Source organism: Parazoarcus communis (assembly GCF_003111645.1).
In the GTDB taxonomy this organism is placed as follows: domain Bacteria; phylum Pseudomonadota; class Gammaproteobacteria; order Burkholderiales; family Rhodocyclaceae; genus Parazoarcus; species Parazoarcus communis_A.
Map to the genome: position 1 here is coordinate 3,383,211 of NZ_CP022187.1, position 111,513 is coordinate 3,494,723.

Sequence of the window (111,513 nt, forward strand, 5' to 3'; positions counted from 1 at the left end):
ATGCTCACTTCCGGCACGATGATCTCGTAGGCAATGCCGATATCCGGATGCGATTCCGGCGACCAGAAACGGACGTACTTCGACATGCCTACGATGACGTCCGCACCAGGTGCATCTTTGCGTTTGCTGCGCGAATCCCACAGTCGGTTGCTGTCCTGGAAGGTCGCGTACTGGACGAATACGTTGAAGGGTTTGAATCCGACGGGTAGTTCGTATTCATGAGGGCCGATCACGTCGAACGTGACCTGGGCCTGGGTCGGTGCGCCGCAGCCCAGGCCGGCTGCCATGGCCAGTGCGGCTGCCATGCGTTTCGGGGCTGGTGGGTAAGAGCTCAGTCCGAACATCCTTTGTCTCCTGATTTTTTGATTTTGCCGGCAATGGTCGCCACGAAGGCCTGCGACTGTCACCGCGGTCGTGCCAGGCGTTGATGCAAGACACGATGGGCACTACGCAACTTTCCTGCCACAAAAAGAAGTACATAAAAACAATGGCTTGGCGGAATTCTTCCTGTCTCTGCGCGGTGACAGCTGTCGCTGTTTGTGTGCGACATCCGTTACAGCCGTGACGTCCACAGGCTTGCGTTCTGGCGTTGCCATGCGGCTGCCGGCGGACCCCTCGGGAGGACCGGGCAAGTCTGTTCGATCTCCCATCCTCGTCCGTGCCGAGGACACGTAGCGCCAGGCGGACATCCGTTTAATGCGCAGCGACATCTGTCGCTGTCGCTGCGACACATCGGAGTCCGTGGCGCTTCGATGTGTGCCGGAAAAATAATCTTTAAAACATTGAAAACAAGGGGTTGAGGCGCTTCTTTGGCTGTCGGTCGGCGCCTGGCATTGCTCTTGCGATGACGAAGGGCAAGCCGGCCGCTGACGGGGCCGGATGCGACACACGGCGATTCGCCGGCCAACAAGACGTTTAGAGGAGACACCTGCTATGGACCCGACATCCGAACAGTTGCTGTGGATGTACGAAAAGATGGTGGAGATTCGCGAGTACGAGGAGACCATGGCCAAGGTCTATCTCGAGGGCAAGCTCCCCCCCAAGATTCAGAAAGGCCTCGCCTTCGATATCGGTGGTGGCCCGGTGCCGGGCGAGATGCACCTCGCAGCCGGACAGGAGCCGGTTGCAGTGGGCGTGTGTGCCCACCTGAGGACGGAAGACTCGGTGGTTGGCGCGCACCGGCCGCATCACTTCGCGATTGCCAAGAACGTCGACCTGAACGCGATGACCGCCGAGATGTTCGGCAAGGCCACGGGCCTGGGCCGCGGCAAGGGCGGGCACATGCACCTGTTCGACCCGGCGGTGAAGTTCTCCTGCAGCGGCATCGTCGGTGCCTCCGCACCACAAGCCTGCGGTGCGGCGCTGGCGGCTAAGAAGCTGGGCAAGGACTGGGTGGCGATTGGCTTCTTCGGTGAAGGCGCTGCCAACCAGGGCGCCTTTCATGAAGCGCTCAACCTGGCCTCGCTGTGGAAGCTGCCGGTGATTTTCGTGTGCGAAGACAACAAGTACGGCATCTCGGTGGAGAAGCAGGACTCCACCTCGATCGAGTCGAACGCCGACCGCGCGGCCGGCTATGGCATGCCCGGCGTGCTGGTGGAGACCAACGATGCCGTTGCGGTGTTCCGCGCGGCCGGTGAGGCCGTGGCACGGGCGCGTCGTGGCGAAGGCCCGACGCTGATCGAGGTCAAGACCGACCGTTACCTCGGCCACTTCCAGGGCGACCCCGAAACCTACCGCCCCAAGGGCGAAGCGCAGGAATTGCGCACCCACGACCCCATCCCGGCGCTTGGCGCGCTGCTGCGCTCGCGCGACCTGCTCGACGACACCAGCGACGCCAGCCTGCGCAAGGCCGTGAGCGAGCGCATCGAGGCGGCCTATGCGTTTGGCCGCAACAGCCCCTATCCCGAACCGTCCGAAGCCCTGCTTCACGTGTTTGCCGACTGAACCGGACCCGCGACGAGAGGAAACAGCGATGACAACAGAAACCAAAGTCCGCACCCTGACCATGGCGCAGGCCATCTCGGAGGCGGTGGCCCAGGAGATGGAGCGCGACCAGCGCGTCTTCGTGATGGGTGAAGACGTGGGCAAGTACGGTGGCATTTTCAGCGCCACCACCGGCCTGCTCGACAAGTTCGGCCCCGACCGCATCATGGATACGCCGATTTCCGAAACCGGCTTCATGGGCGCGGCCATCGGCGCTGCTGCCGAAGGCCTGCGGCCGATCTCCGAACTCATGTTCGTGGATTTCTTCGGCGTGTGTTTCGACCAGATCTACAACCACCTCGCCAAGAACACCTACATGTCGGGTGGCAACACCAAGTACCCGGTGGTGATCACCACCGGCATCGGTGGCGGCTACAACGACGCCGCCCAGCACTCGCAATGTCTTTACGGCATCTTCGCTCATGTGCCCGGCCTCAAGGTCGTCGTGCCGTCCAACGCCTATGACGCCAAGGGCCTGATGACGGCGGCGATCCGCGACGACAACCCGGTGGTGTTCATGTATCACAAGGGCATCATGGGGCTGTCGTGGATGTCCTATTACGAGGGCAGCACCAACGCCGTTCCGCTCGAGCCCTACACCATCCCCTTCGGCGAGGCCAAGGTGGTGCGCGAGGGCCGCGACCTGACCATCGTCACCCTGTCGCAGATGGTGCAGAAGGCCGTGCTGGCAGCGGACAAGCTCGCCGCCGAAGGCATCGACGTCGAGATCATCGACCTGCGCACCCTGGTGCCGCTCGACAGGGAGGCCGTGCTGCGCTCGGTGGCCAAGACCGGCCGCCTGCTGGTGGCCGACGAGGACTACCTGTCCTTCGGGCTCTCCGGCGAGATCGCGGCGATCGTCGCCGAGCATCTCGACCGCGTGAAGCTCAAGGCGCCGATCCGCCGCCTGGCCGTGCCCGATGTGCCCATTCCCTTCAGCCGCCCGCTCGAAGACTTTGCCATTCCGCAGGTGGATGGCATTGCCGCCGCGGTGCGCGACCTGATGCAACTCAACCTGAACTGAAAGCGAGAACACACATGACCGATATCGTGATGGACGACGCCGTGTGGGCGGATGTGGAAGAGGGAACCGAAGCCTTGCTGCAGGAGTGGCAGGTGGCCGAGGGCGACAGTGTCGAGGCCGGGCAGATCCTGGCCGTGGCCGAGCTGGTGAAAACCACGCACGAGATCCTTGCCCCCTGCGGCGGCAAGGTGGCCGCACTGAAGGTCGCAGTTGACGACACTTTCGGTCGCGGCGCCGTGCTTGCGGTGATCGAGGGCTGATCATGAATGCCCCCGCAAGCACTGTGCAAGCAGCCGACGTGCCGGCTGCGCAGATGATTCCGCTCACCGGGTTGCGCGGCGCCATTGCCCGCAACATGGGGCAGGGCTGGCAGATTCCGCGCGTTCTGCACTCGGTCGAGGTGGATGTGAGCCGTTGCGAGGCGCTGCGCCGCGACCTCGCCGCAGCCGGCGACAAGGTGTCGCTCACCGTACTGGTGCTGCGTGCGCTTGCCCTCACCCTGCGCGAACATCCGCGACTCAACGCACTGATGCGCGACAAGGCGGTTGAGCTCATGCCCGAGATCAACATCGGGGTCGCCGTCAGTCTCGACGACGGCCTGATGGTGCCGGTCATCCGCAATACCGACCGGCTGGCCCTGCCGGCACTCTCGGATGCGCTCAGGCAGGTCGCCTCCGGTGCACGGGCAGGGGCGCTCGGTGCCGGCTACTACCAGCGCGGCACCTTCACCGTGACCAACCTCGGCACGACCGCGATCGACAGCTTCTCGCCGATCATCAATCCGCCGCAGGTCGCGATCCTCGGGGTGACACGGGTGCTCGACAAGCCTGTTGCGCGCAATGGCGAAGTCGTCATCGCACCGATGATGGGCCTGCACCTGGTGTTCGACCACCGCGCGGTGGATGGATACCCGGCGGCGCTTTTTCTGGGCGACCTCGCGCGCCGCATCGAGTCGGCGGATCTGTGATGTACGACGCTGAGCCCCGCCTTGCCATGGTGAGCAGTACCGACGAGCAGCGCTGGCATGAGGCGCTGCTCCAGGCGCCGGTGCGCGAACCGCAGCTGCGCTTGTGGACCTATCGCGCGCCGGGCGTGGTGTTCGGCTGCTCACAGGCGGCATTGCTTAATCAGGCGCGTTCGCGTCCCGCCGGTTGCGAGCTCGTCCAGCGCAGTTCGGGCGGCGGCGCGGTGCTCACCGGGCCGTGGATGCTCAGCACCTCCATCCTGCTGCCGCCCGACCACCGGCTGCTGGCGGGGGGCACGGTCACCAGCTACCGCTGGCTGGGGGTGCTGATCGCGGGCCTGCTGCGCGACATGGGCATTGCCGCACACGCCCTGTCGCCTGCCGACGTGCGCGGCAGCACCGCAGATCCCGCCCTGGGCTGGGCCTGCTTCGGCGGCCTGTCGCCGTGGGAGGTCGTGGTCGACGGTCGCAAGATCGTTGGCCTCGCGCAGCTGCGCCGGCGGCACGGGGTACTGCTCACCTCGGGCACCCTGCTTGCGCGCCCGGACTGGACGCTGCTGTGCGACACCCTCGACCGCCCCGCCGGAGACAGGGCAGCGCTGGAACGTCGGACGACGTCGTGCGAGGAAGCGCTCGGGTCAGCGCCGCTGGTCGAGGGCTTCGCCTCGGCCCTGCACCAGATGCTGACCGATGTGCTCGGTGTGCACCCGGTCCCGCTTTCCAACCCGTTTCCAACCCATTCCGTGGCGGCCTGAATCCGCGAAATCCAAGTTACGACCAGGCAGTACAAAACAAGAGGAGACATCATGAAGGACGAACACCGCAACACCCCTGCAGCGCAGGGCATGCGCGTCGTTGAAAAACGGATCACCGTCAGCCGGCGCGGATTTCTCAAAGGTTCTGGCGTGGCGGCGGCGAGCGTGACCGCGCTGTCCGCGGGCAGCCTGATGATGCCTGCGCGTGATGCCCTCGCCGCGGGCTTCACCCAGCTTGGCGCGGGTCCGGGCAAGACCCTGCTGGTCATGGCGCGCGACATCTTCCCCCACGACAGGATCTCGGATCGCTACTACATGCTCGCGATCGAGCCCTACGACGCGATGGCGGCCAAGGACCCCGCGCTCAAGAAGCTGATTCTCGACGGCGTCGCCCAGCTCGACCGCCTCGCCATGGCGAGCTTCAGGAAGCCCTATGCCGACGTTCCCACCGAAACCGAACGTCTGGGCCTGCTGTATGCGATCGAGCGCGGCGCCTTCTTCCAGAAGATCAAGGGCGACATGGTGACCGGCTTCTACAACAACAAGGCGGTATGGCCGCTGTTCGGCGAGGAGGGCTCGTCGTGGGAGAAGGGCGGCTACGTCGATCGCGGTTTCGACGATATCGACTGGCTGCCCCAGGCCTGATCCCGCACATCCATAAGAACAGACGGAGACAAGAGACATGAGCAAGACCTTTTCCAAGGACGACAACAGCGTCGTCGTCATCGTCGGCTCCGGCGCGGGCGGTGGCACGCTGGCCGACGAACTGACCCGGCAGGGTATCGACGTGGTGATCCTCGAGGCGGGCAAGCACCACACCCAGGAGGATTTCGAGAACGACGAGTGGGCCATGTTTGCCAAGATCTCGTGGCTCGACAAGCGCATCTCGGCCGGCGGCTGGCACCATACCGAGACCTATCCCAACCTGCCGGCGTGGATCGTCAAGGGCGTGGGCGGATCGACCATGCACTGGTCCGGCCTGGCGCTGCGCTTCATGGAGCACGAATTCAAGACCCGCAGCACCTACGGCCACGTGCCGGGTGCCAATGTGCTCGACTGGCCGATCAGCTACGAAGAACTGGCGCCGTACTACGACATCGCCGAACGCAAGATGGGTGTGGCGGGCACCAAGGCCAGCGGCCTGCCGCCGATGCCGCCCAACAACCACTATAAGGTGATCGAGGCCGGCGCACGCAAGATCGGCTACAAGGAGATCGTGCGCCCTGTGGCTTCCAACACGCGCCCCAACGATGGTCGCCCCGCCTGTCAGCAGATCGGCTACTGCATGCAGGGGTGCAAGATCGGCGCCAAGTGGTCGACGCTGTACTCGGAGATCCCGCGTGCGATGGAGACCGGTCACGCCGAACTGCGACCGCAGAGCATGGTCCTGCGCATCGAGCATGACAGCAGCGGCAAGGCCACCGGCGTGCTCTATGCCGACAAGGACGGACGTCAGCATCTTCAGAAGGCGCGTGTGGTGTGCGTTGCCGGCAACTCCATCGAGTCGCCACGCCTGCTGCTCAACTCGGCATCCTCGATGTTCCCCGACGGCCTCGCCAACTCCTCGGGACAGGTCGGCCGCAACTACATGAACCACACCACGGCGGCGGCGCTCACCATCAATCCCGGGCCGGTGTACATGTACCGGGGCTTCGACATCGCCGCGGTGGTGTCCGACGAAGTGCCCAACAACCCCGACCGTGGCTTCGTCGGTGGCTATCACCTTGAGGGCCTCGCCCTGCACCTGCCCTTCGCCGCCGCCTTCATGAAGCCCGGTGGCTGGGGCCGCGAGGTGAGCTCGGCGCTGGAGAAGTTTGACCACATGAGCTGCGTGTGGGTATGCGGAGAGGATCTGGCGCAGGAGGAGAACAGTATCACCCTCCATGCGACCGAAAAGGATCAGCACGGTCTGCCCATCCCCATCGTTACCAAGACCGACCACACCAACGACGCGGCCATGCGCCGCCACGGCCTCGGCCAGTGGCGCAAGCTGTCCGAAGCCATCGGCGCCACCCGCGTGATCGACATGCCGCCCTATCCGGCAAGCCACAACATGGGCACCAACCGTATGAGCGCAGAGGCGCGTGATGGTGTGGTGAACAAGTGGGGGCAGACGCACGACATCAAGAACCTGTTCGTGTCCGACGGCAGCCAGTTCACCTCCAGTGGCGCGGCCAACCCCACGCTCACCATCGTCGCGCTTGCCGTCCGGCAGGCGGAATACATCGCGGGGGCGATGAAGCGGCGCGAACTCTGAGCGTCCGTGCTCCGGGCGACACAGTCGATGAACGCGTTCCTCCTCGCGTGAGCTTGGGGGGCCCGCTTGCGGAGCCCCCACCTTTTCGCCTCAGCAAGCCTGCAGCGAGGAGCAATGACAAATGCAGAACATGAAAGGAATCTCTCAAATGAAACTCGAAAACAGCTCCAGAAGCGGCCGCCTGTTCCGTCGTTGCGTTGCCGCCCTTACCCTGGCCGCCATCTTGCCGGCCACGCACGCTGCCGTACCCGGCATGCGCGGTGTTGAACACTTCGGCTTCACCGTGCCCAATGCACAACAGGCGGTGGATTTTTTCGTGGGCGTGATGGGCTGCAAGGCCTTCTTCACCATTGGTCCGTTCGGTCCCTTCAAGGACGACTGGATGAAGGAGAACCTCAACGTCAATCCGCGCGCCGAGATTCCGGTAGCCCACCTCGTGCGATGCAATAACGGCACCAACTTCGAGATCTTCGAATACACCTCGCCCGATCAGCGCAAGCAAGGGCCGAAGAACAGTGACATCGGCGGGCATCACATTGCCTTCTATGTCGACGACATGAAGGCGGCGATGGCAGACATGAAGGCAAAGGGGGTGAAGTTCCTCGGCGAACCCCATCTGTTTGCCGACGGGCCGCTCAAGGGGCTGACCTGGATCTACTTCATGTCACCGTGGGGCATGCAGCTGGAACTCGTGAGTGCGCCGGACGGGCGCGCCTACGAACTCACCACCAGTGAGCGGCTGTGGGACCCGCGCAAGTAAGGGCGCGGCTCGCGTGCGGCGCGGGCCGCACGCTTGTCTGGCTGCTCCTTGCCTGTGTGCTGTCGTATGGCGCCATGGCAAGGGCCCACTTCCAGGACTTCATGGCCCGCATCGTCCACGTCGTGCCGCATGATGGCGCGCTGCGGGTGTATGTGCAGATGCCGCTGGCCATGGTGCTGCTGCCGCACGACTGGACTGTGGGCGGTGATCAGCCGCCACCGCACTTCCTCGACACCGATGAGCGCGGGCAGCTTGTGGTGGATGGTGCGGCCCTGCGTCGCGACACCGGCTTGCTGCAGGCGCGCCTCGGTCGTGCGCTGCAGATCGATGGTGCGTATGGCAGCCTGGAAGGGGCGCGCATAGACACCCTCACTGCGCGCGACCCCTTCACCTATCTGCCAGCGATCGAGCGCAACGTGGGCGATGGTGTGACCGTGTACGACGATGTCTCGGTCGACCTGGCTGACGCGGTCGTCAGCATGCGCCTGCGCTTTCCGCGCCCGCTGCCCGGGGTGCAGTCGGTCTTGTCCGGCAGTCCCCTCGAGTGGCCTGATCTGGCTGAGCGTGCTGTCAACATCGTGCGCATCCATCGCGACGACAGCAGTGTCGGCAGTCATCAGAGCGTGGGCAGTCTGTCCTCCACATTCGACATCGAGGCGGCGCGGGCGGCGACTGCAGGTGGTGGCGGCGCGCAGGCGGCAGAATCGCAGCCAGGCTTCCTCAACTACATCGAGGGGGGCGTTCACCATGTGCTCGGCGGGCTCGATCATGTGCTCTTCATCCTCTTGCTGGTGCTCGGCGCATCGAGCGTGGCGCAGTTTGCGCGCACCTCGCTCGCCTTCACGTTGGGGCACTCGATCACCCTGTGCGCTGGCGCATTCGGCGGGTTGAATGCGCTTGCGTGGTTTGCGCCCGGGGTGGAGGTGGCGATCGCGGCGTCCATCGTGTACGCCGGCTGGCGGGTACTGAGGGCAAGCGAGCGCGCCCTGCTCGTGCCTGTGGTGTTCTGCGTCGGGCTGGTCCACGGGTTCGGCTTCTCGTTCGCGCTGACCGACGCTGCATCGAGTCTTGCCGGCAATCTTGCGGGCCTGATCGTCGGCTTCAACCTTGGCATTGAACTGGGCCAGATTGCCCTGTCGCTCGTCGCTGCGCCGCTGCTCTGGCTGCTGCGGCGCTACTGGCGAAGCCCGCACTTTGCCAATGGACGGGTGCTGGCCCTGCCGTGCTTCGTGGTCGCGTCGTTCTGGGTGGTTGAGCGTGGTGTGGCGCTGGCCCAGGCCTTGCCCTGACTGCAATGAAGGCGCACGGTCTGCGCCGAAGGGGGGCGGGCCGTGCGCCGGCAGGATGCTACGAATGATATAAGATGAGGAAATGACGACGCAGGCCGCCCGAACGGCCTGACGTACGACCGACGCCTGGGGGGCTCCCCGCAAAGGCGCGCATGGAGGAGACATTGGCAATGCAACTCGCTCAACGCGATCATATCTCGCGGGTGCTGTCCGTGGCCCGGAGCAATGACGTATCCAAAGACCGGATCCAGCGTTCCTGGCTGCGCTGCATCGAAGAGTACGATCTCGACCCCACCCGGCCGACGCCTGCACACATCATCGAACACAGCCAGCTGCGCCAGCACCGCGAGCAGATCGAGGATTTTTTGCTGGTCGCACGCACGGGTATGGAGCAACTCTACAAGCGGGTATGCGATCTCGGCTACGTGCTGCTGTTGACCGATGCCAGCGGCGTGACCGTGGACTTTATCGGCAATGACCGCTGGGAGGGAGAACTCCGACGCTCGGGTCTCTACCTCGGTGCCGACTGGAGCGAGGCGCGGGCGGGCACCTGCGCGGTGGGTACATGCATCGCCGATCTCAGCCCGATTACCTGCCACCAGATCGATCACTTTGACTCGTCTCACATCGCGCTGACCTGCAACAGTGCGCCGCTGTTCGACCCCACCGGGGCGTTGCTCGGGGTGCTCGACATCTCCGCCCTGAGCTCCCCTTCACCGCGCGAGAGTCAGCACCTGGCGCTGCAGCTGACGGTGATGTACGCCAAGATGGTCGAAGACGCCAACTTCATGCGTTTCTTCCACGAAGCCTACGTGTTGCGGCTGGGTGCGGCGTGGCCGATGGTCGATGCCAGCGGTGAAATGCTGCTGGCTTTCGATGCCGACGGCGTCGTTGTCGGCGCCAACAATGGTGCGCGCCGCGTGCTCAGGGCCGGGAGTGACCGCGGCGTGTCCTGCGCGCTCGTGGGCAGTTCGCTCGATTCGATCTTCCGCGAAGGCAGTGCCGAGGTATGGCGCATTGGGCGCAATGCCTTACTGAACGAGCGCACGGCCCTGACCACCTTCGATCACGACGTGTTTTACGCCCATGTGATTTCGCCCAGCGTCGCGCCCGGTCGCAGGACGGAGCTGGCGCAGATGGCCGAGCCGGACGTGAGCGCGCCCGCGCTCGACCGCCTGGCGGGGGATGATCCGCAGATGCAGCGTCTGATCAGGCAGGCAAAACGCCTCGTCAACAAGTCGGTCTGCATTCTGTTGCACGGCGAAACCGGGACCGGCAAGGAGGTCGTGGCCAAGGCCCTGCACGAATCGAGCGACCGCTGCGACAAACCGTTCGTGGCCATCAATTGCGCCGCAATCCCCGAGTCGCTGATCGAGAGCGAACTGTTCGGCTACACCGCCGGCGCCTTTACCGGCGGGCGCAGCAAGGGCATGAAGGGGCTGATCGCCCAGGCTGACGGTGGCACCCTGTTCCTCGACGAAATCGGTGACATGCCCATTCACCTGCAGACGCGACTGCTGCGTGTGCTGGCCGAAAAGGAGGTGACTCCGCTCGGCAGCGACAGAGCGCAGCCGATCCGGCTGACGGTGGTGGCTGCATCGCACCGTGACCTGCGCAAGCTGATTGCCGATGGTCTGTTCCGCGAGGATCTCTACTACAGGCTGTGTGGTGCGACACTCTACCTGCCTGCACTCAGGATGCGTGAGGACAAGACCTACCTGATCAATCTGCTCGTGGCCGAGGAAGCGGCCGAGATGGGATGCGAAGCCGACATCGATCCGGCGGCCATGGCCCTGCTGTGCGGTCATGCCTGGCCGGGCAACGTGCGCCAGTTGCGCAACGTGCTGCGCTTTGCGCTCGCGGTCAGCGACAGCGGACGGATCCGGGTGTGTGATCTGCCCGATGAGTTCATGGAGCCGTCACTTGCTCACAGGCCTGCGCCCCAGGCGCCAGCGCCGACTGCGATGTCGTCCATGGCCGGCTCGGGGCCGCGCTGGAGCGAGCGTGAGGGGGAATGGTTGCTCGAAGCGTTGCAGCGCCACAAGTGGTGCGTGACTGCGGCAGCGGCTGAGCTCGGGCTGTGCCGTGCAACGGTTTATCGCCGCATGAAGCGCCACGGCATCGTGCCCCCAAACCAGCTCTGAGTCGGTCTCGCGGTGTAGGCTGAGGGCACCCGCCCGGCGTCAGTTGCCTGAAGGCCGCTCGACGGGTTCGTCGGTCGGGGGGGACGTCTGCTGTTCCGGCCCGGCATGCTGCATCTGCTCTTGCGCAATCTGCTCGTCGACCCGCGGGTCGAGGGCTGCGGCCAGCGGCGAGCTGCTGGTGCTGTCGGGCATCGGGATGTGATGCAGCGGCGCGTCGTCGACCTGATGCAGGTGGGTCGCACGCTTAGGCTGCACCCGCCATGCCACCACGGCCGCGCAGACGGCGACAAAGACATACAGCATGTTGGCGCCGAGAAAGCGCATGAGCACGCCGGCGAGGAGTGGGCCGATACTGGCGCCGACACCGAAAGTCAGCAGCAGCATGGCGGTGAGCGATACCCGCAGGTCTGCGGTCACGTGGTCGTTGGCGAGCGCAACCGCAAGCGGGTAGAGGCAGAACTGCAGCATGCACACCGCAAAGCCCGCCGCGAACAGCAGCCATATCGGCGCCTCGGGCAAGACTGCGAGCGGCAGGGCGAACACCGCCAGCACCGCGCCACAGCGGCTGATCAGCCATACGCGATCACGCCGGTCCGACAGCCAGCCCAGCGGCCATTGCACGAGCAGGCCGGCAAAAATGCAGCTACCCATGAACAGACCGACCTGCTCGGTCGTCAGGCCCATGCGCGTGCCGTAGAGCGGCGCGAGGCCGTAGAAGGAGCCAATCAGCAGCCCGGCGACCAGAATGGTGATCAGCGACAGCGGAACGCGTTTGAAGAAGAAGCGCAGCTCGAGCGGCGCCGGATGCAGCTTGGCCGGGTGCAGCTTGTGGGTGAGGGCAACCGGCACCAGGCACAGGGCAAAACACAGCCCGACCAGCATCAGCAACTCCAGGCCGAGCTCGGGGTGCGCCACCAGCACCAGCTGGCCCAGAATCAGGCCGAGATAGGAGGCGCCCATATATCCGGAAAACACCTGGCCGCGCTGCTCGGCATGGGACTGTTCGTTGAGCCAGCTCTCGATCACCATGTACTGGCACATCATGCACAGGCCGATCACCATGCGCAGCGTCAGCCACGCCGGCAGCCAGTCGGTCAGGCCGTGACCGAGCACGGCCGCCGTCACCACGCCGGCGCACGCCACATAGGCGCGGATGTGGCCGACGCGTCCAATCAGCCGGTGTCCCACCTTGCCGCCCAGCACCAGGCCGACGTAGTTCGCCGTCATCAAGGCACCCACCCACAGGCCGTCCGCCGTTGCCGCAACCCGCAAGGCCAGGTAAGTGCTGAGCAGGCCCGAGCCCAGCAGCATCAGCAGGGTGGCAAAGTAAAGTGAACGGAAGGACTTGAGGATCAGAATCATTGTGCGGGGGCTGACTCGATTGGCGGCGGGCGGGGCGAGGGGCGCCCGCGAAAGATCCCGTCATGTTACCCGTGCTATCCCGACTAAGGTACTCGGATAAACACCAAGTTGGTGCGCAAGGTCACGGTGAGGGGCGATTCAAGTTTTTCTGCGCACTGCCGTTAAGCCCGGTATTGGCGTGTTCGCCAGAATCAGACAAGGAGGTGCGACATGGATGTCTCATCCATCGCCGCCGCCGCGAGTGCCAACTCCGCGGCCCAGCTGCAGCAGGAAGTGTCGATGTCGGTGCTCAAGAAAGCCATGGACATCCAGGAGCAGAGCGCAATGCAGCTGCTCGAGGCCTTGCCGCCCGTGCCCGCTGCGCCCGCCGGAACCGCGGGTGGCGTGATCGATACCTGGGCATAGTCAGTTCCGTCGCGCCCGCTGAAAACTTGGGGCGCAGCCGGGGGGCTGCTATCGTTCGCCTGCCCCGATCCGAGACAAGCCCATGGCAGACGCACAGCCCAACAATCCCCTCCACGGCCTCACCCTGGAGAAGATCCTCAACGAACTGCTGACCTACTACACGTGGGCGGAGCTCGGGCAGCAGATCGACATCCGCTGCTTCAATCACGAGCCCAGCATTGCCTCCAGTCTCAAGTTTCTGCGGCGCACGCCGTGGGCACGCGAACAGGTCGAGGCGCTGTATGTCTATACGGTGCGCAACGGTATCCCCAGGCACTGAGCGTCCGCACCATTCTGCCGCACCTCACTCGCAAGGACAGGACGATGGACTTCCAGCCCGTACTCGACGACATCGTCAGCACGCTCAAACCCGAACTCGGCGCCGGCAAGGTGGCGAGCTACATCCCCGCCCTGGCGCGGGTCTCGCCCCACCAACTGGGCATTGCACTGCGCACCCGCGAGGGCGCGGAGTACTGTGCCGGCGATGCGACGACGCTGTTCTCCATCCAGAGTGTCTCCAAGGTGTTCTCGCTCACTCTCGCCATGCGCAACCTGGGCGAGGTCCTGTGGCAGCGCATGGGGCGCGAGCCTTCGGGCAACCCGTTCAACTCCCTGGTGCAGCTCGAAGCCGAACACGGCGTGCCACGCAACCCCTTCATCAACGCCGGGGCGATTGCGGTGGCCGACCGCCTGGTGAGCACTTGCGGCGATGGGCGGGCCGAGATTCTCGCGCTGCTCTCCAGCCTTTGCGGCGAAGCCGTGGCGTTTGACGAGGAGGTGGCCGCGTCGGAGGCAGCGACGGGGTTTCGCAACATCGCGCTGGCCAACTTCATGAAAGGCTTCGGCAATATCGACAACGATGTTGCGCCGGTGCTCGATCTCTATTTTCACCAGTGCTCGGTGGCAATGAACTGCGTGCAGCTTGCCCGGGCCATCGGCTACCTGTGCAACGATGGCGCGCATCCGCTCGATGGCTCGGCGCTGGTTTCCGATCGCCAGGCACGTCGCATCAACTCGCTGATGCTCACCTGCGGCACGTACGACGCGGCCGGCGAGTTCGCCTTCCGCATCGGCCTGCCGTGCAAGAGCGGGGTGGGCGGCGGCATCGTGGCCGTGCTGCCCGATACGCTCAGCCTGTGCGTGTGGTCGCCGGGACTGGACGAGACCGGCAACTCGCTGCTGGGCATGAAGGCGCTCGAAATGTTCGTCGCGCGCACCGGCCTGTCGGTGTTCTGAGTGCCTGCTGCAGGCGTGGACGATCAGCCCGGACGCGCGTGATTGTCGAAGGCGAATGCGTGTGGCCAGTGCGCCTGGGCGCGGGCTTCGGCGGGTGCGACTGCCCACAGGTCGCCGCCGTCGCCGGTGGCAAGCAGCCCCCCGCGCGTGGCGGTCAGCGCACAGACGCCGGGTGTGGGCAGATGGCCGATGAAGCTGCCGTCCGCCTCCCATAGCGCAAGCGTGCCGGCCACGCTGCAACTCACCGCGAATACGGGGCCCGTCGGCCCGTCAATCGCGACAATGTCGCCGGCGTAGCCGCCACAGGCTGCGAGCACCTCGGGCGTCGCCGTGCCGTAGCGCAGGCCCTCGTCCGTGAGCAGGGCGAACAGTGGCCGCGCCCTGATCGTGTCTGCCGCATCCCCGGCTTCGTTCTGCAGCGACACTGCGATGCGGCCATCGGCCGCCTGTGCGATGTGGCGCACGCTCATCCACGGGTCCGGCACGCGGTATTGCGCGAGCACGCGGCCGTCTTCGGGGTCGAGCAGCGCGAGTGTCGGGTCCATTCTGTCCAGGTTGCGCTTGAGGCGTCCGGTCTCGGGCAGGGTGAGGATGCCGCCGTTGGCGACCGCAATGCGTCCGTCGGTGAGCTGCATCAGCGCATGCGGGCCAATGCCTCCGGTGGGCCAGGCGGCGAGGCGCTGGAGCGTGAGTGCGTCGTACACGCCCACGCGGCCGTGACCATTGATGAGTTCGCTCTCGGTGGCGAACAGCAGGCGTCCGTCGCGGCTGAAGCTCAGATGGCCCTCGAGGCGGATGTCCTCGTCGGCGTCATAGACGTCGAACGCGGCCAGCTGCCGGCCACTGGCCACGTCCCAGCGCAGCAGAAAGCGGCCCGGTCTGCGCGCGGCGACCACCGCGGAGCCGTCGCCCGACGGATGCCAGGCCAGTTCGTGACCGCGCGCGGGCAGCTCGAATGCGTGGGAGATGTCGGTGCTGCGCCCGGCAAAGAAGTGGCGCGGGCGTGAGGGCGAGTCGGCCCAGCAGGTGAGCAGCGCGGGTTCGGCGGCAAACGCGGCCCGGGCAGGCGCGGGCAGATGCGCGAGGATGAAGCCGGCGGGAAGGGCGGCCAGCAGGCGGCGGCGCTGCAGATCAGTCGCCATCGTTCTCTCCGAAGCCGACGCTGACCTTCATCGCGTCGGCAAGCTCCTCGGCCAGCAGGCGTTGCAGGCGGCTGAGTTCGCTGACCAGGGTGTCAGTCTGCAGGCGTGCAGCGTCGGCAGCGAAGTCCGGGGGCAGCGCCGTCTGCACCGCGTCGATGCGCTGGTCGAGGCGCTCCGCCAGGGTCAGCAGTCCGCGTCCGCGCAGCATTGCGGTGAGCCCGGGCATGCCCTCGTCACCCTGCAGGCCGGCGCGCAGGCCGGAGAAGTACGCCATCAGGCCGGCACGTGCGGACCCGCTGCGCCAGGCGTCGGTTTCCGCCGGGCCGGTGTGCGGGCGCAGGGGCTTTTCGAGATACTTGAGGCGCAGGGTTTCGGTGCTGCCGATCAGGATGTTGATGCCGTCGGCGAGCAGGCGTGCCTCGCGTTCGGGTTCGGCCTCGGCGAGGCCGGCAATCCAGTCCGGCCAGGCCGATACGGTCGCAGAGATGCCCGCAGCGGTGTCGCGGGCGAGCCACACGGCATAGCGGCAGGCGGGACCGTCGTCCGCGAGCGCCGGCCGTTCGGCGTCGAACAGAAGGTACTCAAGCGCAGGCAGGCCGCGCGCAGGCAGGCCGATGCGCGCGGTGTTGGCGGGCGTCTTTGCATACTGCGCGATCGAGCTTTCGATCTGTGCCGGACGCGTGGGCCAGAAGTCGATGCGGCGCAGCAGGCGCGACTCGAGCACCGGCCCGATGGGCAGCGGGCTCAGTTCGCGCAGGTCGTGCGCAGCCTCCAGCCAGCGCTGGCGGGCAGCCGCGGCTGCGGCGGGCTGACCCTCACAACTTGCGGCGAGCGCGCTCGCCAGCGCATCCACCTTGTCACCGAAGTGGCGGTAGCCTGGCGCAAGGCGCTGGCTGGCCAGGGCGCTCATCCACTGCGATGGCATCACGATGGGCGCCGGCGCGGCGGCGTGGGCAGGCAGGGCAAGCGAAAACAGCAGGCCGGCGAAGGGCAGGCCGAAACAGCTGGTACGAAACCGGGTAAACATCATAGTGACTCCACAAAGCGGACCAGCGCATCGCGCTCGGCAGCATTCAGGCCCAGCACGTGCTGCCTGGCGGCTTCCGCCTCGCCGCCGTGCCACAGAATTGCCTCCAGCACGCCGCGCGCGCGGCCGTCATGCATCAGGGTCTGGTGACCATTCACGGTCTGGATCAGACCGACGCCCCACAGCGGCGGGGTGCGCCATTCGCGCCCGTCGGCAGCAAAGTCGGGGCGGTGGTCGGCGAGTGCCTCACCCATGTCGTGCAGCAGTAGGTCGGTGTATGGCCAGATGGATTGCCCTGCCAGTTCCGGGAAGGCGTCCGAGTCGCCAGTGACGTGGTTCGGTACATGGCAGCTCGCGCACTGTGCCTGATGAAAGATGCGCTTGCCCTCGAGGACTTGCGGGTCGGCCGGTGCGCGCCGGGCGGGTACCGCGAGCGTGGTGGTGTAGTAGATGCTGCGATCGAGCGAGCGGTCGTCGATGTCGGTGCGGTGCTCTCCGCGCTCGCTGCGCCAGGCGGCTTCCTGCTGCAGCCGCGCACGGCAGTCCTGCTGTGCCGTGGTGCATTCTTCGTGCGGGAACAGGCTGGAGGTGATGCCGATGTCGCCGTTGAAGGCGGCGGCAGTCTGGTGTGCGACGCTGCCCACGTTGGCCTTCCAGCCGAAACGCCCCACGACCCAGTCCTGCCGCACCGCGTCCCACACCCGGTTCGGGCGGCCCGAGATGCCGGCCTGATCTGCAGCCTGGCGCGCTGCGATCTCGAGCAGGCGGGCTTCGGGGATGGCCTCAAGCAGGCCGAGGCCGATGACCTGGGGGGCAATGCGCGGTGAGATCAGCGTCTGCGGGTGCAGCGGACCGTAGCCGGGTTCGCTCAGCGTGTACGTGGGCTGGCGCAGGCTGTAGGGCGTGCCGTCGGCGAAGCGGCCGGTTACCTCGGTGTAGCTCACGGTGATCAGGGCCTCAGGGCGGATGCCGGGCAAGGCCTGATTGTTCAGTTGCGAGCCGTAGGTGGGCTCGGGCACCACACCGTCCTTGCCACCGTCACCGGGGATCGACAGGCGCAGCAGCAGGCCCACCGCTTGTTCGGTGCTGACGCCGTTGGCGTCCACCGCCGGCGGGGCACCGCGGCCGTCGAGCACGTGACAGCCGGCACAGGCGCGGGAAATGAAATGCGGGCCGAGCCCGTCCCGACCCGAGGTCGAGGCCGGTGCGCCGACCCAGCTCTTCTTGAAGAACGAGTTGCCGATGAAGAACGCAGTCTGCCGGTCCATCGACAGGTTTGCCGCCGGGTATGAAAAAGCGTTGCGTCCGTGGTCGGGCGTGGTGGTGGCGCCGCCGGGGCGTTCTTCGCCCGGTTCGTAGCCAATCGTCGGGCGAGCCGACTGCACGGCGGCGAAGGCAATGCCGGTGGCGGCGAGTACGCCGAGACCAAGGAGCAGGCGTCTGGATTTCATGAGCGCGGAAGCAGAAAGCGAGGGGGGAAGGAGGCGGGCGCCGGATGAGAGGGTGCGGACCGCAGCCCGTGGTCGCGTCAGCACCCTCGGTCACTGGGCGTTCAGTCGGGCGCGACGGTGTTCAGACGCTTGATGCCGAGCACCGTAGCTGCTTCGACCAGGCCTTCGGTCTGCTTCTTCAGCGCGACCACGGTGGCCTCGACCTTGCTGCGACCCGGGGTGCCGACCAGGATGGCGCGGTCGAAGGGTGCGGGAATCGCTTCCGCTGCCTTCACCGACGTGTCGATCTGGGCATCCACGCGGCTCGCGACGGCCTTGTTCTTCGCCGAGACCAGATCGCGCACGCCCGGCCCCTTGAGCACACTGCCGTCGGCGCGGACGTACTGGCCGCGCCACACGTTGCGGATGCCGGTGGCGTTGGCCACGACGTCGCGGTGGGTGTTGTCGGAGAAGCACGAGTGCTCGTCTTCCTGGTTCTGCGAGTCGAGCGCCACTTCGATGCGTTCGCCGGCCAGTTCGCCGCGCGACAGGATGCCGAGGGCAGAGATCACCTTGGCGACGTTGCCCGCGTCGGCGACGAAGCCCTTGCGGTAGTTGTCGGCGCCGGGTGCCCAGGCTGCTGCCAGGTCGCCGAGATCCTTCACCAACAGGTCGGTGGTGACTTTCAGGTAGGCGCGGCGGCGGTCGGCGTTGGGCGCCTTGCCGTCGACGAAGTCGGTGTAGGCGCGGCGGCCGGGGCCGTTGTCGTCGAGGTCCTGGCCCCACAGCATGAACTCGATGGCGTGCCAGCCGGTGGAGATGTTCTCTTCGCCGTCCTTCTCATTCAGGCCGGAGAGGGTGTCCATGTCGATGGGGATCGTGCGGTTGGCAATGATCCCGGCGTCCTTTGCACCCTCGACGAAGTCCACATAGGCCTCGTCCATCGGCCACGCGTTGATCCTGCCCTCGGGGCCGTCCTCGCCATCGATCGGGCCGCCGTAAAAGCGGAAGGCTTCGGTCTGACCGTAGATCTCGCGTGCGGCGAGCCAGGCCTTGCGGGCTGCCTGCTGTCCGGCTTCGGACGGTGCGGCGACGAAGGCGTCGACCGCCTTCTGCAGCGCCAGCGCGCTGGCATGGGCATCGGCGTAGGTGGCGTGGACGAGCTCGCCATAGTGAGCGAGGACGCGCGGCGCGGTCACTGTCTCGGCGGCCAGCGTGGCGGTGGAGAAATGCAGTGCGGCGAGCGCGGAAACGAGGGTGATCAGGCGCATTGGGTTCGCTCCGTTGTGCGTTGTCGGGGGGCGTGAACAGGGGCGCACGCCCGACGCCGGGTCGGGCATGCGCGGGTGGATCAGAACTCCCAGCCGATTCCGGCGTTGGCGAAGCTGCGATCGTTGCCGTGGCCGACTGCGGCGGAGATCTTCACGCCTTCGATGATCTCGTAGCGCAGGCCGATGGCGCGATCCGGACGGCTGTCCTCGTTGCCGAAGGTCTCTGCCACGAAGCTCAGCTTCTCGGTGAGCGGAAGATCGACGGCCACACCCCAGGTGTTCACGGCGTCGGTGTCGCCATCCTCACGGGTCACTTCACGGCCAAGGTTGGTGTGCACCATCTGGCCGCCTTCGAAGGTCCAGGTCAGCAGGCCGGTCAGCGAATTCACATAGGCCGACTCGCCTTCGGTACGGTCGCGTCCGTACTCATACTTGAGACCCGCGGACAGTCCGGTTTCGGATTGCAGCGGCACCCACTTCAGTGCGAGGCCGTGGCCATTGGTGGCTTCGTTTCCGGCGGTGGCGAAATCGCGCGAACGCCCGAAGCCGATCTCGAGTTCGAGGGTCTCGATCGGGCTGAAGCCGGCGGCGGCGTCGTAGCCCTTGGCTTCGTCGTCCTTCGACCAGCCAGCCTCCAGCTTGGCGCCGCCCTTGTCGAGCGTGCCCGCGTCATCGACGCTCAGGGGGCGCTCGGCATGTGCCAGGCTGGCAGTGCCGAGCAGGGCAACGGCGAACAGGGGAAGGGCACGGGGGCGAAGCACTTGCATCTTTAACCTCTTGAAGTTGTTTTCCGTCGCATGGCGAACGTGTTCGGCACCGGAGTTGCAACACCACGGCGTTTGATTGGAAAGGATAGTAATGAGAAGAGGTCGCATTTGCAATTCCGTTTTTGCGGTGCAGCGCTTTTGCTGGGACACTGTTACGGCTAATGAACCCGGGCGCCTGAAGGCGAGGGTTGCTGGAATGGAGTGGTGCAAATGACCAAGGAATTGAGTGGAAAGGACGGCGAGAACCGGTTTGATACGACGGGCGTGAGCAGCACGATGAAGGCCGTCGTGACCGTCGGCAATGGCGGTTACGACAAGCTGGTGTATTGCGACGTGCCGATTCCCGCCCTGGGCGCGGGTGAGGTGCTGTTGCAGGTGCTGGCGGCGGGCGTCAACAACACGGAAATCAACACCCGTCTGGGCTGGTATTCATCCAGCGTGACCGGCGGGACCGAGGAAACCGCCAGTGCGGAGGCCACCGAGCGGGCCGATGGTGGCTGGAACGAGGGCACGCCGTTTCCGTTCATCCAGGGTACGGACTGCTGCGGCCGTGTCGCTGCGGTTGCGCCTGGCGTGGATGCAGCTCTCATCGGCAAGCGGGTGCTCGTCCGCGCGTGCATGCGCAAGGACGGCTTCGGCTCGATGGACACCGTGTGGATGGGCTCCGATTTCGACGGCGCCTTCGCCCAGTGGGTCAAAGTGCCTGCAACGGAAGTGTTTGTGGTGGAGAGCGACTGGAGCGACGCCGAGCTTGCAACGATTCCCTGCGCCTACGGGACGGCCGAGAACATGGTGCATCGCGCGCAGGTAAGCAGCGCAGACCATGTGCTGGTGACAGGTGCATCGGGGGGCGTTGGCTCGGCGGTCGTGCAACTGGCCAAGCGGCGCGGGGCCACGGTGACCGCCATCGTGGGCGCATCAAAAATGGATCAGGTGCGTGCGATCGGTGCCGATCATGTGATCGCGCGCGGCGAAGACATCGTTGCCAGCCTCGGCGAGAACGCAGTCGATGTGGTCGTCGACAACGTGGCGGGGGCGACATTTGGCAGCATGCTCAAGGTCATGAAGCGCGCCGGGCGCTATGTGTCCTCTGGCGCCATCGGTGGCCCGCTGGTCGCGCTCGACATGCGCGACTTCTACCTCAAGGACCTCAGGCTGATCGGGTGCACGGCCTGGGATGAGCCGGTCTTTCCCAACCTGATCGGCTACATCAAGCGTAATGAACTGCGTCCGATCGTGGCCAAGACCTTCCCGCTCGAAGGCATTGCCGATGCACAGCACGAGTTTCTCGAGAAAAAGCACGTCGGCAACTTCGTCCTGGTTCCGCCTTCGGACGGCTGATCCGGCCGCAAGCCGCTTGAAACGGTGCAGCAGTCCAGCAGGCTGCCGCACCGGGTGCTCATCGTTTGCGCAGCGCACCCACGACCGCGAGCAGGACCACCGCCCCGATCACCGAGCCGATGAAGCCCGCCCCCTGGCCCGCGCGATACAGGCCGAGCACCTGGCCGCCGTAAGTCGCCACCATCGAGCCGCCGATGCCCAGCAGAATGGTCATGATCCAGCCCATCTGATCGTTGCCCGGTTTGAGCACGCGCGCGATGAGACCGATGATCAGGCCGATGAAAATGGTCGTGATGAAGCCCATGTGATTGCTCCTGCAGTGATCGGTTTGCCCTTGCCCGCATGTGCGAACCCGGGTCAGGAAGGAGGTGCCGGTACATTCTAGGCCAGCTTTCGTGACGGCCAGTGATGCGTTGCGGCGATGTCCGGCTCTGTGCCAGGGCGGCCACACACCACAGACCGGAAGCGCAAAAGAAAAAAGCCCGAGCGCTTTCGGGCTCGGGCTAAATCCACACCAAAGGAGGAGGGTGGAGGAGACGGTTCAAATACTAGTGGAGAGTGTTGTGCGGCGCAACAATCAGCCGCGTAAACGTTTCTATCAACTGATAAGTAATATTTATTGCCGTGCGGAGTGCAATCGTGCGCTCGACAGGTGGCGGCCTTTGCAGGCCTGACCGGTTCCTGCTGCTTCGTGTCCGGATACAGGCTCATTCGGCGAGCCTGCGGGGGGCAGATAATGACGCTAAACATGCCGTCGGCTCATGCGACAGCCTCTCCACCCAACCGAAGGACATCACATCATGCTGGGAGCCATCATTGGCGATATCGTCGGCTCGGTATACGAGTTCAACAATCATCGCGCCAAAACCTTCGACCCCTTCTTTCACGCCCGCGCCTTCTATACGGACGACACCGTATGCACCATCGCCGTGGCCGACGCGCTCATCAACAAGCGTCCGCCGGCCGAAGCGCTCAAGGACTGGGGGCGGCGCTACTGGCATAACGGCGGCTGGGGCGGCATGTTCGGCGAGTGGCTGCAGTCGGACGACGCCTCACCCTACGGCAGTTTCGGCAACGGTGCCGCAATGCGCATCTCGCCCGCCGGCCTGCTTGCAGAAACTGTCGAGCAAGTCACCGCACTGTCGCAGGCGGCCACCGAAGTCACGCACAACCACCCGGAAGGCCTAAAGGGCGCAGAAGCCACCGCGCTGGCCATCTTCCTGGCGCGCCAGCGGCTTGCACCTGCCGAGATCCGCAGCACCATCACCGAGCGTTTCGGCTACGACCTCGATCGCACCGTCGACGACATCCGCCCCACCTACCGCTTCAACGAAACCTGCCAGCAAACCGTCCCCCAGGCGCTGGTGTGTGCGCTCACCGCAACCGACTTCGAAGATGCCATCCGCAACGCAATCTCGATCGGCGGCGACAGCGACACCGTGGCCGCCATCGCGGGCGGCGTGGCGGAAGCGCTGTTCGGCATTCCGGACCGGATTGCCGAGCGTGGCTGGGGGTATTTGCCCGCGGATATGCGGGCGGTGCTCGAGAGGCTTTATCGACAAGGCTGAAGTGTTTGTCGGGCTACTCGCTCCCCTCTCAAGCCTGCCGCGTAAAAGTCAGGCGACTTTCTTGCGACGGGCCGCAACAATCCCTGCGAGACCGATGCCCAGCAATGCCAGCGTAGCGGGTTCCGGTACGTTGTTCTGTGCATCGAGTTGCACGATAGACGTGCTGACGTTCGCCCATGTTCCGTGAACCGAGTTGGCGCCACCGTTCCAGCTGAAGAACGAACCGTTGGTGCCCCAGCCGGAGCCATTGGCCAGCCAGGTGTTCGAGACCAGGTCGAAGTCGCCAAAGCCAAACAGCGTCGACAGGGTTACGTGGTGGCCATATACCAGATGGTCGAACACGAAAGAGGTCAGTTCGTCTTGGGCAAGGATGCCGTTCGCGTTCGTGTCTGCCCCGGCAAAACTGCCATAGCTGGGGCCGTAATTGTCTACGGAGAACGACACGACGGTCGCATTGGCGGATGCAGAGGCGGCAATCAGCAGGGCGGCGGCGGCAATCTTGATTTTCTTGAGCATGAGTACTCCCATGGCGTCGATGACAGCAATAAGGGCTGATTGGATGGCAGCGCGGGCTCGATCGTGAGCGTGAAGCATCTTCAATCACGACCCCGACACTTCGCTGCCGGCTATGACAAGGTATGGCGAAAGTGTAGCGATTTGCGCTCAGTAAATCTGTAAATTCATCACGAATTACCAAAAACAACTTAAACGAACAGTTTCAAAGGGGTCAGAGTCGTTTGATTCGCTGGAGCCGCTGTACCAGAAGGGATGAGAGTCGCTGCCCGTCATTCGTGTCCGGGCTGCGGTGCTGGGTACGAGCCTGAGGTTTCAGAAGATCAGACGCTTGTCACCGCCAACGCCGGTTTCCTTCAGGTTCGGGATTGCGCGCACGATCTTGTCGCGGGTCGCCTTGTCGTGCCCCATTTTCGAGAGTTCAAAGGGGTCAGAGTCGTTTGATTGCAGATGCGCAGCGTCGGCGACATGCCTGCTGTGTTGTGACGGACGGTTGCGAAGCGGTAGCAGGTCCGGGGCGCAGCAAGTGCGTATCTGCGCGCGGTTGCGCGGTGAAGAGCCTCTCCAACTCATGCGCAGGCGTGATGTCTGTCACAGCCTATTGGCTTGCGAAGGGGCGTCCGAGTCGAGATAAGTCACTTGCCCAATGCTCCGTGATACGCTCATTGGGTTTCCATATCGCATTTATCGGTAAGCAATGATCATCAAGGAAGCAGAAGGCAGGAATGCCGATCTCGAAGTTCTCAGGTCACTCGCAGGGCGACCTGATGTCACAGACGATCAGCGCAAACGCATACAGCAGGAGATTCGCAATATTCAGGCGGGTCTCAAGGGCGAAGAGGAAGCAGCTTACGAACTGAACTTCCACTACGGCAACTCGAAGAACTGGATGATCATCCATGATTTGCGTATCGAGTGCGAAGGACGGGTTGCCCAGATCGATCACCTGCTCGTCAATCGGTTTCTGGAGCTCTGGGTGTGCGAGAGCAAGCATTTCGCCGAGGGCATCGCAATCAACGAGCATGGCGAGTGCTCGGCGTTTTATGGCGGTAAAGCCTACGGCGTCCCTTCCCCGATTGAGCAGAACCGCAAACACATCACTGTGCTGGAGTCGGTTTTCAAAACTGGGCTGGTGAAGCCGCCTACTCGACTTGGATTTACGATCAAGCCGACCTTCGTCAGTTTGATCCTGGTCTCCAAACGCGCTCGGATCAGCCGCCCTTCGGCAAAGCTGGACGGCCTTGATGCGATCATCAAGAACGACCAGATCAAGTCACGTATCGACAAGTCGATTGATGCGGACAACAACCCGCTGACCTTGGCCAAAGTGGTTGGCACTGAGACGGTCGAAGAATTCGCGCGGCGTTTAGCGGCGATCCACAAGCCTGTTGTGTTTGATTGGCATGCGCGGTTCGGAGTTTCGCGTGAGGTACGACCTCCCGCAACTGTTTCTCTACCTGCTCAGCAGCCGGTTGGCGCAGCCGAACTGCAACCGGTAGCGGAGTCTGTGCAGACGGCCGAACAGCCACCTAAGGCCCAGGAGCGTCGAGAGTCGAAGCTGAAATGCGTAAAGTGTTCTGCAGCAGTGAGTTACGCGGTTGCGAAGTTCTGCTGGGTGAACAAGGGGCGATTTCAGGGGAGTGTGTATTGCATGGAATGCCAGAAAGGCGTCCCGGCTAATTGAATTAGCGGAAGCGCTTGTTCGCGAGGGGGGCGTTTACAGCGTAAAGATTGAGTAGGCGTTCAAGGCGGTTTGCAATCGGTTGCCTTCGCAGTGACCGCTACTCGGCCAAAGCCGACTTTTCATGATGCTGGGGACTATGACCGTTCTACTCACAGTTCCGGGCCTACCAGATTCTGGGGTGTCATTTACGTCGCGAACTACTGAGCGGCTAATTTTTATCTTGAACAGGGACGGATGAAGGGATGGAAGACGAAGCCTTTAGCATTTGGACGCCGTACCAAGCATTCTACATTCAGTCAATGCTCTTCAACACGACGTCTGCCTTTCAGTCGTGCAGTATCGCGGAAAAGATCATCAAAAAAATCTCCGATGGGGAGATTGATCCGCAAGAGAAGAAGGATATATTGCTGGACTGCTTGCAGAACGTCATCAACCAGTCTGGTGCCATATCGCGATACTTTTTCCCCTCACGTGATGGCACGAAGGGAGCGGATAAGAAGAGCATTCACAAAGATCGCGGACAGTATCTGTCAAGGGTATTTGGTGTGAAAGACGATAGTCCTCTGATGAACAGGGCGCTAAGAAATTCGATTGAACACTTTGACGAGCGGCTCGACCTCTATCTTCAAGACGGGATAGTCGGCTACATTTTTCCTAGCCTAATTCTTCCTGAGCCTGAAGACTCAGGTATTCCTAACCACATTTTCAGGGCCTACTACTTGAAGGAAGGCATTTTCCAAGTGCTAGGTGAGCAGTACGAGATCCTGCCAATTGTTGATGAGATAGCTAGAATACACGATCTCTTAGTCAAGTTTGACGGCACTGGCGGGGTCTTCCGCTCGTAAAAAAGAGCTTTTCGCCCCTTTTGCTATTGTGTCCTCGCAGGCTCTCCAATGCTCTTTAAAAGGGCATTGTATTGATGAGGATCTGCCGCATAGATCTTGTCCAAGACGAAGTTAGCGACCTTGGCGATCTCTGGAATCTCTACAGGTTTGAATCCACGATCTGGGATTGACTCAAGGTGAGAGAATTCATTGTTGAGTCGGTTTAGCAGTGCGATTGCCGTTGCGTCTTCATCGCCAAAGAATTTCCTGATTCGTTCAAATGCATCATTCTTGTCGTCGTGGTATGGGAACTTGAAGAACAAGAAGGCTTCTAGGAACTTGCGAAGATTGTTCCCGAAGCCGTAGAACGGTTCATGTGCGCCCCATGCGGCGTCCTGGTTTCTGCACTTGTAGATCTGGTGGAAGAGGTAGTTGAACTCAGTGATGTAGTCTTTCAGGTAGGACGGCATCAGCATGATGTTGCTTGTTGGGCCGTTCCGCTCCACCATGAAATGCTCATTGTCATCCACGCTCTTGGTCTTGCCACCATCCCCAGCTAGCACCTTCTTCTTTGGGATGGAAAGACGCTTCAGGTACTTCAAGAAGTCCAGGTTGTGGGTGGAGATGAAGAGCTGACTGTAGCGATAGCCGTTGGAGCCGTCCGCATTCTTGAACGGCTTTGCAATCAAGCTCTCGATCAGGCTGAACATAAAGAAGATGTGGTTCCCGTCCAGGCTGGAGATTGGATCGTCAATATAGATGATCAGATCCTTGCCCTTGCTGTCTGGCTCTTCCAGCTTGGCTATGAAGTAGCAGAAGGCTATCAGGCTACATTCGCCTTCACTCAAGTTGTAGGCTGATTTGCCATCCCGCGTGATCTCAAACTTGACGGCGGTTTTCTCCGCGTTGTCCTTAGCTTCAAGCTTGATGCCATCATGACCGAAGAAGTGGTTGAGCAAGGAGTTGACCCGTTCCGCTCCTTTGCGTTCATCCTTCTGCTGGCCTTGCAAGCGGGTGACATCAGCCTCTAGCTTGACGATCTCGGCTTCGGCGTCTGTATAGGCCTTGCCAGCAGTATCGGCGTCTGTCTTAAGATCAGCGATGCGGGTCAACTCCGTGTCATAGGTGATATCAACGATGAAGGAGGCCACGTCGGTGAGTCGCAGAGCTTCGCGTGCCCAGCCCTTGTCCTTCTCCAGTGAGCTGGTGCGGCCGTTGCTTTTGACGATCAAATCGTTGATGTCGTCAGAACACTTCTGTATTGCCGCTGCATCGTGCTTGGGGACCGGCATAGCAACGGGCTGGAAGAGAGAACTCTTCCTTGAGTTCAAGGCAGCCTTCAGCGCTTCAAGGTCTTTCTTGTAGACATTCAGGCATTCGGCAAGAGAATTCTTGTGGGCTTCAAATGAGACCATTTCTTCGGCATAGAACTTATCGCCGGTCAAAGTCAGGAAGCCAGCAATAGCCTGAATTTCGCCATTGACCGATGTCAGACATGAATCGATGGACGACTCCAAATCCGACGTTTCTTTGCTGAAGTGAGAGTCCAGGATATGCCATATATCGTGGGGCAGATTCTGACGACAGAAGGCGCATGTATCGCGTTTGTCCTTATGCAGCGGGATGCCTTGCCTCACCCACGCTTGAAGGGTAGTCTCGTTCAACAGCTCCTGAATGGCCTGCGTCGGCCTGATCGATCTAGAAAGGAGCTCTTTGGCTACCGTCTTGATTGAATCAAATTTTAGGCTGATCGAGACGGTATCGGTGATGTCAGGAAGTGCCTCTTGCTTCAAGAGGTTGATCTTGGTGGCCTGTTCGTCAGTGGTTAGAGGCGTGAATCCCGCCTTCTTAACGGTGCCGATGTCCTTCTTGATGCTTTCAATGTTGTAGACCGCCGAACCGTAGGTGCGATTCTGTTTAATCTTATTGTTGGCATGAGAGCGAAGCTTGTCCTCTAGAGCATCAGAAGCGGCTTTATGACTGAGTTTCGTCCGATCCCGCTCTTTCTTTTTGGCTTCAGTTTCATGCCGAAGACCCACCTTCGATTCAATACTGCCTAGCTTAACTTGGATGGCGGCAATGGCATCTTCGATCTCTTTGTTCTTTTCACCGACGATGGCAAACGTCTTGATCTCGCCGTTGGTTTGATTGACCAAGAAGCTTAGGTTCTCACCCACGAAGTCTCGGTTGTAGACCCGAATATCGTAGCCATGGCCGACAAGGTTGGTCTGTGTCACATCACCCTTGTCACCGCGGACTGTGAAGGTTGAGCCCACGTAGTTGAGCGGAATACGCCCCATTTCCATAGCACGGAAGATCCGCGAGAGCGTAGTCTTACCAGAGTAGTTCCGTCCGTAGAGGATGTTAAGCCTCTTGAAGTTCTGGACGTTGTTGCCCGCATCCTTAAGGCTCTTCCTCCAAGTGAGGTCCTTAAAACTACCGAAATTGCCGATGTCAACCTGACTGAACATGAAATCTTCCTTGTCGCTGGCTATTGGTTGCCGATTTGCAAGTGAAACAGATTGTTCAGCTAGTCTACTCCGAGTCTATGAGAATGGCATCTCGGTGAATTGGGCCAAGTTTCGTAGAAACTGCGCGGTCAGCTCTGTGCACGACTACAGACATTCATGCGAGAGGAACTGAACGGCTGCGATGGCCGACAAGCCCTCCTTCAATTGTCGGCCATGATGGATGTGCCTCGTCCGCACGATGTGGATGTTCCCCGTAAGCATCACGATGCTCCGTCGCAACACTCGTAAAGTGCACGCATGCTGCCGGGGTGTCCGTGCGCTGTCGTCTGCATTGGAGGCCACATGGCGATCGAACTGAACAAGGACATCCGCGCCGAAGCGATTGCTTCAATCGAGCGCTATTTCCGCGAAAACATGGACGAGCCGATTGGCAACATCGCGGCGGGGGCGTTGCTGGGTTTCTTTGTGGAAGAGATTGGTCCGGCGATCTACAACAAGGGCGTGGCCGACGCGCAGGAGCGCTTGCAGATGCGGGTGATGGAGCTCGATATCGAGGTCCATGAAGAGGAATTTCAGTACTGGCGAAAGCTTGAGCGCAAAGGCAAGGGGCGCAAGTAGGGGGCAGGCGAGTTGCGGATGGGCGCAGGGCGGTGACCGGGGAGGTCGCCGCCCCTGCGCGGCTGGCTTACTCGGGCTTGCGCGCGACCATGCCGATCAGTGCAGAGCGGCCCTTGTGGCCTTTGCCTTCATCGACGTCGTCCTCGTATTCGACCAGTTCCTCGATCTCCCAGTCTGCAAACGCTTCGCGCAGGGTGTCTTCGGTGTAGAGGTTTTCCACCGCGGAGGGGCCGCCGGTTTTGTATTCGATCTGTTTGGGGGTGTAGCCCTGCAGCAGGATGCGGCCGCCGGGGCGGGTGAGGCGCTTCATGACTTCGAACTGTTTGTCGCGCCATGCGGGGCCGACGAACTGGATGAAGATGCCGACGACCCAGTCGAAGGCGTTGTGCATGTCTTCCGGCGGCCAGCCGGGGGCGAGCATGTCGGCCTGGATGAAATTGACGTCGAGCTTGCGGCCAGCGGCAAGGTGGCGGGCTTTTTCCACGGCAACGGCGGAGATTTCGATGGCGGTGACTTCAAGTCCCTGTTCGGCGAGCCAGACCGAGTTGCGGCCTTCGCCGTCGGCCACCGATAGCGCCGTGCGCCCGCTTTGCAGCAGGTCGAGCCGGTGGGCGAGGAAGCGGTTGGGCTCGGTGCCGAACAGGTAGTCGTCGCCTGCGTCCCGGTAGCGGGCACTCCAGATGCTTTCCTGATTCATGTTTGCAAACTCCTGTCGTCGTATTCGCGCAGCCCTTGCGGTGGTGCGCTTTGTTCATCGGGGCTGCTGCGTAGCTCTTGCGGTGTGTCAGGGGGCCAGCCCGATCTGTTGCAGTGCTGCATGAATGCCTGTGGCCATCTCCTGGTAGCCACGGGCGTTGGGGTGGATCTTGTCGGCGGTCAGTTCGGGGCGGGACAGCACGTCCGAAAAGACGTCGGCGATCAGCGGAATTCGCTCTTCTTCTGCCAGGGCTTCGTACAGTGGGGCGTCGCTTGCCTTGCTGGCAACCAGTCCGAAGAGCGAAAGCTCTGGCACCGCAACGAGGACCGGCTGCGCGCCCGCAGATTTAACTGTAGCGACGATCTGGCGAATGTCTTCCTTTACTGCGCTTTGCGCACGCCGACGCAGAAAGTCGTTGCCGCCGATCTCGATGATGACCAGCCGGGGCTGGTGTTCGTCGAGCAGGGGGCGGATGCGGGCGGTGGCCGCTTGTGCGGTGTCGCCGGGGATGCCGGCGTTGATTACCTGCCAGCCGGTGCGGGCTGCGAGCAGGGTGGGCCAGTCTTCACCTGCAGCGGCGCCGGTGCCATAGGTGACACTGTCGCCAAAGGCGAGCACGTTTGCGCCCGCTGACACGGCAGGCAGCGCTGGCGCTTTGCCGCAGGCAGTGAGCAGCAGCGGCAGCGCGAGGATGCCGAGGAAGGATCTGCGATTCATGTGGCGCTGGCCGCTTGGCGGGATCAGCCAGCGTTGCGGCCAATTGCGTTGGCCAGATTGCACACGGCGGCACCGACGCCTTCGAGCATGTCACGGGTGCGGTCGTCCGCGATGCTGCCGTCGGCACCGAGCACCTTGTTGGCGGCGGGAACGGCGGCCTGCTCGGGGACCACGATAAGGCCCAGGTTCGACAGATAGAGCCGTGCATGCTGCATCGCGCGGATGCCGCCGAGCGCGCCGGGCGAGGCGGTGATCAGGCCGGCGGCCTTGCCGCGCAGATGAATGGTGCCCGGCTTGCCGCTACCGTCGGACAGCGGACGCGACACCCAGTCGAGGGTGTTCTTCAGCAGCGGGGTGAAGAAGCCGTTGTATTCGGGCGTGGCGACGATGACGCCGTCGTGCTCGGCAAACAGTCGCTGCAGGCGTGCGGCCGCCTCGGGCAGGCCTTCGCTGGCTTCGAGATCGCCGTCGTAGAGGGGCATGACGAAGTCACGCGGTTCGACAAAGGTGACGTCGGCGCCGGCGTTCTTCGCGCCCCTGATGGCAACCGCGAGGGCGCGACGATTGAAGGAGTCCTGGCGGGCGCTACCGCAGAGTGCGAGAAGGCGAGTGCGGGTCATCGTCGTTTCCTGGTGATGTGGATCATGATTGGGATCAGCTGAGTGACCACCTGCCGCAGCCTTGGTTCAGCGGCAGTGGTGGCCGTGTTGGGACGCGATCACGCTTTCGTGGCGCGCGTTGTGCCCGGCTTCGGCGAAAAGTACTGGCATGGCGTGCCTGACGCGGCCAGCACCTCGCGCCACGGCTGGTTGCGACTCTTGAAGTGCAAAGCGTTGCACCCGTAGGGCAGCGCCGTGTCGTGGGTGATGAAGTAGTGCGTGCAGCGGATGCACCGCCTGTCGTTCGTAGGGTTGTCCATGTGCGGCGTGCGCGAGTCGAATGCGAATAATGCCTTGTATTGAGATCTGCTCCATCCGTCAATTCCAGGATCGCCGGATGTGCATTCCACCTGCTCAGCGCACCTCCAGCGCCTGGCGGGCTTCGTGCATCTCCTGCACGTCGGCCTCGATGGCGGCGCCGGGAATGGCCGAGTAGCCCATGCGGAAGCAGTTCTGGCTGGCCTTTCCGGGGCGGGCGAAGAACACCCCGCCGGGTTCAAACGACGCGTTGGTGCAGGCTGAGATCGACGAAAACTGCTCCGGCCCCCCTGCCAGATTGTGTCCATGGTCAACGAATCCCCGCACGGTTCGATTGGTCAAGCGGCCCGCGAGTGCGTAAACTGGAAGTGACGGAGCAGGTTGAAGTGCTCCGTTGGCCTGTTGCGCTACCTGCCCTTCCCGAACCGGAACGCTCCGAACTGAAAAGGAGACCACCATGGCCGAGCCTGCTGGCGTCAAGTTCTCATCCGCGCTGATTTCCGTCGCGCTGACCCTGATCATCTGGTTTGTGATACCCGTACCCGAGGGGGTCGATCCCAAGGCGTGGCATTTATTCGCGCTCTTCGTGGGCACCATCGCGGCGATCATCGGCAAGGCGATGCCGATCGGCGCGATCGCGATCGTTGCAATCATGCTTGTGGCGATCACTGGTGTCACCAGCCCGAAGCCAGGTGACGCACTCAAGGATGCGCTGAGCGGATTTTCCAACAGCCTGATCTGGCTGATCGGTATCGCCATCATGATCTCTCGCGGTCTCTCCAAGTCGGGACTTGGGTCGCGTATCGCGTACTGGTTCATCTCCATCTTTGGCAAGAAGACCCTGGGTATCGGCTATGCACTCGCCGCGTCGGAGACCTTGATCGCCCCGGTGACACCCAGCAACACGGCCCGCGGCGGGGGCATCATCCATCCGATCATGCGGCCGATCGCAGCCGGGTTTGGCTCCGATCCGGAGCAGGGCACAGAGAAGAAGATGGGGCGCTTTCTCGCGCTCGTGAACTACAACACCAACCCCATCACATCCGCGATGTTCATCACCGCAACCGCACCGAATCCGCTTGTAGTCAAGCTGATCTCGGACGCCACCGGTGCCGGGATCAGCATCACCTGGGGCCAATGGGCCCTGGCAGCGCTGGTGCCCGGCATCATCGCGCTGATCCTGATGCCGCTGGTCGTGTATTACATGTGCCCGCCCGAGCTCAAGAAAACACCGGAGGCCCCGAAGTTCGCGAGGGAGAAACTCGCGGAGATGGGGCCGCTGAATCGCAGCGAAATGATCATGATCAGCGTGTTCGCGCTGTTGCTGGTGCTGTGGGCGGGCATTCCGGCGATGATCTTCGGCAAGGAATACGCGCTCGATGCCACGACTGTGGCGTTTCTTGGACTGTCGATCCTGCTCGTGACCAACGTGCTCACCTGGAACGACGTTCTTACGGAGAAAGGCGCCTGGGACACCATCGTGTGGTTTGCTGCACTGGTCATGATGGCGAGCTTCCTCGGCAAGCTCGGCCTCATCCAGTGGTTCTCGGAGCAGATCCAGGGCGGGATCGAAAGCACGGGCGTCGGCTGGGTCGGCGCGACCCTGTTGCTGGTGGGCGTGTATTTCTACGCGCACTACTTCTTTGCGAGCACCACCGCACATATCACGGCCATGTTCGGCGCCTTCTTCACTGCAGGCATCGCACTTGGGGCGCCGCCGATGTATCTGGCGCTCCTGATGGCCGGTGCGTCCTCGCTGATGATGTCACTGACGCACTACGGCACAGGCACTGCGCCCATCATCTTCGCCTCAGGCTATGTCACGCTCAAGGAGTGGTGGCAGGTGGGCTTTGTGGTGAGCGTGGTCAATCTCACCATCTGGGCCGTCATCGGTGGCCTGTGGTGGAAAGTGCTGGGTTACTGGTAAGAAGGCTGCGGTAGCGGCTCACCCGCTGCCGCGTCACGTACCGCTGCTCGGCCTGGGTCGGCGGGCTCGTTCAATTGATTTGCGCTCGGAGTCCCCTGTGCCGGGGGGCTCCGCGTACCGTTCTGGTCGCCCTGCAACGGCGGTTCGTGTTCACCCCGAACCGCACGGGGCCTCGGCAATCCGACGTTCGCGTTCTGCGATCTGCCGGACCGTTTCGACCCGAAACGCTTCCATGTCACGCCACCGCGACTCCTGCGCATCCATAGGCACGTCCGTCGCACCTCACATCGACAGTAACCGGTGAGCAAAGCCGCCGGGCAGTGCTTGCAGGCAATGCGCCCTGTAGATAAAGAATTTGTTTATCTCGTGCAAATTAAGATTAGCTTTTTATTTTTCATGGCCATGCCCAGAATCGTCACATGGCTGATCGCTGCCGAATTCGCTGGTGATCCTTCAGCTGAGTGCTGCGGACATCGCGAATCTGAATCTGAATGCATGGCTAGGTGGGATAAAAATGACGAGAACTCTTGCGGTAAGCGTGTGGCGGGGTAAGGAGGAGGGCGACTTCGTCACCTATGAAGTGCCGCGCCGCGACAATCAGACTGTGCTTGACGTGATTACCCACATTCAACGCAATGTGGATCACACCCTGTCGTACCGCTTCGCGTGCCGCGTGGGGATGTGTGGCTCGTGCGCGATGACGGTCAATGGAAAGGCAATGTGGACCTGCCGCACCCATGTGTCGCAGGTCGCCGACAACGGCAAGCTCGAACTCGCGCCCTTGTCGAACCTGCCGGTCGTCAAGGATCTGGTGACCGACATGCGCGACTTTTTCGACAAGTGGGCGCGCGGCATGGGGCAGTTCAAGGGTAGCCGGACGCGCAACGACGATTTCGAAAAGGTCCAGCCCGACTCGAAAGCCAGAAAGGCCGCTGACGCCGGCATCGAGTGCATTGGCTGTGGTGTCTGTTACGGCTCCTGCGATGTGGTGAGCTGGCGCCCTGACTATCTGGGCCCTGCGGCGCTGAATCGCGCATGGACCCTCGTCAATGACCAGCGTGACGTGCAGTCGGCGCAGCGGCTGAGCGTCGTTGCGGGTGATGCGGGTTGTCACTCCTGCCATACGCAGGGCACATGCACCGAGCGCTGCCCGAAGCAGCTGGCCCCGACAGCAAGCATCGCAGGCCTGAAACGCCTGCTGATGACGTCCAGTGCCGGAGGTAAGTGATGAGCCAGGCCGAGACAAGAAGACGCCAGTGGTATGTCCAGCGCATCAGCGCGATGGTGCTCGCGTGCTGTGTGGTGGCGCATCTGGCGATCATGATTTACGCGGTGAGAGGCGGTCTGAGCGGCGCCGAGATTCTGGAGCGAACCCAGGGCAGCTGGCTGTTCGGGGCCTTCTACGCGGTGTTCGTCCTTGGCTGCGCCGCCCATGTGCCGGTCGGTGTGAGCAACATTGCTGAAGAGTGGTTTGGTGTTCGAGGGTTCAAGTCGGTGTTGATCGCGCAGCTGTTCACCTGGGGAATCCTGATCCTCGGCCTGCGCGCCGTTTGGGGAGTGATCGCAACATGAAGCGAACGAATGATTCACGCGCGCGCAACCATGCCGCGTACTGGGCCTTCCTGATGCACCGCGTGTCGGGACTGGCGCTGGCGCTGTTCCTGCCCGTGCATTTCTGGGCGCTCGGACAGGCGATCAAGGGGACTGCAGCGCTGGATGGTTTCCTGCAGTTCGCAGATCAGCCCCTGTTCAAGTTCGCGGAGTGGGGGCTCGTCGTGCTCCTGTCCCTGCACATGATGTGCGGCGTGCGCCTGCTGCTGATCGAACTCAGGCCGTGGTCGGGTCTGCGCAAGAACTGGATCACCGGCGCAGTGGGTTTCAGCCTCGCAACGGGTATGGCTTTCGGGCTGGCGTTGATTCGCTAGACCCAGGATAAGAAGACAGGAGAAGACACGCTATGAAAGTTGATTTGAACACCGTTGAAGAGGTCTCGAAAGAGCTCTACATCCGGGCACTGAAGCTGCTGCCTCCCGATATCAAGGACGGATTCACCCAGCTCGCCGCGACTGAAACCGGCGCGACGGCCAGGAGCGTACTCGCGACCATCATGACCAATATCGAGGTCGCCGAGAACACCAACAACATGCTGTGCCAGGACACCGGCGTGCCGATCTACAACGTGACGATCGGCGACGGCGTCGAGGTCAGCGGTCATGCGCTGATGCAGGCCATTCGCCGGGGCTGCGAACGTGCAACCCGCGAGCACCCGCTGCGCTCCTCAGTGGTGCATCCGCTGACGCGAAAGAACAATCACTCCTCGTGCGGCATCGAGGTGCCGGTGATTCACATCGACTATTCGGACACGCCGGACGAACTGACCATCAAGATGGTGCCAAAGGGCAGTGGTTCGGAGAACAACTCCTTCCTGAAGATGGCCATCCCCGCCGAGGGCATCGAGGCGATCAAGACCTTCGTCATCGACTGCGTGATCAACGCGGGCGGCAAGACCTGCCCGCCGACCATTGTCGGCGTTGGCCTCGGTGGCACCTCGGATCTGTGCGTCGCGCTCGCCAAGCGGGCCTCGACACGCCAGCTTGGCACTGTCTGCGCAGACCCTGAAGGTGCGAAGCTGGAAGCTGAGCTGTCGGCGGCAATCAACCGCCTCGGCGTCGGCCCGCAGGGGCTCGGCGGCGACTCGACGGCGTTTGCCGTGCATATCGAGCTCGCGCATACGCACATCACGATGAACCCGATCGCGGTAAACATGCAGTGCCATTCGGCGCGCCGCGCAAAGGCCACCCTCTCGCCGGCAGGCGTCACTTACGGATTCTGATCATGGCCCACTACGAACTCGAAACGCCGGTGAGCGAGGCGCAGATCCGCAAGCTTCGCGTCAACGACACCGTTACCCTGCACACAACCCTTTTCGGCATCCGCGATGCAACGCAGATCCACCTGTTCGATCTCGGTCGCAGCACGCGATTCGACCTGTCCGGCCACGCCGTCATCCATACCGCACCGAACGTGCGCAAGGTCGAACCGAGCACGGAATACCCGGCGGGCTACGCGCCGGTGTGTATCGGCACGACGACCTCCGATCGCATGGAGCGCTTCACCCGCCCGCTGATGACGCAATACGGCGTGCGCATGATCGTCGGCAAGGGCGGCATGCGTGAAGGTTCGCTTGCTGCGTTTGAGGAACTCGGCGGTGTCTATCTCGCGATCGTCGGCGGCACGGCCGCACTGGAGACCACCTGGATCGAGCAGATCGAGGATGTAGACCTCGATGATCTGAATCCGGAATCGCTGTGGAAATTCCGCATCCGGAATTTCGGGCCCCTGCTGGTGGCCATGGACAGCCACGGCAACAGCCTCTACAACGTCGTTCGCAGTGACGTCGAGCGCAACCGTGCCAGCGCGCTGGCCAGCCTGGGAGTCCAGTCGTCATGAGCATCAAGCGACTTTCCACCGACATCCTGATTCTCGGCTCCGGCGGTGCCGGGCTGTTTGCCGCCTTGCACGCGCATCAGCAGGCGCCGGAGCTGTCGATTACCGTCGCGGTCAAGGGCTTGCTTGGCAAATGCGGCTGCACGCGCATGGTGCAGGGCGGCTACAACGTCGCGCTGGCGACGGGCGACTCCGTCGAGCGTCACTTCATGGACACGATCGAGGGCAGCAAGTGGCTCTCCAATCAGGATCTGGCCTGGACCCTGGTCACGAAGTCGGTCGAGCGCATCCACGAACTCGAGAACGAACTCGGCTGCTTCTTCGACCGCAACCCCGACGGCACGGTGCATCAGAAGGCGTTCGCAGGTCAGACCTTCGACCGCACGGTGCACAAGGGCGACCTGACGGGCATCGAGATCATCAACCGCCTGGCCGAGCAGGTCTGGTCACGCGGGATCAACCGGCTCGAAGAGCACCGGGCAGTCGATCTGATCAAGACGGCCGATGGCAAGTCACTTGCCGGGGTGCTGATGATCGACATGCGCAGCGGCGAGTTCGTGTTCGTTCAGGCGAAAGCGGTGCTGCTTGCAACCGGCGGCGGGCCAACCATGTATCGCTTCCACACGCCGTCTGGCGACAAGAGCTGCGACGGTCTGGCAATGGCGCTGCGCGCAGGGCTGCCGCTGCGGGACATGGAGATGGTGCAGTTCCATCCGACGGGACTGCTCGCCGGCACCCACACGCGGATGACGGGAACCGTCCTCGAAGAGGGCTTGCGCGGCGCTGGCGGCTGGTTGCTCAACGGCAACAAGGAGCGCTTCATGGCGAACTATGACCCACGCGAAGAGCGGGCGACGCGCGACATCGTTTCGCGCTCGATCTTCTCGGAGATGCGCGCGGGCCGCAAAACGCCGAACGGCGGGGCATACATCCAGATGAGCCACCTCGGGCCTGAGAAGGTGCGCAAGCAGTTCAAGGGCATGGTCGATCGCTGTGCAGACTGCGGCTTCGATCTTGCCGGCGATCTCGTCGAGGTGGTGCCGACCGCGCACTACATGATGGGTGGCCTGGTTTTCCGTCCTGACTGTACGACACATCTGACCGGGCTGTTTGCGGCTGGGGAGGATACCGGCGGCGTGCATGGGGCCAATCGCCTCGGCGGCAATGGTGTTGCCAACTCGACGGTATTCGGCGGCATCGCCGGCGACAGCATGGCCCAGTGGGTCAAGGACAGCCCGGCGGAGCGCGCTCCCGACGAGGCGGCGATCATGCGCAGCATCGCCGCGCATGAGGCGCCGCTCAAGCAGCCCTCAGGTGATCTCGAGGCCATTCGTGAAGCGCTCTACGAATGCATGTGGACCGACGTCGGCATTCTGCGCGACGCTGCCGGGCTTACTCGCGCACAGGCGAAACTTGCCGAACTGGACGCCGAACTGTCCAGCGCGGGCGTGGGCACCGAGGATCGCAGCTTCAATCTGACCTGGCATGACTGGCTCAATCTCAAGAGTCTGGTTTCCGTCAGCAAGGTCATCGCAAAGGCGGCACTCGCCCGGGAGGACTCGCGCGGTGCGCATTTCAGGGAGGATTTCCCTTCGACCAGCGATCTCGAAGCGTCGTCGTATACCGTCGCGCGCCTGGTCGGTGAAGAAATCGTCCTGGCGCGGGAAGCCGTCCAGTTCTCCCGCGTTCGACCGGGGGAGTCCTTGCTTGAGGCCTGATCCGGCTGGCCGGGGATCGTCACCGCGCAGCACGCACGGCGTGGTGTCGCGATGACGGTTCCCTATGACACGATTCTCTTCGCCGCCCTCATCATCACTTCGGCCTTCGCAGTCTTCGGACTCACGGGGTTCGGGTCATCGATTGTGGCGGTGCCCTTTCTCGCGCAGTTCTTTCCGCTGCACTTCGTGGTGCCGCTCATGGCCTTGCTTGAGCCGTGTGTGGCACTGCTGTTCGGGACTCGAAACCACCGGGCGGTGAGCAGGCCCGAGATTCTGCGCATGCTGCCGTTCCTGCTGTGCGGCATGGCGGTTGGAAGCATCGTGCTTGTGACGGTACCCGAACAGATCCTTCTGTTTGGTCTGGGCGGCTTCGTGCTCGCCTACGTGTGCTGGACACTGCTGTCGAAGCCAGGCGAGCAGCTGGCTTCCGCCGCCTGGGCCGCCCCGAGCGGCCTGGTCGGCGGCATGTTCAGCGCCGTGTTCGGCACCGGCGGGCCGGTCTATGTGATGTATCTGGCGCGTCGGCTGCGGGACAAGGACACGCTCCGTGCCACCATCGCCATCGCAATACTGTTGAGCGGTCTTGTGCGACTGGCGATTTTTTCGGTGTCCGACCTGTACCACAGCGAAGTGCTGTGGCTGGCTGCAATGCTCATCCCGTGCGCCTTGTTCGGCCTCTACGCCGGAACCCTGCTGTACCGGCGACTGCCCGCCCGCAGGGTCGTGCATGCAGTCTATGTCGTCCTTGTGGTTGGCGGACTGAACCTGATTGTCCGTGCCGCCGGGATGTGACGCACAAGGCCTGTCCAAGCCTTGTTCATGCGCGCATCGCGTTCCGTCTTGCCACTTCTGTTCTGTCTGACCTGAGCCACGCCCATTGCCGGCCCGGCAATGGGCGTGGGCGTTTGATCAGCCCAGTCCGCCCTCGCAGACGTACTTGATGTGCTGGTAGTCGGCAAGACCATGCACCGACCCCTCGCGGCCATAGCCGGACTCCTTGACGCCACCGAAGGGGCCAGCCTCTGAGGCCACCGCGCCCTCGTTGACGCCGACGATGCCCGTCTCCAGCGCCTTGGTCACGCGCCAGATCCGCTTCGCGTCGTTGGTGTAGAAGTAGGCTGCGAGGCCGTAGGAGGTGTCGTTGGCGAGTGCGATCACGTCTGCTTCGTCGGTGAATCGTGTCACCGCCACCACCGGGCCGAAGGTCTCTTCGCATGCGCAGGCCATCGTTGCGTCCGCGTCGGTGAGCAGCGTGGGGGCGTAGAACTGCGGCCCAAGTTCCGTGAGGCGACGTCCGCCGGTCACCAGGCGTGCGCCCTTGGCCAGGGCGTCGGCCACATGGGCCTCGATCTTGGCCACCGCACGTTCATTGATCATCGGGCCGATCTGGGAATCTGCCTGCGCAGCCGGGCCGACCTTCAAGGCCTCGATGCGCGCGCGAAGCCGGCTCATGAACGCGTCGTGCACCGACGCATGGACGAAGACCCGGTTCGGGGAGACGCAGGTCTGACCGCCGTTGCGGAACTTGGAAACCATCAGGCCCTGGACTGCCGCATCCAGGTCCGCATCCTCGAAGACGATGAAGGGGGCGTTGCCGCCGAGCTCGAGCGAGACCTTCTTGAGCGTATCGGCCGAGCGGCGCGCCAGATGCTTGCCGACAGCGGTGGAGCCCGTGAAGCTGATCTTGCGCACGCGGGCGTCGTCGAGCCAGGCGTCCACGACCTCGGGGGTGCGATCGCGCGACGCGGTGACGATGTTCAGCACGCCGGCCGGGAAGCCAGCTTCTGCGGCGAGCCCGACCAGGGCCAGCGCGCTCAGGGGCGCGTCCTCCGCCGGCTTGCACACCACCGTGCAGCCTGCGGCCAGCGCCGGCGCGATCTTGCGCGCGATCATCGCCGCCGGGAAATTCCACGGTGCCACTGCGGCGACGACGCCGACCGGTTCCCGCAGCGCCAGCATTCGCCGTCCCGGGACCGGAGCGGGAATGACATCGCCGTTGGCGCGCGTGGCTTCTTCGGCAAACCACTCGATGTAGCTGGCCGCGTACATGACTTCGGCGATTGCCTCAGCCAACGGCTTGCCCTGCTCACGCGACAGAATGCGGCCGAGGTCGGCCTTGTGAGCGACGACGAGATCGTTCCAGCGCTTCAGGCATTGCGCACGTTCCTTCGCCGGTACCTCGCGCCACGTGGCAAAGGCCGCATGCGCAGCATCCGCCGCGGCGCGTGCATCCGAGGCCCGCCCATCGGGCACTTGCGCGACCAGGCTCCCGTCGGCCGGATTGGTGACGTCGAGCACACGGTCGCAGTCGGACAACCACTTTCCGTCAATGTAATGGGCGCTGCGTTGCAGCTGCGGATCTTCGAGGGCGAGTGTCATGCGTGTCTCCTGTGCGCCGGTCGCGGCCGGCGAGATGTTGTGAATGGAAATTTCATGCGTTGAAGGCACCATCAGCTACGGCGGCCTCAGCCGCCGCAGTTGATGGTGCGGGAAGCATCAGTTGACGCTCAGACCGAGCGACAGCCAGGGCACGAAGGCGATGAGCAGCCACGCGATGACCAGACCGACCATGTACATCACCGCGAAGCGCACCAGCTTGGAGTACGGGATGCCGGTGACGCCGCTGGCGACGAACAGGTTGAGGCCAAACGGCGGGGTGATGAAGCCGATGGCGGCGCCGACGAGGAAGATCACCGAGAAATGCACCGGATCGACACCCGTTGCGACGGCTATTGGCGCCAGGATGGGGGCGAAGATCACCGTCACCGGGAGGCTTTCGAGAATGCAGCCTGCGGCCATGACGATTGCCATGCACACCAGCAATACCACCGTATCGCCACTTCCGAACCAGGCGATGAAGTCCGCCACGGTGTCGGCCACACCCAGCAGGCCGAACACCTGCTGCATGACAATGGACACGGCGATCATCGGCGCCAGCATGCCAGTGAGCTGACCCGAGCGCAGCAGAATGTCAGGCAGGGCTTTCCACTTGATTTCGCGGGTAATCAGCAGGCCCGCGACCAGGCAGAAGCCGACCGTGATCGCTGCGGCTTCGGTCGGCGAGAAGATGCCCGAGTAGATGCCGAAAATGACGATGAAAATCGCAAAGAAGCCGAGGTAAGCCTGCCGTGCCGTGCGGAACACGCGCTTCATGTCGAGCGGCGTAACCGAGCCCCAGCCGTGCTTCTTGCACATCCACCAGCACACCGCCTGCATCGCGATCACCATCAGCATGCCGGGCAGGATGCCGGCGACGAACAGGTCGGAGATCGACAGGTTCATCAGGAAGCCATACACGATGAAGATGATCGACGGCGGAATGATGATCCCGACCGTGCCGCCTGCTGCTGCAGTTGCTGCGGCAAACCGGCTGTCGTAGCCGTCGGCCTTGAGCAGCGGATGCATGATGCCGCCGATGGTCGCCGTGGTGGCCGAGTTCGAGCCCGAGATGGCCGCAAACAGCCCGCAGGAACCGATCGTCGCCAGCCCCAGGCCGCCGCGCATCCAGCTCAGGCAGGCATGTGCAAAGTTGGCCAGGCGGGTGGCGATGCCCGCGGAGGCAATCAGGTCGCCCGTCAGGATGAAGAGCGGTAGCGACAGCAGGCCGAAGAAGTTCAGACCCTCGAACAGGGTGACGCCAATATTGGCGAGGGTGAAATCGATGACGAGCGAAACGCCCGTGACCCACAAGGCGATGACCAGGAAGATCGGCACGCCGACGAGGAACAGACCGACGACGCCCAGCGTGACCAGGGTAATGAGTAATGAGTTGTCCATGATGATTCCTCAGTCGCCGCCAATGGTCTGAATATCAACCATGAAGGGCTCATGCCGGCGGAAGCGTCCGATGTCTTCGTACAGGTTCTGCAAGGCGCGAAACATCAGCAGGATCCAGCCGACGGGCGTGGCGAGGTAGAACCACCATTGCATGACGTTGTCCGTGCCCTGCACGATGGAGAAGTTGTCATAGGCGAGCTGAGTCTGTTCGATGGTGAACCAGGCAACGATGGAGCCAAAGCCGATCCACAGGATGGTGTCGAGCCACATCATGGCGAACTGCATGCCGTAGGGCATGCGCAGACGAAAGTCGTTGAACACCAGGTGCGTGCGCTTCTTGACGTTGTACGCACAGCCGACCCACGCCACCCACAGGAAGAGGTAGATCGGGATCGAGGTGCTCCATGGAATCTGGGTACTGAAGACATAGCGTTCGAAGACCGCATACACGATGATCAGGGCCATGCTGGAGTATGCGATCAGGATGAGTGTGCGTTCGGTGTTGCGGTCAAGCCACCGAAGTAGCGACATCAGGTAGGACATTGGAGTGGCTCCGGAAACACGACGGTGAACGCCGACCCCGCACTGGGCGGGGTCGGCAGTCTGTTATCTGCGGGCTTGCGCCAGTCAGGCGGTCTGCCACCAGCGGCGTGCCTGGACGTCGGCTACTGCGGTGTTCTTCGGGATCTCGCGCGCGATGTCGAAGATTTCCTTGTACACGTCCTGGCCACCCGACATCTTGGACAGACGCTCGCGCCACTCTTCCCACGGCTTGGGGTTGTACTCGGGGGAGCACATCTTTTCGGCCTTGAGAATTTCCGCATCGGAGAGCGTGGCCACACGCACCTTGTTCTTGCCGAACACGGTGTCCGGGCCGGGGTTGGGGACTGCACCAACGACGTCGATCAGTGCCTTTTCCTGCTCGCGCTGGGTGTATTGCTGGGCGGCGAACGAGGTTTCCATCACCACGTCCTGCAGGTTTGACGGCAGCTTTTCGAAGGTCTTGTTGTTCATTGCGGTGTGTTCCGTGCCGCAGAAGAACTTCAGATCCACCGCCTGCGACAGCACGGGCGCCATGTTGGCGTAGGCGGCTGCACCCATCCAGGTTTCTGCGCCATCGATCAGGCCTTGCTTGAGGCCGTCGAGGGTTTCTTCCCAGGAGATCGGTACCGGGTTGAGGTTCATCAGCTGCATCGCGATGCGCCCGAGCTGGGTGCCGGTGACGCGGTTCTTGGTGCCGGCGAGCTGCTCCACGCTGGTGATCAGCGGTGCGTCGGCGAATTTCTTGCCGAGCATGATGCCGCGCAGTTCGCAGTGGCTGTAAAGGAACTGGATGTTGTGACGCTTGCGCATCGGCTCGCGGAACAGCTTTTCGCTCTTCGGGTGATAGAGGAAGTAGTGCTGTGCGGCGCGCGACGGGAACATGTACGCGAAGTCGAGCACGTTGTAATACGGTGCCGCGCCAGCCGAGTTCTGCGTGCTGGCCGAGAACAGGTCGATGATGCCCTGCTGGGTTTTCTTGACGCAGTCGAGCTGGTTGCAGATGGCGTTGCTGCCGATGAACTCGATCCTGAGCGCGCCGTTGCTGCGTTTCTCAAGTTCCTGCGCGAACCACAGCTGGCCCGATTCCTGGATCTTCAGGTTCTCTTCGTTGAACCCGGCTGCGCCAAACTTGAGTGTATACAGCGGGCTACTGGCGTTGCGTGCGTCGGCCGTTTGCGATGCGGCCCTTGCCAGACCACTGAGCGTGAGCGGCCCTGCGAAGCTGGCGGCGGCGATAACGGTGGACGTCAATCCATATCGGCCGGCAATGCGAAAGAATCCACGGCGATCGATCGGTGTGTCTTTTGCCATTTGAGTGTCTCCTCTAGGTGGCGGGTGGACATAAGAGCCCCTTGAAGTGCTGGGCTTATAGTCATTTTTTGCTTCAGGGCTACCGCAGCGATCCAGTTCTTGGTTGCGCGACTGATTCGTGCGCTGCGGTGATCGGCGAAGTTCCGCCGGAATTTGCGTTACATGGATGCGTGGAGCATGTGCCGGTAGTCGTCCGCTGATGCGAGCCGGGGGTTCAGCTTGTGACAGTGATCGGCCAGTGCGCCGTCGATCACGCGGTTGAAGCAACCGGTCTCGACCCCCATGGCCGCGAGCCCGCTGGGCAGACCGAGTTGCCGGTTCATGGCCTTGATGGTCTCGCCAAGTGCGTGTGCGGCCTGCTCGGCCGATTGCATCTGCCCCAGTCCCATGGCTGCCGCCATGCGCTCGAGACGACGCTCCCGCACCACTGATTCAGCCTGCGCGTTGAACTGGATCACGGCAGGAAGGAACATGGCGTTGAGGGTGCCGTGGTGCAAGCCGGGATTCACGCCGCCAAGACTGTGACTGAGCGAATGGACGCAGCCCAGGCCTTTCTGAAATGCCAGCCCGCCCTGCATCGACGCGCTCATCATCTGCAGCCTTGCCTCGACGTTTCCGCCTTCAAGCGTCGCGGTCTCGATGTTTGCCCAGCCTCGCTCCAGCCCATCCAGGGCGATGCCGTCGGCTGGCGGATTGAATGCGGGCGCCATGAAGGCCTCCATGCAATGCGCGATGGCATCCATGCCGGTGGCTGCGGTCAGGGACGGCGGCAGGCCGAGCGTGAGATCCGGGTCGAGAATCGCCAGTCGGGGCATCAGGTGCCACGAGTGAAAGCCCAGTTTGCGTCCGTCCTCGACAATCACGATCGCGCCCCGTGCCACCTCGCTGCCGGTACCCGCGGTGGTGGGTACTGCAATGAGCGGCCACACGCGCTCAGTTATCAGGGGTGAGCCGCCTTCGATGGTGGCGTAGCGTGCCAGGGGGCCTTCGTGAGTTGCCGCGATGGACACGCCCTTGGCGCAATCAATCGATGAACCGCCACCCAGCGCGATCAGACCATCACACTGGTGTGCTCTCGCCACCGCCAGTGCCTCGCGGACGGCGGCCTCCGTCGGGTTGGACGGCGTAGCGTCGAACACGGCAACATTGTCGACGCCTCCGAGCTCCTTGAGGGCACGGTCGACAAGACCTGCGGCGCGAACGCCTGCATCGGTGACGAGCAGGGGCCGCCGCATGCCGATGCTTGCACAGCCGGAAGCAAGGTGCCGAAGCGCACCCGCTTCAAGCTCCATTGTGTTGAGGTAGCGAATCTGGGCCATATTCATTGTCTCCGGAACAAGTTGGGTAATGGGTCAGGCCGTGCAGCGCTGCAGGCCGGCATCAAGGCTGACCATTGGAATGAGGCTATCTGCCGGCGAGGCTGGGGCCGAGCGTTCGTGACACCGTCTTTCGCGGCGCACGAGGTATGAGGTCGCCCACCTTCTGGCCTCGCCAGACGGTGAAAGGGGGACTCTGAGAGCGGCCGTCTTTTTCTCATACGCGTCTCGTTCTGTACATTGCCGGATCGTTCTTGTTCGCCTTTCGCCAACGTGTGCATTGTGGGATTCAGTATCTGAAAACAAAAGCTAGTCTTTATTTTCCTTAGATAAAGAATCGCTTTATTATTGTGCGATGCCTTCCATTCGCACTTTCAAGACCTTTCTCGCTGTGGCCCGCCACGGCACGTTCGCCGCCGCCGGCAAGGAGATCGGCCTGACGGCCGCTGCCGTTGGCCTGCAGATCCGTGGCCTGGAAGAGGAGCTCGATCAGGTGCTGTTCGACCGCGGGCCGCGATCCGTCGTGCTCAACGTGGCGGGGCGCAACATCATTCCGGAGATCGAGGAACTCGTGCTGCGCTACGAAGCGCTGGCCGCCGGGGGCGACAGCGACGAACTGTCGGGCACGGTCGTCATGGGAGCCCTGGTGTCGGCCCTGATGGGCGCCTTCGCCGACGCTCTGTGGAGCGTCAAGCGCGAGCATCCGCAGCTGAAAGTGCGCCTGTTCGCCGGCATGTCGAGCGACTTTGCGTACAAGGTGGAGCACGGCGAAATCGACGCCGCGGTCGTCACCCAGTCGCCCCGGTCGCTGCCCACCAGCCTTATCTGGACGCCCCTCTACACCGAGCCGATGGTGCTGATCGTGCCGCGCCAACCCCATTTCACGCTGCCGGACACGCCACTGGACATCCTGCGCCGGGCGCCCTTCATCCGTTTCGACCGCCATACCTGGACCGGCGATCTGGTCAAGGACGTACTCAGTCAGTGCAAGGTGAAGGCGTGCGACGAGATGGAGCTCAACTCCGTAGAGGCCATTATCGAGATCGTGCGCCAGGGCTTTGGCGTTTCCATCGTGCCGCAGCTGACCAACGTACATTGGGAGCGCGACCAGGACCTCAGCGTCATCCCCTTGCCCGGCATCGAAGTGGAGCGCCGGGTAGGTCTGCTCGAGCGCACACGCCATGGCCGCATGCGCTTCACCGCGGCAATCAAGGAATACTTCCGCGAGGGTGGCTCACGTGTCGCCGCGCGTCAGAAACTGTCCAGCCGCGCGCGTTGAATATCATCCACGGGGAGTGGCTACGCGCCAGTGCACTGACTGCGATCCGCAGTAGTGCAGCGGGTCTGCTCGGGGCTCCTCTTGCGCGGCAGACCCTCAAACGGTTCGTCCTTTGTTGTGATGACCTTGCCGCCGCTGGAGACGTTGCCAGCCAAGTTGAAGAGATCGACACATCGGTCGACTCTGCACCGGCAATGTTCGCGACATCTGTGGCGACGATGCGCACCGTGTTGCCCGCCATGCCATCGGGGCAGCGAACTGCAGCCAGCTCGAACAGACATTAGGGAAGGCGTAACGGCGCAATGCACACAGATACCGACGACGCAGATAGGTCAGGGACCCTTGACTCACGAGGGCCTTTGAGTGCGCCGGAAAGTAGCGCTCACAACGAATAGCAGGCATACGAAGCCAGCGCGGCACGCTGGCAGTTAAGCGGACCCACTGAGCTTGGCGAGTCGCGGGTTTCTTGCTCTGCACCCTCAGTGCAAAGTTCTGAAACTAGTGACCAAGAGTCAGCCCTGTCCGCGACAGCAACTCGCTGATGGCGACCGTGCCGCCCCACCAGAGCAGCACAACCGAGGCCGCCGCGGCCAGCGTCACGACATAACCGGCCAACAGCATCAGTCCGTCACGAAGACGCAGCCCCCAGGAGATCAGGACGATGGCAAGCGCCGGGAGCACATTGTCAAAAGTGATAATGGGTACGGGGGCCATCATCGACAGCCCTGCGACGCAAAGCATCATCCCGTTAACAAAACGCGCCGGTTTGTCGCTCAAGCGCAGCATGCGCGGTCGCCCCCAGAGCGCGATGACTCCGGTGACCCGGCTGATCATGCGCTCGAGCATCCTCTTGAAGCGTTCGTTCAATTCTCTTTTCGCAAGCCAGGCGGGCAATGGCAACGGTTTGCCACTAAACAGCCCGAATGCGATCAGGACGCAGAAAGCCCCGACCACCGAAGCCATGCCTGGAAGCGCGATCGGGAAAAGGAGTGGCGTTGCCAGCAGGCTCAACCAGACCACGCGTTGCCGGTTGCTCTGACCCACGGCACCGGCCATCGTGCCGTTCATCGACGCCACTTGCGACCCGGCAATCCGTTTTACGCTGGCCTGTCTTTTGTCTTTCATGACCGCTAGACTCTGCTCGAAATCATTGGCAATTCCGACTGTCGATACCCTTCGAATGTTCCCAGAGGTGCCGCCCTGATCAAGTCGCAGCACGAGATTTCGGCCCCCCGCGTTGATCCAGCGATGGCCCTGCTGTTCGTGATCAATGCCGGCGCTGGCGCCCTCGATCTGGAGGCCAAGCGTGCCGTGATCGAACGGGCTCTCGCTGCGCATGAACGGAAGGGCGAGCTGTTGAGCTGCGGACCGGCTGATCTGGCGCGCGTGGCCACCGAGGCCGCGTCGCTCGCTGCGGCGCGCGGGACGGCAGTGGTCGCGGTCGGTGGCGATGGCAGTCTGAATACCGTGGCGCAGGCCGCACACGCAGCCGGTTGCCCAATGGGTGTCATTCCTTATGGCACGTTCAATTATTTTGCCCGGACGCACGGTATCGCCACTGCCCCGGACGCGGCGGCGCGACAGCTCATGATTGCGAGCCCGACGCCCGTGCAGGTGGCGGCGATGAATGAGCGGCTGTTTCTTGTCAACGCCAGTCTTGGCGCCTACCCCGAGCTTTTACAGGACCGTGAGGCCTGGAAAGCACGCTTTGGTCGCAGCCGCTGGGTGGCGTTCGTCGCGGCTTGTGCGACCTTGCTGCGCGCGCAGCGCCGTCTGCGCCTGCATATCGACACCGGCTCTTCGGTTCGAGATGTGCAGACGCTGACCCTGTTCGTGGGTAACAACCGCCTGCAGCTGCAACAGTTCGGGGCCGAGCCGGCAGACACCGTTGCCGGTACGCCCGGCGACGGCAGCATGGCTGCACTGATGCTGCGGCCCATCGGTACGATGTCGATGCTCGGATTGATGCTGCACGGGGCCATGGGCAGGCTCGGGGAGGCTGCCGGTGTGGAGAGTTTCGAGTTCACGCAGATGGTGGTGAGGCCGAGGTTGGCATCTCGGCGAAAAGAGTTTGTGGTGGCGTTTGACGGAGAAGTGGCACGGATGCGTGCGCCTATCGACATTCGTGTGCTGGATAAGCCCTTGTACCTGCTCAAGGCCGCGTCATGAGCGTGCTGCTGCACATTTCCGACACGCATTTTGGCACCGAGCAGCCGCGGGTAGTGGAGGCCTTGGTTACCCTGGCCGCGCAGCAACGTCCAGATCTGGTGGTGCTGTCGGGTGACATCACGCAACGTGCGCGACCCGCTCAGTTTCGCGCGGCAAAGGCTTTCGTCGATCGGCTGGATGCACCGGTTCTGGCCGTGCCGGGCAACCACGACATTGCGCTGTTCAATCTGTGGGTGCGCTTCACCCGCCCTTATGCACGTTACGCAAAGGTCTTCGGACCCGATCTTGAGCCCGTGCATGTATCGCAGGATCTCCTCGTCATTGGAGTCGATACCACGCGCGCATGGCGGTTCAAGAACGGCAAGGTAACTGCGGAGCAGGTTGATCGTGTGGCACGCTGGCTAGAGGGGGCCAGCGCGCGGCAGTTGCGTGTGGTGGTGGTGCATCAGCCTGCCGCCGTGATCAAGGCCGCGGATCGCGCGGATCTGTTGCGCGGCCACCAAGTGGCTTTGCGGGCCTGGTCAGCAGCCGGGGCAGACCTCGTGCTGGGCGGGCACATCCATCTGCCCTACACGCTGGCACAGCATGGTTTGTCGCGGCCACTCTGGGTGGTCCAGGCGGGTACTGCAGTCTCGTCGCGCGTGCGCGGCAGAGTGGGTAATTCGGTCAATATCCTGCGCTGGGGAACGTCGACCGGTACAGGAAGAAACTGCCTCATCGAACGGTGGGACTATGCGCTGAACGAGGATGCCTTCGTTCGTACGCTGGTTACAGGGGTTGAGCCCGCGCGCTGAGGGATCTGTCAGTTGCTCGATTTGGTCGATGCTTCGGCACATTTCCCGCCAGCTGATTTCATCCGGCAGACGCTTTACGAGATTCGCATGCGGCTTGAGGTTTCTCTTGCAGCACTATCTCACCGTGTCGAATGGATACCAGAGCCTGACCTTGCGTTTGAAGCATCGAGCGGTCACTGGCGGCTGAGCGCGATAGCAGACTGTCTGGTCGACAAACTTCGATCTCCTAGAATTCACCGGAATGACGGCTCATCGCGATCGAGATCTTGATCGCCGAGAATTTGGCGCAGGTCACCGGCAATGGAAGACGCTCTCTACGAGATCTACCCGAACGCACCGCGCTGACTGCTGCTTTCTTTTTGGCACGGAGAGCAGGCGTCAGATCTGGACGATGCGAATAGAGCGGGAGTGTTGGTGGGCTCAGCTTGGGCACGAAATGGGCACAGCGTGGGCACAAATACAAAATGGGTTAGGTCGCTACGACCTAACCCATTGATAAATATGGCGCGCCCGAGACGATTCGAACGTCCGACCCCTGCCTTCGGAGGGCAGTACTCTATCCAGCTGAGCTACGGGCGCAGAGTGGGCCGGTCAGAACGACCAGCGCACGAAGGCCGGAAGGATATACCGCTTCGCGGGGGAAGTCCATTCGGCCTTCGTGCGTCAAGGGAGCGGTGTGGGGGTCAGTCGCGCAGGAAGACCTGCAGCAGGTCGTTGAGAAAGCGGCGGCCTTGCTCGGTGGGGCGCAGGGTGTTGTTGGCGGTGTCGAGCAGGCCGCGTTTGCGGGCGTCGATGAGTTCGGCTTCGATGCTGGCCAGCGGCAGGCCGGTGCGTTCGGCGAACAGGGTTTGGGGTACGCCGTCGGTGAGGCGCAGGGCGTTCATCATGAACTCGAAGGGGAGTTCGGTGGTGCCGACGTCGCGGCGCTCCTGGATGAAGTCGCCTTTGGCGGCGCCTTCGAGGTAGCGGCCGGGGTGCTTGTGGCGCATTTCGCGCACGATGCCTTCGTGGCTGGAGAGCTTGCCGTGGGCGCCGGGGCCGACGCCGAGGTAGTCGCCGAACGCCCAGTAGTTGAGGTTGTGGCGGCATTCCTGGCCGGGGCGGGCGAAGGCGGAGGTTTCGTAGTGCCTGAAGCCGGCGTCGGCCAGGCGCGCTTCGATGGCGTCCTGCATGTCGGCGGAGAGATCGTCGTCCGGCAGCGAGGGCGGCGTGTGGGCGAAGGGCGTGTTGGGTTCGAGCGTGAGGTGGTAGCACGACAGGTGGCTGACGCCGGTGGCGAGCGCGGTGTCGAGGTCCTTGAGTGCGCCTTCGAGCGTCTGCTCGGGCAGGGCGTACATCAGGTCGAGGTTGATGCGCTCGAAGTGCTGCTGGGCGATGTCGATGGCACGGCGCGCTTCACCGCTGTCGTGGATGCGCCCGAGGCGCTTGAGCATGGTGTCGTCGAAGCTCTGGATGCCGATCGACAGCCGGTTGATGCCGGCGGCGCGGTAGTCGCGAAAGCGCTCGGATTCGAAGGTGCCGGGGTTGGCTTCGAGGGTGATCTCGGCCATCGGGTCGAGCTGCAGGCGCATGCGCAGGGCGACGAGCAGGCGGTCGAGGGTGGCAGCAGACATCAGGCTGGGGGTGCCGCCGCCGATGAAGATGCTCAGCACGCGCCGGCCCCAGACCTGCGGCAGGGCGGATTCGACGTCGGCGATGACGGCATCGAGCCACGCATCCTCGGGCAGGCTGCCGTCGCTGCTGCGGCTGGTGTGCGAGTTGAAGTCGCAGTACGGGCATTTGCGCACGCACCACGGGAAATGCACATACAGCGACAGCGGGGGCGAGGCGCTGAGCTGGGGTCTTTCGATGGTGTCGGGGCGGGCGCTGACGGCGGCCGGAGCCGGCGCCAGCGGGATGATGCGGCGTTCGCTCACAGCGGATGGGCGGCGAGGCGGTCGAGCAGGTGACGCATGGCCGCGCCGCGATGGCTGAGCGCGTTCTTGAGCCCGGCGTCGAGTTCGGCGGCGGTCTGTTCGAGTTCGGGCAGCCAGAACAGCGGGTCGTAGCCGAAGCCACTGTCGCCACGCGGCGCTTCGAGGATTTCGCCGTGCCATTCACCGTCGGCGATCAGCGGGCGTGGGTCCTGAGCGTGACGCACGAGGACGACCGCGGAATAGAAATACGCGCTGCGGTCGGTCTCGTTGGCGAGTTTGTCGAGCAGCAGCAGATTGTTGCGTGCATCGGATTTCGGCTCACCGGCGAAGCGCGCCGAGTGCACGCCGGGCGCGCCACCGAGCGCGGTGACGCACAGACCGGAGTCGTCGGCGATGGCGGGCAGGCCGGTGGCCGCAGAGGCGTGGCGGGCCTTGGCCAGCGCGTTTTCGACGAAGGTGGGGTGGGGCTCCTCGGCTTCGGACACGCCGAGCACGGATTGCGGTACCACCTCGATGCCGAGCGGCGCGAGCAGGGCCTGCATTTCGGCGGCTTTCTTGGCGTTGTTGCTGGCGAGAACGAGACGCTGGCTCATGGTTTCAACCCCTTAGTGCAGCCTGTTGCAGTTCGGTCAGACGACCGATGCCGGCCTCGGCGAGATCGAGCAGGGCGTTGAGTTCGGTGCGCGAGAAGGCGGCGCCTTCGGCCGTGCCCTGCACTTCGATGAGACCGCCGGCGCCGGTCATGACGACATTCATGTCGGTGTCGCAGTCGGAATCTTCATCGTAGTCGAGGTCGAGCACAGGTGTGCCCTTGTAGATGCCGACCGACACGGCGGCCACGAAGTCGGTCATCGGACTGGCGGCAAGCTTGCCGTCGGCGACCAGCTTGTCGAGCGCATCGCGCACCGCGACGCAGGCGCCGGTGATGGCAGCCGTGCGGGTGCCGCCGTCGGCCTGCAGCACGTCGCAGTCGATGGTGATCTGGCGTTCGCCCAGTGCGGTGAGGTCGACCACGGCGCGCAGGCTGCGGCCGATCAGGCGCTGGATCTCCTGGGTGCGGCCGCTCTGCTTGCCCTTGGCCGCTTCACGCGCGCTGCGGGTATGGGTGGCGCGCGGCAGCATGCCGTATTCGGCGGTGAGCCAGCCCTGACCCTTGCCGCGCAGGAAGCCCGGTACGGTTTCTTCCACGCTTGCCGTGCACAGCACGCGGGTTTCACCGAACTCGACCAGCACCGAGCCTTCGGCGTGACGGGTGAAGCCGCGGGTGATGCGGACGGGGCGGAGTTGATCGGGCTTGCGTTGACTGGGTCGCATTGCAGATTCCTGTTGCTTTACTTGGTGAATTTCTTGATGGCCGAGTTGATCTCGGAGATGGCGCGTTCGATTTCGTCGTCGGTGAGGTCTGCCGCGCTGACAGGGCTACGGGTGCGCTGGAAAGCTTCCATCTGCGTGGTGAAGTCGTGCAGGGCCATGGTCTGGGTGGATACCGAGTCGGGCACGGCTTCGCCCAGGTCGTCGTGCCAGCACATGGTGACCATCGACAGGTTGTCGCAGGTTGCGCCGGCAAGCGTCTCGGCCTCCGACATGAGCTTCGGAACGGCCTCAAGCAGATTGGTTCCGGTCAGGCCGCGCAGCAGGCCCTGATTGCCCACTGGCCCCCATACGCCGTCCGAGCAGATGGCGATGATGTCGCCGTCCTGCAGCAGGGTGCGGCGGGAGAACTCGATCTGCGGCGGGTGGGTGCCACCCAGGCAGGAGTAGATGCGGTTTCGCCCGGGGTGGGTCGCCGCGCCTTCTGCGTCGAGCAGGCCCTGATCCATCATCAGCTGCACGCGCGAGTGGTCGCGGGTCTGCACGTTGATCTTGCCCTGGCGCAGCAGGTACAGGCGCGAGTCGCCGGCATGGGCCCAGTGCGCGTAGCCTTCCTGCACCACGCAGACGACGATGGTCGTGCGCGGCGCCTCGGGCAGATTCTTGTCGAGGGCGTAGTCGAGGATGGCATGGTGCGCGCTCGACAGCACCCGCGACAGGAACAGTGCCGGGTCCTCGAGCTTGGGCTGGGCCTCGCGCTGGAAGGCCTGGGTGATGTACTGCACGGCAATATGGGAGGCGACCTCGCCATGCAGATGGCCGCCCATGCCGTCGGCGAGCACCATGATCAGGGCGTCGCGCGAGTAGCAGTAGGCAATGCGGTCCTGATTGGTCTTGCGTTTGCCGATACGGCTTTCCTGAAAGATGGTGAATCTCACGACGTGCTCCCTCAGCCCTTGCCGATGAAGGTTTTGAGCCGGGACCCGAGGTCGGTGAACCAGGTCGCCGGCATGGCTTCGCCCGCCTGCTTTTGCATCAGCGCCTTCTGCAACGAATAGACGCTTTGCGGACGTTTCAGGGGGTCGAGGTGCAGGCACCACTCGACCAGTTCCAATAGCTGTTCAGAATACTTGCCGGCATGCGTTTTTGATACCGGTTGTACGGTATCGCGCTTGATGCGCTCGTCAGAACGCAGCGGGGCAGTGCCGACGATGCAGGCATACATGCTGGCGCCGACACTGTAGATGTCGCTCCAGGGGCCAAGGGCTTCGCGGTTGCCGAACTGCTCGGGCGAGGCGAAGCCGGGGGTGTACATCGGCTTGAGCATCGGCTGCTCGAGCGCCAGCGTCTGGCGTGCGGCGCCGAAGTCGAGCAGCACCGGCGTGCTGTCTGCACGCAGGTAGATGTTCGATGGCTTGATGTCGAGGTGCAGCAGCTTGTGCGCATGCACTTCGCGCAGGCCGTTGAGCATGCGGGTGAACACGCCGCGGATGAAGCGCTCGCGCACCTCGCCCTTGTGCTTCTGGATGTAGTCGTGGAGGGTCCGGCCGCGCTCGAACTGCATCACCATGTACACCGTCTGGTTGGCGCGGAAGAAGTTGAGCACGCGCACAACGTTGGGATGCATCAGCTTGGCCAGCGAGCGCCCTTCCTCGAAAAAGCACTTCATGCCGTAGCGGAAGGCGGGCTGGTTTTCGTCCGAGACCTGCGGTTCGATCTCGCCGTCCTTGCGCAGGGCGAGCGAGTTCGGCAGGTACTCCTTGATCGCGACCGGCGTGCCGTCGGTATCGTAAGCGAGATACACAATGGAGAAGCCGCCGAGCGATAGCTGGCGCTCGATCTTGTAATGATCGAGTTGAAAGCCGGAGGGGAGTGCGCAGTTTGCTTGAGGCGGCATCTTCGAGGGCGCTAATATTCGGCTTTCCGCAGCTTTTCCTGACAGGGCCCTGCAGTGTAAACGATCGCAGCAGGTTCCCGGAGACCCTACCCATGATTCACAGCATGACAGGCTTTGCGGTGCAAACCCGTGACCTAGGCCCCGTTAGCCTTCATCTTGAGCTGCGCAGCGTCAACTCCCGCTATCTGGACCTCAACTTCCGCATTGTCGAAGACCTGCGCCAGGCCGAGCCCGCGATTCGCGAGCAGATCACCGGCCGCCTCAGCCGCGGCAAGGTCGAGTGCCGTCTGAACCTGCAGACCAACAATGCCGCACCGCGCACGCTGGCGCTCAACAGCGGCCTGCTGGCCCAGCTCGCGGATGCCCAGACCAAGGTGCAGGCGCAGTTTCCGTCGGCCAAGCCGATGTCGGTGGGCGAGCTGCTGCGCTGGCCCGGCATGCTGGCCGATGATGGCGTGACCTTCGAGCAGATGCAGCCGGCCATTGCCGAGCTGGCGCGCGCGGCGCTCGACGAGCTCGTTGCCACCCGTGGGCGCGAGGGCGAAAAGCTGGCGGAGATGATCCGCGAGCGCATCGCGCGCATGCGTGAGCTGGTGGCGATCGCCACGCCGCGCATGCCGGCGATCGTGGTCGAGTATCAGAACAAGCTCACCGCCCGCCTGCGCGATGCGGTGGCCACGCTGGACGAAGATCGCATCCGTCAGGAAGTTGCGCTTTACGCGCAGCGTATCGACGTTGCCGAAGAGCTGACCCGCCTCACCACCCACCTCGACGAACTCGAGCGCATCCTCAAGGCAGGGGGTTCGGCCGGCAAGCGCCTCGACTTCCTGATGCAGGAGCTCAATCGCGAGGCCAACACCCTGGCTTCAAAATCACCGGCAACCGACATCACGGCGGTGGCGATGGAGATGAAGGTGCTGATCGAACAGATCCGCGAGCAGGTTCAGAACCTGGAGTAGAAAAATGACCCCGCGCGACTTGCTGCTGGCCATGTTGGTGGTTGTGGTGTGGGGTGTGAATTTCGTGGTCATCAAGGCCGGCGTGTCCGAGCTGCCCCCATTGCTGCTCGGCGCCTTGCGCTTTGTCGCCGCGGCCTTCCCGGCGGTGCTGCTGTTCCGCCGCCCGAACGTGCCCTTGCGCCTCTTGCTGGCCTACGGGCTGACGATTTCGGTGGGGCAGTTCGCCTTTCTGTTCACCGCCATCCATGTCGGCATGCCGTCCGGCCTGGCGTCGCTGGTGCTGCAGTCGCAGGCCTTCTTCACCATGCTCTTCGCCGCCTTCTGGCTCAAGGAGACGTGGCGTCCAAGCCAGCTGGGCGGGCTGGTGCTGGCGGCCTGCGGCCTGGCGCTGATCGGGTCCGCCCACGGCGTGAGCATGCCGCTCGGCGGCTTTCTGCTGACCCTGCTGGCTGCGTCGATGTGGGCCGCTGGCAATATCGTGACGCGCGAGATCGGGCGCCACGGTCCGGTGGACATGCAGGCGCTGGTGGTGTGGGCCAGCCTGGTACCGCCGCTGCCGTTCCTGCTGCTGTCGCTGCTGATCGAGGGGCCGACGACCATTGGTGACGCGCTTGCCGCGTTCAGCCTTCAGTCTGCCGCAGCCATCGCCTATCTTGCCTGGGTTGCAACCTTGCTGGGTTATGGCATCTGGAGCCGCCTGTTGTCGCGCTACCCGGCCAACGTGGTGGCGCCCTTCTCGCTGCTGGTGCCGGTGGTCGGCCTGACGACGGGCTGGATCGTCTATGGCGAAGCATTGCAGCCGGTGCACTTCGCCGGCGGCGCGCTCCTGATGGCGGGGCTTGCGGTCAATCTGTTCGGCGCACGAATCATGGCGCGCTTGAGGCGGATGGCTTGAGCCTTCAGCGTCGGCCCAGTTGCTCGTGCAGTTGTGTCAGTGCCCGCGACAGGGCCGCAGGGCGCAGCACGGTGCGGTAGTTGCCATGGCCGAACACCCGGCGCAGGGCGTCGCCGGCCTGGCTGTCGAGCGCGAGGCAGAAGACATGGATGCCCGCCTTGCGCGCTTCACGCACTGCGGCGGCGGCGTCTTCACGCAGGTAGGCGTCGTCAAATACGTCGATGTCCGAGGCTTCGCCGTCGCTGAGCAGTACCAGATGCCGGCTGCCTTCGTGCTCGTCACGCATGCACGTCACCGCATGGCGGATCGCTGTACCCATGCGGGTGGAGTGGCGCGCGTGCACGCCGCGCAGCGTCTGCTCGAGTCGTCCGGGATCGCCCATGCCGAATTCGCTCAGGCGCAGGTAATCGACCTGCTCGCGGGTGTTGGACGAAAAGCCGTGCACCGCCACCCGGTCGCCGCTGCGGATGGCCGCCGCCTGCAGCGCGATGGCGGCTTCACGCTCGAGATCGAGCACGGTGGTGCCATCGGCGTCGATCACATCGTTGGCTGAGGTGGACAGGTCGAGCAACAGCAGCAGGCTTCGGCGGCGCGGGCTGCGGCCGCTGCGGCGGTGGATGCGCGGCTCGGGTGGCACGCCGATGCGGCGGTCGATCATCAGCTCGGTGGCCGCGTCGAGGTCGATGTCCTCACCCTCCTGCTGCCTGCGCAGGCGTACCCGGTGATCCAGTTGCGTCACGCGGTGGGGCGCGGTTCCGGAGCGGTGCCGGGTGGCGGCGTGGGGCCCTGCTGGAGGCGGCGTGCTGCGCTCGACCACGGTGCTCCAGCGCACGCGCTCGCGCTCGAGCCGGTAGTCCCATTCCGGGTAGGGGTAGCGGGCGAGAATGATCTCCTGCGGCGACACGCTCCGGGTGCTGCGGCTACCCGCCGGGGCGGAAGGGGCGTCGACACTGGCCGTGGCCTGCTCGCCTGTCTTGTCGAACATCCACAGATAGCTGTTGTCGTCGCCGTGGGCATAGGGGACGGCATAGCCCTGCAGGTTCATCCGCACCCGCATCTGACCAAGGTCGTTGGCGAGCACCGAGGCGACGGCGCGCAACGCGGCCGGATCGTCGAGTCGTGCGGCCTGCGCTTCGAAAAGGCCCCGACCCTTGCTGACCCAGTAACCGTCGTCCTCGTGGCTGGGGTCGAGCAGCGCCAGGTGAAGCCGGGCGACGAGGTCGGAAAAGCTGCCCTCCGGACCTTGCGGCTGCCGGCAGGCGAGCCTGGCCTGGTGCAGCAGCGGAGCGCGCAGCCCCGGGTAGCGTGCGATCAACAGACGCTCGACGCGAGCATCCTCGATGGTCGAGGCCATGGCGATACCCATCGGCTTGAGCTTGCCCACAGCCTGCGCAGCGGGCGAGAACAGCAGGTGGGCGGCCGCGTGCGCGATTGCGGCAAGGCGCAGGTCATTGTCGGCGTCGACCGGCAGCAGGAGCTTGTCGGCGCGCAGGATCGGGCGAGGCTGTTCCGATACCGGCTGATCGGACGTAAGCCATTGAACGTCTATCCGGCGGCCGCTCAGCGCGTCGATGAGGTAGCCGAGGGACTCCAGGCTGCGCGAAGCGGTATCCGCCGCAGGCAAGGACTCAGCCGAGGCAGGCATCCACGATGTCCTGCAGGGCCTGACGCAGATCGGGGTCGTCGGTGATGGCGCTGGTCATGGCCATGTGGCAGCTCTCGGCCGCTGGCAGCCCATCGCGGATGAGCACGCCGGCATAGACCAGCATCCGGGTGGAGACACCTTCGTCCAGGCCGCGGGCACGCAGCGCGCGCGAGTGACGGGCGATATCGACCAAGGTGGCGGCAAGCGCGGGTTCGATTCGAGCCTCGTGGGCGACGATTTCGGCTTCGGCGGTTGCGTCCGGATAGTCGAACTCGAGTGCGGCAAAGCGCTGGCGGGTGGAGGGCTTGAGGCTCTTCGCACTGCTCTGGTAGCCCGGGTTGTAGGACACCACGAGCTGGAAATCCGGATGTGCCGTGACCACTTCACCCTTGCGGTCGAGCGGCAGCTTGCGCCGCGAGTCGGTGAGCGGGTGGATCACCACGGTGGTGTCCTGGCGCGCTTCGACCACTTCGTCGAGGTAGCAGATGGCTCCGCGGCGGGCGGCCACGGTCAGCGGGCCGTCGTGCCAGTGGGTGCCGTCGGCGTCGAGCAGGAAACGCCCGACGAGGTCGGCTGCGGTCATGTCTTCGTTGCAGGCGAGGGTGATCAGCGGCTTGCCCAGGCGCCAGGCCATGTATTCGACGAAGCGCGTCTTGCCACAGCCGGTGGGCCCTTTCAGGATCAGGGGCAGGCGGTGGGCGTAGGCGTGCTCGTAGAGCGCGATCTCGTGGCCGACCGGACGGTAGTAGGGTTCTGCGCTGAAACGGTAGTCTGAGAGGTCCATTTTTGCTGGTCAGAAAGGCAGGATGGAGGGGAGACCGGTGCCCGCTTGCGTCGGCCGGCGCTGCGGCTCATGCAGGCCTCGCCCTTCGGGTACCCGCCGCAGGCACCGTTATCCTGGCCGCGCCGGAACTCGCTGCGCTCGGACAGCCGGCGCGGAAGACCCCAGGATGACGATGCCTGCGGCGGCGGGCCTGAAATCGCCTCAGCGCCAGCCAACGCAAGCTGTCTTGCAGTGTGCCTGGACCGACGCAGGACGCCGGCCGGCGCTCAGCGGTGTTCCGGTTCCTGGTTCGGAATGCCGTCGATCGGGCATTCGGGCGTGCCCACCGTGCTGCGGGTGATGGCCTCCACCTTCTTGCGCGTGCCTTCGGGGTCGTTGATCCAGTCGGCGTAGAAACCGTAGGGACAGGCGGCGACGCCAGCGGCCTCCTCGCCGGAGTTGATCTTGCCGGTGTAGCCACGGTGCAGCAGCTTGAACAGATGGTTCTGCGACTGCGCGTTCTTGCGGAAGTCGCGAATCAGGCTGGTCGACAGCTCGGCATACTGGATGCCCATGTCCTCCTCGCCGCATTCGCCCAGTGTGCGGCCGTCGAAGCCGACGATCGCGGAGTGGCCGAAGTAGGAATACACGCCGTCGAAGCCCGAGGCATTGGCCACGGCAACGTAGCAGTTGTTCATCCACGCCATGGCCTTGGCCACCAGCACCTGCTGATCCTTGGCCGGATACATGTAGCCCTGACAGCGCACGATCAGCTCGGCGCCCTTCATTGCGCAGTCGCGCCAGATCTCAGGGTAGTTGCCGTCGTCGCAGATGATGAGGCTGATCTTCATGCCCTTGGGGCCGTCGGACACATAGGTGCAGTCGCCCGGATACCAGCCCTCGATGGGCACCCAGGGCATGATCTTGCGGTACTTCTGCACGATCTCGCCCTGGTCGTTCATCAGTATCAGGGTGTTGTACGGGGCCTTGTTCGGGTGCTCTTCGTGGCGCTCGCCGGTGAGCGAGAACACGCCCCACACCTTGGCCGTGCGGCAGGCGGCGGCAAAGATCTCGGTTTCCTCGCCGGGGATGGCCGCGGCGGTGTCGTACATCTCCTTGGGGTCATACATGATGCCGTGGGTCGAGTACTCGGGAAACACCACCAGATCCATGCCGGGCAGGCCGCGCTTCATGCCGACCACCATGTCGGCGATCTTGCGGGCGTTGGCGATGACCTCTGCCTTGGTATGCAGGCGGGGCATCTTGTAGTTGACGACTGCAACGCCGACGCAGTCCTTGCTGCTGGAAATATCTCCGTGTCTCATCTTGCGTATCCTCGAAACTGGGTTTCAGTGCGCCATCAATGGCTGATCATCCACGGGCGCTTGGTAGGGAAGGTCTTGGCACCGTCGGGGCTCTTGACGGTCGATTTGGAGAGGCCCGATCCGCATCCGCAGCCCGGCCCGTGACGATGGGTGGCGTGGTGTTCGGCGCTGGTTCTGGGGGCGTGCGCGGCGCGTTCGTTGGTGGCGTGGGCGATGCGGTTGGTGGATGACATCGTCGCCAGCGTCGGCGCGCTGAGGATCACGCGCTCCGAACCCTTGCCGCAGTACGGGCAGATGCACGGGTCGTTGCGTACGGCGATCGGGCGGTAGGCCGTGAAGTCGCCGCAGTCGTCACAGCGGTATTCGTAAGTAGGCATCCCGGAACTCCTCGAATCTTGCAGGGCAAAGCGCTGCGCGCCGCGAGGGCGCGCAGCGATGGTCAGGCTCAGACCTTGTCGTAGGCGATCGGCAGGTCGGCCGTGCCGGTGATGAACTTGGTCGGACCCGATGCGTTGGGGTTGATGTCGAACTCGAAGATCTCGGTCGGCAGCCACAGGGTCGCGCAGGCGTTCGGAATATCGACCACGCCACTGATGTGGCCCTGCACCGGCGCGGTGCCGAGCAGCGAGTAGGCCTGAGCGCCTGAGTAGCCGAACTTCTTCAGATACTCGATGGCGTTGAGGCAGGCCTGGCGATAGGCGACATGCACGTCCAGATAGTGCTGCTTGCCTTCTTCATCCACCGAGATGCCCTCGAAGATGACGTAGTCCTTGTAGTTCGGCGTGATCGGGCTGGGCTTGAAGATCGGATTCTTGATCGCGTACTTCTCCATGCCGCCCTTGATCAGCGACACCCGCATGTGCACCCAGCCGGCCATCTCGATGGCGCCGCAGAAGGTGATCTCGCCATCGCCCTGCGAGAAGTGCAGGTCGCCCACCGACAGACCGGCGCCCTTTACATAGACCGGGAAGAAGATCTTCGCGCCGCGCGACAGATCCTTGATGTCGCAGTTGCCGCCGTGTTCGCGCGGCGGCACCGTGCGTGCGCCTTCGGCTGCGGCCTTGTCGCGCGCTTCGCCCTGCATCTTGCCCATGTGGGCGGTCTTCGGGGCCGGCGGGTTGGCCAGCGGCGGCACGCGGTCGGGCTGGGTGGCGATGAAGTCCACTTCGCGCTCGTTCCACATGTCGAGCATCTTCTGGTCGGGCAGGCAGCCGATCAGGCCGGGGTGAATCAGGCCGGCGAAGTTCACGCCGGGAATGTGGCGGCTCTTGGTGAACATGCCTTCGAAGTCCCAGATCGACTTCTGTGCATGGGGGAAGTGCTCGGTGAGGAAGCCACCGCCATTGGTCTTGGAGAAGAAGCCGTTGAAGCCCCACAGGCTGTCGTCGCGGGCGCCGATGTCGAGCAGGTCGACCACCAGCAGGTCGCCCGGCTCGGCACCTTCGACGCCGACCGGGCCGGACAGGAAGTGCACGGTCGACAGATCGACATCGCGCACGTCGGCTGCGTCGTCGTCGTTCTTGATCGCGCCACCGGTCCAGTCATAGGTTTCGAGCACGAAATCGTCGCCCGGCTTGACCCAGCAGGCCATGGGAATATCCGGGTGCCAGCGGTTGTGGACCATCTCGTTTTCATACGGGGACTGCTTGAGATCGACCTTGATCAGAGTTTCAGGCATGGCATACCTCTTTGGTGTGAGTTAAACCGAAAGGAACTGCTTGATACGCGCCTCGTCGGTATCCGCGCGCGTGCTTTCATGGACCAGACGACCGCCTTCAATGACGAACAGGCGGTCCGCGACGTCCATGGCAAAGGAAAGGACCTGCTCTGAGACCACGATGGTGATCTGGCGCAGCTTGCGGATCTCGTTCAGCGCCTTGGCAATGTCCTTGATGATCGAGGGCTGGATGCCTTCGGTGGGTTCGTCGAGCAGCAGGACCTTGGGGTCGGTGACCAGCGCGCGCGCAATGGCGAGCTGCTGCTGCTGTCCGCCCGAGAGGTTGCCGCCCTTGCGGCGGCGCATGTCCCACAGCACCGGGAAGAGGGCGTAGATTTCCTCTGGGATATGCTTGGTCTTCGAGTTCTCGAGACCGGTCTGGATGTTCTCTTCCACGGTCAGCGTCGGAAAGATCATCCGGCCCTGGGGCACGTAGGCGATGCCTTTGGCGACACGACGATAGCTCTCGTCCTTCGACACCTCCTGCCCGTCCACCTCGACCGAGCCCGAGCGGATGGGCAGCACGCCCATCAGGGACTTGAACAGGGTGGTCTTGCCCATTCCGTTGCGGCCCATGATGGCGATGGCCTCATTGCGTTCGGCCTTGAACGAGATGCCGTGCAGCGCCTCGCTCTGACCGTAATTCACCACGACATCCGATACGTTCAGCATGATTGGCTCCTGTCAGTGGCCGAGATAGACGTCGATGACCTTGGGATCGGCCTGCACCTTTTCCATCGATCCTTCGGCAAGGATCTTTCCCTGGTGCATGACGGTGACCTTGTGCGCGATGCGCGACACGAAGGCCATGTCGTGCTCGATGACGATGACCGAGCGGTTCTTGCAGATGCGCAGCAGAAGGTCGGCGGTGAGCTCGCGTTCGCGGGCACTCATGCCGGCGATGGGCTCGTCGAGCATCAGCAGTTCCGGGTCCTGCATCAGCAGCATGCCGATCTCGAGCCATTGCTTCTGGCCGTGCGAGAGCAGGCCGGACTCCAGTTCGAGACGATCGGAAAGGCCGATCATCTCCGCCACCTCCATCACCTTGTTGCGCACCTCGTCGTCGCACTTGAAGCCGAGCGCACCGAACACGCCGCGCCCGCGCGGGAATGACACCTCGAGGTTCTTGAACACGCTCAGGTTTTCGTAGATCGACGGGGTCTGAAACTTCCGTCCGATGCCGGCGCGCACGATCATGTGCTCGGGCAGGCTGGTCATTTCCTGGTTCTTGAACTTGATGCTGCCCGCCGAAGCGCGGGTCTTGCCGCAGATCAGGTCGAGCAGCGTGGTCTTGCCGGCACCGTTGGGGCCGATCACCACGCGCAGTTCGCCGCGGTCGAGATAGAGGTTGAGGTTGTCGATGGCCTTGAAGCCGTCGAATGACACCGTCAGATCCTCAACGGCGAGCACGAAGTCGGTATTGCTCATGGTCTGTTCCTCCGTTGTCGATCAGGCGGACTGGCTGCTGACTTTGCCGGGCAGGTTCATGTCGCCATCGGTCCGTTGCGGTGCGGCGGCGGGCTGCGGTGCGCTGCTGGCGCTGACCGTTTCCGTTTCCGCAGGCTGCTTGCGGCGGGCGAGGCGGGGCTTGACGTGGCTCTCGTACAGACCGGCGAGGCCGTTGGGGAAGACCATCACCACGCTGATGAAGAGTGCCGACATCAGGAACAGCCACAGGTCGGGGAAGCTCTCGGAGAAGTAGGTCTTGCCGAAGTTCACCAGCAAGGTGCCGTACACCGCGCCCACCAGGCTCATGCGTCCGCCGATGGCGGCAAAGATGACCATCTCGATCGATGGCACGATGCCGACGAAGGAGGGCGACATGAAACCGACCTGCAGCGTGAACATCGCGCCGCCGATGGCCGACAGTGCTGCGGCCAGGCAGAAGGCGAAGACCTTGAACATCGACACGTCATAGCCCGAGAAGCGCACCCGGTCTTCCTTGTCGCGCATCGCCAGCAGCAGGGTGCCGAGCTTGCTGACCTGGATCCAGCGGCACAGCAGGATGGCACCGAGCAGCAGCCCCACATTGACGAAGTAAAGGATGTACTTGGAACTGTCGTCGCGGATGTCCCAGCCCATCAGGGTCTTGAGGTCGGTCATGCCGTTGACCCCGCCGGTGAAGCCCTGCTGGCCGATGATCAGTACGGTCAGGATCAGCGCCACGGCCTGGGTGATGATGGCGAAGTACACCCCGCCGACGCGGCGCTTGAACATCGCGTAGCTGATGATGAAGGCCAGCAGGGTGGGAACCGCGATCACCGCAATCAGGGTCAGTGGCAGCGACTTGAACGGGAGCCACCACATCGGCAGTTCGGTGAGCTGATTCCAGTCCATGAAGTCGGGAATGCCCGGCGTCGATTGAATGGCGGTGCTCTCGGGGTCGGATGCTTCGAGCTTGAGGAACATCGCCATGGCGTAGCCCCCGAGGCCGAAGAACACGCCCTGGCCGAGGCTGAGCACGCCGCCGTAGCCCCACAGCATGACCAGGCCGATGGCCACGAAACCGTAGGTCAGGTACTTGCCCACGAGGTTGAGGCGGAAGATGTCCATCAGCAGCGGAAACGCTACCAGCAGGATGAGGGCGAGGATCACGAAGCTGCCGTAGCCGCCTCGCATCACCCAGTTCTTGATTGCATTCATGGTTGGCTCTCCGGAATGGGCGGGGGGTCAGCGACGGACCTTGGCTGCAAACAGACCTTGCGGGCGCAGCATCAGGATGGTCACGATCATCAGCAGGGTCAGAACCTTGGCGTTCGAGCCGCTGAGGAAGAACTCCGAGATCGACTGTGTCTGTGCGATGCCGAAGGCTGAGACCACCGTGCCCCACAGGCTGGCCGCACCGCCGAAGGTCACGACGAGGAAGGCGTCCACGATGTATAGCGAGCCGCTGGTCGGTCCGGTGGAGCCGATCGTGGTGAAGGCCGCGCCGGCCACACCGGCGACGCCGCAGCCGATGGCGAAGGTCAGACGGTCGGTGCGCGTGGTGTTGATGCCGATGGCGTTGGCCATGGTGCGGTTGGCGACCGTTGCACGGACACGCAGACCCCAGCGCGACTTGTACAGGGCGAGCAGCACGCAGCCGGTCACGAACACCGTCAGGCCGAGCACGAACATGCCGTTGATCGGAATGTCGAGGCCGTCGGTCGGGGCCCACGAGCCCATCAGCCAGTCAGGCAGCGTGGGGCTGACCTCCTTCGGTCCGAAGGTGGAACGGAACAGCTGCTGCATGCCCAGCGACAGGCCCCAGGTGGCGAGCAGGGTGTCGAGCGGGCGTTTGTAGAGATGCCGGATCAGCGCCCATTCGGCCAGCCAGCCGAAGGCGAAGGCGATCAGGAAGGCGCACACGATCGCAACCGGGAAATAGACCTGTATCAGGCCGGGGGCGAGGGATTCGGTGAGGCTGGAAAACAGGAAGATGGTGTAGGCACCGATGGTCATGAACTCGCCGTGCGCCATGTTGATGACGCCCATCTGGCCGAAGATGATCGCCAGGCCGAGTCCCATCAGCAGCAGCACCGCAAACAGGCTCAGACCTGCAAAACCCTGCATCAGGGTGATGTTGTAGATTTCGTCGAATGTCATGACGGAGCTCCGGGGGTTGATGCGCTGAACGGCCGAAAACCGCCGCGACGTGTGCCGCGGCGGCTGCCAGTCTTACTGGTAGCCCTTGGGGAAGGGGTTCGGTTCGATCAGTTCGGGGGATTCGGCGACGACCTTGAACTGGCCGTCGGCCTGACCCATGCCGATGCGGGTCTTGCTCCACAGGTGATGGTTCTCGTGGACCTTCACGTAGCCTTCCGGCGCGGTCTTGAGTTCGATGCCAGGGGAGGCGGCGACGACCATGTCCACATCGAAGCTGCCGGCCTTTTCGACTGCCGCCTTCCACAGCCATGGCCCGAGGTAGGCCGCCTGGGTGACGTCGCCGATGACCGCCTTGGGTCCGTACTTGGCCCTGAAGGCAGCGACGAACTTCTTGTTGTTCTCGTTCTCGAGCGACTGGAAGTACTTCATCGAGGCATAGAAGCCCTCGAAGTTTTCGCCGCCGATGCCGAGCATTTCGTCTTCGGTGACCGACAGCGTGAGCAGGAACTGCTTGCTCGCGGTGATGCCGGCAGCCTTGAGCTGCTTGTAGAAGGCGACGTTGGAGCCACCCACCACGGCGCAGAAGATGCAGTCCGGCTTGGCGATCTTGATCTTGTTGATCAGGGAGTTGAAGTTGGTGTTGCCGAGCGGGTAGTACTCTTCGCCGACGACGCTGCCCTTCTGGAAGTTCTCGATGTGCTTGCGCGCGATCTTCATCGAGGTGCGCGGCCAGATGTAGTCCGAACCCACGAGGAAGAACTTCTTCGCCGACTTTTCCTTCTGCGCCCAGTCGAGGCCCCAGATGATCTGCTGCGTGGCTTCCTGGCCGGTGTAGATCACGTTCTTCGACTGCTCCAGGCCTTCATAGAAGGTCGGGTAGTAGAGCAGGCCGTTCTCTTTCTCGAAGATCGGCAGCACGGCCTTGCGCGAGGCGGAGGTCCAGCAGCCGAACACGGTCGCAACCTTGTCGTTGACCAGCAGCTTGCGCGATTTCTCGGCGAAGGTCGGCCAGTCGGAGGCGCCGTCTTCCTTGATGACCTTGATCTTGCGGCCGAGGATGCCGCCCATGGCGTTGATTTCGTCGATCGCCAGCTGTTCGGCCTGGATCGAGCCGGTTTCGGAGATCGCCATCGTGCCGGTGCCGGAGTGAAGCTGGCCGACCGTGACTTCGGTGTCGGTGATCGCGAGGCCGGTGGTATTGACCTTGGCTGTCGGGAACTGCTGGCCGAAGCTGAGACCGGACATGCTTACCAGGGGCAGTGCAGCGAGCCCTTGCAGCAGACGGCGACGGTCGAGGGAGATCTTGTTCTGGTCAGACTTTGAAGACATGGATGACTCCTTGCTCTGCGGGAATGAAAAGCGTCGGCATGGCGCCGCATCCGGATTGCAGCGGCGTTGCTGCTGCGCACAATCTATTCGCAGGGGTGCGTAGTCCCAATACGTCGTTTGACGTAGTGAGGAGCGCCTCGGGATGGTGCGTTGCTGCACCAGAATCAGGCGTCGCCCGTGACCGGGCGCGCAGCCGGTGGCGCCCGGGGCGCCGGATTGGCGCGGCGCTGCCCGATGGTGGCGGGGACAGCACGGTGTGGAGCGCGTCTTGCTTGAGGAATCAATCTTTTACTGCCGCCCAGACCCATGCCTGCAAACACGCAGCGCATCTTCAGGGTCCGTCGCGACTACAACACCTGGGTCGCCAACGAGACGCTCGAGGACTACGCGCTTCGCTACACCCCGCGCTCCTTTCGCCGCTGGTCGGAGTTCCGCGTTGCCAACACGGCGTTCGGCGCGGTGTCGTTTCTGGCGATGGAGGCCATTGGCGGCACCATGGTGGTCAACTATGGTTTCGCCAATGCGCTGATTGCGATCCTCGTGGTGGGGCTGCTGACCTTTCTGACCGGGCTGCCGATCAGCTATTACGCGGCCCGCTACGGCGTCGACATGGACCTGCTGACCCGCGGGGCGGGTTTCGGCTATCTCGGTTCGACCTTCACCTCGCTGATCTACGCGACCTTCACCTTCATCTTCTTCGCCCTCGAAGCGGCCATCATGGCGCTTGCGCTGCAGATGGCCTTCGACTGGCCGATTGCCTGGTGCTACGTCGTGTCTGCGGTGGTCATCGTGCCAATGGTGATCTACGGGGTCACGTTCATTTCACGCCTGCAGTGGTGGACCCAGCCGGTATGGCTGCTGCTGTGGCTTGGCCCCTTCGTTTTCATCCTGTTCAAGCAGCCGCAGGCCTTCGTCGATTTCGTCGGCATGACCGGGCGTACTTCCGGTGACAGCGGCTTTGACTGGATGATGTTCGGCTCTGCGGCAACCGTGGCGTTTGCGCTCATCGTGCAGATTGGCGAGCAGGTGGACTTCCTGCGCTTCATGCCTGAGAAGACCGCGTTCAACCGCCGGCGCTGGTGGTCGGCTGTCATCGTTGCCGGCCCTGGCTGGATCGTGCCCGGCATGCTCAAGATGCTGGGCGGTGCCTTTCTCGCCTTCCTCGCCCTGCAGCACGAGATCCGCCCGTCAAATGCCACCGAGCCCACGCAGATGTACCTCGCTGCCTACGGCTATGTGTTTGCCGATCCGTTCTGGGCGGTCGCGGCGACCACCGTGTTCGTGATCATTTCCCAGATCAAGATCAATGTGACCAACGCCTATGCCGGCTCGCTGGCGTGGTCCAACTTCTTTGCACGTGCCACGCACAGCCACCCCGGGCGCGTGGTGTGGCTGGTATTCAACGTCCTGATTGCCACGCTGCTGATGCTGTTCGGCGTATTCCAGGCGCTGGAGCCGGTGCTGGGGCTGTATGCCAACGTCGCGGTTGCCTGGGTCGGGGCGCTGGTGGCCGATCTGGTGATCAACAAGCCACTCGGCCTGTCGCCTGCCCATATCGAGTTCAAGCGCGCCCATCTCTTCGACATCAATCCGGTGGGCCCGGGCGCCATGCTGATTGCGGCGACGGTGGCGATCATTGCCTACTCGGGTTCCTTCGGGCCGATGGCGCAGGCGTATTCGCCATTCATCGCCCTGTTTCTGGCGTTTCTGTGCGCGCCGGTGATCGCGTGGCTGACGCACGGACGCTACTACCTGGCGCGTCAGAGTCATCCCGCCTGGCGCCCGGGCGAGATGGTGCGCTGCGTGGTGTGCGAAAACCATTTCGAGGCGGACGACATGGCAACCTGTCCGGCCTACGAGGCGCCGATCTGCTCGCTGTGCTGCACCCTCGAGTCACGCTGTCACGATCGCTGCAAGGCGGGGGCGCGGGTAACCGAGCAGGTGCAGCGCCTGCTGACCGTGCTGCTGCCGGTCGCCATTTCGCGACGCTTCAACTTCCGGGTCGGGCACTACATGCTGCTGCTGTGCAGCCTCTTTCTGCTCATCGGCACCGTGCTGGGCATCAACTACTACCAGGCGACCGTGACGGCGGGCTTCAATCCGGATGTCGATCATTTTCTTCGCAGCGCATTCGGCAAGAGCTTCAGCATGATGGCGCTGCTGGCTGCGGTGGGGGCCTGGTGGATGGTGCTGAGCAGCGAGAGCCGGCAGCTTGCCGAGGATGAGTCGAATCGCCAGAACCTGCTGCTGAGCCGGGAGATCGAGGCGCACCGCCAGACCGATGTCGCCCTGCAGCAGGCCAAGGAGCTCGCGGAGTCGGCCAACCGTGCCAAGACGCGCTACGTCACGGGGGTCAGTCATGAGCTGCGCACACCACTCAACAGCATTCTCGGCTATGCGCAGATTCTCATTCACGACGCCAGGCTGGAGCGCGACCAGTTGCGCTCGGTGTCCACCATTCATCGCAGCGGCGAGCATCTCGCCAGCCTGATCGACGGCCTGCTCGATCTTGCGCGCATTGAAGCGGGACGCCTGACGCTCGACCCCACGGTGTTCGACCTGCCCGAGTTCATCGACGATCTCGAGCGCATGGTGGGGCCGATGGCCGCGGCGAAGCAGCTTGGCTTTCGCGTGGAGCTGGGTGCCGGCTTGCCTGGTCTCGTGCGCGCTGACCTCAAGCGGCTGCGTCAGATCCTGATCAACCTGCTGGTGAATGCGGTCAAGTTCACGCTGCGTGGCGAGGTGCTGCTGCGCATCAGCTACCGTGCAGATGTTGCGCGTTTCGAGGTCATCGACAGTGGCGTTGGCATTGCGGATGAGGATCTTGAGCGCATCTTCCTCCCCTTCGAGCGCAGCGGCGTGCAGAACCGTGAGCCCGGTACCGGGCTGGGGCTGACCATCACGCAGCTGCTGACCGAGTTGATGGGCGGTGAGCTAAGCGTGCGCAGCGAGCCGGGCAAGGGGAGCTATTTCGGGGTGCGCATCTACCTCCCGGCGCAGACCGCGGATCAGGGCGACACCCAGGTCATGACCGCAGTGACCGGATATGGCGGCAAGCGCTGCAGGGTACTGGTGGTCGATGACGAGACCGATCACCGCCAGCTGATCATCGGTCTGCTCAGTCCGCTGGGCTTTCTCTGCGCAGAGGCTGCAAGTGGCGCAGACTGCCTGACCCTGCTCGCGACCGAGGCGCCGGATGCGGTGCTGCTCGACATCAGCATGAGCGGCATGGACGGCTGGACCTGCGCGTACCGGATTCGTGCGGCCGGTCATCGCTGTCCGATCATCATGGTGTCGGCCAATGTGTTCGACAACCGCCAGGAGCAACTGCTCGCCGCACAGTGCCAGGGTTTCGTCAGCAAGCCGGTGCGCGAGTCGGAACTGCTCGCCTGCCTGGGCGTCGTGCTGGAGATCGACTGGTTGCGCGCCGAGCGCCCGCCGCGGGAGAGTGCGGGCGCCGGGTTGCCGGAGAACACGCTTGCGGCCAACGACCGGGCCAGCCTTTCCGCCCTGCTCAGAATCGGTCATGTACAGGGTGCGCGGCGGGAGTTGCAGCGCATTGCGGCTGAGGCGCCGGGCGTCGCAGCGGCGTGCGAACATCTTTCCGCCCTGATGGACAACTATGAGCTGGAGCGTTGCATGGACTATCTCGGAGTGCCCGTGTCATGACGGTGGAGGTGCAGGAAGTCGAACGCGTCGTTCTACTGGTGGACGACATGCCGTCGAGCCTGGATTTTCTGGTCCAGGCGCTGGATCAGGCGGGGTATACCGTGCTCGTCGCTCCCGGCGGCGAACCGGCCCTGCGTCTGCTCGACCTCAGTGTGCCGGATGCAATCCTGATGGATGCGGTCATGCCGGGCATGGACGGTTTCGAGGTCTGCCGCCGGATCAAGGCGGTCGATGCCTACGCGCACGTCCCGGTCATTTTCATGACCGGGCTGGCCGAAACGGAAGATGTGCTTGCCGGCTTTGCCGCGGGCGGCGTGGATTACGTGGTGAAGCCGGTCCGGATTCCCGAGGTCCTCGCGCGTCTGGCCACGCATGCGCGCAACGCGCGGCTTGCACGGCTGTCGCGTGAAGCGCTGGATATCGGCGGTCACGGCGTGGTGCTGCTCGACGGACTGGGACGGATCGCCTGGCAGTCGCCACAGGCCGCCGCCTGGCTTGCTGCGCTGTTCGGTACGCCGGATGCGGCGGCAGATTGGCTGCGCGGGCTGATTGCAGACCCCACCCGGGGCAGCGGCGAGACCCGCGTGATGCCCGACGGGCGAAGCCTGCAGCTGCGCCCGCTGGGACCCGCCGGAATTGGCGAGACCATGATCTTTCTGTCGCTGCGGCAGCCGGGCAATGTGCAGCCCGCGCGGCCGGCGCTGGCCACGCTGACCCGGCGTGAAACCGAGGTGCTGTCATGGATCGCGAAGGGCAAGACCAACCGCGACATCGGCGACATCCTCGGGATGAGCCCGCGCACGGTCAACAAGCATCTCGAACACGTTTTCGAGAAGCTGGGCGTGGAAACACGCGCCGCTGCGGCCGCGCTGGCAATCCGCGAGTTCGATCCGGAGCCGTGAGCGCCCGGGGGCGTTACAATCCTCACTTTCCGCCGCATTGTCCCTGCGGCGCGCCGTATAGTGAGAGCCTGAAATGTCCGGAACCCTTTTCATCGTCACCGCGCCTTCCGGCGCCGGCAAGACCACGCTGGTGCGGGGTCTGCTCGAGCGCGATCCGCAGGTGCAGCTGTCCATCTCCTACGCCACCCGCGAGCCGCGTCCGGGCGAGAAGAACGGGCGTGAATACCACTTCGTTGATGTACCCACGTTCCGTGCGCTGCGCGACCGCGGCGAATTTCTCGAATGGGCCGAGGTGCATGGAAACTATTACGCGACCTCCAAGGTCTGGCTAAAGGAGCAGATCGAGCAAGGGCGCGATACGCTGCTCGAAATCGACTGGCAGGGTGCGCAGCAGGTGCGCAAGGTCTTTCCTGCCGCGGTGGGGGTGTTCATCCTGCCGCCGTCGCTCGATGAACTGGAAAACAGGCTGCGTGGACGGGGTACGGATAGTGACGATGTCATCAACCGCCGCCTGCTTGGCGCACGTGGCGAGATGCGGCACGTGGCCGAGTTCGACTACGTTATAATTAACAACGAGTTGCAAGTCGCGCTCGAAGATCTGGTTGCCGTCGTTCGCGCTTCGCGCCTGCGCAACGCCAATCAGCACCAGCGACACCCGCAGTATTTTGATTTCCTTGAACAGGACTGAGTCATGGCCCGCATCACCATCGAAGAATGTCTGAAAAAGATTCCGAACCGCTTCCAGCTCACGCTGGTGGCGACCTATCGTGCCCGTCAGCTGACCCTCGGCGGCACGCCCCAGATCGACATGGACCAGCATGAACGTGACAAGCCGACCGTGATCGCGCTGCGCGAAATTGCTGAGGGCAAGGTTGGCCTGGAAATGCTTAACCGCGGTCAGGCCTGATTGCGCGCGGGGCGAGGCGAGATCATGGAAACCGACCTTGCGCCCGCGCCCCCGCAACCTTTTCGCCCGCCCGCATCGAGTGCGGTTCCGATCGACTTCGAACTGCTGCGCGAAAAGCTTGCCACGTACCTGAAGCCCGAAGATCTCGGGCGCGTTGAAGCGGCATACCATTTTTCGGCCAGTGCACATGAGGGGCAGTTCCGCATCAGCGGCGAGCCCTACGTGTCGCACCCGGTGGCGGTCACCTCCATCGTTGCCGACTGGCATCTCGACCCCCAGGCCCTGATTGCTGCGCTCCTTCACGATGTGATGGAGGACACGCACATCTCCAAGGCGGAGATTGCCGAGCGCTTCGGCAAGACCTCTGCCGAACTGGTGGACGGCCTGTCCAAGCTGGACAAGATCGAATTCCGTTCGCAGGAAGAGGCGCAGGCCGAGAACTTCCGCAAGATGTTGCTGGCCATGGCGAGCGACCTGCGGGTGATCCTCATCAAGCTTGCCGACCGCCTGCACAACATGCGCACGCTCGATTGCGTGCGCCCGGCCAAGCGCCGCCGGATTGCCAGCGAAACGCTGGAGATCTATGCCCCGATCGCCAACCGGCTCGGGCTCAACAACATCTATCGCGAGCTGCAGGAGCTGTCCTTCGAGCACAAGTACCCGATGCGTTTCCGGGTGCTGGCCAAGGCCATCCGCGCTGCGCGCGGCAACCGTCGCGAGGTGGTGGGCAAGGTGCTCACCACGATCGAGGAGCGACTGCCGCAGTGGGGCATCACCGCCGAGGTCTATGGGCGTGAGAAGCACCTGTACAGCATCTACCGCAAGATGATGGAAAAGCACCTGTCGTTTTCGCAGGTGCTCGATATCTACGGTTTTCGGGTGATCGTGCACGACGTGCCTTCGTGCTACCTCGCGCTCGGCGCCCTGCATTCGATGTACAAGCCGGTGCCGGGCAAGTTCAAGGACTACCTCGCGATACCGCGCGCCAACGGTTACCAGAGTCTGCACACGACGCTGATCGGGCCTTTCGGCACGCCGGTCGAGGTGCAGATCCGCACCCGCGAGATGCACCACATCGCCGAGTCGGGCGTGGCCTCGCACTGGCTGTACAAGGAAGACGAGAAGACGCTCACCGAGCTGCAGCAGAAGACGCATTCGTGGCTGCAGTCGCTGCTCGAGCTGCAGTCCACCTCGGTTGGCGCTGCCGAGTTCCTGGAACACGTCAAGATCGACCTCTTCCCGGGCGAGGTCTATGTGTTCTCGCCGATGGGCAAGATCTTCAATCTGCCGCGCGGCTCGACGCCGGTCGACTTCGCCTATGCGGTGCATACCGACGTGGGCAATCGCTGCGTGGCCTGCCGCATCAATTCCGACCTGATGCCCCTGCGCAGCGAACTGCGCAACGGTGATCAGGTGGAGATCATCACCGCGGCGCATGCCGCGCCCAATCCGGCCTGGCTGTCCTATGTGCGCACCGGCAAGGCCCGCGCGCAGATCCGCCATTTCCTCAAGAACGCCCAGCAGGAAGAGTCTGTCGCGCTCGGCGAACGCCTGCTCAATCAGGCTTTGCGCCCGCACGGCCTCACCCTGGGGCAGATCTCCACCTTCGCCTGGGACCGTTTCCTGCGTGATCGCGGTGTGCGCATCAAGAAGGACATTTTCGCCGACATCGGTCTCGGCAAGCGCCTGCCGGTCATCGTGGCCCGGCGCCTGTCGCAGGCGCAGGACCAGGAGTCGGGTCGCCCCGACGTGGTCAAGCCCAAGCCCGCCGGCGCGATTCAGATCCGTGGCAGCGAAGGCATTGCAGTACAGCTGGCACGTTGCTGCCAGCCGATTCCGGGCGATCCGATCATCGGCACCATTCGCAAGGGCCAGGGGCTGGAAGTGCATCTGCACGACTGTCCGGTGGTCGCCAAGTTGCGTGGCGACCGCGCGCGCTGGGTGGATGTCGAGTGGGAGCCGAGCGACGAGCGTCTGTTCGACGTCACCATCCGCGTGCTGAGCAAGAATTCCCGCGGGGTGCTGGCCCGTGTGGCCAGCGCGATCTCCGAGGAAGACTGCAACATCCAGACGGTCAACATGGACAACGAGCAGGGCGATTACACCGCCCTCAACCTGACCGTGCAGGTGCGTGACCGCATGCACCTGGCCCGCGTCATGCGCGCGGTCAGGCGCGTGCCCGAAGTGGTTCGCATCGGCCGTCTCAAGGCCGACGGCCGCGTCTGACCGTGCAATCCTGCCGCCGCACAGTGCGCGGCAGGAAGACCGCCCGCGTCCGACCTGCTAGAATCCCGCGGGTCTACGAGGGAGAAGGCATCATGGCGATCTACGAATCAGAACATACCAAATTCATGCGTGAGTGGATGGAGAAGCACCCCGAGCAGGCTGTCGAGCAGCGCCAGGGGCGTGCGCTGTGGTGGGACAAGCCGCAGGACCTCGCGGCGCAGAAGCGCGCGCGGGAGTCCAAAGTGCCGACCAAGGGCTACTACTACGACATCAACCACTGATCCGCACTGATGACCGAACCCGCCCGGAGCGCGAGTCCGCTTCAGACCGATCCTCAGTTGCAGCGCTATTTCGCCAGCGAGGAAGAACGCCGGGTCAACACCCGAAAGCTGTTTGACAGTGCCGCTTCGGGCTATGACCGGGCGGAGAACATCACCGCGCTCGGTACCGGCCCTTGGTACCGGCGCTGGGCATTGCAGCGCAGCGGGCTGACCGCAGGCATGACCGTGCTCGACGTTGCCGCAGGGACCGGGCTGGTTGCGCGCGAGGCGCAGCACATCATCGGCGACAAGGGCCGCCTGATGGCGCTCGACCCCTCGCCCGGCATGCTCGACGAGTTGCGCAAGAAGCTGTCGGTGGAAACCATCGAGGCCTACGCCGAGTCGATTCCGCTGCCCGAAAACAACGTCGATTTCGTCTCCATGGGCTACGCACTGCGCCACGTCGGCTCGCTTGAGCAGGCCTTCGGCGAGTATCTGCGCGTCCTGCGTCCGGGTGGCCGGACCTGCGTGATGGAGATCACCCGTCCGCGCAGCGCCTTCGGGCGGCTGATGATGCGCATCTACATCCGCGGCATCGTGCCCCTGCTGTCCCGGGTGGCGCGCTGCAACCCCGATGTGTCGATGCTCTGGGAGTATTACTGGGACACCATTCAGGCCGCCGTCGAGCCCGAACGGGTGCTCGAGGCAATGCGTCAGGCCGGTTTCGAGGATGTGCGCTGCATGCTCACCCTGGGTGTATTCCGTGAGTATGTCGGCCGCAAACCTGCCACTGTCTGAGCGTATGTCCCTGCCCGAGCGGCTCGCCTTCGTCGATCTCGAAACCACCGGCGCCAACCTCCAGCGTGACGGCATCACCGAGATCGCGATCATCCGCGTCGAGCACGGGCGCGTCGTTGAGCGCTGGGAGAGCCTGGTCAACCCCGGGCGCTCGATCCCGGCCACGATCCAGAGTTTCATCGGCATCACCGACGAGATGGTGGCCGACGCGCCGGCGTTCGCGGCACTTGCCGATGCGGTCGCGGCCCTGCTCGAGGGCTGCGTGTTCGTCGCCCACAATGCCCGCTTCGATTACGGCTTTCTCAAGAATGCCTTTGCCGGCCTTGGCCGCAGTCTGGATGCGCCGGTGTTGTGCACCATCAAGCTGTCGCGTGCGCTCTATCCGGAATTCCATCGCCACGGGCTCGATGCGCTCATCGAGCGCCACGGGCTTGCATGCGGCGCGCGTCACCGCGCAATGGGCGATACCGATGCGCTGTGGCAGTTCGTTCAGCTGGTGGAGCAGTCCTTCCCTGCGGAAACCCTGCAGCAGGCCGTCACACGTGCGATGAAGGCGCCGGCGCGCCCGCCCGGTCTGCCTGAAGGGGCGATCGAGGGCATGCCGCCGTCGCCCGGCGTCTATCTTTTCTTTGGCACCGAAGCCGCGCCCGAAGGCGGGCGTCCCGACTTGCCGATCTACATCGGCAAGAGCGTGAATCTGCGCACCCGGGTGATGGAGCACTTCTCAGCCGCAACCCGCAAGGGCAAGGAAGCGGAGCTCGCGCGTCAGGTCAGGCGGGTGGACTGGATCGAGACCGCTGGCGAGCTGGGCGCGCTCCTGCTCGAAGCCGACCTGGTCAAGACGCGTCAGCCGCTGCACAACCGCCTGCTGCGCGCCAGCGAGGAGACCTTTGCCTTGCGCATGGTGCCTGGCCGCAAGCGGCCGCCGGTGCTCGAGCGTGTGCGCATTGCGGAGACCGACCCCCGCGACTGGGAAGGGCTGTACGGCGCGTTTCGCAACCGCAAGGAGGCAGAGAATCTGCTGCGCGAGCTCGCCCAGGCCTATCAGCTGTGCCCGCGCCGGCTGGGTATCGAGCCAGGCAGCAGCGGGCCGTGCATGGCCTTCGGCATGAAGCGCTGTGCCGGCGTGTGCGCCGGGCGGGAGTCGTTCGAAGCGCACGATACGAGGCTGCTGGGCGCACTCGGTTCGGCTCGCCTCAAGCCCTGGCCGTGGCCCGGCGCGGTGGTTCTGCCTGAAGTCCACGAAGCCAGCGGGCGGGCGGCATTCCATGTGGTCGACCACTGGTGCCATCTGGGCAGCGTCGAAACGCGGGATGAGGTGGCTGCGGTGCTTGACAGCGTGCAGCCGCGCTTCGAACTCGATACCTACCGCATCCTGAGCCGCTGGCTCGGCGCTGCTGAAAACCTCGCGTCTGCCGAGCCGCTCTAGCGCCGTCTGACCGCGCTCAGCCCGCAGCGCAGCTGCGCAGCATCGACAGATTGTCCAGCACCAGACCACGGCGCCCCTGCGGGCGAATCATGCCATCGCGCATGAAGCGCGACAGCACACGAGACAGGGTTTCCGGCGTCAGGTTGAGCTGCGCGGCGATGTTCTGCTTGTCGGTCTCAAGCTGGATCTCAAAATGCTCGGCGCTCTCGGGTGCCAGCCGCGACAGGTAGTGGGCGACGCGCTGCGTGCTGGTGCCCTGCAGACAGATCTGCAGGTTCTCGATCAGGTCGTAGATGGACGACGAAAGGCGCAGCGTCATAGCATTGGCGAACGAAGCCGACGCCGCCATCGCGGTGCGCAACGAAGCGCTGCGGACCAGCAACAGATTGGTGTCACGCGTGGCCTGGGCGGTGAACAGCTGGGGCCGACCGAGCAGGGCGGCCTCCTCGCCGAACAGCGCGCCCGCGCCGGCAACCTGTATGATCTTTTCAGCCCCGCTGGCGGAAATCAGTGAGCACTTGACCTCGCCGTTGAGCACGACCCACATGCAGTCCGCTGCGTCGTGCGAGTGCGTGACGATCTCGCCACGCTCGCAATGAAGCACCCGGCCGCCGTCGATCAGTCGCAACATGCCCTCGTTGTCGAGCAGGTCGAACGGCGAGGTACGGGCAAGGGTCGAAAAGAAGGTGGAAACAGGTTCGGCGGTCATTGTCTAGCTCCTTGCGGCCGACTCGTGGTAGCCGCGTCTTGTCCAGTTTAGGGCGTATTCCCGCGCGTCTGAATCCGCACCCCGGTGTGTCTCGATCACCGAAGTACCTCCGAAGAGGTATGGGTGTTTCGCCTCAATGCCTTGTTTAATATAGACATTAATTTTGAGAGTGGGGGTTTTTGTATGTCATGGGCTTGTTCGGGGTACCCCCTCATATCCGGGTTTTCTCGGGTTTCAGGAGCGGGAAAATGACTGGACGTCTGTTTGACGGGCTGGCGCGACGCTCTATCCTGTGGCTGGTCGCGCTGGCCATGGCGGCGCTGACGCTGATCGGTCTGGCGGGCATGAGCACCTCGGTACTCGTGGCCGAGACGGTGCAGGGCAGTGCGAGCGCCATCAACGTCGCCGGCAGCCTGCGCCGGCTCACCCACCGCATGGCCAGCCTGGTCGTGGCCGACGTGCTGGAGGAGAAAGTCGCGACCGAGCGCGTGCTGGCGTCGGTCAGGGAGTTCGAAGAGAGTCTCGTTCATCCGGCGCTGCTGCGCGTGATCGAACGCACGCCGGATAGCGTGTTCGCGGCGACCTATCGGGGTGCCGAGGCCGCCTGGCGTCTGAGCGTCAAACCCCGTGTCGATGCGATCCTGACCGAGGGCCCCCCGCCTTCGCGTGAAGGCGTGGCCGCCTTGCTGACCGAGGTCGATGCCTTCGTCGAACAGCTCAACACGCTGGTGGCGGTGCTCGAATTCGACACCGAGGAGCGCATCGGGGACTTGCGCCAGATTCTTGCGCTTGCGATCGGGCTGACGCTGTTCGTGGTGGTGCTGGCGCTGGTCTTGCTCCAGCGTCGGGTGTATCGGCCGCTCAACGCATTGCTACTGGCGGCCAACCGCATTGCGGCTGGCGATCTTTCTGCGCAGGTGAGTCACACCGGACGCAACGAGCTCGGACAGCTCGGGACAGCTTTCAACACCATGACGGGCGAACTGTCCAAGCTCTATCGTGACCTGGAAAGCCGGGTCGAGGCCAAGACGGCCGAGCTTCAGCGCAGCAACCGGGCGCTGGAGCTGCTGTATCACGCGATTGCACGCCTGTACCACGCGCCGGCAGCGCCTGAGGCTTACGAGGCCACGCTGCGCGACATCGAGCAGGTGGCGGGGCTGCGGGGCAGTCTGGCCTGCATCGAGCCGCGCCATGACGGGCCGGCTTCCGTGATCGCGAGTTCGATCGGCCCGTGCCCCGACCATGTCGAGAGCGGGGTAGAGGCCGAGCTGGCCTGTGCGCGCTGTCGTTCGCACTCGGGTGGCTGGAATTACGAGCGCGAGGGCGACCACGACCTCTTGCGGGTCCCCTTGCGTGATGCTGAGCGTCACTTCGGCACGTTGCGTCTGGCGCTGGCGCCCGGGCAGCGGCTCGAAGCCTGGCAGCAGCAGCTGGTCGAGGCGCTGTCGCGCCATGTCGGAATGGCACTTGGGGCCGCACGGCGCAGCGAGCAGGCGCGCCTGCTCGCCCTGCAGGAGGAGCGCTCGGTGATTGCCCGCGAGTTGCACGATTCGCTCGCGCAGGCCCTGTCCTACATGAAGATCCAGGTCAGCCTGGTGCAGCCACTGGTGGGCGACCCCGCGCGCAGCGCCGAGGCCGAGGCCATCCTTGCCGACCTGCGCGAGGGCATCAGTGCCGCCTACCGCCAGTTGCGCGAGCTGCTGGTGTCGTTCCGGCTCAAGATGACGGGTGATTTTTCGGAGCTGCTGCAGGCCGCAGTGGACGAGTATGCGAGCAAGGGCAAGATCGAGGTCGAACTCGAAACCCGGCTTGCCGACTGCCACCTCGGCCCCAACCAGGAGGTGCATGTGCTGCATATCATCCGCGAGGGCCTGTCGAACATGGTGCGACATGCGCATGCAAGCAAGGCCTGGCTGAGCCTGAAGTGTGATGCGGACGGTGAGTTCTCCGTCGTGCTCGACGACAATGGTGTGGGGCTCGGCGAGCCGGTCTCCGATGCACGCAACCATCATGGCCTTGCGATCATGCGCGAGCGTGCGTGCAGCCTGGGGGGGCGTTTCGACATTGCCCCCCGGCCGGGCGGGGGAACGCGGGTCAGTCTGCGTTTTCGTGCCGGCACCGCGATCGTGACCGAGACACCCATCGCATTCGGGAGCGTGAAATGAGCGATGTCCAGAGCGTCATCATCGTCGATGATCACCCGCTGTTCCGCAAGGGCCTGATCCAGCTGCTGAAGACCGTCCCCACGCTGAACCTGATCGGCGAGGCCGCCGGCGGAGAGGAGGGCCTGGCGCTGGCTGTGCGCCTGCAGCCGGACCTGATCCTGCTCGACCTGAACATGAAGGACATGAACGGGATCGAGGTCTTGAGCGCCATCCGCGCCGCCCGTCTCGACAGTCGCGTGGTGATGGTGACGGTGTCCGATCATGGCGAGGACCTGGTCGCCGCCTTGCGCGCGGGGGCCGATGGCTACCTGCTGAAGGACATGGAGCCCGAGGCCATGGTCGATGCGCTGCGCGATGTGGGCAGTGGCCGCATCGTCATCTCCGACGAGCTCACCCACCTCATGGCCGCCGCCCTGCGCGGCCCTGCGCAGCCCGAGTCAATTGCCGCTGCCGGACTGACCGAGCAGGAGGTGCGAATTCTCGAGCAGATCTCCGGCGGCCTGTCGAACAAGCTCATCGGACGCGAGCTCGACATCGCCGAAGGCACGGTGAAGGTCCACGTCAAGCACATCCTGCGCAAGCTCAAGATGCGCTCGCGGGTGGAAGCCGCGGTGTGGGCGGTCGAGCACCTGCGCAGCTAGACGTCTATTTCCTTCGTTGTAGTTTGCAGTGTTATCCGCACCTTACCTCGCGCATCCGGTCATGCGCATCGAAGCCGCATAACTGAGAGCCATTCTCGTCTTGATGCCCATCAATGACGCACTCCGGGCAAGGGTTTTCAATGTCCCTATTCGCTATACGGGAAAACCCTCTTGGAACCTGCAGCCCTTTCGCGCCGAAGTTTTTTGCGTGGCCGCATCCGCACCGTGAACCCCGCCCAGCGTCCACCGTGGGCGCTTGACGAGGCTGCCTTCATCGAGCGTTGCACGCGCTGCGACGCCTGCATCAAGGCCTGTCCGACCGGCATTCTGATTCATGCCGACGGCGCCTATCCGGCAGTCGATTTCAGCCACGGGGAGTGCACCTTCTGTGGCGAGTGCGTGAGTCGCTGCGAACCGGCGGCGTTGCAGCGCGCGGCGGAGGATGCTCCGGCGTGGCGTCTGCAGGCGCACATCGGGGATGCCTGCCTGGCAATGAGCGGCGTGGAGTGCCGGGTCTGCGGCGAGGCCTGTCCTGCGGGGGCAATCCGTTTTCGCCCGCGTCTTGGCGGCGTGGCGCTGCCGGCGCTGACGCTGGAGAGCTGCAATGGTTGTGGTGCCTGTTTCGCCCCCTGCCCGGTCCGGGCAATCACGGTGAAGGCAGGGGAGATGGATATGGCGAACAAGGAGAGCACATGAACATCGCAAGCCTGGTAGTGCGGGCGAAGCCCGAGGATTTCGCCGTCGTGCACGACTTTCTGAAGCAGGTGCCCGGCGTTGAAGTGCAGGGTGAATCGCTCGAAACCGGTCGCATCGTCGTCACCGTGGAAGACGGTGAAGGCTGGTCGGTGACCGACTCGATACTGAAGGTGAATCTCGGCCCCAGGGTGCAAGGGGTGACGCTCGCCTACGAATACACGGATGAAGGTCTCGAAAACCTGGAGGCATGAAGAAAATGAGCATGGACAGACGCGAATTCATCAAGGCCAATGCGGTTGCGGCCGCAGCGGCAACGGCGGGCATCAGCATTCCGGTGGTGGCGCAGGCGCAGGCCAGGAATGGCGACGGCACCAAGGTGCGCTGGGACAAGGCCGCCTGCCGCTTCTGCGGTACCGGCTGTTCGGTGCTGGTCGGCGTGCAGAACGGCCGCATCGTTGCCACTCAGGGCGACCCGGATGCACCGGTCAACCGCGGCCTGAACTGTATCAAGGGCTACTTCCTGTCGAAGATCATGTACGGCGACGACCGTCTGACCAAGCCGCTGCTGCGCATGAAAGGCGGCAAATACGACAAGAACGGCGAGTTCACGCCGATCTCGTGGGATCAGGCCTTCGACATCATGGCCGACAAGTGGAAGGCCGCGATCAAGACCCACGGCGCCGACTCGATCGCGATGTTCGGTTCCGGGCAGTGGACGGTGTGGGAAGGCTATGCGGCGGCCAAGCTGTACAAGGCCGGTTTCCGCACCAACAACCTCGACCCCAATGCGCGTCACTGCATGGCGTCGGCTGTTACCGGCTTCATGCGTACCTTCGGCATCGACGAGCCGATGGGCTGCTACGACGACATCGAGAACGCCGACAGCTTCGTGCTGTGGGGCTCGAACATGGCCGAGATGCACCCCATCCTGTGGAGCCGCATCACCGACCGCCGGCTGTCGAAGGAAGGCACCGAGGTTCATGTGCTGTCGACCTTCGAGCATCGTTCCTACGAGCTCGCCGACAACCCCATGATCTTCGTGCCCAACACCGATCTGGCGATCCTGAACTACATCTGCAACTACATCATCCAGAACAAGAAGGTGAACACCGAGTTCGTCAGCCGCAACGTCAATTTCAAGATGGGCGAGACGGATATCGGTTTTGGCCTGCGCCCGAACCATGTGCTGGAAGCGAAAGCCACCAATAACGGCTATCCGGGCGCGGACGGCAAGCCCAAGGGCAATGCCAGCGCGGCCAAGGACATCACGTTCGACGAGTTCGCCAAGTTCGTGTCCGAGTACACCGCCGAGAAAGTGTCCAAGCTGTCCGGCGTGCCGGTCGCGAACCTGCAGCGCATGGCCGAAACTTATGCCGACCCGAACCGCAAGGTGGTGTCGTTCTGGACCATGGGCTTCAACCAGCACACCCGCGGTACCTGGGTGAACAACATGATCTACAACGTGCATCTGCTCGTTGGCAAGATCTCGGAGCCGGGCAACAGCCCGTTCTCGCTCACCGGTCAGCCCTCGGCCTGCGGTACGGCGCGCGAAGTCGGCACGTTTGCCCACCGTCTGCCGGCAGACATGGTGGTTGGCAATCCGATGCACCGCGCCATCGCCGAAGAGATCTGGAAGCTGCCCGAGGGCACGATTCCGTCCAAGGTCGGCCTCCACGCCGTGGCCCAGAGCCGCGCGCTCAAGGACGGCAAGGTCAAGTGCTACTGGACCTCGACCACCAACAACATGCAGGCCGGCCCCAACATCAACGACGAGGTCTATCCGGGCTGGCGCAACGAAGAGGCTTTCGTTGTGGTGTCGGACGTCTATCCGACGGTGTCGGCGATGTCGGCCGACCTGATCCTGCCCTCGGCGATGTGGACCGAGAAGGAAGGCGCCTACGGCAACGCCGAACGCCGCACCCAGTTCTGGCGCCAGCAGGTGGCGCCGCCGGGTGAGGCGAAGAGCGACCTGTGGCAGTACATCGAGTTCGCGAAGCGCTTCAAGGTCGAGGAAGTGTGGCCGGCCGAGCTCATCGCCAAGATGCCGGAGTACAAGGGCAAGACCCTGTACGACGTGCTCTACGCCAACGGCCAGGTGAACAAGTTCCCGCTGTCCGACATCGAGAAGGCCAACAGCCACGCGATCAAGGGCTACACCAACGACGAGTCGAAGGCGCTGGGCTACTACCTGCAGAAAGGCCTGTTCGAGGAGTACGCACGTTTCGGTCGCGGTCATGGTCACGACCTCGCCGACTTCGACGTGTATCACAAGGCGCGCGGTCTGCGCTGGCCGGTGGTCGATGGCAAGGAAACCCTGTGGCGCTTCCGCGAGGGCTACGACCCGTACGTCAAGACCGGCGAAGGGGTGAAGTTCTACGGTCACAAGGACAACAAGGCCGTGGTGTTCGCGCTGCCCTACCAGGATCCCCCGGAAATGCCGGACAAGGACTTCGACATGTGGCTGTGTACCGGTCGCGTGCTCGAGCACTGGCACACCGGCTCGATGACCCGTCGCGTGCCCGAGCTGCACCGCTCGGTGCCCGAGGCCCAGGTCTTCATGCATCCGGATGATGCCAGCAAGCGCGGTCTGCAGCGTGGCATGGCGGTGAAAGTCGCTTCGCGTCGTGGCGAGATCGTCGCCCGGCTCGAAACCCGCGGCCGCAACAAGCCGCCGGTGGGCCTGATCTTCGTGCCCTTCTTCGATGAGGGCCGGCTGGTCAACAAGCTCACGCTCGATGCCACCTGCCCGATCTCGAAGGAAACCGACTTCAAGAAGTGCGCAGTCAAGGTAACCAAGGCCTGAAACCACGAGGCGTGAGACTGACACCTGCGGTGCCGATGGGGCACTGCAGGTGGCCGGACACACGACAATCATGAGTAAAACCAAGAATACGACCGCTTCCGCGCCTGCCAGCACCGGCCCGGCCACGTCACGTCGCCGCTTCCTCAAGGATGCGGCAGGCGTGGCGGGCGGGGCGGGTCTGCTCGCGCTCGGGACCGGTCTGTATTCCCGACAGGCTTCGGCGCTGCCGGCGACGGCGATCCGTCCGCCCGGCGCGCTGGCCGAAGCCGATTTTCTGGCTGCGTGCGTGCGTTGCGGGCTGTGCGTGCGTGACTGCCCGTATGACACGCTGAAGCTCGCGCAACTCGGCGACGGCGTGGCCACGGGCACGCCTTACTTCGAAGCGCGCAAGATTCCGTGCGAGATGTGTGAAGACATCCCCTGCGTGGCGGCGTGCCCTACCGGTGCGCTCGATCGCGGGCTGAGCGAGATCGGCGAGGCGCGCATGGGGCTCGCGGTGCTGATCGACCAGGAAAACTGTCTCAATTTCCTCGGTCTGCGCTGCGACGTCTGCTACCGGGTGTGCCCGGTGATCGACAAGGCCATCACGCTGGAACTGGTGCATAACCCGCGCTCCGACCGTCACGCCATGCTGCTGCCGACGGTGCATTCGGACGCCTGCACTGGTTGTGGCAAGTGCGAGCGTTCCTGCGTGCTGCCGGGCGAGTCCGCCATCAAGGTGTTGCCGCTCAAGCTGGCGCAGGGTTCCAAGGCCGAGCATTACCGCCGCGGCTGGGAAGAGAAGGCCGAAGCCGGCGGCTCCCTGATCGGCGATCAGGTCGAGATGCCGGTTCGGGGGCTCGAAGGCAAGGCCTACGGCGACACCCGCGTAGGACCGGGTGATGCACCTGCTACGGCTGAAAAGAGCGGCATCGACTCGGGGTGGAAGCCATGAGCGCGAATGCCCAGAGCCGTGGCGCGGTGCCGCCAACCAGCGTGCGCGGTGCCGCGATGCGCGGCGTGGTCGCACGTCCGGGCGCGGAAGCCATCGAAGCCAAGGGCTGGTTGATCGCGCACAAGTGGCTGCTGCTGCGGCGTGCCAGCCAGCTCGGCATTCTCGCGCTGTTCATGGTCGGGCCGTGGTTCGGCTGGTGGATCGTCAAGGGCAATCTGGCTTCGAGCCTGACCCTGGGCGTGCTGCCGCTGACCGATCCCTTCCTGATCGCACAGCAGGCCGCTGCCGGGCACTGGCCGTATCGTGAAGCGTTGATCGGCGGCGGCATTGTGATGGCTTTCTATCTGCTGCTCGGTGGCCGCATGTTCTGTGCCTGGGTGTGTCCGGTCAATCTGGTGACGGATGCCGCAGCCTGGCTGCGGCGCCGGCTTGGCCTCAAGGGCGGCAAGGTGCCCTCGGCCAACACCCGTTACTGGCTGCTCGGCTTCGTGCTGGTGCTGGCTGCGGTGACCGGGTCGCTGGCATGGGAGTGGGTGAATCCGGTGTCGATGTTTCATCGCGGGCTGATCTTCGGTTTCGGTCTGTCGTGGGGCATCGTCGGCGGCATCTTCCTCTACGACCTGCTGATCGCGCCGCGTGGCTGGTGTGGCCACCTGTGTCCGCAGGGCGCTTTTTACGGACTGATCGGCAAGAGCGCGATGCTGCGCGTTTCGGCCAACCGGCGCAGCGCCTGTAACGACTGCATGGACTGCTTTGCAGTCTGCCCCGAACCTCAGGTCATTCGTCCCGCGCTCAAGGGTGTGGGGCAGGACCATCCGCTGATCCTCGATGGCGACTGCACCTCGTGTGGCCGCTGTATCGATGTCTGTGGCAAGGACGTTTTCCGTATTTCGACACGATTTGACAGGAGCGAGTCATGAACAAGAAGACCCGACAAATTGCACTCGCGCTGATGGTCGCACTGGGCCTGAGCGCGGCCGCTGTGCCAGTCGGCGCGCAAAACGTCAGCAGTATCCGCGGCGCGGACGTTTCGGCCAACGAGCTGCCGGCGGGCAGTTTCAAGCCGGTGCCCGACCAGCCGCCGATCCAGCGCGACTATGTGCAGCAGCCGCCCTTGATCCCGCACAAGGTGGAGGGCTACGAACTGACCAAGAATTTCAACCGCTGCATGGATTGCCATGCGTGGAGCCGCTACAAGGAGACCGGGGCGACCAAGGTCAGCCTGACGCACTTCAAGGACCGCGACGGTGGCGAGTTGTCCAACATCTCGCCGCGACGCTACTTCTGCATGCAGTGCCACGTGCCGCAGATGGATGCCAAGCCGCTTGTCGGCAACACCTTCCAACGTGCCGAGGGCCTGCGCTAAGGCCGCCTGACCGGGGATAGACATGACTGAAAAGAAGGGAATGCGGCAGAGGCTGCGCAACGCCGGCTGGGGCGCCATCGTGCTGCTCTTTGCCGCCGGCATCGTGTTCTGGGGCGGGTTCAACTGGGCCCTGGAAATGACCAACACCGAGAAGTTCTGCATCTCGTGTCACGAGATGGAGGACAACGTGTTCCAGGAGTATCGCAACACGATCCACTACCAGAACCGCACCGGCGTGCGTGCGACCTGCCCGGACTGCCATGTGCCCAAGGAGTGGGGGCCGAAGATGATCCGCAAGATCAAGGCATCAAGGGAGGTCTATGGAAAGATCATGGGTACGATCAATACCCGCGAGAAGTTCCAGGAAGAGCGACTGCGCCTGGCAGAGAACGAGTGGCGGCGGATGAAGGCCAACAACTCGCAGGAATGCCGCAACTGCCATAACTACGAGTACTTCGACTACTCCGTTCAGGGCCGGCGCTCCAACCAGATGCACCAGGCCGGGCTGGCCGAAGGCAAGACCTGCATCGACTGCCACAAGGGCATCGCTCACTCCCTGCCCGCAGTGGATCAGAGCATCGGCGCCGATCACGGCGGCGTCGCCCCCGAGGTCTTCCACCCCACGCCACCGAAGGCTGAATAAGACCTTCTGTCCGTCGGCGGCTTCCGGCCCGGTACGCAGTCGACGACTGTCGTGCCGGGCCGGAAGCGTTCAAGGCGTCCGGAAACGCGGCAATTTTGTCGTGTGAGCGGGTTTATAAGCAGAAAACGTTTCAGCCAGCGCCGTGCTGTGGTTCAATCCGTCCCCATGCTCGAAGCCGACAATCTTGCCTGCCTGAAAGGCGACCGCCTGCTGTTTCGTGGCCTCGCCCTGCGCCTGGCGGCGGGTGAGCTGCTGCGGATTGCCGGCCCCAACGGGGTGGGCAAGACCAGCCTGCTGCGGCTGGTCTCCGGGCTTGCGCTGGCCGAGGCGGGAGAGGTGCGCTGGAAGGGGACGGCCATCGGCCGCGACCGCGAAGCATTTCACCGCGACCTGCTTTACCTGGGTCACGCGCCTGCACTCAACGACATGCTCACACCGCTCGAGAACCTGCAGTTTGCCGTTGCCGCCGCGGGCGACGATGCTGACGCCGAAACCTGCATGCAGGCGCTGGTGCGCATCGGCCTTGCCAATCAGCTCGATCTGCCCGCGCGGGTGCTTTCCCAGGGACAGCGCCGCAGGGTGGGGCTGGCACGCCTGTTTCTGTCCGGTCGGCGGCCCCTGTGGGTGCTGGACGAACCGTTTACCGCGCTCGATGTGGGCGCCGTCGAGGATCTGGCGGGCACGCTGTCGGACCATTGCACGTCTGGCGGCATGGTGATGCTCACGACGCACCAGGATGCACCATTCGCCGTGCCGCCCAAGGTGCTCGATGTCGGGGCGTTTGCGTGCTGAGGACCTTTTTTGCCGTTCTGCGCCGTGATCTGTTGCTGGCCTGGCGGGGCCGGGCCGACGTCATGGTGACGCTGGCCTTCTTCGTCATCGTGGTGTGCCTGTTTCCCTTCGGTGTCGGTGCCGAGCCCAACCTGTTGCGGGCGATTGCGCCCGGCGTGCTGTGGGTGGCGGCCTTGCTGGCCTGCCTGTTGTCGCTGCACCGCCTGTTTGCACAGGACTATGCCGACGGAACTTTGGAGCAGCTGCTTCTGTCAAGTGAGCCGGCAGTGCTGTGGGTGCTGGCGAAGGTGCTGGCGTTCTGGCTCACCACAGGCCTGCCTGTCGTGGCGGTGGCACCCGGCCTGGCGCTGTTACTTGACCTTGAGCAAGGCGCGTTGCCGGTGCTGGTCTTAAGTTTGGCGCTGGGTACCCCGATTCTTGCCCTGCTGGGCGCGGTCGGCGCAGCGCTGACACTGGGTGTACGTGGTGGTGGCATGCTGCTGGCACTGCTGATCCTGCCGCTGTTCGTGCCGGTGCTGATTTTCGGTGCCGGCGCGGTGGAAGCCGAGGCTTCCGGCACGGGGGCGGTGGCGCATCTGCTGCTGCTTGGCGGCGGTCTTGCCGGGGCCCTCGCACTGGCACCACTGGCGTGCGCTGCATCGTTGCGTATTTCGACTGAATGACCTGACATGGCCTCTGGCCCAAACGACCAAGACACTCGCATGAACTCAAGTCCGCGTGGTCCCAGCCTGCTCCGTTTTGCCGCTCCGCAGAATTTCTATCCGCTGGCCGGGCGCATGGCGCCCTGGTTTGCGGCGATCGCCGTCGTGCTTACGCTGGCCGGCTTGTGGCTGGCGTTCTTCGTGGCGCCGGTCGATGCGACGCAGGGCAACGTGTATCGCGTCATCTTCATCCACGTGCCGGCGGCATGGATGTCGATGTTCATTTACCTGGTGATGGCATTCTGGTCGGCGGTCGGGCTGATCATGAACACCCGCCTGTCTTTTGTCATGAGTCAGGCGCTGGCGCCAACCGGCGCGATGTTCTGTTTCGTGGCCTTGTTGACCGGTGCCTTGTGGGGGCGGCCGACCTGGGGTGCATACTGGGTGTGGGATGCGCGCCTGACCTCGCAGCTGCTGCTGCTGTTCCTCTACTTCGGCTTCATCGCGCTGACCCGTGCCATCGAGGACCCGCGCCGCGGCGATCGTGCCGGTGCCATCATCGCGCTGGTCGGGGCCGTTAATGTGCCAGTCATCTACTTTTCGGTTAAATGGTGGAACACCCTGCATCAGGGGGCGTCGGTCAGTCTGACCAAGGCGCCGTCGATGGCCACCACCATGCTGGTCGGCATGCTGGTGATGGCGTTTGCCTCATGGGCCTACACCCTCGCGGTGACCCTGTGGCGGGTGCGGCCGATGATTCTCGAGCGCGAGCGTCACACCGAATGGGTGGGGGCGGTGCTCGATCGTGAAGGAGCGCGAAGCTGATGCAATGGGAGTCGTGGTCTGCGTTCTGGGACATGGGTGGTGCGGGCGCCTTCGTATGGGGCAGCTATGGCATCACCTTCGCTGTTATCGCGCTGGAACTTGTGCTGGTGTTTCAGCGTCGGAAGGACACCGTGAAGCGGTTGTTGCGCTGGCGCCGCGCGGTGGGCAAAGATGGATCGGGGCGCGCTGCCGCCCGCATGGAGTCTTGATATGAAACCCCGTAGCAAACGCATGATGCTGGTCGGTGGTGGCGTGGCGCTGCTCGTTGCAGCCGTTGCGCTGGTGTTGTCCGCTTTTCAGCAGAACCTGGTGTTCTTTCACACGCCGACCGATGTCATGGAGGGCAAGGCGCCCACCGGCAAGACCTTCCGCATTGGCGGTCTGGTCGAGGACGGATCGCTGCAGCGCGAAGCCGACGGGCTCACCGTCCGCTTTGCCATCACCGATACTGCCAAGGTGATCCCGGTCACCTACAAGGGCACGCTGCCCGACCTGTTCAAGGAAGGCAAGGGTGCCGTGATCCAGGGCTCGCTTGGCGCGGACGGTCAGTTCCGCGCCACCGAAGTGCTGGCCAAGCACGACGAGAACTACATGCCGCCGGAAGCCGCTCACGCGGTTGAAGAAGCACAGAAAACCGCCGCGACGGTGAGCCAATGATCCCCGAACTTGGTCACTTTGCCCTTGTCATGGCGCTGGTCCTGTCGCTGGTGCAGGCCGTTGTGCCGCTCGTGGGGGCGTCGCGCAACAATCCGTCGATGATGGCCGTTGCCCGGCCTGCGGCGCAGGGGCAGTTCGTCTTCGTGGTGTTTGCCTTTGCCTGTCTGACCTGGGCCTTCATCAACAGCGATTTCTCGGTTCGACTGGCTGCGGTCAACTCCAACAGCGATACGCCGCTGATGTACAAGATCACCGGCGTGTGGGGCAACCACGAGGGCTCGCTGCTGCTGTGGGCGATGTCGCTGTCGCTATGGACCGTGGCGGTCAGCGTGTTTTCGCGCAGCGTGCCACAGCCGTTTCTGGCGCGGGTCATCGGTGTGCTGGGCTGTGTCAGCGTCGGCTTCATCGCCTTCATGCTGGTGACATCCAACCCCTTTGACCGCCTGCTGCCGGGTGCGGCGGAGGGGCGTGACCTGAATCCGCTGCTGCAGGATCCGGGCATGATCATTCACCCACCGCTGCTGTACATGGGCTATGTCGGATTCTCGGTCGCGTTCGCGTTCGCCATTGCGGCACTGCTGACCGGACGCCTGGACGCGGCATGGGCGCGCTGGTCGCGGCCATGGACGATCGCCGCCTGGGTCTTCCTCACTGCCGGCATCATGGTGGGTTCGGCCTGGGCGTATTACGAACTGGGCTGGGGTGGCTGGTGGTTCTGGGATCCGGTGGAAAACGCCTCGTTCATGCCGTGGTTGCTGGGCACCGCACTGATCCATTCGCTCGCGGTAACCGAAAAGCGCGGTGCGTTCCGCAGCTGGACGGTGCTGCTGGCCATTGGCGCGTTTTCGCTGTCGCTGCTCGGTACCTTCCTCGTGCGCTCCGGCGTGATCACCAGCGTGCACGCCTTCGCCACCGACCCGGCGCGCGGCATGTTCATTCTCGGCCTGCTGGTGCTGGTGATCGGGGTGTCGCTGCTGCTGTACGCGTGGCGTGCGCCGCGCCTTACCGGTGGCGGCAGCTTCGGCCTCGTTTCGCGCGAAACCACGCTGCTGGGCAACAACGTGCTGTTGGCGGTGGTGTCGGCCTCGGTGCTGCTGGGTACGCTGTATCCGCTTTTCCTCGACGCGCTCAACATGGGCAAGATCTCGGTCGGCCCACCGTATTTCGAGGCGGTTTTCGTGCCGCTGATGACGCCGGTCGTGGTGCTGATGATGTTCGCGCCCTTCCTGCGCTGGAAGAACGACAAGGTGGATGCGGTCGCAAGGCGCCTGGCCCCGGCCGGCGTTGCGAGCATCCTCATTGGCGTGGGCGGTGCATTCGCGATCGGTCATCCGACCTGGCGCACGATGCTCGGGCTCACCCTTGCGGCATGGGTCGTGCTGGCGAGCTTCCAGCTGCTTGCCAGTCGTCTGCGTGAGCGTGCGGGTGCAACGATGTCGAGTCGTCTTTCCACCATCCCCGCTGCATGGTGGGGCATGTGGACTGCCCACTTCGGCATTGGCATCTTCATCATTGGCGTGACGCTTGTCAGCAGCATCGATGCCAGCCTCGACTTGCGCATGAAGGAGGGTGACCGTGCCGATTTTGCCGGCTACAGCTTCAACTTCAAGGGCGTGGAGCGCATTGCGGGACCCAACTACGATGCCTCGCGGGCAACGATCGAACTGAGCAAGGACGGGAAGCTCGTAGACCTGCTGACGCCGGAGAAGCGCGTGTATCGCGCCATGGGCATGCCGATGACGGAAGCCTCCCTCAATATCGGCCCCTTCCGCGATATCTACGCCTCGCTCGGCGAGCAGTTGCCGGAGGGTGACTGGATCGTGAGTCTGCACCGCAAGCCCTTCATCAGCTGGATCTGGGTGGGCTGCATCCTGATGGCGCTCGGCGGCATTTTTGCCGCTGCAGATCGTCGTTACCGCCGTCTGGCCGAACGCAGCGCCCCCAAGGGTGCTGCGCAGCAAGCCATCTGAGAAGCATTCATGAAAGCCAAGTTCCTTGTTCCGCTGTTCCTGTTTCTGCTGTTGATCGGATTTCTCGGTTTCGGTCTCACCCTCAACCCACGGGAAGTGCCGTCGCCGCTGATCGACAAGCCGGCGCCGGCGTTCCGGCTCGCACGGCTTGATCAGCCCGAGCAGACCTTTGGTCTCGACGAGATGAAGGGCCAGGTGTGGTTGCTCAACGTATGGGCGTCGTGGTGTGTGGCCTGTCGTCAGGAGCACCCGGTGCTGGTCGAACTGTCCCGCCGCGGCGTGGTGCCCATCGTCGGCCTCAACTACAAGGAAGTGCGAGGCGATGGTGAAATCGACGCCCGCGGCATGGCACTCGATGTCGAGACCGGGCAGGCGATCGAGCGCGCGCGTGGCTGGCTGAGCCGCCACGGGAATCCCTATCAGTTGTCGGTGATGGATATCGACGGCAGGGTGGGGATCGATTTCGGCGTCTATGGCGTGCCTGAAACCTTCCTCATCGACAAGCAGGGGCGCATCCGCTTCAAGCAGATCGGGCCGGTCACGCCTGAGAATCTGAAAAACGTGCTGATGCCCAAGATCGAGGAGTTGCAGCGTGCAGGCTGAGCATTTTGTATCGGGGCGACGCCTTGTCGGGGCCCTGCTCATGGTGTGTGCGTTCGGCAGCGGCGCAATGGTTCATGCCGCCGAGCCGGGTACTGCCACGCCGGTGGTGGCCAATCAGGCGCTCGAGGATGAAGTCCTGGAGCTCTCTCACAAGCTGCGCTGCCTGGTGTGCCAGAACCAGTCGATTGCCGAATCGAACGCGCCCCTGGCGATCGATTTGCGCAATCAGGTGCGTGAGCAGCTTGAAAGCGGCAAGAGCAAGGATGACGTGATCGACTATCTGGTCGAGCGCTACGGTGACTTCGTGCTCTACGAGCCGCCGTTCAAGGCCACCACGATGCTGCTGTGGGGTGGCCCCGCTGCGCTGCTGATCGGCGGCGCGGGCTGGCTTGCCCTGCGGCTGCGCCGGCGTCAGGCTGAAGCTGCCGCTCAGGAAAACCTTTCCACCGCGGAGCGCGATCGTGCCCGCGCACTGCTTGCGGGCGATACGCCCGTAACCGCAGACATCCCGTCTGCCGAGGAGCCCCGTTCGTGATCACCTTCCTGATTGTCGCCGGCCTGTTGGTGGCCGGCGCCTTGCTCATGGTCGTCCCGCCATTGCTCGGGCGCGGTCGTGACGCTTCCGTTACGCCGGCTGCGGCCGATGCCGAGCAGGCCGCGACGGCCATGCTGGTGCTGCGTGAGCAGCTCGCTGATCTTGATGCCGAACGGGCTGCAGGCGGAATCGACGACGCCACCTATGTGCGCAGCCGCGATGAACTCGAGCGCCGTGCGCTGGATGAGGGCAAGGTCATGGCGCCCAGCGCCAGCGCCCGCCCCGCCCGCGTTTGGGCGGTGCTGGTGGGGCTCGGTGTGCCGGTAATGGCGGCGATGATCTATCTCTCGGTCGGCACGCCGGACGCGCTCAACCCGCAGAAGGTCGCTGGGCAGCAGACCTTCTCCCCCGAGCAGATCAGGGAGATGGTCGGCACGCTCGAGGCCCGTCTCGAGAACGAGCCCGACAACGTCGAAGGCTGGGCCATGCTCGCCCGCTCCTGGCTGGTGCTGGAGAACTACCCCGAGGCTTCCAAGGCCTACGCACGGCTCGCCGAACTGATCCCGGACAATGCCGACGTGGTTGCCGACTGGGCCGACGTTGTGGCAACCAAGAACGGCAGCATCATTGGCGAGGCGGAGACACTGGTTGCGCGTGCGCTCGAGATCGACCCCAACCACGTCAAGTCGCTCGCACTGGCGGGTACGGGCGCGTACCAGCGCGGCGATTTTGCGGCTGCAGCAGCACTGTGGGAGCGCATCCTGGCGCGCGTTCCGCCCGGGCAGGAGATCGAGGGGCAGTTGCGTGCGAGCATCAATGACGCGCGCGAAAGGGCTGGATTGCCTGCACTCGCGGCTTCGGCCGGGCAGCGGATGCCGCCTGCACAGGCTGTGGCGAACGGTGAGGGTGCTGCGGACAGCGCACTGAAGATTGCCGGCCGGCTCGACGTCGCTCCTGCGCTGCGCGATCAGGTGCTGGCGGACGACACGGTGTTCGTGTTCGTGCGCGGCGGCGCGGGTGGACCGCCGATTGCCGCCCTGCGCTTCAAGGGCAGCGAGTTGCCGCTCGACTTCAGCTTCGACGGCGTTCCCCGCATGTCGGGCAACGCACCTCTGCCGGAAACACTGGCGCTGGCCGTGCGGGTGTCCAAGTCCGGTGATGTGATGGCCAAGCCGGGCGACCTCGAAGGACGGATCGACGGCCTGGCAGCGGACGCCAGCGGCGTGGCGCTGACCATCGAGAAGGTGCACCAGTAAGCCGGGGAGGGTGCCCCAGGTTCAGGCCTGGGGCCGACGCTGCGCGGGAGTAGCGACGACATGCGCCGCGTCCCGGTTTCTGCCCCGGTGCTTAACCGAGATATTCGAAGCGGACCCGCTTCACGTTGCACAGCAGCTCGTAGGAAATCGTGCCGACACCCGCCGCGATGCGGTTGATCGATATCTGACGGCCCCAGAGCTCGACCCGGCTGCCAATGCCTGCGTCGGGGAGGTCGGTCAGATCCACCGTCATCATGTCCATCGAGACCCGGCCGATCAGGCGGGTGAGCTTTCCATCCACCGCGACCGGCGTCCCTTCGGGCGCGCTGCGCGGATAACCATCGGCGTAACCCATTGCCACCAGGCCGACGCGTGTCGGCACCTCGGCGACGAAGCGGCCGCCGTAGCCCAGCACCGCACCCGCCGGAATGTCGCGCACCGCCATGATCTGGCTCTCCAGCGTCATGACCGGAAGCAGCCCGTGATTCTCCTCGGGCATCGGATCGGCACCGTAGAGCAGGATGCCGGGGCGGCCCCAGTCACGGTGCGCGTCCGGCCATCCGAGAATGGCACTGGAGTTGGCCAGGCTGCGCAGCCCGGGCAGGTCGCGGGTACCGGCGTCGAATGCGGCGATCTGCTCCGCGGTGGTGGCGACATCGGGCTCGTCCGCGCGCGCGAAGTGCGTCATCAGCGCGATGTCGGAGACCTTGCCGGTGTCATTCAGGCGTTGCCAGGCACCCCGCACCCTGTCGGGCAGGAAGCCGGCGCGGTTCATGCCCGAGTTGACCTTGAGCCATACGTGCAGCGGCGCGCTCAGCGCCCGGGACTCGATCATCTCGATCTGCGGATCGTGGTGCACGACCGTCCACAGCTGGTGGCGCACGACCTCATCGAGTTCGGCCGCGTCGAACACGCCTTCCAGGAGCAGGATTGGATGGGTGATGCCGGCGGCGCGCAGTTGCAGCGCCTCGTCCAGAAAGGCGACGGCGAAACCGTCCGCCTCGGCCGCCAGCGCGCGGGCGCACTCGACTGCGCCGTGCCCATAGGCATTGGCCTTGACCACAGCGAAGGCGCGCCCGCCATGTCGTGATCGTGCAAGCCGGTAGTTGTGACGAAGGGCTTCGAGGTCAATCAGGGCACGGGCGGGACGCATGGACAGGAGCTATCTGGAAAAAAGCGGAATGGTGCGCCTTATCGGGGGTGACTGCAATCCGGCTGGCGCGCCGTTCCCGGTCGCTCAGGACAGGCGGAAGCGCTGCACCGCCTGGGTCAGCGCCGCCGCCGATCGCTCCAGTCCGCCGACTTCCTGTGCGACCTTGCTCGCCGAGTCGGCGCTGTCCTGTGCCATGTTGGCGATGGACTCCACCGAGTGTGCAATCGCGCCGGCGCCTTCCTGCTGCTCGAGCAGCGAGCGGGCGATGGCCTCGACGACGCGCTCGACCTTGCCCGCCTCGTCGGTGATCTCTGCGATCGAGCCTTCCGCTTCGGCCGCCAGTCGGGTGCCGTTTCCGACCCGTGTTACCGCGTCCTCGATGCTGCCAAGCGCGGCACTGCGACTGTTGCGGATGTCGTCGATCATGGCGGAGATCTCTTCGGTGGCGGCCGCGGTGCGCTCTGCAAGCTTGCGTACCTCGTCGGCAACAACCGCGAATCCGCGGCCCTGCTCGCCGGCACGTGCGGCCTCGATCGCGGCGTTGAGCGCGAGCAGGTTCGTCTGCCCGGCAATGTCCTTGATCAGCCCGACCACCTCGGCCACCCGCTCGGACTGCTTGCCCAGCTGTTCGACGTTCTTTGCCGAGTCACGGATGGTGGAGGCGATGCTGCCGATCTCGTCGAGCGTGGCATTGACGACGCGGGCCCCGGCGCGTGCTGCCGCGCCAGAATGTGCGGCGAGTTGCCGGGCCGACTCGGCCTCGCTCGACAGCGTCGAGATGGCGCCGGTGAGGCCTTCGATCTGGGTGGACATGCCGACCGTCGCCTGCCGCTGCCGCTGCATCAGTTCCGCGACCACGCCGGACTGGCGGTCGAGCGCGCGTGCGCTCCCCGCCACCGTGCTTGCCTCGCGCTCGACCTGTGTGAGCGTGCTGCCAAGCTCGGCGCGCATCTTCGCCACCAAGCCGAGCAGGCCGTCAGCGGTCTGGGTGGCAGCACCGGGCCGCAGATCGCCTTCGCCGATCCGGGTTGCCAGTTCCGCAACCCGGGCCGATTCGACGGCGTCGCGCTGCAGGCTGACCGCCATGTACATCAGCATTCCGGCCTCGACGACGACAAAGGCGGCGTGAAGCGCAACGCGGCCCAGACCGGTCGAGCCCTCGAACACATAGACCCCCCAGTTGAGGGCCTGAAGGTAATTGAAGCTCAGGTGATGAACCGCGATCAGCAGCGCAGCGGCGAGGATGGGGCGCCAGTCGCGGTAGTAGAGCAGGAAGGCGAGCAGGGCGAAGATGCTGAAATGCACCTCGGTGAGGCCTTGCGTCTGCTGAATGGCCAGTGCGGAGAACACCATCAGCGCGCAGGCGACGGCGATCCGGCTGACGAGTGTGCCGGGCGCGAGTCGATGGATCAGCACCGGAACGGCGAGTGCGGGCAGCCCGACCGCGAGCGTGATCGACCACGTACCGGTGGCACCTGCCACCCCGAGGGTGATCAGCAGCAGCGCAGCGAGCGTGACCAGCATGACACGGTCTGCGTGAATCCGGTAGGCGCTCAGGAGGTCATCAGTCGTCATCGTCGTGATCCGGTGGTGAAGCAGGGTGGAAACGCTTTCGGCTCATCGCGTGAAACATGCCGTGCCGGGCGGAGCGTCCATCATCGACACCCCCAGCAGCACCGCGCTGTAGCCCAGCCAGCCGGCAAGAATGAACCATGCCCACGCGGCAGGCAGGCGCTTTCCCTTGTCTGGCTTGCTCTGGTTCAGGTCCATGGCCTTGTAATCCTTTCGGTCTATGCAGTCACGTCGGATGAGGAGAGGCAGAGTATGACTTTTTGTCTAGGACAAATCATCAGGAATTTTGCCGGCGTGCGATCCGGCGTCGACGTGCATGCAAATGCAATGGGGTCGGGGCAGGGCGATCCTGGCTGATTCGCGCGCCTGTTTGAGCTTGCGCAATTCCGCTGAAGATACGGCTACGGTATAGTCCGCAGCTTGAAGCCGGTGCGCCGACCTTCCGCACATCCGCGCGGCGCCCGCCACTCCGTACCAGATGGTGATTCTGTCGTGAATACAAATGAACTTCCGTCCTCCGCACGGGCGTGTGATGTGCTCGTCATCGGGGGCGGGCCGGCGGGCTCGACCGCGGCGGCGCTGCTGGCCGGGAAAGGGCATCGTGTCACCGTCCTCGAGAAAGCGCACCACCCGCGTTTCCATATCGGCGAGTCCCTGCTCCCGGCCAATCTGCCCCTGTTCGAGAAACTCGGCGTGGCCGACGAGATGCGCGCGATCGGGATCCGGAAGTACTCGGCCGAGTTTGTGTCGCCCCAGCATGCCGAGCAACAGCGTTTCAATTTCGGTGAGGCATGGGACAAATCCATGCCCTATGCCTATCAGGTGCGTCGTGCCGAGTTCGACCACATCCTGATCCGCAATGCGGCGGCCAAGGGTGCCGAGGTGATCGAGGGCTGCCGGGTGAAGGACCTCAGCTTTCATGCGGACGGCGCCACTGTCAGTGCCGAGCACGAAGACGGCCGTCGCGAGCGCTGGTCGGCGCGCTTCGTGATCGACGCTTCCGGCCGCGACACTTTCATCGCCAATCGCATGCGCGCCAAGCATCGCAACCCGCTGCACAACAGCTCGGCGATCTACGCGCACTTCGCCGGCGTCCGGCGTCACGACGGCGACGCCGCGGGGAACATCTCCATCTACTGGTTCGAGCACGGCTGGTTCTGGGTGATCCCGCTGGCCGACGGTGCAACCAGTATCGGTGCGGTAACCTGGCCCTACTACATGAAGCAGCGCGCCGGCCGCTCGCTGGACGACTTTCTCGCCGACACGATCGCGCTGTCGCCGGCCCTGGTCGAACGCATGCAGGGCGCGAGCCGGATTTCGCCGACGGAGGCGACCGGCAACTTCTCCTACACCACTGATCACACGCACGGGCCGCACTACATTCTGCTTGGCGATGCCTATGCCTTCATCGACCCGGTGTTCTCTTCGGGCGTGATGCTGGCCATGCAGGGTGCCTTCTTCGGCGCCGACGCGGTCGACACCTGCCTGCGTCAGCCCGAGCGCAGCAAGGCGGCCATGGCGCGTTTCGACAAGCTCGTCCGTCATGGTCCGAAGGCCTTCTCGTGGTTCATTTACCGCATGACCAGTCCGACCATGCGTGACCTGTTCATGGGCCCGCGCAACCTGCTGCGCATGAAGGAAGCGCTGCTCTCGCTGCTGGCGGGTGACATCTACGGCAAGACGCCGATCTGGCCCTCGCTGCTGGCGTTCAAGACGGTCTATTACCTGTCGGCCCTGCGCCACCTGCCGCGCACGCTCGCGGCCGGGCGCAAGCGCAAGCGCGACATCCTGCCGGTGGAAGACGGTGAGACGGTGGTGCGCGGATGAGCGGCGGTTCGAAGTTGCAGTTGCTGTCGCCGCTGGATGTCGATGCACCGCTGCCCTCCGCCATCGATCCCGCGCGCGTCTTTGGCGAGATCCGCTTTGGTGAGGACTGTGCGGCGGGCGAGGCGTTTCCGTGTCTGCGCGTCTGTTCGCCCACCCTGGTGCCGGCGAACCCGTGGCGGGCCGTGTGGCTCTCCGATCATGCCCTCGTTGCCGGCCGCCACGGACAGGTGGCCTATCGTCACGACGATGAACTGATGTACGGCGTGATCTCGGTCGATGAGTCGGCGTTCGTCGATACGCCATCGGCGAGCGCCTTGCAGCAGGCCGCCGAGTTCGCCTACCGCGAGGTCTTTGCCGCGCTGGCGCACGCCGGCTTTCCCGGCTTGCTGCGGGTGTGGAACTACCTGCCGCGGATCAACGAGATCGAGAACGGGGTCGAGCGCTATCGCAAGTTCAACATCGGCAGGCAGGATGCCTTTGCCGCCTGCGGCCGCGCGCTGACCGGACGAGTGCCTGCGGCCAGCGCGCTCGGGGTGCGCCACGGCGCGCTCGAGATCGGCTTCTTTGCGGTGCGGCGCGCCCTGCTTGCGGTCGAGAACCCGCGCCAGGTCAGCGCCTATCATTACCCCGAGACCTATGGCCCGCGCAGCCCGACCTTCTCGCGCGCGGCGGTCAGCAGCAGCATGGTGCAGGATGTGCTGTTCATTTCGGGTACGGCGAGTATCGTTGGCCATCAGACCCTGCACCATGGCGATGTGGCGGCGCAGACGCGCGAGACGCTGGTGAATATCGATACCGTGCTGGCCGAGGCGGCGCGGGTTGCCCCGCTGCTGAGTCCGGCGCGTGAGGATCTGGCGTGCCTGGGCTACGTGCGCGACCCTGCGGATCTTGAGCGCATCCGCGCCGAGGTGCGGCGCGTGATCGGGGATGAAACACAGGTGTGCTACGTTCAGGCGGATATCTGTCGCACCGACCTGCTCGTCGAAATCGAAGCCAGCGGTGGCCACCCGACTCAAGGAGCTCGTTCATGAAACCGAACGCACTGTCATCGTTTGCATTAGGTGCGCTGCTTGCCGCAGTGGCGGCCCTGCCGGCGCATGCCGGCGAGGAAAAGCCGCTGTGGGAGCTGGGCCTGGGCGTGGGGGCGGTGTCCTTTCCCGACTACCGGGGCTCCGACCGGCAGCGGGTGCATGGGCTCGCAGTGCCGTATTTCGTGTATCGGGGCGAGTTCTTCAAGGCCGACCGTGACGGCATTCGCAGCATCTTCTTCGACAGTGACCGGGTACAGCTCAATCTGAGTATGTCGGCCTCGCTCCCGGTGGACAGCGACGGCAACAGCGCCCGCCGTGGCATGCCCGACCTCAAGCCGACGGTGGAGATCGGGCCCTCGCTCGAGTTCAACCTGTGGCGCACCGACTGGCACAATGCGCGCATCGACCTGCGCCTGCCGGTGCGTGCAGCCTATACCGTGAAGGGCCCGGTCAAACACGTGGGCGTGACCTTCACCCCCTTCATCAACCTCGACATCGACCCCTTCGGCGACTCGGGCTGGAACCTCGGCATGATGGCCGGGCCGATCTACGCCAATGCCCGTCAGCATCGTTACTTCTACGATGTGAAGCCGGAGTTCGCGCTGTCCGACCGGCCGGCTTACGAGGCCTCGGGCGGCTACTCGGGCGCCCAGTTCATCACCGCGCTGTCGAAGCGCTTCGACCGTTTCTGGGTGGGCAGCTTTCTGCGCTACGACACCCTGCGCGGCGCCGCTTTTGCCGACAGCCCGCTGGTTCAGCGCGATCACGCCTGGGCCGCCGGCGTGGCCATTGCCTGGGTGATCGGTGAGTCCTCGCGCAAAGTCGTGGTGGAAGACTGAGGCACGCCGTGAGTGCATCAAGCCCCCGCCGGTTTCCGGCACTCTATGAGTATTTCTGTCTCTATTTCGGGCTGTTTGCGCTTGGCGTGCTGTGCCTGGGATGGTCGCTGCTGGCCGCCATCCTGCATCCCTTCATGCGCGACGGCGCGGCGCGCCGGCTGGGGCGGCGCGCGATCACCGGCGTGTTCCGCATCTACCTGTTCCTGCTCGGGGCGCTGGGCGCCTGCCGCTTCGACATCAGCGAACTGGATGCGCTTAAGGATCAGGGGCCGATGATTCTGGCGCCGAACCACCCCTGCCTGCTCGATGCGGTGATGGTGATCGCACGCCTGCCCAATGTGGCCTGCATCATGAAGGCATCCCTGATGAAGAACGTCTTTCTCGGCGGTGGCGCGCGGCTTGCGCGCTACATCCCGAACGGCCGGCCCTTGCAGATGGTGTATGCCGCCTGCGAGGCGCTGTCCGCGGGCGGCCAGTTGCTGATGTTTCCCGAGGGAACGCGCACGGTGCGTGCACCGGTCAACGAGATTACGCCCAGTGTGGCGCTGATCGCGCGACGTGCGAAGGTGCCGGTTCAGACCATCATCATCGAGACCGACTCGGACTATCTGTCCAAAGGCTGGCCCTTGTTCCGGCGTCCGCCGATGCCGATTCACTACCGCGTGCGGCTTGGCCGGCGTTTCGATCCACCTGCCAATGCCACGACGTTCTGTGGCGAACTCGAGGCTTACTTCGCCGAGGAGCTTGCGCGCGCACGTTTCGTGCCGCCGCAGTTCGCCACCGAGCGCCCGAGCGCGGCGCACACACTCTGATCCGGCCTCGCCCATGACGTCCTCCTCCACCCATGCGGTATTGATTCCGAGCTACAACCCCGGCCCCAAGGTGTTCGACACCGTGCGCGAGGCGCGCGCGCAGTGGGCGCCGGTGTGGGTGGTGGTGGACGGCAGTACCGATGGCACCGACGTGCAGCTGCAGGCGATGGCCGCGGAGGACGAGGGGCTGAAGGTCTTCGTGCTGCCGGAGAATGGCGGCAAGGGGGCTGCCGTGCTGTACGGCCTGGACGAGGCGGCGCGGCAGGGCATCACCCATGTGCTCACCATGGACTCCGACGGCCAGCATCCTGCCGCCCTGATCCCGCACTTCATGGCCGTGTCCGCGGGCGCGCCCGAGTGCATGGTGCTTGGGCGTCCTGTGTTCGATGCCAGTGCGCCGCTGTTGCGCGTGCGCGGGCGCAAGATCTCGAACGCCTGGGCCAACCTGGAAACCCTGTGGGTGGGCATCGGCGATTCGCTTTACGGCTTTCGCGTCTATCCGGTAGCGCCGCTGCGCGCGCTGATGCAGGGGCAGCGCTGGATGCGGCGCTTCGATTTCGACCCGGAGGCGGTCGTGCGTCTGGCCTGGCGCGGCGTGAAGCCGATCAACATCGATGCGCCGGTGAAGTACTTCAACGCGGACGAGGGCGGGGTGTCGCACTTCAATTACCTGCGCGACAACACCTTGCTGACCTGGATGCACTGCAGGCTGCTGCTCGGCTTCATCCTGCGCCTGCCCGTGCTGCTCTGGCGTCGCGTGCGCGGCTGAACTCCCCGGCCGGTGTCAGTACGCCGTCCGCACGCTCACGCGGGTTCGGCCCTCGCCTCAGGGTCGTCCGCAATCCTTAACCGGTTTCTGCCTTCGGCCTTGGCGGCGTAGAGCGCCTTGTCGGCACGCTGCAGGATGCGCTCCATCGCGTCGCCACGCCCGGCGAGACAGGCACCGACGCTGACCGTGATCGAGGTTTCGTCGGCGAGCTGAATGCCGGTTTCGATGCTGTTGCGGATGCGCTCGCCCAGGCGCGCAAGGGTGTCGTGATCGCAAGGTGCGAGCAGGATCAGGAACTCGTCCCCGCCCCAGCGCGCAGCGCAGTCGTAGGGGCGGATGCTGGCGTTGATCAGGCTGCCGACTGAACGCAGCGCCTCGTCCCCGGCCGAGTGCCCGAGGAAGTCGTTGATCTGCTTGAACTCGTCGATGTCGATCCAGATCAGGCCGAAGCGGCTTTGCTCGCGTTCGGCGCGTTTGACCTCGGCGTTGATGCGCTCGGTAAAGCCACGGCGGTTCAGCAGCCCGGTCAGGGGATCCACACTGGCCAGCCGGTGCAGCTCTTCGGTGCGCGCGGCCACACGGTGCTCAAGTTCCTGCGTGTGGCTGCGCACGGATTCGGCCATGGCGCTGAAATGACCGGAGAGACGACCGATCTCGCCTTTTGCGGGCGGCAGCGCGAGCGGGTTGAGGTCGCCGTCCCGAACCCGCAGCATGGCGTTCTCGAGGTTTGCCACCGGATTCAGCACCCATCGGCTGAGGATGTAGTTGAACAGCAGCAGCGCCACCACCAGCGTCGCGGCAAAGATGAGCAGCACGCTGGTGAAGCTGTGCAGCGGCATCAGCACATCGAGGTCGAGCATGGTGACTTCGTACCAGTCGAGCTCCGGCAGATAGGCCACGCCCGCGAGGTAGCGCTTGCCCTCGTAAGTGACGAAACGGCTGATCACCCGGGTGTCGTGTTCGCGTTCCGGGCCGGCCCCGGCAAGCTCGCGCATCGCGGCGCGGATGAAGGTGCGATCCTGCCCGTCGCTGAGCAGGCGATCGATGGTGATTTTTTCACCGTCGGTTTTGACGATGCTGGCGTAGTCGATGTAGCGCAGGTCGCGATGCAGCTGGATCGCGCCATTGTGGTCGACGAAGAGGGTGGTGATGCCGGGTTGGGCAAGCTGGACGATGTCGCGGATGAAGCGGTCGAGGTCGAGTCCGGTGCCGACCACGCCAAGGGTCTCGTCGCCGTCGCGGATCAGGACGTCGATCCAGAGCTTGGTCATCCCGAGGAATTCGTCCTTGTTGACGTTGAGATGGAATTCGCGGCCCTGACGGATGATTTCGTAAAACCAGCTGTCCGATGGCGTCGTGGGGCTCAGATGATAGCGGAGTTGCCGACCGGCGTAGTCGTTCTGGGCGTTGTTGTGATAGTAGGCACCCGATGCGCGCAGCGCGGCAAAATAGCTGCCGTCCTGGAAGTTGCGGCGGAAGGTCTCCATCTCCGTGATCGCTTCCTGCATGTACGCAGGATTGTCGGGCTCCTTCGCCCAGCGCCGGATGAGTTGCGAGTGCGCCATCTGCCGGGAAAGCGCGATTTCCCGGATCAGCGGCTGCAGGAGCCGGGCGGAGTCGTAACGCACCTGGGTTTCGACCAGACGCACGCCCCATTGCTCGATGATGCCTTCGGCAATCCGCTGAAATGCAAACCAGCTCGCACCGGAGGCGATCAGGATGATGGCTGCGGCGAGGATCAGGAAGCGGGGCTTCAGATTCATTTGGCGGAAGGGCTGCTAAAGTCCCTTGAGATAAGCGGGTCAAGGTAGCACATAAGGATGCAGTGGTTAAACGCCGGGTACAGGCCGGACATGCTCATTCGCGCACCCTCGGCGGCAGTGGGTGACCAATCGCCGGGAGCCAGATGCGAAGGCACGGGGTGGTCAGTATGGTGCTGAAGATGGCCATGATCACCAGCATGGTGAACATGGTCTGCGAGATCACACCGAGATCGTAGCCGACGTTGATGACGACCAGCTCCATCAGCGCCCGGGTATTCATCATGATCCCAAGAATGCCAGCCTCGCCGTGAACTAGTCCGCAACGGCGGGCCGCAAGGTAGGATCCGCCGAACTTTCCGAGTGTGGCGAGTGCGATCACCAGCGCACACCAGCCCCAGTCGGCAAGGCTGTCGAGACTGCCGATATCGGTGCGCAGACCGGTATAGGTGAAGAAGACCGGCAGAAAGAAGACGCTTACGAAATGCCCGACGCGCGTGTTCCAGGCCTCGCGCAGGCCGTGTTCGTCGTGCAGGATCACACCCATCAGGAAGCCGCCGAAGATGGCAAAGATGCCCAGCTGATAGGTGCACATGCCGGCGCCAAAGATCAGCGCCAGCAGGAACCCCATCAGATTGGGCGGCAGCCGGCCGCGACCGGGGCGGGCACGATGCACCAGACGCTTGACCAGCGGGCGCACGACGAACCAGCTCAGGCCGAAGAACACCAGGACCAGCACGATGCGGGTCAGGAAGTCGAGCGCATCGAGCTGGGCGGCAGCAAGGGTGGAGACCAGCGCCAGCAGCAGCCAGCCCACCACGTCGTTGATCGCGGCTGCGCTGATCGCGATCACCCCGAGCGGGCTGCGGGTGAGCTGGAACTCGATCATGATGCGACCAAGAATGGGCAGCGCGGTGATCGAGAAAGCGGTGGCCACGAACAGCCCGGACACCAGGGGGTCGGCGCCCGCAGGTTGCAGCGGTGTGGCCAGCCAGCCGAGGGCGAAACCGAGGGCAAAGGGCAGCGTCAGCCCGGCGCTGGCGACCCATGCCACCGTATGGCGGTGCTTGCGCTCCGTGAGGTGGCTGAAATCGAACTCGAGCCCGATCTGGAACATCAGCAGCAGCAGACCGATCTGGGACAGGATCTGCATCGGCTCGGGGGGTGCGCTGCGAAACACGATGTCGAACAGCCCGGGCGCGAGCCAGCCGAACAGCGAAGGGCCGAGCAGGATGCCGGTGACGATTTCGCCGACTACGGAGGATTGCCCCAGCCGCAGCGCAATCTCGCCCCCCGCACGCGCCACCAGGATGATGACCGCCAGCTGCATCAGGGTGAAGAACAGCAGTGCTTCGGTCTTGTGCACGCCGGCGGCGTTCAGTGCATTGGCGGCGGTGCTCATGGGAGGTTCAGATCATGCCACCGTTGATTGAAATGACCTGGCCGGTGATGTAGCCGGCCTGTTTCGAGGCAAGAAATCCGACCAGATCGGCCACCTCTTCCGCACGTCCTGCGCGTTTCATCGGCACCATGCGACCGATGGCCTCGGCATCGAAGGCGGCTTCGCTCATCGCGGTGTCGATGATGCCGGGGGCCACCGCGTTGACGGTGATGCCGCGGCTCGCCAGTTCCAGCGCGAGCGACTTGGTGGCGGCGTGCAGCGCCCCCTTGGCCGCGGCGTAATTGACCTGGCCGCGATTGCCGGTGAGCCCGGCGATCGAGGTGATGTTGATGATGCGTCCCCAGCGGGTGCGGATCATCGGCATCGTCAGCGGCTGGGTGAGGTTGAAGAAACCGTTGAGGCTGACGTCGATGACGCGATGCCATTGCTGCGCCGACATGCCGGGAAACACCGCATCGTCATGGATGCCGGCATTGTTGACCACGACCTGGATCGGCCCTTCGGCAAGCAGCATCCCGATCGCCGTCGTTGTGGCTGCGGCATCGGTGAGATCGAAGGCGACGGCCTGGGCATGTCCGCCCCCACTGCGGATGGCGGCGGCAACGTCCTCGGCGGCGTCAAGCCGGCGGTTGGCATGAACGAGCACGGCGTAGCCGTCGGCTGCGAGGCGCTGGCAGATCGCGCGGCCGATGCCGCCGCTGCCGCCACTGACGAGTGCGCGAAGGGTCATGATCGGGTATCCGGAGTCAGGAAGGAGAGGGTGCGTGGCCGAGCACCACCGCGACACGCCCCTGTACCAGCGGGCGTTCGGCGGCGGAGACGGTGAAGGCGTACAGCAGGGTGCGCGCGTCGGCCGACAGGCGTTCGGCGCTGATCGTCAGCGCGCCTTCGATGTCGTCGAGGCGATCGACCATGCAGCTTACCCCGCGCGCGCTGCCCAGAAAGCCGGGGGCGGGGGCCGTCGCTGCCGGTGCCGCATCCGCCAGCAGCGCGCCATGCACTGCCATGGCCTGCGCGGCATACTCGATGGCGTTGAGCGCGCCAAGGCGGTCGCCGCTGCGCAGCGGGTTGTCGGGGGCATGGTGGCTGAGACTGGTGCAGCGGATGTGCTCCGCATCCCAGGCCTCGACGGCGTCGAGCAGGCACATCCTGCCGTGGTGCGGAATGTGGGCGGCGATCCAGTCGCGGTCGGGCAGGGCGGTGCTCACGCTGTCAGGCTCAGTTCGAGGCGCAGGTCGTCGAGATAGTCGATCACCACCTTGCCGCTGCACCCCTGCGCCAGCAGCGCGAGGAGGGGCAGGCCACGGGCAGCGGGGGTGCCGCTGCGTACCGCGTCCATTTCGGCGTCGGGCAGGGTGTCGGGCGCGGCGTCGCAAAGCTCGCCGAGCTGCAGGCGCGGGGCGTCGTTGCCCCTGGGGTCGAGCAGCAAGGCCATGGCGAAGGCGTCGCTGACCTGGCGTGCTGCTGCCAGCGGCTCCGGGTAAGGGTGGTCGTACACCAGCAGCAGCACGGGCTGGGCGAGTTCGTGCGCAAGGGCGAGGGCCTCGATCAGCCCGGCGGCGAGGCTGCCGTCGTAGGACGAAATGATGGTCGAGGTCGCCATTGCGCCGGTGGCGATCCCCCAGTAGCCGGAGGCCGCATTGTTGACCGAATTGTGGAAGCGGGTCGGTGAAATCCGCCGGTCGTCGCTGGCCAGTGCCTCGCAGATGGCATGGCAGTTCGCACCGTCACCGCCGGCAGAGGCGAACACCGTCGCCAGCCGTGACGCATCGGCACCTGCAGCATCCACGGCCTCGACGCCTGCGCACAGCGCCAGCTTTACCACGGCGCCGACGCGGCGGCGTTCGGCGGGTGGCAGTACGCCGGGGCTCGGGATGCGGGTGGCGACAGGTGACCACGGCACGTTGCCTGCAAGCACGGCGCGGGCCTCGGGCCAGTTGTCGAAACCGGGGCCGATGAGGCCGACGCTGCGAATCGTTGCCGAGAGTGGCTTGGCGTTCATGATGTCTTCCCACCTGCTCGCGACAGGATGAGGCTGCAGTTGGTCCCGCCGAAACCGAGCGAGTTCGACAGGACGTGGCGCAGCGGCGCGTGCTGTGGCACCTGCCGGTAGGCAATGTCGATGGCCGGGTCCAGGTTGCGGGTGCCGGGGCTGCCGGGGATCAGCCCGTCGCTCAGTGCCAGCGCACAGAACACGGCTTCCAGCCCGCCCGCGGCGCCCAGCGTATGGCCGGTGGCGCCCTTGGTCGAGCTGGCCGGGGTTGCATTGCCGAACAGCTGGCGCACGGCGGCCCCCTCGGCGCTGTCGTTGCTTGGCGTGCCGGTGCCGTGCAGATTGATGTAGTCGATATCGGCAGTCGCCAGCCCGGCGCGCGCGAGTGCCTGCTCCATGGCCATGCGCGCACCCAGACCGTCGGGGTGAGGCGATGACATGTGGTGGGCGTCGCTGGATTCGCCGTAGCCGCTGAGCAGGATCGCATCGTCTGCAGGGTGGGCCGGCGCACGTTCGAGCAGGGCGAAGGCGGCGGCCTCTCCAATCGAGATCCCGCTGCGTGCGGGGTCGAAGGGGCGGCAGGGCTCGGGCGCGACCAGTTCGAGCGAATTGAAACCGTAGAGCGTGGTCAGACACAGCGAATCGACGCCGCCGACAATGGCCGCGTCGACCAGGCCGAGCTCGAGCAGGCGGGAGGCACTGGCGAAGACCTTTGCGCTCGATGAGCACGCAGTGGAGATCACCCAGGCCGGACCGCCGGCGCCGATGGCGTGGCGCACGAACTCGGCAACCGAGAAGATGTTGTGGCTGCCGCGGTAGTGGAAATCGGGCGGCAGCGCGCCGCTGACCGGGTCGCGTCGCCGGTACGCCAGTTCGGTTTCGAGAATGCCGGAGGTGCTGGTGCCGAGCAGCACGGCAACTCGCTTCGCGCCATACCGGCTCACCGCGTCGATCGCGGCATCGATGAATCCGTCCTGCATCAGCCCGAGCAGGGCCAGGCGGTTGTTGCGGCAGTCGTAGTCGGCCAGCGCCGGCGACATCACCACGGCTTCCAGGTCCGGTACGCGACCAATCCAGGTGTCGAGCGTGATGGTCTCGAAATCGCAGTGGCGCAGGCCGCTCCGGCCTTCGGCCAGCGCTGCGCGGGTAGCGTCCAGCCCGGTGCCGATGCAACTGGTGGCGGTATGGCGGGAGATGAGCAGAGGTTTCAACGCGCGTATCCGGTGGAATATGAACGGATTCTAACAAACCGGCCGGTATCAGGCGTTGCGCCGGGCGAGCAGCAGGGTGTTGGCAAACGGCGTGCCGGCATCCATTGCCTGTGGTGTGACGCTGAAGCCGAGCTGTTCGAGCTGCGCCTGCCACGCTGCCGCGGGGCGGCAGTAAAGGGTCGGCAGGCGGTGGCCGCGTACGCGGGTGACAAGCTGATCCACCCAGGTGCACAGCAGGAAGGGCAGTCCGGCTGCGGCGTCGCCGACACGCATGATCAGCGTGCCTTCCGGCGTCAGCGCGTCGCGCACCCGCTCCAGTACCGCGTTCTGCGCAGCGGTTTCGATGTAGTGCAGGGAGTCGAGGATCACCACCACGTTGACGTCGCCAAGCGCCACGTCGCGGATGTCACCCTGTTCCACCACCGCGCCCGGCGGCAGCGCGGGGCGGGCGCGCTCGACGTCCCTGGGCATGAGTTCGATGCCGCGATAGGCCTGGAGCTGCGGTGCCACAGGCCAGTCGGCAGGCCAGTCGCCCGCGGCGTGCAGGCGGGCCGCCGCCGTGAGCCAGTTCGACAGCAGTCCCTGGCCGCAGCCGAGGTCGACGATGCGCGCCTGCCGCGGGAAGGCGCCATTGGCCAGCAGGCTGAAGAACACCGGGTCGCGGCCGAGCTTGCCGCGGGCAAAGTGCCAGGCGAAGTGGCCGGCCTGGCGGTAGGGGGCAGTGGCGGCGTCAAGCAGACGTTTGCGGAAGGACGAACTCATTGCAGGGCTTGGCGAAGGGTGACGGGGCGGAGATTGGCCGCGCGGATGGTGTCGAGCAGGGGCGGCAGCACCTCCAGGATGACCGCCCGCCGTTCGGGCGTGCGTGCGCAGTGGCCGTCGTGCAGCAGCAGGATGTCGCCGGCGGCGAGATCGCGGGTGAGGCGGGCGAGCACCTTGTGCGGCTGCGCTTCACGCGTGTCGAACCCGCGCCGCGTCCAGCTCGCGAGCTGCAGTCCGAGTGCGGCCAGCACGGGCTCCAGAAACGGGTTGCGCAGGCCGGCCGGGGCGCGGAAGAACCGTGGCGGGCTGCCGGCCAGCGCGGTGAGCTGCGCCTGAGCCTCGCTCAGATCGTGACGGATGCGCTTCGGGCCGAACAGCGAGAAATGGTGACGGTGGCGGTGCGAGTGGTTCTCCACCGCGTGGCCACGACGCACGATCTCGGCAATCAGGTCGGGGTAGGCTGCGGCGCGCTCACCGATGCAGAAGAAACTGGCGCGCGCCCCGTGGCGCTCGAGCAGCTCGAGCACCGCCGGGGTGATCGTCGGTTCAGGGCCGTCGTCGATGGTGAGCGCGATCTCGCCGCGGGCAATCGCCGCTTCGGGCAGGCGGGTGATGTTGGGGCCGAGCAGCCGGCTGCGGGGCCACAGGCCGGCTGCGGTCAGCGCGAGGTGGCTGGCAACGACGGCGGCCAGTGCCCAGGGCCAGCTCTGTGGCCAGATCAGCCATGCGGCAAGTGCGCCCGGATGCAGGATCAGGGTGGCAGTAATCAGCGGGGTGGGCCGCCACGGGCGGCTGGTGTGCGGGGTATTCATGTGGGCGCGATTGTAACCGCCTGCGGCGTCTGCATCGCTCGTGCGCTGCGCATTGCTCAGGGTACGCCGATGACCAGGAACAGGGTCTTGCTGCCCTTGTCGCCCACACCGAACCCCAGGTAGGCGGGCCCAAGCGCGGTGTTGGCCGAGAGGAAGACCGAGGTTGAGTAGCGCCGGCCCGAGCTCTCGCTGGCGTTGAGCAGCTTGTCCATGCGCCCGCTTTCGAGGCTGCCGCCGAGGAAAACGCCGGAGCCGAGGATGGCCGGCAGCCGGATGGCGCGGTTGCGGTATTCGAGGCGAACAAAATCGTACTGCGCCCCGAGAAACTCCCCGAAGCGATAGCCCGACAGGCGCAGCGGCCCGCCGAGCTGGAACAGGTCCTGTCCTGGCAGGCCGTTGTCGAAGCTGGTGCCGGCCTCTGCACTGATGCCCAGCGTATGCGGGCCCTGATTGAGAAACACCTGGCCGTGACCTTCAAGCAGCGAGTAGTCGAGCTTTGTGCCGTCGCGCTGGCGCGCCTTGATGGCGGTGAGACTGAGCGCATAGCCTTCGCTGGCGAGGCGCACACGGTCGAGCTGGTCCACCAGCAGGCGGACCTGCAGGCCGGTGGTCTCGTAGTCGCCGCCGGCGACCAGCGCCGTGCCGGTGTCGCGGGTGTAGCTGCCCTTGCGCCACACCGGGCCGGCCCGCAGCATGCCGACGGTGCCGAAGTTGTAGCCCAGGTCCATCCCCACCGTGCCCTGTTCGAAGGCGTAGGTCGCGATGCGTTCGCTGTTCACGTACAGGCTCTGCTTGTAGGTCTCCGCCGACACATAGGGCTGGACGAAGGCGCGTCCGGCGGCGTCGAGCGGCTGGTAGAACTCGGAGCTGATGCGGTTGCGCCAGCCGATCTTGAGTTCGGTGGCCCATTCCGCGCCAAGCGGATTGATCCAGGTCTTGCGGTGCTGCACGATCAGGTTGTACTGGGAGTCGCCAGTGAAGTCCGAGGCCACGCCAAGACCGAAGCCGAGGTAGTCCGGGCCCCAGCTCTTCTCGCGCGGACTCACGATCAGGGTGCGGACGCCGTCCTGCGGGGCGATGCGGTAGTCGATGCCTTCGAAGTCGCCGCGTCCGTAGATGCGGCGCATGTCGGCGGCCAGGGTTTCTTCGGACAGGGTGTCCTCGCTCGCACTGTGCATCAGGTCGCGCAGCACGGCATCGTTGGTACGCTTGAGGCCCTCGAAGCGGATCTGTGCGACCTTGCCCAGACCGTTGCTGGCCAGCGTCTGGCTGCTGCGCAATGCGAGGTATTCGTCTTCGGGCAGGCTGTAGCGCC

General features: G+C 64.2%; 112 protein-coding genes and 1 tRNA gene (2 of these 113 running past the window's edge). 63 read left to right on the plus strand and 50 right to left on the minus strand.

The genetic code is table 11. From position 1 onward, the window contains the following. Window positions 1-344: the beginning of a transporter gene (locus CEW83_RS15400; RefSeq protein WP_108950120.1), read on the minus strand. The gene continues 538 nt to the left of window position 1, outside the view; 344 of the gene's 882 nt are visible here — the first part of the coding sequence; its start codon is at window positions 342-344; its stop codon lies off the left edge, out of view. 589 nt (window positions 345-933) lie between these two features. Here CEW83_RS15400 and CEW83_RS15405 point away from each other — a divergent pair. The 10 genes from CEW83_RS15405 (at window position 934) to CEW83_RS15450 (ending at window position 11,176) form a co-directional block, all read left to right on the plus strand. After that, window positions 934-1,944, plus strand: coding sequence for a thiamine pyrophosphate-dependent dehydrogenase E1 component subunit alpha (locus CEW83_RS15405; RefSeq protein ID WP_108950121.1), 1,011 nt, complete (start codon window positions 934-936; stop codon window positions 1,942-1,944). A 28-nt stretch (window positions 1,945-1,972) separates the two neighbouring features. After that, window positions 1,973-3,007 (plus strand): alpha-ketoacid dehydrogenase subunit beta, encoded by a 1,035-nt coding sequence (locus CEW83_RS15410; RefSeq protein ID WP_108950122.1) that lies wholly within the window; start codon window positions 1,973-1,975, stop codon window positions 3,005-3,007. Window positions 3,008-3,021: 14 nt separating this feature from the next. After that, window positions 3,022-3,267, plus strand: a complete 246-nt coding sequence (locus CEW83_RS15415) for a lipoyl domain-containing protein (RefSeq protein ID WP_108950123.1) — start codon at window positions 3,022-3,024, stop codon at window positions 3,265-3,267. 2 nt (window positions 3,268-3,269) lie between these two features. After that, window positions 3,270-3,974 carry a 2-oxo acid dehydrogenase subunit E2 gene (locus CEW83_RS15420; RefSeq protein ID WP_108950124.1) on the plus strand — a complete coding sequence of 235 codons (705 nt, stop codon included), beginning with the start codon at window positions 3,270-3,272 and terminating at the stop codon, window positions 3,972-3,974. Beyond that, complete coding sequence (locus tag CEW83_RS15425; RefSeq protein WP_108950125.1) at window positions 3,974-4,726, plus strand: lipoate--protein ligase family protein; 753 nt, start codon at window positions 3,974-3,976, stop codon at window positions 4,724-4,726. The genes CEW83_RS15420 and CEW83_RS15425 overlap by 1 nt, the downstream gene beginning before the upstream one ends. A 51-nt stretch (window positions 4,727-4,777) precedes the next feature. After that, window positions 4,778-5,371, plus strand: a complete 594-nt coding sequence (locus CEW83_RS15430; protein WP_234418855.1) for a twin-arginine translocation signal domain-containing protein — start codon at window positions 4,778-4,780, stop codon at window positions 5,369-5,371. A 37-nt stretch (window positions 5,372-5,408) separates the two neighbouring features. After that, window positions 5,409-6,983: a GMC family oxidoreductase gene (locus tag CEW83_RS15435; protein WP_108950126.1), complete on the plus strand. Its 1,575-nt coding sequence runs from the start codon at window positions 5,409-5,411 to the stop codon at window positions 6,981-6,983. A gap of 148 nt (window positions 6,984-7,131) precedes the next feature. Further along, window positions 7,132-7,743: a VOC family protein gene (locus tag CEW83_RS15440; protein ID WP_108950127.1), complete on the plus strand. Its 612-nt coding sequence runs from the start codon at window positions 7,132-7,134 to the stop codon at window positions 7,741-7,743. A 74-nt stretch (window positions 7,744-7,817) separates the two neighbouring features. Then, window positions 7,818-9,032 (plus strand): HupE/UreJ family protein, encoded by a 1,215-nt coding sequence (locus tag CEW83_RS15445; RefSeq protein ID WP_108950128.1) that lies wholly within the window; start codon window positions 7,818-7,820, stop codon window positions 9,030-9,032. Between the two features lie 170 nt (window positions 9,033-9,202). Further along, a complete protein-coding gene (locus CEW83_RS15450; RefSeq protein WP_108950129.1) occupies window positions 9,203-11,176 on the plus strand; it encodes a sigma-54-dependent Fis family transcriptional regulator in 1,974 nt (657 codons plus the stop codon). 39 nt (window positions 11,177-11,215) lie between these two features. Here the strand turns inward: CEW83_RS15450 and CEW83_RS15455 are convergent, their stop codons facing one another. After that, window positions 11,216-12,538 (minus strand): MFS transporter, encoded by a 1,323-nt coding sequence (locus CEW83_RS15455; RefSeq protein ID WP_108950130.1) that lies wholly within the window; start codon window positions 12,536-12,538, stop codon window positions 11,216-11,218. Window positions 12,539-12,748: 210 nt separating this feature from the next. Between CEW83_RS15455 and CEW83_RS15460 the strand changes: the two genes are divergently transcribed. From CEW83_RS15460 to CEW83_RS15470, 3 genes are all read left to right on the plus strand, one after another. After that, on the plus strand, window positions 12,749-12,943 hold the full coding sequence (locus CEW83_RS15460; protein ID WP_108950131.1) for a YjfB family protein: 195 nt from the start codon (window positions 12,749-12,751) through the stop codon (window positions 12,941-12,943). A gap of 82 nt (window positions 12,944-13,025) precedes the next feature. Continuing rightward, window positions 13,026-13,262, plus strand: coding sequence for a VF530 family DNA-binding protein (locus CEW83_RS15465; protein ID WP_108950132.1), 237 nt, complete (start codon window positions 13,026-13,028; stop codon window positions 13,260-13,262). Between the two features lie 44 nt (window positions 13,263-13,306). Beyond that, window positions 13,307-14,218 carry a glutaminase gene (locus CEW83_RS15470; RefSeq protein ID WP_108950133.1) on the plus strand — a complete coding sequence of 304 codons (912 nt, stop codon included), beginning with the start codon at window positions 13,307-13,309 and terminating at the stop codon, window positions 14,216-14,218. Window positions 14,219-14,241: 23 nt separating this feature from the next. Here CEW83_RS15470 and CEW83_RS15475 read toward each other — a convergent pair whose 3' ends face one another. From CEW83_RS15475 to CEW83_RS15495, 5 genes are all read right to left on the minus strand, one after another. Further along, window positions 14,242-15,360 (minus strand): DUF1513 domain-containing protein, encoded by a 1,119-nt coding sequence (locus CEW83_RS15475; protein WP_108950134.1) that lies wholly within the window; start codon window positions 15,358-15,360, stop codon window positions 14,242-14,244. After that, window positions 15,350-16,390, minus strand: coding sequence for an imelysin family protein (locus CEW83_RS15480; protein WP_108950135.1), 1,041 nt, complete (start codon window positions 16,388-16,390; stop codon window positions 15,350-15,352). The genes CEW83_RS15475 and CEW83_RS15480 overlap by 11 nt, the downstream gene beginning before the upstream one ends. Continuing rightward, window positions 16,387-17,838 carry a di-heme oxidoredictase family protein gene (locus CEW83_RS15485; protein WP_108950136.1) on the minus strand — a complete coding sequence of 484 codons (1,452 nt, stop codon included), beginning with the start codon at window positions 17,836-17,838 and terminating at the stop codon, window positions 16,387-16,389. Before CEW83_RS15485 ends, CEW83_RS15480 begins: the two co-directional genes overlap by 4 nt. Before the next feature lie 101 nt (window positions 17,839-17,939). Then, window positions 17,940-19,088 carry an imelysin family protein gene (locus tag CEW83_RS15490; RefSeq protein ID WP_108950137.1) on the minus strand — a complete coding sequence of 383 codons (1,149 nt, stop codon included), beginning with the start codon at window positions 19,086-19,088 and terminating at the stop codon, window positions 17,940-17,942. Between the two features lie 80 nt (window positions 19,089-19,168). Next, complete coding sequence (locus tag CEW83_RS15495) at window positions 19,169-19,855, minus strand: hypothetical protein (RefSeq protein ID WP_234418857.1); 687 nt, start codon at window positions 19,853-19,855, stop codon at window positions 19,169-19,171. 210 nt (window positions 19,856-20,065) lie between these two features. Between CEW83_RS15495 and CEW83_RS15500 the strand changes: the two genes are divergently transcribed. Then, entirely contained in the window at window positions 20,066-21,196 is a 1,131-nt protein-coding gene (locus CEW83_RS15500; protein ID WP_199915136.1) for an alcohol dehydrogenase family protein, read from the plus strand. A gap of 58 nt (window positions 21,197-21,254) precedes the next feature. On the opposite strand, the gene CEW83_RS15505 is transcribed toward CEW83_RS15500, so the two are convergent. After that, window positions 21,255-21,500, minus strand: a complete 246-nt coding sequence (locus tag CEW83_RS15505) for a GlsB/YeaQ/YmgE family stress response membrane protein (RefSeq protein WP_108950138.1) — start codon at window positions 21,498-21,500, stop codon at window positions 21,255-21,257. Window positions 21,501-21,996: 496 nt separating this feature from the next. Between CEW83_RS15505 and CEW83_RS15510 the strand changes: the two genes are divergently transcribed. Beyond that, entirely contained in the window at window positions 21,997-22,764 is a 768-nt protein-coding gene (locus tag CEW83_RS15510) for an ADP-ribosylglycohydrolase family protein (RefSeq protein ID WP_108950139.1), read from the plus strand. A 48-nt stretch (window positions 22,765-22,812) separates the two neighbouring features. Here CEW83_RS15510 and CEW83_RS15515 read toward each other — a convergent pair whose 3' ends face one another. After that, window positions 22,813-23,280, minus strand: coding sequence for a PEP-CTERM sorting domain-containing protein (locus CEW83_RS15515; RefSeq protein WP_234418858.1), 468 nt, complete (start codon window positions 23,278-23,280; stop codon window positions 22,813-22,815). Between the two features lie 694 nt (window positions 23,281-23,974). Here CEW83_RS15515 and CEW83_RS15520 point away from each other — a divergent pair. Together CEW83_RS15520 and CEW83_RS15525 are read left to right on the plus strand one after the other, a co-directional pair. Further along, window positions 23,975-24,961, plus strand: coding sequence for a nuclease-related domain-containing protein (locus CEW83_RS15520; RefSeq protein ID WP_108950141.1), 987 nt, complete (start codon window positions 23,975-23,977; stop codon window positions 24,959-24,961). A gap of 242 nt (window positions 24,962-25,203) precedes the next feature. Beyond that, window positions 25,204-25,806 (plus strand): hypothetical protein, encoded by a 603-nt coding sequence (locus tag CEW83_RS15525; RefSeq protein WP_108950142.1) that lies wholly within the window; start codon window positions 25,204-25,206, stop codon window positions 25,804-25,806. A gap of 23 nt (window positions 25,807-25,829) precedes the next feature. Here CEW83_RS15525 and CEW83_RS15530 read toward each other — a convergent pair whose 3' ends face one another. Next, entirely contained in the window at window positions 25,830-28,256 is a 2,427-nt protein-coding gene (locus tag CEW83_RS15530; protein WP_108950143.1) for an AAA family ATPase, read from the minus strand. A gap of 342 nt (window positions 28,257-28,598) precedes the next feature. On the opposite strand from CEW83_RS15530, the gene CEW83_RS15535 reads away from it, so the two are divergent. Continuing rightward, complete coding sequence (locus CEW83_RS15535; RefSeq protein ID WP_108950144.1) at window positions 28,599-28,874, plus strand: DUF2164 domain-containing protein; 276 nt, start codon at window positions 28,599-28,601, stop codon at window positions 28,872-28,874. A 67-nt stretch (window positions 28,875-28,941) separates the two neighbouring features. Here CEW83_RS15535 and CEW83_RS15540 read toward each other — a convergent pair whose 3' ends face one another. The 5 genes from CEW83_RS15540 to CEW83_RS15560 all read right to left on the minus strand — a co-directional run bounded on the left by CEW83_RS15540 (window position 28,942) and on the right by CEW83_RS15560 (window position 31,547). Continuing rightward, window positions 28,942-29,571, minus strand: a complete 630-nt coding sequence (locus tag CEW83_RS15540; RefSeq protein ID WP_108950145.1) for an SAM-dependent methyltransferase — start codon at window positions 29,569-29,571, stop codon at window positions 28,942-28,944. Between the two features lie 87 nt (window positions 29,572-29,658). Next, entirely contained in the window at window positions 29,659-30,288 is a 630-nt protein-coding gene (locus CEW83_RS15545) for a GDSL-type esterase/lipase family protein (RefSeq protein WP_108950146.1), read from the minus strand. 23 nt (window positions 30,289-30,311) lie between these two features. Continuing rightward, window positions 30,312-30,908: an NADPH-dependent FMN reductase gene (locus CEW83_RS15550; protein WP_108950147.1), complete on the minus strand. Its 597-nt coding sequence runs from the start codon at window positions 30,906-30,908 to the stop codon at window positions 30,312-30,314. Window positions 30,909-31,006: 98 nt separating this feature from the next. After that, window positions 31,007-31,207: a hypothetical protein gene (locus CEW83_RS15555; RefSeq protein WP_108950148.1), complete on the minus strand. Its 201-nt coding sequence runs from the start codon at window positions 31,205-31,207 to the stop codon at window positions 31,007-31,009. Between the two features lie 94 nt (window positions 31,208-31,301). Then, window positions 31,302-31,547 carry a hypothetical protein gene (locus CEW83_RS15560; protein ID WP_108950149.1) on the minus strand — a complete coding sequence of 82 codons (246 nt, stop codon included), beginning with the start codon at window positions 31,545-31,547 and terminating at the stop codon, window positions 31,302-31,304. A gap of 115 nt (window positions 31,548-31,662) precedes the next feature. Between CEW83_RS15560 and CEW83_RS15565 the strand changes: the two genes are divergently transcribed. The 9 genes from CEW83_RS15565 (at window position 31,663) to CEW83_RS15600 (ending at window position 39,089) form a co-directional block, all read left to right on the plus strand. After that, the gene (locus tag CEW83_RS15565) at window positions 31,663-33,132 is read left to right on the plus strand and encodes an anion permease (protein ID WP_108950150.1); all 1,470 of its coding nucleotides are present in this window, start codon (window positions 31,663-31,665) and stop codon (window positions 33,130-33,132) included. A gap of 300 nt (window positions 33,133-33,432) precedes the next feature. After that, complete coding sequence (locus CEW83_RS21100; RefSeq protein WP_159099475.1) at window positions 33,433-33,684, plus strand: hypothetical protein; 252 nt, start codon at window positions 33,433-33,435, stop codon at window positions 33,682-33,684. Beyond that, entirely contained in the window at window positions 33,647-34,360 is a 714-nt protein-coding gene (locus CEW83_RS15570) for a succinate dehydrogenase/fumarate reductase iron-sulfur subunit (protein WP_108950151.1), read from the plus strand. Before CEW83_RS21100 ends, CEW83_RS15570 begins: the two co-directional genes overlap by 38 nt. Beyond that, window positions 34,360-34,704, plus strand: coding sequence for a succinate dehydrogenase (locus CEW83_RS15575; RefSeq protein ID WP_108950152.1), 345 nt, complete (start codon window positions 34,360-34,362; stop codon window positions 34,702-34,704). Before CEW83_RS15570 ends, CEW83_RS15575 begins: the two co-directional genes overlap by 1 nt. Beyond that, the gene (gene sdhC / locus CEW83_RS15580) at window positions 34,701-35,057 is read left to right on the plus strand and encodes a succinate dehydrogenase, cytochrome b556 subunit (RefSeq protein ID WP_108950153.1); all 357 of its coding nucleotides are present in this window, start codon (window positions 34,701-34,703) and stop codon (window positions 35,055-35,057) included. The genes CEW83_RS15575 and sdhC overlap by 4 nt, the downstream gene beginning before the upstream one ends. 32 nt (window positions 35,058-35,089) lie before the next feature. Beyond that, window positions 35,090-35,965 carry a fumarate hydratase gene (locus CEW83_RS15585; protein WP_108950154.1) on the plus strand — a complete coding sequence of 292 codons (876 nt, stop codon included), beginning with the start codon at window positions 35,090-35,092 and terminating at the stop codon, window positions 35,963-35,965. 2 nt (window positions 35,966-35,967) lie between these two features. Continuing rightward, complete coding sequence (locus tag CEW83_RS15590; RefSeq protein ID WP_108950155.1) at window positions 35,968-36,582, plus strand: fumarate hydratase C-terminal domain-containing protein; 615 nt, start codon at window positions 35,968-35,970, stop codon at window positions 36,580-36,582. Next, complete coding sequence (locus tag CEW83_RS15595; protein ID WP_108950156.1) at window positions 36,579-38,297, plus strand: L-aspartate oxidase; 1,719 nt, start codon at window positions 36,579-36,581, stop codon at window positions 38,295-38,297. The genes CEW83_RS15590 and CEW83_RS15595 overlap by 4 nt, the downstream gene beginning before the upstream one ends. Before the next feature lie 51 nt (window positions 38,298-38,348). Continuing rightward, window positions 38,349-39,089, plus strand: a complete 741-nt coding sequence (locus CEW83_RS15600) for a sulfite exporter TauE/SafE family protein (RefSeq protein ID WP_108950157.1) — start codon at window positions 38,349-38,351, stop codon at window positions 39,087-39,089. Between the two features lie 117 nt (window positions 39,090-39,206). On the opposite strand, the gene CEW83_RS15605 is transcribed toward CEW83_RS15600, so the two are convergent. The 5 genes from CEW83_RS15605 to CEW83_RS15625 form a co-directional block, all read right to left on the minus strand. Beyond that, complete coding sequence (locus CEW83_RS15605; protein ID WP_108951465.1) at window positions 39,207-40,676, minus strand: NAD-dependent succinate-semialdehyde dehydrogenase; 1,470 nt, start codon at window positions 40,674-40,676, stop codon at window positions 39,207-39,209. Between the two features lie 117 nt (window positions 40,677-40,793). Further along, window positions 40,794-42,074: a TRAP transporter large permease gene (locus tag CEW83_RS15610; RefSeq protein WP_108950158.1), complete on the minus strand. Its 1,281-nt coding sequence runs from the start codon at window positions 42,072-42,074 to the stop codon at window positions 40,794-40,796. Window positions 42,075-42,083: 9 nt separating this feature from the next. Beyond that, window positions 42,084-42,617, minus strand: coding sequence for a TRAP transporter small permease (locus CEW83_RS15615; RefSeq protein ID WP_108950159.1), 534 nt, complete (start codon window positions 42,615-42,617; stop codon window positions 42,084-42,086). An 84-nt stretch (window positions 42,618-42,701) separates the two neighbouring features. Further along, the gene (locus CEW83_RS15620; protein WP_108950160.1) at window positions 42,702-43,928 is read right to left on the minus strand and encodes a TRAP transporter substrate-binding protein; all 1,227 of its coding nucleotides are present in this window, start codon (window positions 43,926-43,928) and stop codon (window positions 42,702-42,704) included. Between the two features lie 158 nt (window positions 43,929-44,086). Beyond that, window positions 44,087-45,247: an iron-containing alcohol dehydrogenase gene (locus CEW83_RS15625; RefSeq protein ID WP_108950161.1), complete on the minus strand. Its 1,161-nt coding sequence runs from the start codon at window positions 45,245-45,247 to the stop codon at window positions 44,087-44,089. Window positions 45,248-45,599: 352 nt separating this feature from the next. Here CEW83_RS15625 and CEW83_RS15630 point away from each other — a divergent pair, with 352 nt between their 5' ends. Further along, window positions 45,600-46,523: a LysR family transcriptional regulator gene (locus tag CEW83_RS15630; protein ID WP_108950162.1), complete on the plus strand. Its 924-nt coding sequence runs from the start codon at window positions 45,600-45,602 to the stop codon at window positions 46,521-46,523. A gap of 498 nt (window positions 46,524-47,021) precedes the next feature. Here CEW83_RS15630 and CEW83_RS15635 read toward each other — a convergent pair whose 3' ends face one another. Continuing rightward, the gene (locus CEW83_RS15635) at window positions 47,022-47,861 is read right to left on the minus strand and encodes an exopolysaccharide biosynthesis protein (RefSeq protein WP_234418860.1); all 840 of its coding nucleotides are present in this window, start codon (window positions 47,859-47,861) and stop codon (window positions 47,022-47,024) included. On the opposite strand from CEW83_RS15635, the gene CEW83_RS15640 reads away from it, so the two are divergent. Both CEW83_RS15640 and CEW83_RS15645 read left to right on the plus strand, forming a co-directional pair. After that, entirely contained in the window at window positions 47,772-48,692 is a 921-nt protein-coding gene (locus tag CEW83_RS15640) for a diacylglycerol/lipid kinase family protein (protein WP_108950163.1), read from the plus strand. The genes CEW83_RS15635 and CEW83_RS15640 overlap by 90 nt on opposite strands. Then, complete coding sequence (locus CEW83_RS15645; RefSeq protein WP_108950164.1) at window positions 48,689-49,486, plus strand: metallophosphoesterase family protein; 798 nt, start codon at window positions 48,689-48,691, stop codon at window positions 49,484-49,486. The genes CEW83_RS15640 and CEW83_RS15645 overlap by 4 nt, the downstream gene beginning before the upstream one ends. Before the next feature lie 502 nt (window positions 49,487-49,988). Here CEW83_RS15645 and CEW83_RS15650 read toward each other — a convergent pair. From CEW83_RS15650 to CEW83_RS15675, 6 genes are all read right to left on the minus strand, one after another. Beyond that, window positions 49,989-50,065: transfer RNA gene (locus CEW83_RS15650), tRNA-Arg, on the minus strand. Between the two features lie 104 nt (window positions 50,066-50,169). Continuing rightward, on the minus strand, window positions 50,170-51,402 hold the full coding sequence (hemW, locus tag CEW83_RS15655; RefSeq protein WP_108950165.1) for a radical SAM family heme chaperone HemW: 1,233 nt from the start codon (window positions 51,400-51,402) through the stop codon (window positions 50,170-50,172). After that, entirely contained in the window at window positions 51,399-51,995 is a 597-nt protein-coding gene (gene rdgB / locus CEW83_RS15660; protein ID WP_108950166.1) for an RdgB/HAM1 family non-canonical purine NTP pyrophosphatase, read from the minus strand. Before rdgB ends, hemW begins: the two co-directional genes overlap by 4 nt. Window positions 51,996-51,999: 4 nt before the next feature. Beyond that, entirely contained in the window at window positions 52,000-52,716 is a 717-nt protein-coding gene (gene rph, locus CEW83_RS15665; RefSeq protein WP_108950167.1) for a ribonuclease PH, read from the minus strand. Window positions 52,717-52,733: 17 nt separating this feature from the next. Beyond that, entirely contained in the window at window positions 52,734-53,651 is a 918-nt protein-coding gene (locus CEW83_RS15670) for a PP2C family protein-serine/threonine phosphatase (RefSeq protein ID WP_108950168.1), read from the minus strand. 11 nt (window positions 53,652-53,662) lie between these two features. Next, window positions 53,663-54,610 (minus strand): serine/threonine protein kinase, encoded by a 948-nt coding sequence (locus CEW83_RS15675; RefSeq protein WP_108950169.1) that lies wholly within the window; start codon window positions 54,608-54,610, stop codon window positions 53,663-53,665. A gap of 92 nt (window positions 54,611-54,702) precedes the next feature. Between CEW83_RS15675 and CEW83_RS15680 the strand changes: the two genes are divergently transcribed. Together CEW83_RS15680 and CEW83_RS15685 are read left to right on the plus strand one after the other, a co-directional pair. After that, window positions 54,703-55,569, plus strand: a complete 867-nt coding sequence (locus CEW83_RS15680; protein WP_108950170.1) for a YicC/YloC family endoribonuclease — start codon at window positions 54,703-54,705, stop codon at window positions 55,567-55,569. A gap of 4 nt (window positions 55,570-55,573) precedes the next feature. Next, window positions 55,574-56,464 (plus strand): EamA family transporter, encoded by an 891-nt coding sequence (locus CEW83_RS15685; RefSeq protein WP_108950171.1) that lies wholly within the window; start codon window positions 55,574-55,576, stop codon window positions 56,462-56,464. Between the two features lie 4 nt (window positions 56,465-56,468). On the opposite strand, the gene CEW83_RS15690 is transcribed toward CEW83_RS15685, so the two are convergent. The 10 genes from CEW83_RS15690 to urtA form a co-directional block, all read right to left on the minus strand. Next, window positions 56,469-58,109 carry a nitric oxide reductase activation protein NorD gene (locus CEW83_RS15690; protein WP_108950172.1) on the minus strand — a complete coding sequence of 547 codons (1,641 nt, stop codon included), beginning with the start codon at window positions 58,107-58,109 and terminating at the stop codon, window positions 56,469-56,471. Continuing rightward, entirely contained in the window at window positions 58,093-58,893 is an 801-nt protein-coding gene (locus CEW83_RS15695; protein ID WP_108950173.1) for a CbbQ/NirQ/NorQ/GpvN family protein, read from the minus strand. The genes CEW83_RS15690 and CEW83_RS15695 overlap by 17 nt, the downstream gene beginning before the upstream one ends. 266 nt (window positions 58,894-59,159) lie before the next feature. Next, entirely contained in the window at window positions 59,160-60,197 is a 1,038-nt protein-coding gene (locus CEW83_RS15700; protein WP_108950174.1) for an aliphatic amidase, read from the minus strand. A gap of 35 nt (window positions 60,198-60,232) precedes the next feature. Continuing rightward, a complete protein-coding gene (locus CEW83_RS15705; RefSeq protein WP_108950175.1) occupies window positions 60,233-60,574 on the minus strand; it encodes an FmdB family zinc ribbon protein in 342 nt (113 codons plus the stop codon). Between the two features lie 68 nt (window positions 60,575-60,642). Continuing rightward, window positions 60,643-61,875 carry a formamidase gene (gene fmdA / locus CEW83_RS15710; RefSeq protein ID WP_108950176.1) on the minus strand — a complete coding sequence of 411 codons (1,233 nt, stop codon included), beginning with the start codon at window positions 61,873-61,875 and terminating at the stop codon, window positions 60,643-60,645. A gap of 21 nt (window positions 61,876-61,896) precedes the next feature. Beyond that, window positions 61,897-62,586, minus strand: a complete 690-nt coding sequence (gene urtE / locus CEW83_RS15715) for an urea ABC transporter ATP-binding subunit UrtE (protein WP_108950177.1) — start codon at window positions 62,584-62,586, stop codon at window positions 61,897-61,899. Window positions 62,587-62,598: 12 nt separating this feature from the next. Beyond that, window positions 62,599-63,342, minus strand: coding sequence for an urea ABC transporter ATP-binding protein UrtD (gene urtD / locus CEW83_RS15720; protein WP_108950178.1), 744 nt, complete (start codon window positions 63,340-63,342; stop codon window positions 62,599-62,601). A 21-nt stretch (window positions 63,343-63,363) separates the two neighbouring features. Next, complete coding sequence (urtC, locus tag CEW83_RS15725; RefSeq protein ID WP_108950179.1) at window positions 63,364-64,557, minus strand: urea ABC transporter permease subunit UrtC; 1,194 nt, start codon at window positions 64,555-64,557, stop codon at window positions 63,364-63,366. Window positions 64,558-64,584: 27 nt separating this feature from the next. Continuing rightward, window positions 64,585-65,499, minus strand: a complete 915-nt coding sequence (urtB, locus tag CEW83_RS15730; RefSeq protein ID WP_108950180.1) for an urea ABC transporter permease subunit UrtB — start codon at window positions 65,497-65,499, stop codon at window positions 64,585-64,587. Between the two features lie 72 nt (window positions 65,500-65,571). After that, window positions 65,572-66,828, minus strand: a complete 1,257-nt coding sequence (gene urtA / locus CEW83_RS15735; protein WP_108950181.1) for an urea ABC transporter substrate-binding protein — start codon at window positions 66,826-66,828, stop codon at window positions 65,572-65,574. 306 nt (window positions 66,829-67,134) lie between these two features. On the opposite strand from urtA, the gene CEW83_RS15740 reads away from it, so the two are divergent. The 8 genes from CEW83_RS15740 (at window position 67,135) to CEW83_RS15775 (ending at window position 77,019) form a co-directional block, all read left to right on the plus strand. Further along, window positions 67,135-70,497 (plus strand): ATP-binding protein, encoded by a 3,363-nt coding sequence (locus CEW83_RS15740; RefSeq protein WP_108950182.1) that lies wholly within the window; start codon window positions 67,135-67,137, stop codon window positions 70,495-70,497. Then, complete coding sequence (locus CEW83_RS15745) at window positions 70,494-71,399, plus strand: DNA-binding response regulator (RefSeq protein WP_108950183.1); 906 nt, start codon at window positions 70,494-70,496, stop codon at window positions 71,397-71,399. Before CEW83_RS15740 ends, CEW83_RS15745 begins: the two co-directional genes overlap by 4 nt. Before the next feature lie 73 nt (window positions 71,400-71,472). Further along, a complete protein-coding gene (gmk, locus tag CEW83_RS15750; protein ID WP_108950184.1) occupies window positions 71,473-72,087 on the plus strand; it encodes a guanylate kinase in 615 nt (204 codons plus the stop codon). A 3-nt stretch (window positions 72,088-72,090) separates the two neighbouring features. Continuing rightward, complete coding sequence (rpoZ, locus tag CEW83_RS15755) at window positions 72,091-72,306, plus strand: DNA-directed RNA polymerase subunit omega (RefSeq protein ID WP_108950185.1); 216 nt, start codon at window positions 72,091-72,093, stop codon at window positions 72,304-72,306. Between the two features lie 24 nt (window positions 72,307-72,330). After that, the gene (locus tag CEW83_RS15760) at window positions 72,331-74,532 is read left to right on the plus strand and encodes a RelA/SpoT family protein (RefSeq protein ID WP_108950186.1); all 2,202 of its coding nucleotides are present in this window, start codon (window positions 72,331-72,333) and stop codon (window positions 74,530-74,532) included. Window positions 74,533-74,624: 92 nt separating this feature from the next. Continuing rightward, window positions 74,625-74,813: a DUF3460 family protein gene (locus tag CEW83_RS15765; RefSeq protein WP_108950187.1), complete on the plus strand. Its 189-nt coding sequence runs from the start codon at window positions 74,625-74,627 to the stop codon at window positions 74,811-74,813. 9 nt (window positions 74,814-74,822) lie between these two features. After that, window positions 74,823-75,590, plus strand: a complete 768-nt coding sequence (locus CEW83_RS15770; protein WP_108950188.1) for a class I SAM-dependent methyltransferase — start codon at window positions 74,823-74,825, stop codon at window positions 75,588-75,590. Further along, window positions 75,562-77,019 carry a 3'-5' exonuclease family protein gene (locus CEW83_RS15775; protein WP_332871115.1) on the plus strand — a complete coding sequence of 486 codons (1,458 nt, stop codon included), beginning with the start codon at window positions 75,562-75,564 and terminating at the stop codon, window positions 77,017-77,019. Before CEW83_RS15770 ends, CEW83_RS15775 begins: the two co-directional genes overlap by 29 nt. Before the next feature lie 16 nt (window positions 77,020-77,035). Here the strand turns inward: CEW83_RS15775 and CEW83_RS15780 are convergent, their stop codons facing one another. After that, window positions 77,036-77,728: a Crp/Fnr family transcriptional regulator gene (locus tag CEW83_RS15780; RefSeq protein WP_108950189.1), complete on the minus strand. Its 693-nt coding sequence runs from the start codon at window positions 77,726-77,728 to the stop codon at window positions 77,036-77,038. Between the two features lie 248 nt (window positions 77,729-77,976). Here CEW83_RS15780 and CEW83_RS15785 point away from each other — a divergent pair, with 248 nt between their 5' ends. The 18 genes from CEW83_RS15785 (at window position 77,977) to ccmI (ending at window position 94,255) form a co-directional block, all read left to right on the plus strand. After that, window positions 77,977-79,893, plus strand: a complete 1,917-nt coding sequence (locus CEW83_RS15785) for a histidine kinase (protein ID WP_108950190.1) — start codon at window positions 77,977-77,979, stop codon at window positions 79,891-79,893. Then, window positions 79,890-80,534, plus strand: coding sequence for a two-component system response regulator NarL (gene narL / locus CEW83_RS15790; RefSeq protein ID WP_108950191.1), 645 nt, complete (start codon window positions 79,890-79,892; stop codon window positions 80,532-80,534). The genes CEW83_RS15785 and narL overlap by 4 nt, the downstream gene beginning before the upstream one ends. Window positions 80,535-80,759: 225 nt before the next feature. Further along, window positions 80,760-81,230 carry a ferredoxin-type protein NapF gene (gene napF, locus CEW83_RS15795; RefSeq protein WP_234418861.1) on the plus strand — a complete coding sequence of 157 codons (471 nt, stop codon included), beginning with the start codon at window positions 80,760-80,762 and terminating at the stop codon, window positions 81,228-81,230. Next, window positions 81,227-81,481, plus strand: a complete 255-nt coding sequence (locus CEW83_RS15800) for a chaperone NapD (RefSeq protein WP_108950193.1) — start codon at window positions 81,227-81,229, stop codon at window positions 81,479-81,481. Before napF ends, CEW83_RS15800 begins: the two co-directional genes overlap by 4 nt. A 5-nt stretch (window positions 81,482-81,486) precedes the next feature. After that, the gene (gene napA / locus CEW83_RS15805) at window positions 81,487-84,033 is read left to right on the plus strand and encodes a nitrate reductase catalytic subunit NapA (RefSeq protein ID WP_108951468.1); all 2,547 of its coding nucleotides are present in this window, start codon (window positions 81,487-81,489) and stop codon (window positions 84,031-84,033) included. 70 nt (window positions 84,034-84,103) lie between these two features. Further along, entirely contained in the window at window positions 84,104-84,967 is an 864-nt protein-coding gene (gene napG / locus CEW83_RS15810; RefSeq protein ID WP_108950194.1) for a ferredoxin-type protein NapG, read from the plus strand. Beyond that, the gene (gene napH / locus CEW83_RS15815; RefSeq protein WP_108950195.1) at window positions 84,964-85,887 is read left to right on the plus strand and encodes a quinol dehydrogenase ferredoxin subunit NapH; all 924 of its coding nucleotides are present in this window, start codon (window positions 84,964-84,966) and stop codon (window positions 85,885-85,887) included. The genes napG and napH overlap by 4 nt, the downstream gene beginning before the upstream one ends. Beyond that, on the plus strand, window positions 85,884-86,333 hold the full coding sequence (locus CEW83_RS15820) for a nitrate reductase cytochrome c-type subunit (protein WP_108950196.1): 450 nt from the start codon (window positions 85,884-85,886) through the stop codon (window positions 86,331-86,333). The genes napH and CEW83_RS15820 overlap by 4 nt, the downstream gene beginning before the upstream one ends. Window positions 86,334-86,355: 22 nt before the next feature. Beyond that, window positions 86,356-86,976 carry a NapC/NirT family cytochrome c gene (locus CEW83_RS15825; protein WP_108950197.1) on the plus strand — a complete coding sequence of 207 codons (621 nt, stop codon included), beginning with the start codon at window positions 86,356-86,358 and terminating at the stop codon, window positions 86,974-86,976. Window positions 86,977-87,141: 165 nt separating this feature from the next. Continuing rightward, window positions 87,142-87,768: a cytochrome c biogenesis heme-transporting ATPase CcmA gene (gene ccmA, locus CEW83_RS15830; protein ID WP_108950198.1), complete on the plus strand. Its 627-nt coding sequence runs from the start codon at window positions 87,142-87,144 to the stop codon at window positions 87,766-87,768. Then, window positions 87,762-88,430, plus strand: a complete 669-nt coding sequence (gene ccmB / locus CEW83_RS15835; protein WP_108950199.1) for a heme exporter protein CcmB — start codon at window positions 87,762-87,764, stop codon at window positions 88,428-88,430. Before ccmA ends, ccmB begins: the two co-directional genes overlap by 7 nt. Before the next feature lie 39 nt (window positions 88,431-88,469). Then, entirely contained in the window at window positions 88,470-89,234 is a 765-nt protein-coding gene (gene ccmC / locus CEW83_RS15840; protein ID WP_108951469.1) for a heme ABC transporter permease CcmC, read from the plus strand. Then, entirely contained in the window at window positions 89,234-89,443 is a 210-nt protein-coding gene (gene ccmD, locus CEW83_RS15845) for a heme exporter protein CcmD (protein ID WP_108950200.1), read from the plus strand. The genes ccmC and ccmD overlap by 1 nt, the downstream gene beginning before the upstream one ends. A 1-nt stretch (window position 89,444) precedes the next feature. Next, on the plus strand, window positions 89,445-89,891 hold the full coding sequence (gene ccmE / locus CEW83_RS15850; protein ID WP_108950201.1) for a cytochrome c maturation protein CcmE: 447 nt from the start codon (window positions 89,445-89,447) through the stop codon (window positions 89,889-89,891). Beyond that, window positions 89,888-91,861, plus strand: coding sequence for a heme lyase CcmF/NrfE family subunit (locus CEW83_RS15855; protein ID WP_108950202.1), 1,974 nt, complete (start codon window positions 89,888-89,890; stop codon window positions 91,859-91,861). Before ccmE ends, CEW83_RS15855 begins: the two co-directional genes overlap by 4 nt. 9 nt (window positions 91,862-91,870) lie before the next feature. Next, the gene (locus tag CEW83_RS15860; protein ID WP_108950203.1) at window positions 91,871-92,464 is read left to right on the plus strand and encodes a DsbE family thiol:disulfide interchange protein; all 594 of its coding nucleotides are present in this window, start codon (window positions 91,871-91,873) and stop codon (window positions 92,462-92,464) included. 40 nt (window positions 92,465-92,504) lie between these two features. Next, window positions 92,505-92,999 carry a cytochrome c-type biogenesis protein gene (locus CEW83_RS15865; RefSeq protein WP_108950204.1) on the plus strand — a complete coding sequence of 165 codons (495 nt, stop codon included), beginning with the start codon at window positions 92,505-92,507 and terminating at the stop codon, window positions 92,997-92,999. Then, complete coding sequence (gene ccmI / locus CEW83_RS15870; RefSeq protein WP_108950205.1) at window positions 92,996-94,255, plus strand: c-type cytochrome biogenesis protein CcmI; 1,260 nt, start codon at window positions 92,996-92,998, stop codon at window positions 94,253-94,255. Before CEW83_RS15865 ends, ccmI begins: the two co-directional genes overlap by 4 nt. A gap of 91 nt (window positions 94,256-94,346) precedes the next feature. Here the strand turns inward: ccmI and alr are convergent, their stop codons facing one another. From alr to CEW83_RS21105, 3 genes are all read right to left on the minus strand, one after another. After that, window positions 94,347-95,408 (minus strand): alanine racemase, encoded by a 1,062-nt coding sequence (gene alr / locus CEW83_RS15875; RefSeq protein ID WP_108950206.1) that lies wholly within the window; start codon window positions 95,406-95,408, stop codon window positions 94,347-94,349. Between the two features lie 84 nt (window positions 95,409-95,492). After that, window positions 95,493-96,983 carry a methyl-accepting chemotaxis protein gene (locus tag CEW83_RS15880; protein ID WP_108950207.1) on the minus strand — a complete coding sequence of 497 codons (1,491 nt, stop codon included), beginning with the start codon at window positions 96,981-96,983 and terminating at the stop codon, window positions 95,493-95,495. Between the two features lie 42 nt (window positions 96,984-97,025). Next, window positions 97,026-97,178, minus strand: a complete 153-nt coding sequence (locus tag CEW83_RS21105) for a hypothetical protein (RefSeq protein WP_159099476.1) — start codon at window positions 97,176-97,178, stop codon at window positions 97,026-97,028. Window positions 97,179-97,472: 294 nt separating this feature from the next. Between CEW83_RS21105 and CEW83_RS15885 the strand changes: the two genes are divergently transcribed. The 5 genes from CEW83_RS15885 to CEW83_RS15905 are packed head-to-tail and all read left to right on the plus strand — an operon-like array spanning window position 97,473 to window position 102,258. After that, window positions 97,473-98,807, plus strand: coding sequence for an NAD(P)/FAD-dependent oxidoreductase (locus tag CEW83_RS15885; protein WP_108950208.1), 1,335 nt, complete (start codon window positions 97,473-97,475; stop codon window positions 98,805-98,807). Next, window positions 98,804-99,838, plus strand: coding sequence for a hypothetical protein (locus tag CEW83_RS15890; protein ID WP_234418862.1), 1,035 nt, complete (start codon window positions 98,804-98,806; stop codon window positions 99,836-99,838). The genes CEW83_RS15885 and CEW83_RS15890 overlap by 4 nt, the downstream gene beginning before the upstream one ends. Next, the gene (locus CEW83_RS15895) at window positions 99,835-100,677 is read left to right on the plus strand and encodes a MipA/OmpV family protein (RefSeq protein WP_108950209.1); all 843 of its coding nucleotides are present in this window, start codon (window positions 99,835-99,837) and stop codon (window positions 100,675-100,677) included. Before CEW83_RS15890 ends, CEW83_RS15895 begins: the two co-directional genes overlap by 4 nt. A gap of 8 nt (window positions 100,678-100,685) precedes the next feature. Further along, on the plus strand, window positions 100,686-101,489 hold the full coding sequence (locus tag CEW83_RS15900; RefSeq protein ID WP_234418863.1) for a lysophospholipid acyltransferase family protein: 804 nt from the start codon (window positions 100,686-100,688) through the stop codon (window positions 101,487-101,489). A 13-nt stretch (window positions 101,490-101,502) separates the two neighbouring features. Further along, window positions 101,503-102,258, plus strand: a complete 756-nt coding sequence (locus CEW83_RS15905) for a glycosyltransferase family 2 protein (RefSeq protein WP_108950210.1) — start codon at window positions 101,503-101,505, stop codon at window positions 102,256-102,258. A gap of 35 nt (window positions 102,259-102,293) precedes the next feature. Here the strand turns inward: CEW83_RS15905 and CEW83_RS15910 are convergent, their stop codons facing one another. The 9 genes from CEW83_RS15910 to CEW83_RS15950 form a co-directional block, all read right to left on the minus strand. Beyond that, the gene (locus CEW83_RS15910; protein WP_108950211.1) at window positions 102,294-104,021 is read right to left on the minus strand and encodes a sensor domain-containing diguanylate cyclase; all 1,728 of its coding nucleotides are present in this window, start codon (window positions 104,019-104,021) and stop codon (window positions 102,294-102,296) included. Between the two features lie 94 nt (window positions 104,022-104,115). Further along, on the minus strand, window positions 104,116-105,420 hold the full coding sequence (locus tag CEW83_RS15915) for a cation:proton antiporter (RefSeq protein ID WP_108950212.1): 1,305 nt from the start codon (window positions 105,418-105,420) through the stop codon (window positions 104,116-104,118). A gap of 7 nt (window positions 105,421-105,427) precedes the next feature. Next, window positions 105,428-106,150 carry a 3-oxoacyl-ACP reductase FabG gene (gene fabG / locus CEW83_RS15920; RefSeq protein ID WP_108950213.1) on the minus strand — a complete coding sequence of 241 codons (723 nt, stop codon included), beginning with the start codon at window positions 106,148-106,150 and terminating at the stop codon, window positions 105,428-105,430. Between the two features lie 16 nt (window positions 106,151-106,166). Further along, complete coding sequence (locus CEW83_RS15925) at window positions 106,167-106,628, minus strand: hydroxymyristoyl-ACP dehydratase (RefSeq protein WP_108950214.1); 462 nt, start codon at window positions 106,626-106,628, stop codon at window positions 106,167-106,169. Beyond that, entirely contained in the window at window positions 106,625-107,422 is a 798-nt protein-coding gene (locus CEW83_RS15930) for a beta-ketoacyl synthase chain length factor (protein ID WP_108950215.1), read from the minus strand. The genes CEW83_RS15925 and CEW83_RS15930 overlap by 4 nt, the downstream gene beginning before the upstream one ends. Then, window positions 107,419-108,624, minus strand: coding sequence for a beta-ketoacyl-[acyl-carrier-protein] synthase family protein (locus CEW83_RS15935; RefSeq protein ID WP_108950216.1), 1,206 nt, complete (start codon window positions 108,622-108,624; stop codon window positions 107,419-107,421). Before CEW83_RS15935 ends, CEW83_RS15930 begins: the two co-directional genes overlap by 4 nt. 48 nt (window positions 108,625-108,672) lie before the next feature. After that, window positions 108,673-109,386, minus strand: coding sequence for a class I SAM-dependent methyltransferase (locus tag CEW83_RS15940; RefSeq protein ID WP_108950217.1), 714 nt, complete (start codon window positions 109,384-109,386; stop codon window positions 108,673-108,675). After that, on the minus strand, window positions 109,383-110,198 hold the full coding sequence (locus CEW83_RS15945) for a polysaccharide deacetylase family protein (RefSeq protein ID WP_108950218.1): 816 nt from the start codon (window positions 110,196-110,198) through the stop codon (window positions 109,383-109,385). The genes CEW83_RS15940 and CEW83_RS15945 overlap by 4 nt, the downstream gene beginning before the upstream one ends. A 56-nt stretch (window positions 110,199-110,254) precedes the next feature. Beyond that, window positions 110,255-111,513: the 3' portion of a patatin-like phospholipase family protein gene (locus CEW83_RS15950; RefSeq protein ID WP_108950219.1), read on the minus strand. It continues 958 nt past the right edge of the window; 1,259 of the gene's 2,217 nt are visible here — the last part of the coding sequence; its start codon lies off the right edge, out of view; its stop codon occupies window positions 110,255-110,257.

Bases quoted from the DNA above. Each gene is read 5' to 3' on its own strand.
- urtA (WP_108950181.1), bottom strand. From the start codon at position 66,828: ATGTCTTCAAAGTCTGACCAGAACAAGATCTCCCTCGACCGTCGCCGT.
- CEW83_RS15550 (WP_108950147.1), bottom strand. From the start codon at position 30,908: ATGACCCGCACTCGCCTTCTCGCACTCTGCGGTAGCGCCCGCCAGGAC.
- CEW83_RS15930 (WP_108950215.1), bottom strand. From the start codon at position 107,422: ATGAACGCCAAGCCACTCTCGGCAACGATTCGCAGCGTCGGCCTCATC.
- CEW83_RS15780 (WP_108950189.1), bottom strand. From the start codon at position 77,728: ATGACCGCCGAACCTGTTTCCACCTTCTTTTCGACCCTTGCCCGTACC.
- CEW83_RS15420 (WP_108950124.1), top strand. From the start codon at position 3,270: ATGAATGCCCCCGCAAGCACTGTGCAAGCAGCCGACGTGCCGGCTGCG.
- CEW83_RS15600 (WP_108950157.1), top strand. From the start codon at position 38,349: ATGACGGTTCCCTATGACACGATTCTCTTCGCCGCCCTCATCATCACT.
- CEW83_RS15570 (WP_108950151.1), top strand. From the start codon at position 33,647: ATGACGAGAACTCTTGCGGTAAGCGTGTGGCGGGGTAAGGAGGAGGGC.
- CEW83_RS15820 (WP_108950196.1), top strand. From the start codon at position 85,884: ATGAACAAGAAGACCCGACAAATTGCACTCGCGCTGATGGTCGCACTG.
- CEW83_RS15520 (WP_108950141.1), top strand. From the start codon at position 23,975: ATGATCATCAAGGAAGCAGAAGGCAGGAATGCCGATCTCGAAGTTCTC.
- CEW83_RS15865 (WP_108950204.1), top strand. From the start codon at position 92,505: ATGGTGTGTGCGTTCGGCAGCGGCGCAATGGTTCATGCCGCCGAGCCG.
- CEW83_RS15590 (WP_108950155.1), top strand. From the start codon at position 35,968: ATGGCCCACTACGAACTCGAAACGCCGGTGAGCGAGGCGCAGATCCGC.
- rpoZ (WP_108950185.1), top strand. From the start codon at position 72,091: ATGGCCCGCATCACCATCGAAGAATGTCTGAAAAAGATTCCGAACCGC.
- CEW83_RS15605 (WP_108951465.1), bottom strand. From the start codon at position 40,676: ATGACACTCGCCCTCGAAGATCCGCAGCTGCAACGCAGCGCCCATTAC.
- CEW83_RS15490 (WP_108950137.1), bottom strand. From the start codon at position 19,088: ATGCGCCTGATCACCCTCGTTTCCGCGCTCGCCGCACTGCATTTCTCC.
- CEW83_RS15880 (WP_108950207.1), bottom strand. From the start codon at position 96,983: ATGACGACTGATGACCTCCTGAGCGCCTACCGGATTCACGCAGACCGT.
- CEW83_RS15595 (WP_108950156.1), top strand. From the start codon at position 36,579: ATGAGCATCAAGCGACTTTCCACCGACATCCTGATTCTCGGCTCCGGC.
- napH (WP_108950195.1), top strand. From the start codon at position 84,964: ATGAGCGCGAATGCCCAGAGCCGTGGCGCGGTGCCGCCAACCAGCGTG.
- ccmE (WP_108950201.1), top strand. From the start codon at position 89,445: ATGAAACCCCGTAGCAAACGCATGATGCTGGTCGGTGGTGGCGTGGCG.
- CEW83_RS15435 (WP_108950126.1), top strand. From the start codon at position 5,409: ATGAGCAAGACCTTTTCCAAGGACGACAACAGCGTCGTCGTCATCGTC.
- CEW83_RS15510 (WP_108950139.1), top strand. From the start codon at position 21,997: ATGCTGGGAGCCATCATTGGCGATATCGTCGGCTCGGTATACGAGTTC.
- CEW83_RS15890 (WP_234418862.1), top strand. From the start codon at position 98,804: ATGAGCGGCGGTTCGAAGTTGCAGTTGCTGTCGCCGCTGGATGTCGAT.
- napG (WP_108950194.1), top strand. From the start codon at position 84,104: ATGAGTAAAACCAAGAATACGACCGCTTCCGCGCCTGCCAGCACCGGC.
- CEW83_RS15695 (WP_108950173.1), bottom strand. From the start codon at position 58,893: ATGGACCTCTCAGACTACCGTTTCAGCGCAGAACCCTACTACCGTCCG.
- CEW83_RS15445 (WP_108950128.1), top strand. From the start codon at position 7,818: ATGGCAAGGGCCCACTTCCAGGACTTCATGGCCCGCATCGTCCACGTC.
- urtB (WP_108950180.1), bottom strand. From the start codon at position 65,499: ATGACATTCGACGAAATCTACAACATCACCCTGATGCAGGGTTTTGCA.
- CEW83_RS15705 (WP_108950175.1), bottom strand. From the start codon at position 60,574: ATGCCTACTTACGAATACCGCTGTGACGACTGCGGCGACTTCACGGCC.
- CEW83_RS15405 (WP_108950121.1), top strand. From the start codon at position 934: ATGGACCCGACATCCGAACAGTTGCTGTGGATGTACGAAAAGATGGTG.
- CEW83_RS15905 (WP_108950210.1), top strand. From the start codon at position 101,503: ATGACGTCCTCCTCCACCCATGCGGTATTGATTCCGAGCTACAACCCC.
- CEW83_RS15945 (WP_108950218.1), bottom strand. From the start codon at position 110,198: ATGAATACCCCGCACACCAGCCGCCCGTGGCGGCCCACCCCGCTGATT.
- CEW83_RS15530 (WP_108950143.1), bottom strand. From the start codon at position 28,256: ATGTTCAGTCAGGTTGACATCGGCAATTTCGGTAGTTTTAAGGACCTC.
- CEW83_RS15700 (WP_108950174.1), bottom strand. From the start codon at position 60,197: ATGAGACACGGAGATATTTCCAGCAGCAAGGACTGCGTCGGCGTTGCA.
- CEW83_RS15800 (WP_108950193.1), top strand. From the start codon at position 81,227: ATGAACATCGCAAGCCTGGTAGTGCGGGCGAAGCCCGAGGATTTCGCC.
- urtC (WP_108950179.1), bottom strand. From the start codon at position 64,557: ATGAATGCAATCAAGAACTGGGTGATGCGAGGCGGCTACGGCAGCTTC.
- CEW83_RS15625 (WP_108950161.1), bottom strand. From the start codon at position 45,247: ATGGCCCAGATTCGCTACCTCAACACAATGGAGCTTGAAGCGGGTGCG.
- urtD (WP_108950178.1), bottom strand. From the start codon at position 63,342: ATGAGCAATACCGACTTCGTGCTCGCCGTTGAGGATCTGACGGTGTCA.
- CEW83_RS15425 (WP_108950125.1), top strand. From the start codon at position 3,974: ATGTACGACGCTGAGCCCCGCCTTGCCATGGTGAGCAGTACCGACGAG.
- CEW83_RS15630 (WP_108950162.1), top strand. From the start codon at position 45,600: ATGCCTTCCATTCGCACTTTCAAGACCTTTCTCGCTGTGGCCCGCCAC.
- CEW83_RS15785 (WP_108950190.1), top strand. From the start codon at position 77,977: ATGACTGGACGTCTGTTTGACGGGCTGGCGCGACGCTCTATCCTGTGG.
- CEW83_RS15470 (WP_108950133.1), top strand. From the start codon at position 13,307: ATGGACTTCCAGCCCGTACTCGACGACATCGTCAGCACGCTCAAACCC.
- fabG (WP_108950213.1), bottom strand. From the start codon at position 106,150: ATGACCCTTCGCGCACTCGTCAGTGGCGGCAGCGGCGGCATCGGCCGC.
- CEW83_RS15685 (WP_108950171.1), top strand. From the start codon at position 55,574: ATGACCCCGCGCGACTTGCTGCTGGCCATGTTGGTGGTTGTGGTGTGG.
- CEW83_RS15860 (WP_108950203.1), top strand. From the start codon at position 91,871: ATGAAAGCCAAGTTCCTTGTTCCGCTGTTCCTGTTTCTGCTGTTGATC.
- CEW83_RS15495 (WP_234418857.1), bottom strand. From the start codon at position 19,855: ATGCAAGTGCTTCGCCCCCGTGCCCTTCCCCTGTTCGCCGTTGCCCTG.
- CEW83_RS15745 (WP_108950183.1), top strand. From the start codon at position 70,494: ATGACGGTGGAGGTGCAGGAAGTCGAACGCGTCGTTCTACTGGTGGAC.
- CEW83_RS15485 (WP_108950136.1), bottom strand. From the start codon at position 17,838: ATGAAATCCAGACGCCTGCTCCTTGGTCTCGGCGTACTCGCCGCCACC.
- CEW83_RS15915 (WP_108950212.1), bottom strand. From the start codon at position 105,420: ATGAGCACCGCCGCCAATGCACTGAACGCCGCCGGCGTGCACAAGACC.
- ccmC (WP_108951469.1), top strand. From the start codon at position 88,470: ATGAACTCAAGTCCGCGTGGTCCCAGCCTGCTCCGTTTTGCCGCTCCG.
- CEW83_RS15465 (WP_108950132.1), top strand. From the start codon at position 13,026: ATGGCAGACGCACAGCCCAACAATCCCCTCCACGGCCTCACCCTGGAG.
- CEW83_RS15645 (WP_108950164.1), top strand. From the start codon at position 48,689: ATGAGCGTGCTGCTGCACATTTCCGACACGCATTTTGGCACCGAGCAG.
- CEW83_RS15940 (WP_108950217.1), bottom strand. From the start codon at position 109,386: ATGAGTTCGTCCTTCCGCAAACGTCTGCTTGACGCCGCCACTGCCCCC.
- CEW83_RS15430 (WP_234418855.1), top strand. From the start codon at position 4,778: ATGAAGGACGAACACCGCAACACCCCTGCAGCGCAGGGCATGCGCGTC.
- gmk (WP_108950184.1), top strand. From the start codon at position 71,473: ATGTCCGGAACCCTTTTCATCGTCACCGCGCCTTCCGGCGCCGGCAAG.
- CEW83_RS15565 (WP_108950150.1), top strand. From the start codon at position 31,663: ATGGCCGAGCCTGCTGGCGTCAAGTTCTCATCCGCGCTGATTTCCGTC.
- CEW83_RS15585 (WP_108950154.1), top strand. From the start codon at position 35,090: ATGAAAGTTGATTTGAACACCGTTGAAGAGGTCTCGAAAGAGCTCTAC.
- CEW83_RS15760 (WP_108950186.1), top strand. From the start codon at position 72,331: ATGGAAACCGACCTTGCGCCCGCGCCCCCGCAACCTTTTCGCCCGCCC.
- CEW83_RS15525 (WP_108950142.1), top strand. From the start codon at position 25,204: ATGGAAGACGAAGCCTTTAGCATTTGGACGCCGTACCAAGCATTCTAC.
- CEW83_RS15505 (WP_108950138.1), bottom strand. From the start codon at position 21,500: ATGGGCTTCATCACGACCATTTTCATCGGCCTGATCATCGGTCTCATC.
- CEW83_RS15540 (WP_108950145.1), bottom strand. From the start codon at position 29,571: ATGAATCAGGAAAGCATCTGGAGTGCCCGCTACCGGGACGCAGGCGAC.
- CEW83_RS15545 (WP_108950146.1), bottom strand. From the start codon at position 30,288: ATGAATCGCAGATCCTTCCTCGGCATCCTCGCGCTGCCGCTGCTGCTC.
- CEW83_RS15615 (WP_108950159.1), bottom strand. From the start codon at position 42,617: ATGTCCTACCTGATGTCGCTACTTCGGTGGCTTGACCGCAACACCGAA.
- CEW83_RS15680 (WP_108950170.1), top strand. From the start codon at position 54,703: ATGATTCACAGCATGACAGGCTTTGCGGTGCAAACCCGTGACCTAGGC.
- CEW83_RS15675 (WP_108950169.1), bottom strand. From the start codon at position 54,610: ATGCCGCCTCAAGCAAACTGCGCACTCCCCTCCGGCTTTCAACTCGAT.
- CEW83_RS15575 (WP_108950152.1), top strand. From the start codon at position 34,360: ATGAGCCAGGCCGAGACAAGAAGACGCCAGTGGTATGTCCAGCGCATC.
- rdgB (WP_108950166.1), bottom strand. From the start codon at position 51,995: ATGAGCCAGCGTCTCGTTCTCGCCAGCAACAACGCCAAGAAAGCCGCC.
- napA (WP_108951468.1), top strand. From the start codon at position 81,487: ATGAGCATGGACAGACGCGAATTCATCAAGGCCAATGCGGTTGCGGCC.
- ccmD (WP_108950200.1), top strand. From the start codon at position 89,234: ATGCAATGGGAGTCGTGGTCTGCGTTCTGGGACATGGGTGGTGCGGGC.
- alr (WP_108950206.1), bottom strand. From the start codon at position 95,408: ATGCGTCCCGCCCGTGCCCTGATTGACCTCGAAGCCCTTCGTCACAAC.
- CEW83_RS15460 (WP_108950131.1), top strand. From the start codon at position 12,749: ATGGATGTCTCATCCATCGCCGCCGCCGCGAGTGCCAACTCCGCGGCC.
- CEW83_RS15640 (WP_108950163.1), top strand. From the start codon at position 47,772: ATGGCCCTGCTGTTCGTGATCAATGCCGGCGCTGGCGCCCTCGATCTG.
- CEW83_RS15410 (WP_108950122.1), top strand. From the start codon at position 1,973: ATGACAACAGAAACCAAAGTCCGCACCCTGACCATGGCGCAGGCCATC.
- CEW83_RS15620 (WP_108950160.1), bottom strand. From the start codon at position 43,928: ATGGCAAAAGACACACCGATCGATCGCCGTGGATTCTTTCGCATTGCC.
- sdhC (WP_108950153.1), top strand. From the start codon at position 34,701: ATGAAGCGAACGAATGATTCACGCGCGCGCAACCATGCCGCGTACTGG.
- CEW83_RS21105 (WP_159099476.1), bottom strand. From the start codon at position 97,178: ATGGACCTGAACCAGAGCAAGCCAGACAAGGGAAAGCGCCTGCCTGCC.
- CEW83_RS15480 (WP_108950135.1), bottom strand. From the start codon at position 16,390: ATGATGTTTACCCGGTTTCGTACCAGCTGTTTCGGCCTGCCCTTCGCC.
- rph (WP_108950167.1), bottom strand. From the start codon at position 52,716: ATGCGACCCAGTCAACGCAAGCCCGATCAACTCCGCCCCGTCCGCATC.
- CEW83_RS15500 (WP_199915136.1), top strand. From the start codon at position 20,066: ATGACCAAGGAATTGAGTGGAAAGGACGGCGAGAACCGGTTTGATACG.
- CEW83_RS15775 (WP_332871115.1), top strand. From the start codon at position 75,562: ATGTCGGCCGCAAACCTGCCACTGTCTGAGCGTATGTCCCTGCCCGAG.
- CEW83_RS15635 (WP_234418860.1), bottom strand. From the start codon at position 47,861: ATGCGCAGCGAGAGCCCGTTCGATCACGGCACGCTTGGCCTCCAGATC.
- CEW83_RS15910 (WP_108950211.1), bottom strand. From the start codon at position 104,021: ATGAATCTGAAGCCCCGCTTCCTGATCCTCGCCGCAGCCATCATCCTG.
- CEW83_RS15770 (WP_108950188.1), top strand. From the start codon at position 74,823: ATGACCGAACCCGCCCGGAGCGCGAGTCCGCTTCAGACCGATCCTCAG.
- CEW83_RS15690 (WP_108950172.1), bottom strand. From the start codon at position 58,109: ATGCCTGCCTCGGCTGAGTCCTTGCCTGCGGCGGATACCGCTTCGCGC.
- urtE (WP_108950177.1), bottom strand. From the start codon at position 62,586: ATGCTGAACGTATCGGATGTCGTGGTGAATTACGGTCAGAGCGAGGCG.
- CEW83_RS15825 (WP_108950197.1), top strand. From the start codon at position 86,356: ATGACTGAAAAGAAGGGAATGCGGCAGAGGCTGCGCAACGCCGGCTGG.
- fmdA (WP_108950176.1), bottom strand. From the start codon at position 61,875: ATGCCTGAAACTCTGATCAAGGTCGATCTCAAGCAGTCCCCGTATGAA.
- CEW83_RS15740 (WP_108950182.1), top strand. From the start codon at position 67,135: ATGCCTGCAAACACGCAGCGCATCTTCAGGGTCCGTCGCGACTACAAC.
- CEW83_RS15455 (WP_108950130.1), bottom strand. From the start codon at position 12,538: ATGATTCTGATCCTCAAGTCCTTCCGTTCACTTTACTTTGCCACCCTG.
- narL (WP_108950191.1), top strand. From the start codon at position 79,890: ATGAGCGATGTCCAGAGCGTCATCATCGTCGATGATCACCCGCTGTTC.
- CEW83_RS15855 (WP_108950202.1), top strand. From the start codon at position 89,888: ATGATCCCCGAACTTGGTCACTTTGCCCTTGTCATGGCGCTGGTCCTG.
- CEW83_RS15450 (WP_108950129.1), top strand. From the start codon at position 9,203: ATGCAACTCGCTCAACGCGATCATATCTCGCGGGTGCTGTCCGTGGCC.
- CEW83_RS15475 (WP_108950134.1), bottom strand. From the start codon at position 15,360: ATGGCGACTGATCTGCAGCGCCGCCGCCTGCTGGCCGCCCTTCCCGCC.
- CEW83_RS15415 (WP_108950123.1), top strand. From the start codon at position 3,022: ATGACCGATATCGTGATGGACGACGCCGTGTGGGCGGATGTGGAAGAG.
- CEW83_RS15895 (WP_108950209.1), top strand. From the start codon at position 99,835: ATGAAACCGAACGCACTGTCATCGTTTGCATTAGGTGCGCTGCTTGCC.
- ccmA (WP_108950198.1), top strand. From the start codon at position 87,142: ATGCTCGAAGCCGACAATCTTGCCTGCCTGAAAGGCGACCGCCTGCTG.
- CEW83_RS15610 (WP_108950158.1), bottom strand. From the start codon at position 42,074: ATGGACAACTCATTACTCATTACCCTGGTCACGCTGGGCGTCGTCGGT.
- CEW83_RS15440 (WP_108950127.1), top strand. From the start codon at position 7,132: ATGAAACTCGAAAACAGCTCCAGAAGCGGCCGCCTGTTCCGTCGTTGC.
- CEW83_RS15765 (WP_108950187.1), top strand. From the start codon at position 74,625: ATGGCGATCTACGAATCAGAACATACCAAATTCATGCGTGAGTGGATG.
- CEW83_RS15515 (WP_234418858.1), bottom strand. From the start codon at position 23,280: ATGCTCAAGAAAATCAAGATTGCCGCCGCCGCCCTGCTGATTGCCGCC.
- CEW83_RS15555 (WP_108950148.1), bottom strand. From the start codon at position 31,207: ATGGACAACCCTACGAACGACAGGCGGTGCATCCGCTGCACGCACTAC.
- CEW83_RS15535 (WP_108950144.1), top strand. From the start codon at position 28,599: ATGGCGATCGAACTGAACAAGGACATCCGCGCCGAAGCGATTGCTTCA.